This window comes from Actinophytocola sp. NPDC049390, from assembly GCF_044466355.1.
In the GTDB taxonomy this organism is placed as follows: domain Bacteria; phylum Actinomycetota; class Actinomycetes; order Mycobacteriales; family Pseudonocardiaceae; genus Actinophytocola.
Genome location: NZ_JBITMQ010000006.1, coordinates 296065 through 411407 on the forward strand (window position 1 = coordinate 296065; position 115343 = coordinate 411407).

Below are 115343 nucleotides of genomic sequence, written 5' to 3' on the forward strand. Positions count from 1 at the left end.
ATCAACCCCCCCGCGCCCCGCCCCCACACACCCCTTTTGGGGGTTTCCGCACACCCCCCCCCACAACACCCCCCCAAACTCGTTGTGCGGGGGCGCGCGACTCGCGGGGTTTTAGGCGACCAGCGCGGGTTCTGGTGTCGGGGCCGGGGTGGTCTCCGGGGCCGGGGTGCCGGACTTGCGCAGTGCGACCATGCCGACCACCGCGAAGACCACCACGACGACGCCGCCGATCGTGGCGACCGTGTGCAGGCCGCTGGTGAACGCCTCGCGGGCCGACTCGAGCAGTCCGGCGGCCGCCTGCTCGTCCATTCCGGCGGCCACGGTGGTGGCACCGGCCAGGCTCTCGCTGGCCTCGGCGGCGGCGGGCCCCGTCAGCCCGGTGGGCAGGGTCAGCTCGTCGCGGTAGACGGCGGTGCCGATGCTGCCGAACAGCGCGATACCCATCGCGATGCCGAACTCACCGGTCGTCTCCGACGTGGCCGACGCGGCCCCGGCCCGGCGGGCGGGCACCGACCCGATGACCATCTCGGTGCACAGCACGCCCTGCGGCCCCATGCCGAACGACGCGATCGACATGCCGAGCACGACCGGCAGGAGCCCGTCGACCCCGGCCTGCGTGAACAGCACGAACCCGCCCGCGGCGACGATCATCCCGAAGCCGAGCACGAACTCGGGCCGGATCCGGCGGGCCAGCCGCGGCGCGATCAGCGACCCGGCGACCACGGCCAGCGCCTGCGGCACCAGCACCACGCCCGCCTCGACCGCCGACAGCCCGGCGACGAGCTGCAGGTACTGGCTGACCAGCAGGAACACGCCACCCATGATCAGCGCACCGACGGACATGATGCTCAGGGCCGCCGTGAACTTCCGGTTGCGGAACAGGCTCAGGTCCAGCATCGGGTCGGCCAGCGTCCGCTGCCGCCGCACGAACGCGACACCGACGGCCAGACCGGCGCCCAGCACCAGCAGCGTGACCGCGGACGGCCCGTCCTTGGCGAACTCCTTCAACGCGAACACGACCGGCAGCACGGTACCGAGCGAGAGGACGACGCTGACCAGGTCCAGACGGCCGGCCTGCTCGTCGCGGTACTCCGGCAGCAGCGCGGGCGCGGTGGCGAGCAGCAGCACCATGACGGGCACGGCCAGCAGGAAGACGGCACCCCACCAGCCGACCTCCAACAGCAGACCACCGACCAGCGGGCCGATCACCATGCCGCCCATGAAGCAGCTCATCCACACCGCGATCGCCACCCCGCGCTGGCGCGCGTCGGTGAACATGTTGCTGATCAGCGCCAGGGTCGACGGCATGAGCGTCGCACCGGCGATGCCCAGCACCGCCCGCGCCGCGATCAGCATCTCCGGGCTGCTGGAGAACGCCGCGAGGATGGACGCCAGCCCGAACGCCGCGCCGCCGTACATCAGCAGCTTGCGCCGCCCGATCCGGTCACCGAGCGTGCCCATGGTGACCAGGAAGCCGGCGACCATGAACCCGTAGATGTCGATGATCCACAGCAGCTGCGTGCCGCTGGGCCGCAGGTCGGCGGCGAGGTGCGGCACGGCGAGGTGCAGCACGCTCATGTCCAGCGACAACAGCAGCGTCGGCAGCGCGAGCACCGCCAGCCCGATCCACTCCCGCCGGCCTGCCCGTGCGGTGGTCCCCGTGTCGTTCATGATCCCTGCTCCGTGTCCTTCGTGGTGGCTTCTCACCAACACGTCGGATCCGGGAACGCCGTCTCGACATCGGGCGCGGACTTTTTTTCCGCGGGTTGTGACTGGCTGCTCGGAAGGGGGATGAAGCCCAGGTCAGAGCTGGTTCAGTCGGTGCCGCGGACGATGACCGTGTCCTCGTCCTGTGGCTCGGCCACGGGCGGGCGGTCATCCGTCTGAGTGACCCGCCAGCGGACCGAGCGGCCGCCGATCGTCGTCGGTTTGCGTTGTTCGCGTTCCCATCCGATGCCGGGGCACGCGGCCCGGAACTGGTTTCTGCGCACAGTGCTCTCCTCGTCCGTGCGGTACACAACACCGAAGTTGTCCGGAGGGTAGGCAGCTTCGCACGAGATATGCCGGTGGATCGCTCGAAATTCGCTGAGTGGCCAGCTCACTCGGGTAGCGCCCGCCCTCGTGTCTCCGGACAGAACGGCACCACCAGCATGCCGACGACGTAGATGAGGCCGAGCACCGTGGCCGCCGTGCTGTAGCCGCCGAACGTCGCGATGATCGTGCCTGCCAGCAGCGGGCCGAGGAACGCGACGAAACGGGCCGCGTTGAAGACGAACGCCGCACCGGTCGCGCGGAGGTGCGTCGGGTAGAACTCCGGCAGCCAGACCGGCATCCACGTGTACTGGCCCAGCGTGAAGAACCCGTTCACCGCGCAGAGCAGCAGCACGAGCGTGAGGTCGTGCGTCCACAGGAACAGCACCGGCGTCATGACCAGCGACGCCGCGAAGTACGTGAACACCGTCCCCTTGCGGCCGAACCGGTCGGCCGCGAACCCCAGCGAGATGTACCCGGCGATGGCGCCGACGTTGTAGATCATCCCCGCGGTCGACGCGTAGCTCTCCGCCGAGTGGCCGTCCGCGGCGGCGATGGACCCCACGTACGCGGGCACCCACGTCGAGATGCCCCACCACGCCAGCGTGGTCACCGTCGACATGATCGAACCGAGGATGGTCAGCCGCCGCAGTTTCGGGTCGGCCAGGATCTGGCGCAGCGTGAACCGGGTGTACTCGCGTTCCTCGTCGGACAGCGACCCGCGTGCCTGCAGTGACGCCCGCCGGGACGCCACCTTCGTCCACTTGTCGGACTCCGGCACCCCGCGCCGCAGCCACAGCGCGAAGAACGCGGGCAGCACCCCGAGCAGGAACATGTACCGCCACGAGTCGGCGCCCAGCGGGGCGATGAAGTGCCACGCCGCCGACGCCACGAAGAACCCGAGCCCGAGCCCGCACTGCATGAGCCCGGCGGCCTTCGCCCGCGCGTGCGGCGGCCACATCTCCGCGACCAGCGACGTGCCGGTGCCCCACTCGGAACCGAGCGTGACGCCGGTCAGCAGCCGCAGCACCAGGAACGACTCCCAGTTCCACGCGAACGCGGACAACCCGGTGAAGACGGAGTACAGCGTGATCGACAGCAGCAGGACCCGGCGGCGTCCGATGTAGTCGGCCACGATGCCGCCGACGATGCCGCCGACGCCCCACCCGAGCAGCGTCATCGCGATCGTCAGTCCGATGTAGAAAGCCGGGTTGCCGCCCGGGTGCAGCTGCTTCAGCGCGACCCCGGCGGTGAGGATCAGGGCGTACGTCTCGAACCCGTCGAACAGCCAGCCCAGGTTGGCGGCGATCAGGGCACGCCACTTGGTCCGGTCCAGCGAGCGGTACCAGGGAGCGGCTTCCCGCACTTCGGTCATATGAGACGACTCCTATGTCGTGCCACGCATGCGCCGCGACACCGCGGTCTCCGCACGCGTGACGACCCAGTTCACCACGAACCCCAGTACTCCCGCGATCGTGAGCAGCCCGTACACCTGCGCGGACAGGAAGTTGGACTGCGCGGCGCCGAGCGCGGCGCCGAGCCCGTTCACCCTCGTCACGATCTCCACCAGCAGCGTGATGATCAGCGCCAGCGGCGCCGCGACCCGCACACCCAGCAGGACCGCGGGCAGCAGCGCCGGGGTGAGCACCTTCGTGACCCGGTCCCACCCGGACAGTCCCAGCGTGCGCGGCGTGTCCAGCAGCACCGGCGACAGGGACCGCCGCGCCGACCGGCACGTCAGCAGGATCGGCCATGTCGCGGGCAGCACCACGACCACCAGCTTCATCTCCGCCGTGTACCCGAGCACCAGCGCGGCCACCGGCACCAGCGACGCGGCGGGCAGCGCACGCAGGAACTCCAGGCTCGGCGACAGCGCGCGGTCGACCGGCCGCGACGCGCCGACGAGCGTGCCCACCAAGGAACCCAGCACGGTCGCGATGAACAGCCCGAGCACGAACGTGAGCGACGTGTCACCGATGGCGGGCAGCAGCTTGTCGCCGTCCACCAGCGGCGTGACGCCGTCGACCCACGTGGACGGTGGTGGGAAGTACGGCGACGCCGGGTCGCCGAGAACCTCCCAGGCAACCAGCAGCAGCACGAGCGGGATCAACCCGCGCACAGGAGTACCGCGCATCACGCCTCCCCGGCCGAGGCCAGCTGCCCGCGGAAGGCCAGCCGGGCCGCGCCCATGACGAGTCCGTTGAGGACGATCCCGGTGACGCCGATGACGAACACCGCGGCGAACATCTGGCCCGGCTGCAACGCCTGCCCCTTCGTGACCAGCAGGAACCCGAGCCCGTCCGGGTTGCCGACCATCTCGGCCACCAGCGTCAGCACCAGCGACGTCGACAGGCCCAGCCGCAGCCCGACCACGATCGGCGCGGTCGCCGCGGGCAGCCGGATCTTCCACAGCACCGCCGCACGGGACAGCTTCAGCACCCGCCCGGTCTCCACCAGCCGCGCCTCGGTGCGCATGCCGTTGACCGTGTTCAGCAGGATCGGCCACAGCGCGGCGTAGAACGCGACCATGATCTCGGTCTGCATCGAGAACCCGAACAGCAGCACCGCGACCGGCACGAACGCGACGATCGGCAGCGCGCGCAACGCCTCCAGGCTCGCCATCGAGTACGTCCACACCGGACGCACCAGCCCGAGCACCGACCCGGCCGCGACGCCGGCCAGCCCGGCGAGCGCCCACCCGGTGACCGCAGCCAGCAGCGTGTGCCCGAGCGCGGTGCCCAGTTCGCCGTTGCCGAGCAGCGCACCGAGCCCGACCGCCACATCGGACGGCGGCGGCAGGTAGCTGAACGTGAGCAGCCCGGTGCGCACGAGCAGTTCCCACAGGCCCAGCCCGAGCACGAACACCACCGCCCCGAGCAGGTTGACGCGCCTAGCCACGGGCCCGCTCACCGACCTTGTGCCCGAGCGCCGCGTACACCTCGTGCCGCAGGTCGAGGTAGTCGGCGCGTTCCTTCGTGGCGATCTGGTCGCGCGGCCGCGGCAGCGGCACGTCCAGCGACAGCCCGACGTTCGCGGGGCTGCCGCTCAGCACGACCAGCCGGTCGGACAGGTAGACGGCCTCCTCGACGTCGTGCGTGACGAACACGATCGTGGTGCCGGTCAGCTGGGCCACCTGCTGGAGCTGGTCCTGCAGCGACGCCTTGGTCATCGCGTCGAGCGCGCCGAACGGCTCGTCCATCAGCAGCACGCGTGGCCGCATGGCGAGCGCGCGGGCGATCTGCACCCGCTGCTGCATGCCCCCCGACAGCCGCCACGGGTACTCGTCGCCGCGATCGGACAGCCCGACCATCGCGAGCGCATCGTCGACGCGGGCGTTCCGTTCGGCCTTGTCGAGCTTCTCGATGCCCAGTGCCACGTTGCGGCGCACGGTCCGCCACGGCAGCAGCGAGTGCGCGTAGTCCTGGAACACGGTGACCACGCCGTCGGGCGGCCCCGCGATGTCGACGCCGTCGCAGGTGATCGACCCGCCCGTCGCGGGCTGCAGCCCGCCGAGCACGCGCAGCAGCGTGGTCTTGCCGGACCCGGACGTGCCGAGCACCGACACGAACTCGCCCTTCTCGACCCGGAAACGCACCCCCGAGAGGATGTGCACCGGCCCGTTCGCGCCGGGCAGGGTGACCGAGAGGTCGTCGCAGGAGATCATCAGGTTCCCATCAGCTCGATCGCTCGTCCGGTGTCCACAACGGACCCGTACTTCAGCTGGATGTCGAACAGGTTGGCCGCGTGCGCGAACGGTGAGCGGTCGAAGCACGCGTCCTCCGCGACCAGCACGCGGAAACCGTACGAGGCGGCGTCGACCACCGTGGCCCGCACGCAGCCGGACGTGGTGGTCCCGCACACGACCAGCGTGTCCACTCCGTGCCTGGTCAGGTACGTCAGCAGTGGTGTGCCAAAGAACGCGCTCGCCTTCGCCTTCGACAGCACGTACTCGTCGTCGCGGGGCGTCAGCTCCGGCGGGAACGGCGCCTCGTGCACACGCCGAGCCGTCGCGGGATCGCTCGACAGCTTCACCGCGCCGCCGACGAACACCGCGTCCGGTGCGGACCCGCACGTGAGCACACGCGGGACGCCCAGCTCACGTGCGTGGTCCAGCAGCTTCACGATGGCGGGCAACCGGTCCCGGCCGACCTGGCCGCAGCCGGTCGGGTAGTCGGTGGAGATGAACGACAGCGTCACGTCGATCACCAGCAGGCACACCCGCGAACCGGCCTCGACCTCGCCGCCGAAACCGCGCTCCCGCAACCGTTCCAGCTCACCGGCGGGAACGAACTCGTCCCAGACGGCCATGGTCAGCCCGCCGACGCGACGAGCTTGTCGAGGTCGACGTCACCGGTGAAGCCGTCGGCGTCCTTCATGGCCCGCAGCCACACCTCCATGTCCTGCGGCCGGATCTCGGTGGTGTAGGTCGGCAGCTTCGCGGCCTTGATCGCGGGGTCGGGCAGGCCGGTGTACTCCTTGAGCACCGTCCGTGCCTCGGCGTCGTTGTCGGTGATGAACCGCGCGGCCTCGTCCAGCGCGGCCCGGAAGTCCGCCAGCACGTCCGCGTTCTGCGCGGCGAAGTCCTGCTTCGCGATCCACAGGATGGCCGACAGCTCGGGTGCCAGCTCCAGGTACGGGTCGCCGAGGTTCACCGCGTTCGGGTCGCCGAGGATGTTGGTGGCGAACGGCATCACGGTCTCGACCGCGTCGATCCGGCCCGCCGCCAGCTGGTCGGCCTGCGCGGGCCCGTCCACCTGCACGATCTTCACGCTCGCCGGGTCGACACCCTCCTTCTTCAGCCACGCCTTGGTGGCGATGTGCGTGGTGCCGGTCTCGGTCAGCACGCCGAGCGTCTTGCCTTCCAGTTGCGTGATGTCGGTGATGCCGGAGGACTTCGACCCGATCACGAAACCGGTCGGGTTGTCCTCGACGTCGAGGGTCGCGCCGGACACCTGGGTGACCGGGATGCCCTGCTGTGCCGCGGCGATCACGGTCGTGGGCACGGACAGGGCGATGTCGAACGAGCGGCCGAGCGTGCCCGGCAGCGTGCCGATGTTCTCGACCTTCGTGTACTCCACCTTGAGGTCGTGCTTGGCGAAGATGCCCTCCGCCATGGCCACCTGCACGGGCAGCGCGGCGGCGTTGGAGTTGTGCGCGATGCGCAGCGTGCGGGGGTCGCCGTCACCGGAGTTGGCGCCGGCACCGGCACCGCAGCCGCTCGCCAGCACGAGCAGGGCCGCGACGGCGGCAAGCTTGGGGATCGTGGCCATGGGGAAGCTCCCTGGTCCTCTATGCGACACTCGTTGTCCTGTGGAGCGGATGCTAGGAGTGCGTTTCGGGTGCGTCAAGGCCCGCTTCGTCCGGCTTGACACTCTGTTACGGGAGTTCTACTGTCCCGCTGACAGGACAAACAGTCTCGTATGGCGGTCTTCATGAAACTAGAGTCCGAGTTCTCCGTGCCTGCGCATCCGTCGACGGTGTTCAAGCTCTTCTTCGATCCGGAGGTCATGCGCGGCTGCATTCCCGGCTGCGAGGAACTGGTCCGCGTCGACGACACGACCTACACGGGCCGCCTGGTCAACGAGGTCGCGCACGTGCGCTTCTCGGCGGGCTTCTCCGCGACCATCCGGTCGATCGACGAGGCGGGGGAGACCAGGACGGTCACCGCCCTGCTCAAGGGGGAGGACCGCAGACTGGGCAGCTCCATCAAGATCGACGCCACGCTCACCGTCCGGCCGAACGGTGACGAGGCGTCCGTGATCGGCTATCGGATGGACATGGCGCTGTGGGGCAAGCTCGGCCGCCTCGGCGAGCCGATCATCCGGCGCCGCAGCCGCGAGGTCGAGCTGGAGTTCGCCCGCTCCCTCGCGATCGCGTGCGGCGCCCCGGCCGAGGCGGTCCCGCAGAAGGAGAAGCCGCGCAAGAAGGTGGTCGCGCGGCCTGCCGCCGCCCAGCCGGTCACCGCCGCTCCCACCCCGGATCTCGCGATCGCGGCGACGCGGAAGCTCGCCGTGGTCGCGACCGTCGTCTCCGTCGTGGCCCTGGTGGTCGCCGTGCTGAAGCGGGGGCGGTGATGCCCCAGCTGCACCGGCCGACCTCACTCGACGAGGCCGTCGAACTGCTGTCCAGTCTGGACAACCCGATGGTCTACGGCGGTGGCACCGCCATCCAGATCCTGATCAAACAGGGCATCCTGTTCGCCGACCACTTCGTCGACCTCGCCAGCGTGCCCGGCCTGCGGGAGGTCACCGCGGACGACCGCGGGGTCACCGTCGGGCCGATGGTGTCGCTCCGCCGCATGGAGACCGCGGCCCCACCGCTCGCCGCCGACGCGTACCGGCACGTCGCGAACCCCCGCGTCCGCAACACCGCCAGCGTCGGTGGCAACCTCGCCCACGGCGACTACCGGCTCGACCCGCCGACCGCCTTGCTGGTGCTGGACGCGGTCGTCCTAGCCACGTCCGTCGACGGCACCCGCGAGATCGGAGTGCGGGAGTTCTTCACCGACTTCCAGGAGACCGCGCTCGAACCGGGCGAGATGGTCTCCGGGGTGCGGATACCGCACCAGGATCCCGGCGCGGGCCACCACTTCGAGAAGAAGTCGTCGCTCGGCGAGAACGACTGGCCCGCCGCCTCGGCCGCCGTGCTGCTCGACGACCGGACGGTCCACATCGGACTCGGCGCGGTGGCGCCGGTGCCGGTGTACGTGACCGCCGACATCGCGGGCCTCGACGACCAGGGTGCCGTGGACGCCGCCATCGCCGCCGTCGAGCCCGTGCTGGACCCGATCCCGGACGTCCGCGGCGGCGTCGAGTACAAGCGCAGGCTCGCGCGGGTGACCGTCGAGGACGCCGTCCGTCGTGCGTGGAAGGACCGCAACCATGGGTGACCAAGTCGGCCTCTCCCGGCCGCGATTCGACATGGCGGGCCGCGTGCGCGGGCTCGTCTCACACGTGAGCGACCAGCCCGTCGGCACCGGCGCGCACGTCGCGCTGCACCGCGGCACGGCCCCGCACGCGCTGATCAGCGAGGTCCACGTCGACGAGGCGCTGGCCATGCCCGGCGTGTACGCCGTGGTCACCGGCCTGGACCTGTACAAGCAGCTCGGCGACCGCATCCTCACCGGTCCCGCGTTCGCCGACCAGCCCGGTCTCGCGCACGAGAAGGTCCGGTACGTCGGAGAACCGGTCGCCGCGGTGCTCGCCGCCGACCTGAAGACCGCGCGTGCCGCCGCCGACGCCGTGTGGGTGGACTACGAGGAGCTGCCACCGGTCTACGACCTGCGTGACGCGCTCGAAGGCGACGCCTACGTGCACGACGAGCTGAAACCGTCGTCGGTGTTCGGCGACCTGCGGCACCTGCGCGGGGTGCGCGACACCAACGTGAACTACGAGTACAACCTGCGCCACGGGGACGCGGCGGCCGCCCGCGACGGCGGCGCCACCACCGTGACCGGCGAGTTCTGGGCGCCGCCGACCCACCACGTGCCGATCGAGCTGCCGTGCACGATCGCGTGGGTCGAGGCCGGGCGCCTGGAGATGGTGACCACCACCCAGACCCCGTCGTACGTGCGGCAGACCGTGTCCGACCTGCTGGACCTGCCGCTGTCGCGGGTCCGGATCACCACCAGACCGCTCGGTGGCAGCTTCGGCGCGAAGATGTACGACCGGCTCGAACCCCTGGCCGCCGCGCTCGCGTGGACCACCGGCCGCAAGGTCCGGTTGTTCGCCTCACGGGAGGAGTCTTTCCTGCTCACCACCCGCCACGGCGCGGGGGTCACGTCGAGCATGACCGCCGACGCCGACGGCAACCTGGTGAGCGCGATCGCCGACGTCCGGTACGACACCGGCGCGTACGCCGACGTGGGTCCGCGCATCACCGCCAAGTCCGGCATGGTCGCGTCCGGCCCGTACCGGATCGCGAACGCGAGCGTGCGGTCCCGCTGCGTCTACACGAACAAGCCGTCCGCCGGGCCGTTCCGAGGGTTCGGCGTGCCGCAGGTGACGTGGTCGCACGAGTCCCTGATCGACGAACTGGCCGTCCAGCTCGGCGAGGACCCGGTCGAGTTCCGCAGGCGGCACCTCCTCCGCGAGGGCGACGAGGCGCCGATGGGCACGAGGATGCACAGCGCGGACTTCGTCGGCTGCCTCGACGCGGTCGCCGACGCCATCGGCTGGGACCAGCCGATCGAGCGCGGCGAGGGGCGGATCAGGCGTGGCCGCGGGGTCGCGGTCGGCGTGAAGGCCGTCCTGACGCCGACCATCGCGAACGCCGTGCTGCAGCTGAACCAGGACGCGTCGGCGACGCTGCTGATCAGCACCGTCGACATGGGCCAGGGCAGCGACACGATCATGGCGCAGATCGCAGCGGACGTGCTCCGCATGGACTCGGCGCGGATCCACGTCGTGCGGGCCGACACCGACGCCACCCCGTACGACACGATCACCGCGGGCAGCCGGTCCACCTACCACACCGGTAACGCCGTGCGGAAGGTCGCGGAAGCCATGCGCGCCAAGCTGATCGGCCTCGCCGCACAGCACTTCGGCGCGGACGTGCTCGTGGACACTGTGACGCTCGACGCCGACGGCCTGCACCACGGCGACGCGGTCGTGTCCGTCCCGGACCTGATCCACGGCCACTTCGGCGCGCGCGGCGCGACCGTCACCGCCGAGGCCAACTACACGTCCGAATGGGTGCCCTACGACAAGGAGACCGGCCGCTCGGCGAAGGTCACCGAGCACTGGTTCGCCGGTGCCGTCGGCGTCCAGCTCACGGTCGACACCGCGACCGGCCGCGTCCACCTCGAACACCTGGCGGTGAGCGGTGACGTGGGCAAGGCGATCAACCCGAAGCTCGTCGAACAGCAGCTGTCCGGCGCGGCGATCATGGGTATCGGGCACGCGTTGTTCGACCAGCTCGTGCTCGACCAGGGCCAGCTGATCAACGGCACACTGCTCGACTACCAGCTGCCGTCGATCAAGGACCTGCCGGACAAGCTGACGCCGATCATCGTCGAGAGCCCGCACGACACCGGCCCGTTCGGCGCGAAAGGCGTGGGGGAGACCGGCATCCTGGGCGTCGCCCCCGCGATCGCCAACGCCGTCCGCGACGCGCTCGGCGTCCGCATCACCACGCTGCCGCTCACGCCGGAGTCGATCGTCGCGGCCCTGGAGGGGAAATGAAGATCACGCTGAAGGTCAACGGGGTCGAGCACCACGTCGACGTCTCCGACGACGCGTTGCTGCTCGACGTGCTGCGCGAGAAGGTCGGCACCACCAGCGTCCGCGAGGGCTGCGGTGTCGGCGCGTGCGGCGCGTGCACGGTGCTCTCAGGCGGTATGAGCGTGTCCAGCTGCCTCGCGCTCGCCGTCCGCTACGACGGCGCCGAGCTGACCACCGCCGAGGGCCTGGACGAGAACGACGACGTGGTGTCGTCCTTCGTGGACTGCGACGCCGCCCAGTGCGGCTACTGCATCCCCGGCTTCGTGCTCATGTCCCGCGAGCTGCTCGCCGAGAACCCGCGGCCCACCGAGTGCCAGATCACCGAGCACCTGGAGGGCAACATCTGCCGCTGCGGCACCTACCCGGAGATCCGCAGGGCGGTCGCGGCGGCGGCGGAACGGCGGTCGCCGCGATGAAGGCACTGCTCCTGCACTCGCTCGCGATGTCCGGCGGGCTGTGGCAGCCGCTGGTCGAGAAGCTGACCGTGCCCACGGTCGCCATGGACGCCCGCGGCCACGGCGAGTCCACCTGGGACGGTTCACCGTTCACCATCGAGGACCTGGCCGCCGACGCGGCCGCGCTGATCGAAGCACGGGCCGATTCCCCGGTCGCGGTGGCGGGCATGTCGATGGGCGGCTGCGTGGCGATCGCGTTGGCGGGCACCCGGCCGGACCTCGTGGACCGGCTCGTGCTCGCCGACACCACCGCCGACTACGGCCCGGACAAGATGACCGCGTGGGCCGACCGCGCCGACAACGCCATCCGCAAGCCACGTGACAGGCAGCTCGCGTTCCAGGTGGACCGCTGGTTCTCCCCGGCCTTCGCCGAGGAGCACCCGGCGGAGGTCAAGCGGGTCTCGGAGCTGTTCCTCGCCACCGACTCGCGTGCGCACGCGCAGGCGTGCCGCGCGCTCGGCGCGTTCGACGGCACCGCGCTGCTGCCCAGGATCACCGCGCGGACGTTGGTCGTGGTGGGAGAGCACGACTACGCGACGCCGCCCGCGATGGCCCGCGCGCTCGCCGAGGGCATCCCGGACGCGCGGCCGCACGTGTTCGAGAACGCCCGGCACTTCAGCGTGTTCGAGGCACCGGGCGGCCTGGACCTGGTCGCGGGTTTCCTGGAGGGACAGTGACGGATCTGCGGTCGTGGCTTGCGAAGGTCGAGTCGTTCGGCGAACTGCGGCACGTGCGGGGCGCGCACTGGGACACCGAACTGGGCGCCATCGCCGAGCTGAGCTACCGCACACCCGACCCGAAAGCCCTGCTGTTCGACGACATCGAGGGCTACGCGACCGGCCGGGTCCTCACCGGCAGCACCGGTTCGGCCCGCCGCCTCGGCCTCACCCTCAACCTCGGTGACGACCTCGACGACGCGGGCGTGGTGGCCGCGCTGCGGGGCAAGCCGTCGGTGTGGGCGGCGACCGCCCGCGACCACCCCACCGAGACCGTGACCCGTTCTCCGTTGCTGGACAACGTGGTCGCGGGCCGGGACGTGAACCTGCTGGACCTGCCGGTGCCGCGCTGGCACGCCGAGGACGGCGGCCGCTTCATCGGCACCGGCTGCCTGGTGGTCACCCGCGACCCGGAGACCAAGGACGTCAACGGCGGCTGCTACCGGATGGAGGTCGTCGAGGACGGCCGGTCCGCCACGATAGCCGCCGTGCCCGGCAAACACGGCGCACAGCACGTGCGACGCTGGTTCGACCGCGGCGAGAAGGCCCCGGTCGTGGTGTCGTTCGGGCACCACCCGGTGCTGCTCGTGACCGGCGGAACCGAGGTGCCGACCGGCATCTCCGAGTTGGAGTACGCGGGCGCGATCCTCGGCGAGCGGCTGCCGGTGCTGGTCGGCGAGCACACCGGGCTGCCGATCCCGGCGGGCGGCGAGGTCGCGATCGAGGGCTGGCTGTCGGAGGACCACGTGGCCGACGAGGGCCCGTTCGGCGAGTGGACGGGCTACTACTCCGGCAAGCGCCGCCCGGCGCCCGCGCTGGAGATCGCCCGCATGTACTTCCGGGACGACCCGATCCTGCTGGGCGCGCCCCCGGGGAAACCACCGCACGACTACTCGTACATGCGGACCGTGATGAAGTCCGCGATGATCGAGGACGCGCTGGTGGGCGCCGGCGTCCCCGGCATCCGGGGCGCGTGGGCGCACGAGGCCGGTGGCGGCAGGCTGTTCGTCGCGGTGTCGGTCGAGACGCGGTACGCGGGGCACTCCACCCAGGTGGGGCACCTGACGGCGCAGCTGCCCGCGGCCGCGTACATGAACCGGTTCGTCGTGGTGGTCGACGACGACATCGACGTCGCGAGCCTCGACGAGGTGGTGTGGGCGATGAGCACCAGGTGCGACCCGGTGTGCGACATCGACGTGATCGGTGGCACGTGGGGCAGCAAACTCGACCCGATGCTGGTCGAGGGCGCACCGCCGTACAACAGCAGGGCGGTGATCGACGCGACCCGCCCGTTCGAGCGGCGCGCCACGTTCCCGAAGGTGTCGACGGGGGATCCCGCGTACCTCGCGTCGGTGATGGCACAGTGGGCGGACGTACTCTCTTAGGTATTGGGGGCGAATGGTGGCTACTGACGTGCCGGCGGTCTCGTCAGCGGTCCGGATTCTCGAACGGCTGGCGGCGGAATGGCCCGCGCCCGTCGCGCCGAAGGACCTCGTCAACGAGCTGGGGCTGAACCGCAGCACCTGCTACAACATCCTGGCGACGCTGCAGCGGATGGGCTGGGTCAGCTCGACGGGTGAGCGGTCGGGCTGGACGCTGGGCCCGAAGCTGCTGACGTTGACCGGCGTGACCGACGACATGACGGCGGCCATCGCGCAACAGGAGATCGACGAGCTGGCACGGCGGCTGGGTTTCGTCGTGTTCGTGGCGGAACCCGACGGCGCCGGCGGCTACGTGGTGACCGTCAAGGCCGAACGCCACATGGGCGTCCGCGTCACGGTCGGTGTGGGGGAGGGCTTCCCGTTCTCCGCGCCCGCGATCATGCAGGCGTACCTGGCGTGGCAGCCGGCGGACAAGGTCGACGAGCTGGTGGACCGGTACGGGCTCAAGCAGTTCACCCAGCACACGGTGACGAACCGGGACGCGCTGCACCGGGTGCTGGCGGAGATCCGCGCCCGCGGGTACTCGACGAGTCTCCAGCAGTACGACATGGCACAGAGCGGTGTCGCCGCCGCGGTGTTCGACCGGCGCGGGCAGGTGTCGCGGGTGGTGTGCTCGCTGGCGTTCTTCACCGAACTGCACGCGGACAACGTGGGCCGGATCGGCGCGCTGGTGAGCGACTGCGCGGACCGGATCACGGCCCGGACCGGCGGCCGTCGCCCGTCAGCCGGGTAGCCAGGACGTTCCAGCCGTCGAGCCTCAGCCGCCGGTCGGCGGGGGCGACACCGTCCCACCGGCAGGTCAGCACGCGTGTCTCGCCGGGGAGCAGGTCGATCGCGTTGTCGTCAAGACGTGGCCAGCCCGGTGCGCCCGCCGGGCGGTCGTCGAGCAGCCGCACGAACGGAGCCACCGGACCGTCGTCGTGACGCAGGTGGACGGTCCACTCGTCGCCGTCCTCCCGCACGTCCGCGCTGACCCGCGCGGGTGGCAGCGCCGGCAGTTCGCCGAAGTCGTCGGTGCCGGTCAGCACGTACCGGCTGCCCAGGGACAGGTCCAGCAGGAACACCCGCTCCGGCGCCGGACACCGCAGTTCGCCGACCATCCGCGGGGCGCCCAGGTCCGCCGCCCAGGTCGACCGCGCCACCTCGCGGCCGTCGAGGGTCAGCACGCGGGCGGTGATCTCCTCCGCACGCGGGGAGTCCGACCACGCCCACACCGCGGCGACCAGCTCGCCCCGCACCCTCGGTGCCGGCAGCGCGGCACACACGTGCGTCGGCCGGTACGCCCGCCGCACGTAGTGGTACACCGCCTTCGGTTCGCCGAACCAGTCGACCGCCGCCGTGCACCAGCCGTTCGGGAACGACTCGTTCAGCTGCCACGGCAGCACACCGCGGCACGACGACCGCCGCAGGTTCGCCTCCACCGCGTACCGCAGCCCGTCGGCCTGGAGGAACTGGCTGGCGCGCGACAGGGTCGCCAGGTCGTCGATGCCGTCCCCGAACGCGGCACGCACGAGCGGCTCGTTGTTCCACCACCGCCCGAGGTGGTCCCACACCGGGTCGCCCCGGGTCGGCAGCGTCCGCGCGTGCGGCGGCACGACCGACTCGATCGCCCGCGTGTTGCTCATGCCCTCGACGCCGAACTCGCTCAGCAGCAGGGCGCGGCCGTCGTCGTAGTGGCGGTAGTGGTCGTCCAGGCCCTGGTGCTCCCACGGTCCGTGCACGTCGTGCTGCTCGGGTCCCACCGCGGCGAACACCGGCCCGGACGGGGACGTCGGCAGCCAGTGCCGGTCCGGGTCCAACCGCGCCACCGCCTCGTGCAACGCCGTCAGCACCGCCGACTCGGCGTCCGTCAGCGGAACCCCGTCGGCACGCTGCAACTCGTTCCCGCCGCACCACACGGCGAGGCTCGGGTGGTTCCGCCGGGCGCGGATGATCGGCGCCGCCTCGGCGGCCATCCTGGCCACGAACGCCTCGTCCGTGCTGGGCACGCTGCTCATGCCGGAGCTGGACTGCGCGAACTCCTGCCACACGAGGATCCCGAACTCGTCACACAGGTCGTAGAACGCGTCGCTCTCCAGCAACCCGCCGCCCCACACCCGCAGCACCGTCACCCCGGCGTCCCGCGCCAGGGTCAGCAGGTGCCGCAGCCGCGCCGGGTCGACCGCGCCGTAGCAGGCGTCGGCGGGCACCCAGTTCCAGCCCTTGACGACCGTCGGCGTGCCGTCCACGGTCAGCCGGTACGCGAGATCGCCCGCCTCCTCGACGAAGCGAACGTCGCGGAACCCCACCCGGAGCGTGCGTTCGTCGCTGATCTCGCCGCCGACCCGCACCACGGTGTGCAGCGTGTAGCGGTACGCGGGGCCGGAACCGTTGAGGTGCCAGCGTTTCGGCGTGGCGACCACCATGTCCGCACCGGTCGCCACGACCACCCCGTCCTGGTCGCGCAGCGTGTGGTCCACAGTGCACTCGACGGCACCGTCCACTTCGGTGCGCACGGTGACCCGTCCGCCGGGGCTGGTCCGCGCCCACACGTCGACGAGCCGCACCGGCCCCGTGACCCGCAACCGGGCGGGCGCCCACAGCCCCTGCTGCACCATCCGGGGACAGAAGTCCCAGCCGTACCCCATCCGGCTCTTGTGGACGGTCACCGTCGCCGTGTGCCCGACCTGCGGCTCGCTCACCGGCGCGGGCGCCACCACCACGCTGAGGCTGTGCTCTCCGGCGCCGAGCCGGTCGGTGATCTCGGTGACCAGCGGGACGAACATGCCCTCGTGGTCGGCCACCCGCGCGCCGTCGAGGTACACCGAGCCCGCGTGGTCGATGCCGTCGAACTCCAGGAACGCCCGCGCACCGGCCGCGAGCGCGTCCGTCCGCAACCGCGTCCGGTACACCCACGTGCGCTGCGGCACCCATTCGGACAGCAGGCTCTGCGTGCCGACGTACGGGTCCGGCACGACACCCGCGGCGACCAGGTCCGCGAGCACGCTCCCCGGCACGCGCGCCGGAACCCACTTCGACGGGTCGTCGCCACCGTCGCGCCGGTGGAGCTGCGCGCGGTGCAGCTGCCAGTCGTCGCCGAGGAAACCACGCAGCTGCCAGCCGTCCAGCGGTTCGGTCACCGGACCCAACGTCTCAGCCCCGGTTGACCGCGTCGACCAGCAGGTCACGCAGGTCGTCCTCGTCCACCGCCGGCTCCAGGTGCCCGCCGGCCGGCGCGAACACGGACGGCCGGACCAACGCCAGCGCGGCGGTGTCGTCCCACAGCCGTGTTCCCTGCCACTGCGACGGATCCGCCCGCAGAACCGCCTTCAGCAGGCCCGGCAGCCCGGCGCCGTCGAGGCGCGCGACCATGTCCGGTGTCGGCTCGTACGCCGGGGTGGCGGGCAGGTCCACGTAGACCGCCTCGCGGGGTGCGGTCCGGCAGGCCGCCAGGTCGTACTCGCAGTTGAAGTTGTCCGGGTTGTTCTCCGCGAACGACCGCCCGGACGCCAGCACCCGGGTGTGCCCGCCGAGCGCGGACGCGTACGCCGGGTAGGACGTCCACGGCCCGAGGACCAGCACGTCGACCCGCCCGCAGCCCCGCACCGCGGCCCGCACCCCGGCGGCCAGCCGGTCCGGCTCGCCGCTCGCCGGGACGGCCGCGCCGAGGAAGTTGTTCATCCGCTCGGCGGCCGCGCGCACCGGCGGCAGCCAGTCGTAGGCGGGCGGGTTCGGTGACGCCATGCCAGGCAGCACAGGCGGGCTCACCCCGCGCCCCGCCAGGAACATGGAGACGGCCGTCGCGCCGTTCGGCACCCCGGAGATGCCCTCGGTGACCACGACCGCGCGAACGTCCCGCGCGGGCGCGACCACGGCGAGCGCCCGGTAGTCGTCCACGCCGACGTCGGTGTCCACCACCAGGCAGGACTTCGGTTCGGCGGCCGGGGCGGCGACCCCGAGCCCCGCCCACACGAGTGCCAGTACCGCCGTCAACAGGAACCCTGTGCGCACCGCCGCCCCCTTGCGTCAGTCGGCCATCAGACCCACCCCACCATCCGTGCGGGTCGGTTGCAAGATCGCCTGTGCGTCCGCGCCGCCGAACCACAGCCCGATCGCGAACGCGGCGGTCGCCTCCAGCAGTGCCGCGCGCTCCGGGCCGCCGCCGTCGACCGGCGTGCACCCCAGGTCGGTGACCAGCGGGCGCACGGTCGCCACCGCGTCGGCGGGCCCGCACAGCGGCACCGCCAGGGCCCGCCCACCGAACGTCCGCGACGCCAGCCGCCACACGCTGTCGTGGCACAGGTTGAACCCCTTCACCACGGCCAGATCCGGGCGTGCCGCCACGATCCGGGCGTACGGATGACCGACGCCGAAGCCGGGCGTGACCTCGTTCGTGCAGTCGATCACGGTGACGCCCGCAGGCACGTGCGTCAGCACCTCGACCACGGCGGTCGCGGGCACCGCCAACAACACGACCGGCCCGAACCTCCCCGCCTCCGCAAGGGAAACCGGTCCGCGTCGCCCACCGGTCAGCACCTCGTGCCCCGCCGCGCGCCAGCCCGCGCCGAGCGCCGTGCCCATGTTCCCCGTGCCCAGGATCCCGATCCGCATCCGTCCTCCTTCTGTTAGGAAGGACGGTAGAAGCGCTGATGCCTACCGATCGGTGTGTGACATGGAGTTCCTGGCCGACTGCCGCGCCCGCATGGCGCTGGACCTGCTCGCCAACACGTGGCACGGGGTGGTGCTGTGGGCACTGCGGCACGGGCCGGAGCGGCCGGTGACGTTGCGGACGCGGATCGGCGGCATCAGCGACAAGGCACTTGCCGAGACACTGCGCCGCCTCGAACACCACGGCCTCGTCACACGGCGGCGGTACCGGGAGGCGCCACCTCGCGTCGAGTACGCGCTCACCCCGCTCGGCGAGTCGCTGCTCGGTCCCCTCGAAGCGCTCGGCGAGTGGGCCGACCGCCACGGCGACGCGGTGATGGCAGCGCAGGAGCGCGTGTCATGACCGTCGACTTCGGACCCACCGCCGCCGACTACGCCAGGTACCGGGCCGGGTTCCCGCCCGAGTTCCTCGCACGGCTCACCGCGCTCGGGGTCGGCCTGCGCGGCCAGCGGGTCGTCGACCTCGGCACCGGCACGGGCGTGCTCGCCCGCGAGCTGGCCGCCGCCGGGTGCGTGGTGACCGGAGTGGACGTCGCGCCGGAGCTTCTCGACCAGGCCCGCGAACAGGATGCCGAGGCGGGGGTGGACGTGACCTACCGGGTGGCACCCGCGGAGAGCACGGGCCTGCCCGCCGGGCAGTGGGACGTGGTCACGGCCGCGCACTGCTGGCACTGGTTCGACGCGCCGCACGCGGTCGCGGAGGTGCGCAGGCTGCTGGCGCCGGGCGGGAGGATCGTGCTGTGCAGCCGTGACTACCTGATCCTGCCGGGCAACGTGTGCGAGGCGAGCGAGGAGCTGATCCTGGCCCACCACCCGGGCTGGCCGATGGCGGGCAGCCCCGGCACGCACGAGGAGTGGGCGGACGACCTCACCGGCTTCACCGGCCTGGCGACGTTCACGTTCGACGTCGACGTCCCGTACACGCACGAGGCGTGGCGCGGCCGCATGCGCAGCTCGAACGGTGTGGGCGCCAGCCTCCCCGCCGACCGGGTGGCGGCGTTCGACGAGGACCTCGCACGGCTGCTGCGGGACCGGTTCCCCGAGGACCCGATGCCGGTGCCACACCGCGTGTTCGCGATGGTCGCTGTGCGTCCGTGAGGGTGACGGCGCTCGGCGTCACCGGGCGGGCAGCCGCCACAGTCGGATCGCGCCCTGCTCGTCGCCGGTGGCGAGCACGCCGTCCGGGCCGAACGCCACAGCGGAGTGGCCCCTGCTTCCCGGCGCCGAGCGGTTCGCCGGTGTCCAACTCCCACACGGTCGACACGTCGCCGTCGGTGCTGGCTGCCGGACCTCAGCGAGAAGACGTCCGCCGCCGAGGTGACCGTGCCCCCTTCCGCCTGCTCGGGCCCGACCGGCATGGCCCTTTCCGGACAGCGGCGATGAACGCGCCGTCGGACGGCGCCCTCACGCCCGGCACATGAGGCGGCCCCGATGCTGTCCGGGTGCCGAACCTCGCCCGTCACGACCTGAACCTGCTGGCCCCGCTCGCGGCGCTGCTCGACGAACGGCACGTCTCACGCGCCGCCGAGCGGGTGCACCTGACCCAGCCCGCCATGAGCCGCACGCTGAAGCGGTTGCGTGAGGTGTTCGACGACGAGCTCCTCGTCCGGACCTCGAACGGCTACCGGCTCACCCCGGCGGCGCAGCGGCTGCGGCGACGGCTGCTGCCGCTGTTGCCGGAGCTGGCCGACCTGTTCGCGGCCCAGGAGTTCGTGCCCGCCACGGCCGTCGAGCTGTTCCGGCTCAGTGGCACGGACTACGCGGTCGACACGATCGGTGTGCCGCTGTCCACCCGGCTGCGGCGCGAGTCACCGGGCTCGCGCCTGCACATGCGCAAGTGGCACGAGTCGGTCTTCGACGAGCTGGAGCGCGGGGAGCTGGACCTCGCGCTGTACGGGCACGCGCCACCCTCCGGGCTGAGCACGCAGCGGCTGTTCGAGGAACGGTTCGTGTGCGTCGTCGATCCCGGTCACCCGTCGGCCGGGCAGCCCGAGCTGGCACTCGACGACTACCTGCGCGGCACCCACGTGGTGGTCGACGTCCGCGACGGCAGGCAGGGTGTGGTGGACGCCGACCTGCGCGCCCACGACCTGACGCGCACCGCCGGGCTCATCGTCCCGCACCACCGGTCCGCGCTGCTCGCCGTGGTCGGCAGCGACCTGATCGCGACCCTCCCGCGTCGCATGCTGCGCGACGCGGACGGTGTGGCCGTGCTGGCCGCGCCCGACGTGCTCGGGACCATGACCTACTCGATGTCCTGGCATCCCGGCCTCGACGGCGATCCCGCACAGCGGTGGCTGCGCGCGCTGCTCCGCGCCGAGGTGGCACATGACGACGACGCATGATCAGCCATAGCAACGATTCATTGGCGGCACAACGGATGCGCTGGAACCGTCGTCGGTATGACTGGTTTCTCCGTTCGGCGCCTGGTGGTCGGCGCGGGCAGCGCGGCCGTCGTGCTCGGTGCCGTCATGTACACCTCGGCTCCGCCGACCGCCTCCGGATCACCCGCCGCCACCACCCGCGGGCACCACCTGACCATCGTCACCGACAACGCACCCCTTCCCGAAGCCCGGTACGCGCCCGGCTGGCGGCGACTGCCGTCGATCGCGCGCGGCCCCCGGCAGGAGCACGGCACCGCCGCGCTCGACGGCCGCGTCTACGTGGTCGGCGGCATCGTCCCGTTGCCCGACGGGCGGGTCGAGACCACCGGCCGCGTCGAGGTCTACGACCCCGCCACCCGCGACTGGACCGACGCCGCATCGCTGCCGGTGCCCATGAACCACCCCAACCTCGCGACCGTCGGCGGGCGGCTCCTCGTGCTCGGCGGGCTGTCCGGCGGCGCGTCCTGGCAGGCGATCGGCGACGCCTTCGCCTACGACCCGGCCACCGACCGGTGGACACCCCTCGCCGACGTCCCGCCCGCGGCGCGCCGCGGCAGCGCCGCGACGGGCGTGCACGGCGACACCGTGTACATGGCGGGCGGGATGCTCACCCTCACCCCGGGCCCAGGCGGGCTGCAGGACACCGTGGCCACGGTGTCGGCCTACCACGTCCCCACCGGGCGGTGGTCGACGCTGGCGTCCCTGCCGCAGGCCCGCGACCACGCGGGCGGGGCCGTGGTCGGCGGCACCTTCTACGTGCTCGGCGGACGCGACCGCGGCCAGCTCAACGTGCGGGACGAGGTGTTCGCCATGGACCTGAGGTCCGGGCGCTGGAGCGAACGTTCCGCCATGCCGACCCCGCGCGGCGGGCTGGCGACCGCGACCGTGGGCGACCGTGTCTACACCTTCAGCGGGGAGGGCAACCCGGTGCCGGGCTCGGACCACATCTTCCGCGAGACCGAGGTCTACGACGCGCGCACGGACCGGTGGAAGAAGCTGCCCCCGATGCCCCTGCCACGCCACGGCACCGCGGCGGTCGCCATCGACGGCACCATCTACATCCCCGGCGGGGGCAACCGGGCGGGCGGCGCACCGGTCGACGTGATGGACGCCTACCGGCCCCGCTGACCGGCACGCCCGCGGGCCAGGACGCGAGCTTGGCCCGCGGAGGGGCGATCACCTGGACAACGGTCACGTCGGTAGCCGGACCCGTCGGTTGCGGATCGACTCGTCGGCGTCGAGCCTGGTGAGGATCGCGGCCAGGGCGGCCCGGGTCTCCGCGATCCGCGCCGCGCCGAGTTCTTCGGCCAGAGCGTCGTCGAGTGCCGCGCGGTGCGTTCTGGCGGCCGCGACCGCGGCACGCGCCCGGTCGGTCAACTCCAGCAACGTCACCCGCGCGTCGTCGGCGGAGCGCCGCCGGGCGAGCAGTCCCCGGCGGCGCATGTCCGCGACCGTCTTGGAGGCCGCCTGCTGGCTGACCCCCATCCGCTGCGCCAACGCGGTGATCGACAACGGATCCGCGATCAGGTGCTGAATCACCACACCGTCGTTGAACCGCACCTCGGCGAACCCGTCCGCCACCATCCGCCGCCGCACGGTCTCGGTCATCGCCCATCCGGCGAACAACGCGAGCAGTGACAGCTCGAGGTCCGCCGCCGTAGGATCCACAACCATGGTTGTGGAATCTAGCAGACCGGACCCCGACGTCCTGGCCGACTTCGTCCGCATCGCACACGCCACCGTCTGGTGCTCGCTGGCCACCGTCGACCGTCGGCAGCGACCCCGTTCCCGTGTGGTGCACCCCTACTGGGAACTCACCGGTCCGCTCGGCGTCACCGGCTGGTTGTTCACCCGCCCGACCCCGCTCAAACTCGCCCACCTCGCGGCCAGGCCCCATGTGTCGTGCTCGTACTGGAGCCCCACCCAGGACACAGCGGTCGCGGAGTGCGACGCCGAGTTCGCCGACGACGAGACCACTCGCCGGAAAGTCTGGGAGATCTTCGAGGCCGCGGCACCACCACTCGGCTACGACCCCCGAATCCTGGGCGCCGCGGACCATCGCGACCCGGCCATCACCGTGCTCAGGATGACACCCTGGCGACTCGCGACACTGTCCGGCGCGTGGCGCCGCACAGTGACGCGCTGACCGGCGCCCGACTTCTGTCAGAAGCCGGGGAACACGCGACGAAGGTCGTCGAGCGTGACGTTGCCTTCGACGGTGACGCCCTCGTCGTACGGTGCCTTCAGGCGCCCGTTGACCAGCCGCACGAAGGCCTCCCGCGGTCCGTTGAACGTGGCGGACGGTGACTCGAGGTGGTCCACCACGGTGGCCTCGTCGTCGATCACCAGACCGGCGCCGGGGACGGCGACGGACACCGGGGCCGCGAGTTCGGCCGGCTTCGCGAGCCAGTTCAGCATGAAGCCCAGGGGCCCGGTCAGCAGGTCGACGAGCACGGCAGCCGAATCAGCGTCCACCCCGGCCCGCGCGTCGAAGGCCACGCGGACGTCCCACGTGTGGTTGGCCACCTCGTTGAGCCGCATGCCCAGCGCGGTGGACAGCGGGACCGGCGCGGGCAGGAAGCCGAGATCAACCGACAGCGACGAGCGCTGCTCGGGCGTGAGCGCCTCGACCACGTCGAGCCAGCGGCCGTTGCTCTCCAGGAATCCCTCGGCCTGCGCGCGCGGCTCGGACGCGTCCCAGCGGGCCCAGATCGCCTGGTTGTCCTCGGCCTCCACGGTCTGTCCGGTGGCCAGGAGGACGGGCGCACGGCCGATCTCCGCGCCGCTGCCGAGATGCGACAGGACCTGGGCGACCGTCCACTCCGCGGCACCGCCGGTGACGGCCAGCTGTTCGTCGGTGAGGGTGCGGACGAGACCGGCGATCGCGTCGTGCTCAGCGCGCAGGGCAGTGATCGTGCGATCCACGAGTTGACTCATGCCATCCCCAACCCGCGGACCCGCGCATGTGTTCCGTCGAACGCTTCAGCGGACCGGGCCCGCCGATCCCCGGTCGGACCGGGTGCGCTCCCCGGCGGGGACACACGTCTCAGGGCTGACGCGTCGACGGGGGCCCGACGGTCGCGGTCAGGCCCTCGGCGTCGTGGCCGTCCGCGATGAGGGCCTTGATCCGCGCGGCGACGTCCGGGAGACCACCGGTGCCGAGGTGCCCGCCCGACCGCAGGTCGATGAGGTGGTCGACGACCGTCAGGTGCTCGGCCAGCGTGGCCGGGCCCGCCGGGTAACTGGCCTCCCGCAGCTCCGCGACCGTGGCGGGGATCGCCGTGATCACGTGGTTGAGCTGGATGCTCGCGGTGTCGCCGAACTCCGCCATGTCGATGCCCGCCGCGCGCACGGTGTCGAGTGCCCGGAGCAGGCCGAGCTGGGCGTCGTACCACAGGCCGAACAGCGTGAGGTCCCAGATCGCGGCCGCCTCCGGGGTCTCCCCGACGAAGCGTGGTGTGCTCACCAGGTCGAACACCGCCCGGTGCTGGTCGAACGCGGACCGGGAACCGCTGTACAGGATCGTCGCGGCGTCGGTGCCGAGCGCCTCGGGGGACGCCTGGACACCCGCGTCGAGGTACCGCCCGCCCAGCTCGTCGACCTGCGCCGCGGCCTGTCGTGCGTCACCGGCGGTGCCGGTGTACATCCCGACGACCGTCTGCCCGGGCAGGTCGACCTGGCTGAGGCACTGCCGCACCGCCGCGTGGTCCGTGAGGGTCATGAGTACGAGCGGGCTGGACGACACCGCCTCCTGCACCGACCCCGCCCGTACCGCACCCTCGGCGACCAGCGCGGCCGCACGACCCGCGGTCCGGTTCCACACCGTCACGTCGTACCCGCCACCGAGCAGCAGGCGCACCACCGCGCTGCCGATGGCTCCGGTACCGACGACCGTCACCCTGGACCCTGACTTCTCGACCATGACGCGATGGTCGAACATCCACCAAGGTAGAGGTCAAGCCCCCGGGGTAGCGTGGCCGTCACGCAGCCACCCGGGGAAGGTCGACGATGCGCTCCACAGTGTTCCGCACGCCCGCCGGGGTCACGCTCGGCGTCGAGCACTTCGGCGACGCCGCGGCGCCACTCGTCCTGCTGGCGGGCGGCACGACCATGCTCTCCTGGCCCGACGCGCTCTGCGCGGCGCTCGCGCGCGGCGGCAGGCACGTCGTGCGCTACGACCTGCGCGACGCAGGCGCCTCGACGACCGTCGACCCCGACACACCCGCGTACACGCTGCGCGACCTCGCCGTAGACGCGGCCGCGCTCGCCCGCGGACTCGACGACCGGCCCGCGCACCTGGCGGGTGTCGGTGTCGGCGGGATGGTCGCCCAGGTCGCCGCGCTCGACCACCCGGACGCGTTCGCGGCGCTCACCCTCGTCGGGACGCGCCCCGTCGCGCCGGGCCCGGTCGACGACGACCTGCCCGACCACGACGGGGCGACGATGAAGCGCCGGTTCGCGCTGCCGAAGCCCGACTGGTCCGACCGCGCCTCGGTCGCGGAGTTCGCCGCCGCGGCGGCGGAGATCCTCGGTGACGACCCCGCCGCGGCGCGGGCGACCGCCGAGCGGATCTTCGACCGCACACCGGGCGCGACACCCGCTGTCCGGCGGGCGAACCACCTCGGCACGGTGTTCGCCCGGCTCGACTGCACGCCCCGCTGGCGTGAGCGTCTGCCCGGGCTCGCGGTCCCGGCACTCGTGGTGCACGGCCGTCACGACCGGTTCTTCCCGGTCGGCAACGGCGAAGCGCTCGCCCGCGAGATCCCCGGCGCGCGGCTGCTCGTGCTCGACCAGGCCGCGACCGCGATCCCCGCCGCGGCCGCCGACGAGGTCGCGGCGGCGATGCTCGTGCTGTAGTCGGTCGCGGTAGGCCATCACGAACCGCGGTCCCCGCCGCGCCGGTCGCCCGCCCCGCGCGATGGCACGCCGGATCGCGTCGGCGACGGTCGACCGGTACGCGACGCCGTCGTCAGAGCGCGACGACCGTCATCCCCGGCCCGGCAGGCGGATGGTCCATCGCGGTGAGCGCGGCCGGGGCGTCGTCGAGTCCGATCACCGTGCGTACCAGACTGCCGGGCCGCAGGGTGCCGTCGGCGACGAGCGCCAGCATGGGCGGGTAGTCGGCGGCGGCCATGCCGTGCGTGCCGTGGATCGCCAGCTCCCGTGCCACGACCACGTCCATCGGCAGCGGCGTCGGGCCGGCCAGCAGCAGTCCGGCCTGGACGTGCCTGCCGCGCCGCCGCAGGCACCGCACCGACGTGGCCGCGGTGGCGGGTGAGCCGAGCGCGTCGACCGACACGGCCGCGCCACCGTCCGTGCGGTCCCGGATGGTCGCGGCCGGGTCCGGGTCGGCCGTCGCGTCGATGACGTGTGCCGCACCGAGTTCGCTGGCCAGCGCCAGTGCGCCGGGTGCGATGTCGACGGCGATCACCGAGGCGCCCAGCGCGACCCCGATCTGCACGGCCGACAGCCCGAGCCCGCCGCAGCCGTGGACGGCGAGCCAGTCGCCCTTCGCGAGCCGGCCGTGCGCGGTGAGCGCCCGGTATGCCGTGGCGAACCGGCAGCCGAGGGACGCGGCGGTCACGAAGTCCACGGAGTCGGGCAGTGCCACCAGGTTCGTGTCGGCCGCGTGCACCACCACCCGCTCGGCGAACGAGCCGGGCCCGGTGAACCCCGGCTGTGTCTGGTGTGGACACACCTGCGCGTCGCCCGCGCGGCAGTACTCGCACACGCCGCACCCGCACACGAACGGCACCGTCACCCGGTCACCGGGCCGCCACCGGCCGACGCCCGCGCCGACCGCGGCGACCACACCGGCGAACTCGTGGCCGGGCGTGTTCGGCAACGGCACGGGATCGTGCCCGCGCCACGCGTGCCAGTCCGAACGGCACACCCCGGTCGCCCGCACCGCGACGACCACCCCGCCGTCGGGCGCGACGGGCTCGGGCACACCGGCCACGACGGGTGGTTCCCCGTAGGCGGAGTAGACGACGGCACGCACCCGCCGATCGTAATGCGGTGGCGCACGGAAGGAGACGCGCCATCAACGTGTTCGAGCTGATCGCAGGCCCGCGGACCTGCTGCTGTGCCGCGCGAGCCGACCGGCGGGCCGGTCGCCAAGCGATACACGGCCGACGAGCTCGAGCGGTAGGCCCTACCGTGGGGGCGTGCCAGAGGTGGTGGTGTTGATCGGGCTGCAGGCTTCCGGGAAGACGACGTTCTACCGGCAGCGGCTGGCAGGCACCCACGTGCACGTCAGCAAGGACGCCTTCCCCAACGCGCGCCGCCCGCAGCGCAGGCAGATGCGCATGGTCGGGGAGGCGCTGGCCGAGGGCCGGGACGTGGTGGTCGACAACACCAACCCGTCACCGGCGCAGTGGGCGCCGATCATCGCCGCCGCGCGGGACCACGGGGCGCGGGTCGTCGGGTACTGGTTCCCGCCGGACCTGGCCGCGTCCGTGGTCCGCAACGCCGCCCGCGAGGCCGGAAGTCGCGTGCCCGACGTGGGCCTGTATGCCACGATCAAGATCCTCCGGGAGCCGACGGCGGCCGACGGCTTCGACGAACTGCACACGGTCCGTTTCGACGGCACAGGGGGATTCGACGTGCGATGAAAGACCTCGAGACACGCCAGCGCGCGCGGGAGTGGTTCCACGGGATGACCGCGCTGCCCGGCGCCTGGATCGTCATCCGCGTGGACGGGCGGAGCTTCTCCCGCTTCACCGAGGAACGCTTCGACAAGCCGTTCGACGCCCGGTTCTCGGACCTCATGACCACCACCGCCGAAACGCTGCTCACCGAGTTCGACGGCCGCTACGCCTACACCGAGAGCGACGAGATCTCCGTGCTGCTCGACCCGTCGTTCGCGTTGTTCGGCCGAAGCGTGGAGAAGCTGGTGTCGCTGTCGGCCGCGGCGGCGTCGGCGGCGTTCACGCACGCGGCGGGCGAGCCCGCGCACTTCGACAGCCGTCTGTGGCTGGGCAACGACACCACCGACGTGCTCGACTACTTCACCTGGCGGCAGGCCGACGCGGCACGCTGCGCGCTCAACGGGTGGTGCTACTGGACGATGCGCGAGAACGGCAGCACCCGCGCGGAGGCGACGAAGGCGCTGGAGCGCACCACCACGTCGGCCAAGAACGAGCTGCTCCACGGTTACGGCATCAACTTCAACGACGTGCCGGTGTGGCAACGGCGCGGCGTCGGCCTCTCGTGGGAGACCTTCGAGCGGCCGGGGTTCGACCCGATCCGGAACGTCGAGGTGACGGCGACGCGGCGACGCGTGCGCGTCGACCGGGACCTGCCCATGAAGGACGCGTACCGCGACCACGTGCGGAGGATGCTGTGACCAGCCCCGAGATCACCGGCAACCCACCCGGTTCGTTCGCGTGGAGCGTGCTGCACGAGCGTCACCCCAAGCTGATCGCGCAGGTGCGGGACGGGTTGCCGTACCCGCCCGCGACCGGCCGCGCGCTCGACGAGCTGGCCGACGAGATCACCGGCGAGATCCAGCCCCACGCCGGGTGGGAGAAGTACGCGGGCCGGTCGTGGGACGACGTGCCGTTCCTGTGGGCCGAGAGTTGTTTCTACCGCAAGCTCCTCGACGCCGTCGGCTACTTCGCGCCGGGACCGTGGCAGGGCGTCGACCCGTTCGAGCCGGTGAAGTCCGCGGAGCTGCGCGGCCCCGAGCTGGCCGCCGACCTCGCCGCGTTCGCCACCCGCACCGACGACGCGGCCGTCGAATCAGCCCTGCTGACGGCGTCGCTGTGGGGCAACCGCGCGGACCTCGGGTTCCGGCTGTCGTCCGGGCAGGCCGACGGGGCCGGGGCGCTGCTGGTGGACGAGAGCCCGCTGCTGTGGTCCCTCCTCGACGGCGGCCCGGTGGTGGTCGTCGCCGACAACGCGGCCCGGGAGCTGGTGCCGGACCTGCTGCTCGCCGACCGCCTCCTCACCACGGGCCGCGCCGGGACCGTCGTGCTGCACGCCAAGCCGTACCCGTACTACGTGTCCGACGCGCTGCTGCCCGACGTGGTCGCGGCGCTGCGCAGGCTCACGGAGAGCCCGGTCGCGGACGCGGGGCACCGGCTCGCGCGCGCCATGCGGGACGGGCGGCTCGACGTGCGGGCGCACCCGTTCTCGTGCGCGCCGTGGTCCTACCACCGCATGCCCGACGACCTGGCCGCCGACTTCGCGTCGGCGACCGTCACGATCATGAAGGGCGACCTGAACTACCGGCGCCTCGTCGGCGACCGCCGCTGGCCGCCGACCACGCCGTTCGCCGAGGTCACGGCGTACTTCCCGGGCCGGGTCGCGGCGCTGCGCACCATGAAGTGCGACGTCGCGGTCGGCATCCCGGCCGACGTGGTCGACCGGCTCGACGCGTCCGGCGAGCGGTGGCGGTCGAACGGCGCGCACGCGGTGATCCACGTGCGGTGATCAGCGGCCGGGCGGCGCCTGCTTCGCCCACTCCGCCCAGTCGGCCAGTGCCTCGTACAGCCGCACGCCCGCCTCGGCGGTGACGCGCGCGGCCCGGGCCCGCGGACCGTCGTCCTGGTCCGCGGCCGCCGCGTGGCAGCGGTACCGCGCGGCGGTCTCGCGCCAGTGGGCGGCTTCGCGGTCGAGGTGGTCGGTCAGCTCCTCGGGTGAGATCGTCCAGAAGAACAGCGACCGCAGCAGGGGTTCCAGGCGGACGGAGTGGTCGACGGGCGCCTCGACGAGCCACCGGTGCAGCTCCGCCCGCCCCGTGTCGGTGATCCGGTACTCCTTGCGGCGCCGTGGCCCCTCCGCCGCCGCCGCGATGTGCCCGGCGCCCGCCAGGCGGATCAGCTCGCCGTAGATCTGCGGGTGCTTCGCCGGCCAGATCGCGCCGAGCAGGTCCTCGAAACGGCGTGCCAGGTCGTAGCCGCTCGCCGGTCCCTCGGCGAGGAGCCCGAGCAACCCGTGCCGCAACGACATGCCACCACCCCTTCTGAACAGGTCCGAAGGAGCCTACCGACGCACGCCCGCCACACGGCCGGTCGGGCGGGCGCGGTTGGCACGATCTCGTCGGGTTCGACCCTCCGCAAGCGTCTTGCATGGCGCTACTGTGATTCGTGGTGCGTCACGACGATCAGTGGAGAGACCCGTATGCGGATCACGATCCTGCTCTTCGACCGGATGGCGGCGCTGGACGCCATCGGCCCGTACGAGGTGCTGCGGTACTCGGAGAACGCCGAGGTGGTGTTCGTCGGCAAGGAGAAGGGTGAGGTGCGGGCCGGTCAGGGCACGCTGGGACTGGTCGCGGACGCGGCGCTGTCGGACGTGCGGGAGACCGATGTCGTGCTCGTGCCGGGTGGGCCGGGGCAGGTGGACCTGATGGCCGACGACGAGGTCCTGTCGTGGCTGCGGGAGATCGACAAGACCAGCACGTGGACCACGTCCGTGTGCACGGGTTCGCTCGTGCTGGCCGCCGCCGGGCTGCTGGCGGGCCGCAAGGCGACGACGCACTGGCTCGCTCAGGACCAGCTGCCCGCGTTCGGTGTGGAGGCCGTGGCCGAGCGGGTGGTGTTCGACGGCAAGTACGTGACGGCGGCCGGGGTGTCGGCCGGGATCGACATGGCCCTCACGCTGGTCGACCGGGTGGCCGGGAACGTGGCGGCGCAGGCGATCCAGCTCGGTCTGGAGTACGACCCCCGGCCGCCCTACGACGCCGGCTCACCGTCGAAGGCGCCGTCACAGATGGTCGCCTCCATGCGGGAGAACAGCCGGTTCTTCCTGCAGGAGATCTGAGGTCTTCCGTCGACCGGGGAGCGCGACGTGGGATCGCCGCCGGCAAAGGGGGTTCGCGCTACAGGCGGCGTCGTGCATGAGCGCGCCCGTCAGCCCTGCTCCTCCTCCACCTGGCGGTTCCAGTCCTTCTTGGTCTCCTGCCAGCGGTCCTCGTCGTGGCCGGTGCGCCAGTAGCCGGAGATCGACACCAGGTCGCGGGGCAGGCCGCGTTCCACCAGCAGCAGACGCCTCAGCTCCTTCACGAACGTCGCCTCCCCGTGGACGAACGCCTGCCCCGTCCCCGCCGGGAACTCGAAGCCGGTCACCGCGCGGACGAGTGCCTCGCCGACGGGCGCCGTGCCCCGGTGCAGCCAGGTCAGCTCGGTCTCCGCGGACGGCGCCAGCTTCTGCTCCTCGTCCGGCCCGGCGACCTCGATGAACGCGTACGCGCGCGCCCCGGCGGGCAGTCGCTCCAGTGACGCCGCGATGGCGGGCAGGGCGCTCTCGTCGCCCGCCAGCAGGTGCCAGTCCACGTCGGCGGACGGAACGTACCCGCCGCCCGGGCCCATGAACCGGACCTCGTCGCCCGGGGCCACGGCCGCCGCCCACGGGCCCGCGATGCCCTCGTCGCCGTGGTGGACGACGTCGATCGCCAGCTCGCGGGTGGCGGCGTCCCAGCGGCGCACGGTGTACGTCCGCATCCTCGGCCACTGGTCCCTCGGCAGCTCCTCGCGGATCCGCCGCATGTCGAACGGCTCCGGGTACGTCACGCCGGGCGGCGGGAACAGCAGCTTCACGTAGTGGTCGGTGAACTCGCCCGCGTCGAAGTCCTCGAGGTCGCCCAGCACGACCCTGGTCATGTGCGGTGTGAGCCGCTCCACACGGGACACCCGTGCGAGCTTCGGCCGGGGGGACCTGCGTTCCTGCGCCATGCCGCCGATGGTAACCGTCCGGTCGGTGGGTGCGCAGTGTCCGGTAACTCACCGGTGGAGTCCGCTCTTCCTCCGCTCTCATCGCGCTTGACCCACGCCGTCACGCGTGGACCGGGTATACCTCCCCTGCGTATGGTCCGGTCAGTTGCCCATCCGTGTGTCCATATAGGACGGTAGTGATGAAGACGCTGACCAAGCTCGGGGCTTTCGTGGTCGCCCTGATACTGGTGTTCGCGAGCGCCTACGTGGTCGGTCGCGTTGTCGGTCCGCCGCCGACCGAGGCGGCCGCCGCGCCGGCCCCCGCCGCCGCACCAGCCGAGGAGGAACACGGCCCGGGCGGGCTGATGGTCTCCGAGGAAAGCATGACGTTGAAGGTGTTCAACGAGAACTGGAAGGCAGGCGAGCAGCAGATGCTCGCGTTCCAGGTGCAGGAACGCGAAGGCACACCGCTGCTGCAGTACAAACCGCAGCACGACAAGCTGATGCACCTGATCATCGCGCGCAGCGACCTGTCGAACTTCCAGCACATCCACCCGAACCTGGGCGCCGACGGCACGTGGCGCATCCCGGTGACGTTCCCCGCCGCGGGCACCTACCGGATCTTCGCCGACTTCTTCCCCGGCTGGGGCATCCACGGCACCACGCTGGGCGCCGACGTCGAGGTGGCCGGGAACTTCACGCCGAAGCCGCTGCCCGCGCCGTCGAACTCCGCCACCGTCGACGGGTACACCGTGACGCTCAGCGGCAAGCTCGTGGCCGGTGCGGAAGCCAAGCTCACCATGCACGTCTCGAAGAACGGCAGGCCGGTCACCGACCTGGAGCCCTACCTCGCCGCGTTCGGTCACCTGGTGATGCTGCGCGACGACGACATGGCCTACATCCACGTGCACCCCGACGGCCACCCCGGCGACGGGAAGACCGCGCCGGGACCGGAGATCCAGTTCTTCGCCACGGCACCCTCGTACGGGTCGTACCGGCTCTTCCTCGACTTCCAGCACCAGGGCACGGTCCGCACCGCGGAGTTCACGGTCAACGTCGAGGGCCCCAACCCGCCGCCGCACGGCCTGACGCCCGAGGTGTTCGAGCAGGCCAAGGCCGTGAACCTGGGCGGCGGCAACAGCGCGGCGCCCGGTGGACCGAGCAGCGGCGGCACCACGGGCGGCACCACGGGAGGTGCGACGCATGGCCACGGAGGCTGAGCTGGTCATCGGTGGGATGACCTGCGCGTCGTGCGCGGCGCGCGTCGAGAACCACCTCAACGAGATCGACGGTGTGACGGCGACGGTGAACTACGCCACCGAGAAGGCGAAGGTGTCGCACTCGGTGCCGCTCGCCGACGTCGTCGCCGCCATCGAGGAGATCGGCTACACCGCGAAACCCGTGGCGCGGCCGAAGCCGGTGGCATCGGGGCAGGCCGAGTTCGTCATCGGCGGCATGACCTGCGCGTCGTGCGCGGCACGGATCGAGGAACGGCTCAACGAGATCGACGGCGTGACCGCGACGGTCAACTACGCGACCGAGAAGGCGAAGATCACGCACTCGCCGTCGGTGCGGGTCGCCGACGTGGTCGCGGTCGTCGAGGAGCTCGGCTACACCGCGACCGTGCCCGCGCCGCCGCGCCAGGTGGCCGAGGCCGCACCGGCGGTGTCCGAAGAGGACGAACAGGACGCCGCGCTGCGGGCCGCGCGCAACCGGGTGCTCATCGTCGCGGTGCTGACCGTGCCGGTCATCGCCATGTCGATGGTGCCGAGGTTCCAGTTCGAGTACTGGCAGTGGGCCTGCCTCGCGCTGTGCGGGCCGGTCGTCGTGTGGGGTGCGTTCCCGTTCCACAGGGCCGCGTTCGCGAACCTGCGCCACGGCGCGGCCACCATGGACACGCTCATCTCCGTCGGCACCCTGTCGGCGTTCGCCTGGTCGCTGTGGACGTTGTTCATCGGCGAGGCGGGCATGCCCGGGATGAAACACCCGTTCCGCATCACGATCGAGCGGACCGCGGGCGAGGCCAACATGTACCTCGAGGTGGCCGCCGGGGTGACGTTGTTCATCCTGTGTGGACGGTACTTCGAGGCACGTGCCAAGCGCCGGTCCGGCGCCGCGCTGCGTGCGCTGTTGTCCTTGGGCGCCAAGGACGTCACGGTCCTGCGCGGCGGCGTCGAGACGACCGTCCCGATCGGCGAGCTGGCCGTCGGCGACCGGTTCGTCGTGCGACCGGGTGAGAAGGTCGCGACCGACGGCGTGATCGAGGAGGGCTCCTCCGCGGTCGACGCGAGCATGCTCACCGGCGAGTCCGTGCCCGTCGAGGTCGGTGCGGGTGACGAGGTCGTCGGCGCGACGGTCAACGTCGGCGGGCGGCTCGTCGTGCGTGCCACGAAGGTCGGCGCGGACACCCAGCTCGCGCAGATGGCGCGGCTCGTGGAGGACGCCCAGACCGGCAAGGCCAAGGTCCAGCGGCTCGCCGACCAGGTGTCCGCGGTCTTCGTGCCCGGCGTCATCGGGCTCGCGCTGGCGACGCTCGGCTACTGGTTCGGCGCCGGTGAACCGGCCACGGCGGCGTTCACCGCGGCGGTCGCCGTGCTGATCATCGCATGCCCGTGCGCGCTCGGCCTCGCCACGCCGACGGCGTTGCTGGTCGGCACCGGGCGGGGCGCGCAGCTGGGCATCCTCATCAAGGGCCCCGAGGTCCTGGAGAGCACGCGCCGCGTCGACACCGTGGTGCTGGACAAGACGGGCACGGTCACCACCGGCGAGATGTCGCTCGTGGACGTCGTGCCCGCGGACGGCGTCGACGCCGACGACCTGGTGCGGCTGGCCGGCGCGCTGGAGCACGCCTCCGAGCACCCGATCGCCCGTGCCATCGCGGCGGGCGCGCGGGAGCGGGTCGGTGAGCTGCCGGCGGTCGACGGCTTCGCCAACGAGGCCGGGCTCGGCGTGCGTGGCGTGGTTGACGGACGTCAGGTTGTCGTCGGCCGGGCCGCACTGGCCGGCGACCTGCCCGCCGAACTGGTGGCGGCGCGGGACGAGGCCGCCGCCGAGGGCCGGACGTCCGTCGTCGTCGGCTGGGACGGTGTGGTGCGCGGGCTGCTCGTCGTGTCCGACACGGTCAAGCCGACCAGCGCGGCCGCCATCCGCCAGCTGCGGGCGCTCGGGCTCACCCCGGTCCTGCTCACCGGCGACAACGAGGCCGTGGCCAAGGCGGTCGCCGCCGAGGTCGGCATCACCGAGGTGATCGCCGAGGTGCTGCCGGCGGGCAAGGTCGCGGAGATCAAGCGGCTGCAGGCCGAGGGCCGGGTGGTGGCCATGGTGGGCGACGGCGTCAACGACGCGGCCGCGCTCGCACAGGCCGACCTCGGGCTCGCGATGGGCACCGGCACCGACGTCGCCATCGAGGCGGCCGACCTGACACTCGTCAGGGGCGACCTGCGGGTGGTCGCGGACGCGATCCGGTTGTCCCGCCGCACGCTCGGCACGATCAAGTCCAACCTGTTCTGGGCGTTCGCGTACAACGTCGCGGCGATCCCCCTCGCCGCCGGTGGGCTGCTCAACCCGATGCTCGCCGGGTTGATCATGGCGGGCAGCTCGGTGTTCGTGGTGTCCAACAGCCTGCGGTTGCGGACGTTCACCCCCAAGTCGGGCGCGTCGGTGCCGGAGGAACCGGTGCGGCCGTCCACTGTGGAGAAGAGGGCCATGGTCACGGCGTCCTGATCGTCAGCCCTGGGTGGGTGGTGTGGCCGCGCTCGGTCACACCACCCACGTGTGTGTTCACTTCTTTCTCAGGGGGTTTCGGTGCTGGAATCGGACGGCAACCCGACGCTGTTGCTGCTGCACGGGGCCGGGCTGGACCGGACGAGCTGGGACGACGTGATCGTCCGGATACCGGGCTTCGCGCGGACGGTCGCGATCGACCTGCCCGAGGTGGAGTACGACCGGGACGCGGTTCCGCTGCTGGCCGAACACGTCGCGGGGCGGATCACGGAGCTGGGGTTGCACCGGCCGCACGTGGTCGGGCACTCGCTGGGGGCTTCCGTGGCGCTCGAACTGGCGTGCCGGGTGCCCGTCGCCGCTGTCACGGGGTTCTGCGCGCTCGGGTTTCACGCTCGGACCGCTGCGTGCGGGATGACGCTGCGGACGTTCGTGCGGGTCGTGCGCGCCGCCGGGCCCGCGGTCCGGCGGCGGTTGGTGGGCAGCCGGGTGTTCCATCGCGCGATCATGTCCGGGTTGTCGGCCCGGCCTTCGGCCATCGAGGCCGCCGTGGTGGCTGCTGACGTGAGTTCTCTTGTGGGTAGTGATCTTGTCGCGTTGACGCGGTTCGCCTGCCGGTACTCGTTCGTGGGGGCTGAGCGGTTGGCTGCGACGCCGGTGAACCTGGTGTGGGCCGGGCAGGATCGGGTGGTGCCCGCGTGCGACGCTCGGCGGGCGGTTCGGGTGCTGCCCCATGCTCGGCACACGGCCATTGTGGACGCCGGTCACCTCGTGATGCGGGACGATCCTGATGGGACTGCCGCTGTCGTGCACGCCTGTCACTCGCAGTTGATGCGTGATCTTCAGCGTCGGACCGGGTGATCCGGGGTTTCCCTCCGTGGGGTCGCTTCGCGGGGTCGCCGCGGGCTTTCCTGGGGTTTTGCATGGGGCGGTAATTGTGCGGTAATCGGTTGGTTGTGTGGGGCTTGTTTCTTTCTTGGGTTCGCGAATTTCGCCGGATCGGGGGAACCACTCGTCTGTGCCGCGCGACTACTCACACGAGACCACTGTGAAAAATTCATGGACAGCGTTGTTCGGATCTCATGTGGTCCATGTGCAGGACGTCACCGCTCCCAATGAGATATCCCAGAGGAAACCTCATGAAAATTTCCCCACAGGTTGGCAAGAAGTTCGGCGTCGTCGTCGAGGGCTTCAACGCGGAGACGGCCTCCGACGAGGACATCGCGGAGCTGAAGAAGACCGTCTACACCAACAAGATCGCCGTCCTGAAGAACCAGGGCCTCGACCCGAAGCAGTTCCTCGCGCTGGGGCAGCGGATGGGTGAGGTCGCCGAGTACTACGAGCCCGTGTACCACCACCCGGAAGTGAAGGAGGTCTTCGTCTCCTCGAACGTGAAGGAGGAGGACGGCAGCCAGATGGGCGTGCCGAAGACCGGCAAGTTCTGGCACTCCGACTACCAGTTCATGCCGCGGCCGTTCGACCTGACGCTGATCTACCCGCAGGTCGTGCCGTCCAAGAACCGCGGCACGTTCTTCATCAACATGGCCGACGCCTACGAGAAGCTGCCCGCCGACCTGAAGGAGGCCGCCAAGGACACCACCGCCACCCACAGCGTGCTGCGGTACTTCAAGATCCGCCCGACGGACGTCTACCGGCCGATCTCGGAGATCATCGAGGAGGTCAACGGCAAGACCCCGCCGGTCACGGACGCCACCGCGATCACGCACCCGCACACGGGCGAGACCATCCTGTACATCAGCGAGGGCTTCACGCTCTCCGTGCAGGACGCCCAGGGCAACGAACGTGCGGACCTGCTGAAGGAGCTGCTCGCGCACTCCGGCCAGCTGGACCGCACCTACGAGCACGAGAACATCCACCTGCAGACCTTCGAGAAGGGCGACATGCTGGTGTGGGACAACCGCACCCTCGTTCACCGTGCGCTGCACACGGCCACCCCGGAGCCCGCCGTTTCCTACCGGGTCACTGTGTACGACAACCCCACGGCGGCATAGCACCTCCAGCGGGACACCGACGGGATTCCAGTTCACTGCCGACGGAATTCCAGTCCACTCTGGAAATCTCGGGCCAGGGAACGGTTCCGGCGGACGCGACTTCGGCCGCGTCCGCCGGACCGGGACATTTCTCGGCACGAGGGGTGATGCAGGCATGGCAGAACGGTTGACTCGCGAGGCCATTCGCGCCGACGTCGCGGCACTGCTGCACCGCGACCCGGACGAGGCGGACGACAAGGAGAACCTTTTCGAAGGCGGGCTGGACTCGATCCGCCTGCTGACACTCCTGGAACGCTGGCGCGAACACGGCGTCGTGGTCAGTTTCGTGGAACTGGCTGAGCAGCCGACATTGGAGCACTGGTTGGAACTCTTGACATCGCGGCAGCCGGCGGTCCTGGATGCCTGAGCACCGCGGTGTGCGGCGGCTCGCGCTGACCGCCGCACAGGAGGGCATCTGGACCGGACAGGAGTTCGATCCGGACAGTCCCGCGTTCAACACCGCCGAGTACGTGGAGATCCACGGACCGGTGGACACCGCCCTGTTCGAGCAGGCCGTGCGCACGGCCGTCGGCGAGACCGACGCGCTCACCGCCTGTTTCGGCACCGACCCCGACGGCCGCGCCTGGCAGGACGTCGGCGCGTGTCCCGAATGGACGATGCACGTGCTCGACGTCAGCACCGCACCCGATCCGGTCGCCGCCGCGCTGGACTGGATGCGTGCCGACCTCGCGGTACCGGTGGACCTGCGGCGCGGACCCGTGTTCGCGCAGGCCCTGTTCCGCACCGGCCCCGACGTCCACCTGTGGTACCAGCGGGTGCACCACATCGCGCTCGACGGGTACGGCCTGTCGCTCGTCGCGCGTCGCGTCGCGGAGGTCTACACCGCGCTCGTCGCGGGTGCCGAGCCGCCGGCGAAGAGCTTCGGGTCGCTCGCCGACGTGGTCGCCGAGGACCTGGACTACCTGGACTCGCCGCGGTTCGCCGCCGACCGCGACTACTGGACCGGCAAGGCCGACGGCAAACCGGCGCCCGTGGTCCTCGCGCAACGGTCCGGTCCGCTGGCGCACGGCGTGGTCCGGGAGAGCGTGGACCTCGACGGCCCGGACCTCGCCACGCTGAAGGATGTCGCAACCGGTGTCGGCGCGACCTGGAGCGAGGTGCTCACGGCCGCGTTCGCCGCCTACGTGCACCGGATGACCGGTGCCGCGGACCTCGTGTTCGCGCTGCCCGTCATGGCGCGGATCGGGTCGGTGTCGCTGCGAGTGCCGTGCATGGTGACCAACGTCGTGCCGCTGTGGCTGACCGTCGACCCCGGCCGCAGCCTCGTCGACCTCACCGGCCAGGTCACGAACGAACTGCGGGCAGGCCGCCCACATCTGCGTTACCGGTACGAACAGCTGCGTCGCGACCTCAAACTCGTCGCCAGCGAACGGAAACTGTTCGGCCCGTCGGTCAACATCATGCCGTTCGACTACGGACTGCGCTTCGCCGGGCACCGCGGCATCGTGCACAACGTCAGCGCGGGCCTCGTCGAGGACCTGGTGCTGCACGTGTACGACCGCGCTGACGGCAACGGCCTGCGGATCGTGGTCGACGCCAACCCCAACTGCTACACGCACGACGAGATCGCCACCCACCTGCGGCGCTTCCTGACCGTCGTGCGCCGCCTCCTCACCGCACCCGAGACCCCCGTCGCCGACGTCGACGTGTTGCTGCCCGGCGAACGCGACACCCTGCTGACCACCTGGAACGACACCGCGCGCGACGTGCCGCCGGTGACCGTCCCCGACCTGTTCGAGGCCCAGGTCGTCGCCACCCCGGACCGCACCGCGCTCGTCGCCGACGGCGGGGTGTTCACCTTCGCCGAGCTGAACCGGCGCGCCAACCGCCTCGCGCGGCTGCTCGTCGAGGAGGGCGCGGCACCCGAGTGCCACGTGGCGCTCCTCCTGCCACGCACGGCCGACGCGATCGTCGCGTTGTTCGCGGTCCTCAAGGCGGGCGCGGCCTACGTGCCGATCGACCCCGACCACCCCGCGCGGCGCATCGCGCTCACGATCGCCGACAGCGCACCCGTCGTCGTGGTCACCACCGAGGCGTTGCGCGAGTCGGCCGGTACCGGCGGGGTCGTCGTGCTGGACGACCCCGCCACCACGCGCCGACTCGACGGACTGTCCGATCGGGACCTGGGCGACGGCGAGCGGCGCGCGCCGTCGATCCCCGCCAACCCGGCGTGCCTCATCCACACCTCCGGCTCGACCGGGACGCCCAAGGGCGTCGTGATCGAGCACAGTGGACTGGTCAACCTGTTCCACCACCACCGCGACACGCTGATCAGGCCGGAGAGCGCGGGCCGGGTCCGCCGCGCCGCGCTGTCCGCGTCGCTGTCGTTCGACACCTCGTGGGAGGGGCTCCTGTGGCTGCTCGACGGCCACGAGCTGCACTTCGTCGGTGAGGACGTCCGCCGCGAACCCGCCGCGATGCTCGACTACGTCGACGAGTGGCGGATCGACTTCCTCGACATCACCCCGACCTACGCCGAGGAGCTCGTCGCGACCGGCCTGCTCGCCGACGACAGGCACCGGCCGGCCGTCATCGCGCTCGGCGGCGAGGCGACCGGGCCCGCGCTGTGGACGGCGTTGCGCGCGGTGCCGGACATCGCGACCTGGAACCTGTACGGCCCCACCGAGTGCACAGTGGACACGCTGCACTGCAGGCTGGCCGACAGCACGACCCCGATCGTCGGCAGGCCCATCGCCAACACCAGGGCCTACGTGCTCGACACGGCACGCGGGCTGGTGCCGCCGGGTGTCGTGGGCGAGCTGTACTTCGCGGGCGCGCCCGTCGCCCGCGGCTACCACGAACGCTCGGACCTGACGGCCGACAGGTTCGTCGACGACCCGTTCGGCGCGCCGGGGGAGCGGATGTACCGCACCGGCGACCTCGCGCGGTGGCGGCCGGACGGCACGCTCGAGTTCCTCGGCCGCGCCGACGACCAGGTGAAGGTGCGCGGCTTCCGCATCGAGCCCGGTGAGATCGAGAGCGTCCTGGCCGGGCACGAGTCGGTGGGCCAGTGCGCGGTGATCGTCCGCGACGGCAGGCTCGTGGCCTATGTCGTCCCGGGTACGGGTACGCCCGAACCGGCTGGGCTGCGGCAGTACGCGGCGCAGCGGCTGCCGGACTACATGGTGCCGCCCGCCTACGTCGTGGTGGACCGGTTGCCGCGCAACACCAACGGCAAGCTCGACCGCGCCGCGCTGCCCGCGCCCAACCCCGCCGCACTGGTCACCGGCAGACCGCCACGGGACCGGCGGGAGGCCGTGCTGTGCGGGATGTTCGCCGAGCTGCTCGGTGTCGACGGAGTCGGGATCGACGACGACTTCTTCTCCCTCGGCGGGCACTCGCTGCTCGTCGGCAGGCTCATCGGCCGCATCCGCGACCACTTCGACGTCCGCCTGGGCATCCGCGCGGTGTTCGAGGCGCCGACGGTCGCCAAGCTCGCGCCGAAGCTCGCCACGCAGACCGACGAGGGCGCCTACGACACGCTGCTTCCCCTGTCCACCAACGGAAGCGAGCCACCGCTGTTCTGCATCGCCCCCGCAACCGGGCTCGCGTGGGCCTACGCCGGGCTGCTGTCCCGGCTGCCCGACAGGCCGCTGTACGGGCTCCAGCTCGTCGGCGCCGACGAGCACGCCGACGTCGCGGAGGTCGCCCGTGACCTCGTGCGGCACATGGAGAAGGTGTGCCCGACCGGGCCGTACCACCTGCTCGGCGCGTCGTTCGGCGGGCTCGTCGCGCACGAGGTCGCGGCACAGCTGGAGGAACAGGGCCACACCGTCGCGCGGCTCGTGTTGCTCGACTCGTACCCGTTCCCGGAGTCCATGCGCGACCACGCCGCCGCGACCGAGGAGGAGTTCGCCGCGTTCGTGCCCGACGCCACGGACCTGGACGCCTTCGACCGGCTCCACCGCACCTACACGCACTGCGCCCGGATCGGTGCCGCCTGGACACCGCGCACGGTCTCGGCCGACGTGCTCCTGTTCGCGGCCACCGAGGACAAGTCGCCGGAGTGGCCAGGACCGGACAGCTGGACGTCCCATGTGGACGGACAGCTGACCGTGCACGAGGTGGCCGCCACACACCACGGCATGACCGAACCGGCAGCGCTCGGGACCGTCGGCGCCGTGCTCGCCGACGACATCGGGCTGAGGAGGGCGTCATGATCACGCGCCGGGAGTGGCTCGGGCTGTGGACCGTGCTCGCCGCCACCTTCATGACCCAGGTCGACGGGTTCATCGTCAACGTGGCCAGCCCGTCGATCCAGCACGACCTCGGTGCCGGCTTCGACCAGATCCAGTTCATCGGCGCCGCCTACGTGATCGCGTTCGGCGCGCTGCTGATCACCGGCGCCCGCCTCGGCGACCGCGTGGGGCACCGGACCGTGTTCCTCTGGGGCGTCGCCGGGTTCACCCTGACCTCGCTGCTCTGCGGACTCGCCCCGAACGCCGAACTGCTCATCGCCGCCCGCTTCCTGCAGGGAGCCACGGCGGCGTTCATGGCGCCGCAGGTCCTGTCCATCATCCGGGCGACCGTGTCGGACACCGAGCAGCGCGCCAAGGCCGTCGGCGTGTACGGCGTCGTGATCGGACTCGGCGTGATCAGCGGCATCGCGGGCGGCGGCATCCTCGTCGACCTCGACATCGCCGGGCTCGGCTGGCGTCCCGTGCTGCTCGTCAACGTGCCGATCGGCCTCGCGATCCTGACGCTCGGCAGGTTGCTCCCGCCGGGGGCCGCGAACCGCGAGAGCCGCCTCGACCTCGCAGGCGCCGCGCTCACCACGGTCGCGCTGCCCGCGCTGCTCGTGCCGTTGATCTTCGGGCCCGGCGGCGCGTGGTGGCTGTGGCTCGGGCTGCCGCTCGCCGCGGTCGTGTTCGCGGTGCTCGCCACCCAGCAGCGGACGCTGCTCGCGGCGGGCGGCGCACCGCTGTTCCCACCGAGGGTGCTGCGTGCCCGCGGCATGCGCCTGTCCCTGCTGACCGTCGCCGCGCTGTTCGCCACGAACTCCGGGCTGTTCCTGGTGTTCACCTACTACCTGCAGACCGGGCTGGGACTGACGCCGTTCGTGGCCGGGCTGATGTTCGTGCCGCTCGGCGTCGGGTTCTCCCTCGCGTCGGCCGCCAACCGGTGGCTCACCGCGCGGGTCAGCGCACCCATCCCGATCATCGGCTGCGCCACCGTCGCCGCCGTCCTGCTCGGCGGCGCCGCGATCACCCAGGCGCCGCAGGACACGCAGCCCGCGCTGCTCGCGGTGATGATCGGGCTCGCCGGGCTCGGGCAGGGCATGGTCGTCCCGCCGCTCGTCGGGGGCATCCTCAGCCGCGTCGAGCCCGCCGACGCCGGCGCCGCCTCCGGCATGGCCACCACCGTCACCCAGCTCGGCCTCGCGCTCGGCGTGGCCGTGGCGGGCGTCTGGTACGGGACGGTGCTCGGCGCCACCCCCGGCGACCCCGGCGTGCCGTTCGACGACCACGCGACGGCGTTCGCCGCCGCCGCCGCGCTGCTCGCCGTGTCGGCCACCGCCACCAGCGTCCTCAACGCCCGCCTGCACCGACTCCCTGCGACCCCGAACGAAGTCCAACCCACGGCGGCACCCGTTGTCGCTTCGACCACCCAGAGGAGCACCTGATGAAGATCAAGCCCGTGCTGGTGGCCATTGGCGCCTTGTGTCTCGCCGCCACGGCCGCGTGCGCCACGACCACCACCGCGGCGGAGCCCGCCGACAACGCCAAGTCGCCCGCGTACCCGGTCACGATCACCAACTGCGGCAAGGAGTACACCTACACCAAGGCGCCGAGCCGGGTCGTGGTCATGAACGGCGGCTCGGTCGCCGAGGTGTCCGCGCTGCTGGAACTGGGCCTGGGCGACAAGATCGTCGCCAACGCCCAGTCCTACGGCGACTCCGAGGTACCCGGCCGCGTCGAGGCCATCAAGGCGCTGCCGACCGGTGACATCGAGCTGAACGAGATGATGGACATCCCGCGCGAGGCCATGATCGGCCTGCGGCCCGACTTCGTGATCTCCACCTACGACGGCGGCTTCCGCGCCGAGGCCGGGTTCGCCACCCGCGACGACCTCGCGAAGATCGGCGCCAACACCTACGCGCCGCAGAGCGCGTGCGGTGAGGTCGGCACGGTCAGCCACAAGCCGACCATCGAGGACAGCTACACCATGCTGCGTGACCTCGGCAAGATCTTCGGCGTCTCCGACAAGGCGGAGAAGATCATCGCCGACTCGGAGGAACGCATCGCCGCGGTCGAGAAGAAGGTCGCGGACGCCGAGAAGCTGAACGCGATGCTGATCATCCCCGGCATGGCGATGGGCGACCAGTTCAGCTCCGTGGGCGACAACGGCATCTGGAACGACATCATGGCCAAGGCCGGTGTCACCAACGCGTTCGCGGGCGCGTCGGAGAACATGTTCGCCAACCCCAGCAAGGAGCAGGTCGCGAAGGCCGACATCGACGCGCTGATCGTCGTGAACTACATGTCGGCCGACCCGGACGCCGACGCGAAGAAGCTGCTGGACCAGTTCCCGCAGTGGGACGCGGCCAAGAACAACCGCTACGTCGTCCTGTCCGACTCGATCTACCTCGGCCCGAGCAACGCCATCGCCGTCGAGGAGATCGCGAAGGCGTTCCACCCGGACGCGTCCTGATGACCGCCACTCCGATCACTCGGCGCCCCGCGCCCCGGCCGCTGAACAAGGCGGCCGGGGCGCGGCCCGCGCCGCTGCACGCGGTGCCGCTGCCGGTGTCGCTGCTCGTGCTGGGTGCGCTGCTGGTCGTGGTGATCCTGGTGGCCGCCGCGGTCGGCTCGGTGACGTTCTCGCTCGGCGACAGCTGGCAGATCGTCCGTGCGCACATCTTCGGCGGCGAGGTCAACCCGGCCCACGACCAGATCATCTGGGAGTTCCGGATCCCCCGCGTGCTGCTCGCCGCCCTGGCGGGCGCCGGGCTCGCGGTGACCGGTGTGGTGCTCCAGGCACTGGTCAACAACCCGCTCGCCGACCCGTTCATCCTCGGTGTGTCGGCGGGCGGCTCGGTCGGCGCCGTGACCGTGATGGCCCTGGGCGCGGGTGCGCTCGGCGGCCTCGGCGTCTCGGGTGCGGCGTTCCTCGGTGCGATGTTCGCGGTCGGCCTGGTGTTCCTGCTCGGGCAGCAGGGCGGCAAGCTCAACCCCATCCGGCTCGTGCTCGCCGGTGTCGTGATCAGCTACGTGTTCACGTCGGTCACGAACTACCTGCAGCTGCAGACCGAGCCGAACAACATGCGGGCGATCATGTTCTGGCTGCTGGGCAGCGTGTCCGGCGCGCACTGGGACCAGCTGCAGGTCGCGGGCATCGTGGTCATCGCGTCCACGTTGCTGCTCACGCTGTACGGCCGGCAGCTCAACGCACTGGTCACCGGCGACGAGTCGGCCACCGCGCTGGGCATCGACGTCAAGCGGCTCCGGCTGATCCTGATCGTGCTGAGCTCGCTTGTCGCCGGGGTGCTGATCGCGGTGGCGGGCGGCATCGGGTTCGTCGGCCTGATGGTGCCGCACCTCGTGCGGCTCACGTTCGGCGTCGACCACCGGCGGCTGCTCCCGCTGGCGGCGCTCGTGGGCGCGATCTACCTGGTGATCGTCGACCTGCTGTCCCGCACCGTCGACCCGCCCAACGAGCTGCCGCTCAACATCCTGACCGCACTCTTCGGCGCGCCGTTCTTCATCTGGCTCATGCGCCGGGATCGGAGCCTGGCTCACTCTTGACCTCCCCTCCGACACGTTCACGTGCGGGAGGTGCCAGCCCTCGCGGGTTGGGTTTCCTGCTTCGACAGTGACCGCACCTGGATACCGAGATGTCTTACGTCACTTCCACAGGCAGACGCCGCCAGCCCGGCGGCCAGAATGTTCTTCGCCGCGTTGATGTCCCGGTCATGCCGGGCGCGGCAGGTCGAGCATGTCCAATGGCGGACACGCAGGTCGAGTTTCGGCCCCAGGTGCCCGCACGTCGAACAGGTCTTGGTGCTGGGCAGCCAGCGGTCGACCACGACAACCGCCCGGCCCCACCTACTGGCCTTGTACTCGAGGAGCTGTCGGAAGGTGCGCCATCCACAGTCCGAGATCGAGCGGGCGAGGCGCCGGTTCCGGACCATGTTCCGAACGGACAGGTCCTCGAGAACGACCAGGTCATGGCTGCGAAGCAGGTGTGTCGAGGTGCGGTGCAGGAAGTCGACCCGGGCGGCTCGCACCTTGCGGTGCGCTCGAGCAACCTTGAGGGCGGCCTTGCGCCGGTTCGCCGAGCCTGGGCGGCAACGCGCCATGCGCCGCTGATAGCGAGCGAGGTTGCGTGCCTTTCGCTCCAGATGATGGGGATTGTGGACACGCTCGCCGCCGGACGTAGTGGCGAAGACGCTGATCCCCAGGTCTACTCCGATCGCCGTCCCGGTGACGGGAAGTGGTGCGAGGTCCGCCGTCTCCACCACGAAGCTGACATACCAGCGTCCGCAAGGGTCGCGGCTGACGGTGACGGTGGTCGGGGAGATGGTGGCTGGGTCCACCGTCGGCCACGACCAGACGAACGGCAACGGCTCGTGAGTCTTGGCCAAGGTCAAGGTTCCACCGCGGTATCGGAACCCCGACCTGGTGAACTCGGCGGACTGCCTGCCGGTTCGAGACTTGAACCGCGGATGGCGAGCGCGCCTGGCGAAGAAGTTCGCGAACGCTCGCTGCTGGGTGCGCAGTACCTGTTGGAGAGGAACTGCGGAGACCTCCTTGAGGAACCTGAACTCCTCGGTTCCTTTCAATTCCGTCAAGAAGGCGTTGGCTTGGGTGAAGGTGGTGGACACGTGGTCGTCGTGCCATCGGGCTCGTCGCCACGCCAGCGTCTGGTTCCAGACCACACGAACGCAACCGAACGTGCGGCTGAGCATCGCGGACTGCTCAGGCGTGGGGTAGGCCCGGCACTTGTACGCGGTGCGCATCGCCACAACCTATCAAGTTCTGCCAGGCCTGCCGCTCGTTGCTCAGACGGCATCCGTTCAACACCGCCAAATGTGGCGGGAGATCGTCCTCGACGCCGAGCGTGTGTGAACGGCGCGCAACTGAAGGAGGGACCACGATGAAACTCAACGTGCGGCAGGTGAGCGTGAGCATCGGCGGGAAGCCGATCCTCCACGACGTGGACCTCGACGTCGCGCCCGGCGAGTTCGTCGGGCTGATCGGGCCGAACGGCAGCGGGAAGTCGACGCTGCTGCGCACGATCTACCGGTCCATGCGGCCGTCCTCGGGCATCGTCCTGCTCGGGGAGCAGGACGTGTGGGGCATGTCCGCCCGCACCGCCGCCCAGCACACCGCGGCGGTGCTCCAGAACAGCCCGACCCCGCCGGGGCTCACGGTGCGGGAGGTGGCCGAGCTGGGCCGCACCCCGCACCACGGCATGTTCGACCGCACCGGCGTGACCGACCGCGAGATCGTGGAGTTCGCGCTCGAGCGGACCGGCATGGCCGGCCACGCGGACCGGATCTACGGGTCGCTGTCGGGTGGCGAACGGCAGCGGGTGCTGCTGGCCCGCGCGCTCGCGCAGGAGCCCAAGCTCCTCGTGCTGGACGAGCCGACCAACCACCTCGACATCCGGGCCCGGTTCGAGCTGCTCGAACTGGTGCACACGGTGGGTGTCACGACGTTGGCCGTGCTCCACGACCTCGACCTGGCCGCCCGCAGCTGCGACCGGCTGGTCGTGCTGGACCGGGGCCGGGTGGTGGCGTCGGGACCGGTGCTGGACGCGCTGACACCCGAGGTGCTGTCCGCGGTGTTCGGCGTGACGGCGGCGACGGAGCGTCACGATGACGGAATTGTCCGGGTTACTTACGGTGCTCGCCCGCTCGCGAGGGCGAGCTAGTTTTGTCACATTGCCGTTAACCGGACGGAATTCTGATCATCATCCGGACGGACGTGCGGACGGGGCCCGCGCACCCGCGTGCGGGCCCCGCGGCGAATTCCGCTCACGCCGCCTTTGTGGGTTTGGTCAGTGGAATTGCCAGCCGCATGCGGTCCGCGGGGCTGTCGTCGGTGTCACGGGTTCGCGCCGCCGCACCCGTGGGCGGGACCGGCGCACGTCGTACCGGCGTCCTCCGGTCGAGCAGCACGACCAGCACGAGCCCGGCGGCGGACAGCAGGTAGGACAGGACACCGCTCGCGTGGCCGGCCAGGTGGCCCCACGACAGCACGCCGACGAACGTGGCGAGCAGTGGCACCAGACCGGCCGGTGGTGAGCGGCGCGCGGCGACCGCGCAGAACGCCACCGCCAGCCCGAGGTGCCACGCCGCGTTCTCGTACGCACCGGTGTCCGCGAACGAGAAGAGCGCCGCCGTGCCCTGCGCGGCACCGACCGCGCCGAGTGCGGCACGCAGCCGGGTGGACGTCGCCGAGCCGCCCGCGGGCACGCGCGCCAGCACGGCGTCCGTGACGTCCGGCCACGCGACCGCGGCCGTGGTCCTGGTCCGCCGGGTGATGAACGCGGCGTTGTCGTACCAGGTCGCGCAGTCGGCGCAGTGCTCGAGATGGCGGTCGGCGGGCAGTCGCGCGTCCTGCGGCCCCTCCTCGTCGTCGAGGCGGGCCGACAGCGCTTCTCGGTATTCTTCGCAGTCCACGTAGTAGTAGTCGGCGAATTCCGGTGGCGAGTTCCAGCGGGTCTTCAATTCGCGGCACGATCCTCGCTGGAGTCGTGATCGTATTCGTTCTTCGGCAGCATTCCGGCCGCTATCGTTCATTTCATGTCGGAGTTGGCGACGGATGACGGCATCACGGAATTGGCGCTCGCGGCCGGCCGTGGTGACCGGGACGCGGCAAATGCATTCATCCGGAGTACGCAGCGTGACGTCTGGCGGTTTCTGGTGTACCTGGCGGGCCCGTCGGAAGCTGAGGACCTCACTCAGGAGACGTTCGTGCGCGCGCTCGGTGCCGCGCACCGGTTCACCGCGCGCAGTCACGCGCGGACGTGGCTGCTGGCCATCGCGCGCCGTGTGGCCGCCGACCACTTCCGCGCGGCGTCCGTCCGGCCCAGGATAGCCGCCGACCAGGACTGGCAGGCCGCCGCCGAGCAGCGTGGCGCCGTCGGCCAGCACGGACTCGACGAGACGGTGTCGATCAACCTGGCGGTCCGCACCCTCCCGGACGACCGGCGCGACGCGTTCGTGCTGACGCAGGTGCTCGGCCTCGGGTACGCGGAGGCGGCGCAGGTGTGCGGCTGTCCTGTCGGGACCATCCGCTCCCGTGTCGCGCGGGCCCGCAGGGAACTGGTCGAGGCGCTGGGACTGGGTCTGCGGCAGGCGCCCGCGGCCGGTCCGTGACGCATCCGGCGTAGTGCGTTCACTCGTTTGTCACACCGGTGACAGCGCTCCCGAAGGGTACACTCCCAACGCCTTGACAAGCGTCAAAACGGTGTGGAATGGTACCGCGCAGGTATGAGGGCCTAATTTGAGTTGCTCAAATGTGGCAGCGATTCCAAGTTGAGCACGCAATCAATTAACCCAAGTGACGTGTTGTTCGTCTGTTCTCTCCAGTAGCATGTCATTTCTACGCGTTTCCGTGGCAGAGCGGTGAGGATCGGGTGTGGGCGGCATGACGATCGGGACCGATGCCGGGGCAGTCGGAGGTGCGCCGCCGGGCAGCGGCCCACGGCGCCGCCGACGACCCGGCGACGAACCCTGTCGTCGACCCGCCGGGAGCACCCTCCGGGGAGCCTCACCTGCCGTGCCCGGAGGGCACAGCGGAGATGCGTGTGTTACGGGGATTCCTTCGGGTGCAAGGAGTTAGGCTCGTGTACGAACCACGTTCGCTGCAAGGTCACCAGTTCGTCGATGAGGACATACGCGGCCTGGCCGGTCCCTCGGTCATGCCCCGATTACGCTGACGGCACCGGGGCACGCCGTGGAAACGTCCGCCGCACCCGTGACGTCGGAAGTCGACAGAACCGTCTCGTTCCCCGCGCCGCGACTCGCGGTCGGCGTGGTGACCGCGGTCTTCGTCAGTATCAGCCTCATCGGGTTCCTGCACGTGCTGTTCCTGCCGATCAGCATCGGCGAGATCGTGCTGTCGTTCGGCTGCATCGTCGCGCTGCTGGTCATGCAGTTGTTGTGGTACGGCCGTTCGACCGCGCCGGTGCGGTCGAAGATCGGCTACGGGATGCTCGCCGCGCAGGCGTGCCTGGTGTACCTGCCCATCCTGATCTTCGGTCAGGCGTGGGTCGGCATGCCGGGCTTCCTCGCGGGCAGTGTGCTGCTCGTGCTGCGCCCGATCGCGGCGTGGGCGTCGTTCTGCCTGATCGTCGCCAGCATGGGGTTCGCCCAGTTGGAGTTCACCGGTGCGCCGGTGGACATCCTGTACACGTCGATCTCCACCGTGACCACGGGATTGGTCGTCTACGGCCTGTCCAGGTTGGCGGCGTTGGTCGTCGAGGTGCAGTCGACCCGCGCCGAGATCGCGCGCATGGCCGTGCTGCGGGAAAGGCTGCGGTTCGCCAGGGACCTGCACGACCTGCTCGGGTACAGCCTTTCCGCAATTACGTTGAAAATTGAACTGACGCACCGGTTGCTGGAGAAATCGCCGCAGGAGGCGAGCGACCAGCTCCTGGAGATCCTCGAGATCTCCCGGCTGGCGCTGTCGGACGCCCGCACGGTCGCGACGGGTTACCGCGAGCTGTCGCTCGAAGACGAGTGCCGCTCGGCGGTGTCGGTGTTGCAGGCGGCCGACATCAGCGTCCGGCTCGACAGCGACCACACGGATCTCCCGGTCCGCGTCAGCACGGTCCTCGCGACGGTGTTGCGCGAAGGTGTCACAAACCTGCTGCGACACAGCAAAGCCAAGCACTGTGAGATCACGATTCGTCAGACCCAGGACCGCGCGACACTCGAAATCGTCAACGACGACGTGCAGCCGAACCCGAAGGCGCCCAGGGACCGCGGGCGCAGCGGGTTGCACAACCTGTCGGTGCGGGCCGGTGAGATCGGCGGGACGGTGACCGTCGACCACGAGCCGAACGAGTTCCGGCTCAAGGTGGACGTGCCGTTGCGGATGGAGCGGAAACGCTGACGGGTGAAGGGCCCCGCGCGAACGGGGCCCTCGCTCAACGGCACTGAAGGTCCATCGGCACGGGCGCGGGGCAGAGCGGTCCACGGCTCGACTATCCACAGGCGACGGTTATCCACAGGCGACGGTCACGCGGCCCGGAAATGTCGGTGGCGTGTGGCAGGCTGGCAACCGGGGGCCGGAGGCCGACCCCCACCGCGACCGGGCCTCAGAGCCACCCGGCCTCGCGGGCGATGCGGATGGCATCGACCCGGTTGCGGGCGGCGAGTTTGCCGATCACCGTCGTCAGGTAGTTCCGCACCGTGCCGACCGACAGGAACAACCGGGACGCGATGTCCACCGCCTGCAACCCTTCGGCGGTCAACCGCAGCACCTCGGTCTCCCGCGCCGTCAGCGGGCACTCGGCACTGTCCCACGCCGCCATCGCGAGCTGCGAGTCCACCACCCGCTGTCCCGCCGCGACACTCCTGATGGCGTCGGCCAACTGGGCCGGGGGCGCGTCCTTCAACAAGAATCCAGTCACCTTCGCGGACAACGCCCGGCGCAAGTTGCCGGGCCTGCCTAAGCCGGTCAGGATCAGGGTTCTGATCTCCGGCAGGTGTTCGTGGATCTCACCCACGGCGGTGAGACCGTCCTTGCCGGGCAGGTCGATGTCGACGACAGCCACATCGGGCTTGAACTTCTGGGCCGTGGGCAGGATGTCGGTGCCGTTGGAGACCTCCGCCACCACCTCGATGTCGGGTTCGAGGTTCAGCAGCGCGACAAGTGCCCCGCGGACCATGTGCATGTCCTCGGCCAGCATGACCTTGATCATTCGCGGATGTACCTCCGAGCTGCCCGATCCGCCCTGTGTTGTATCACGCCGTCGTACGGCTACGCAGTCATCATTATCCGGTTCGTGGCCGCCGTTCTCGGCCGTTCGGCGCAACCGGAACGGTCCGCCACTCACCGCGTTCGACCAGGTGCGTTCCGTCATCACTCTGTCCTCGGTAATCCGATCACGAACTCGCCGACGCTGACCTCGGCGGGCCAGTCGAGGCCGAACGCCGTCGTCGCGGTCTCGCTGTCGCCCGTCGCCACCGCGCACGGGGCCAGCCCCAGCATCGTGGCGACCAGGTACAGGGTCTGCTGCAGCACACCGACGTGCTTGAGCGTGGTCGCGTAGGCGATCCCGTCGTACACCCACGACAGCCGTCCCATCCTGGCCGTCATGGTGATGAGGACGGGTGGCCTGCGCCGCGCCCCCATCAACACCATGGCGCTGTCCAGCAGCTCGTCCGCGTGCGCCGTGTCCGCGTTGACGAGTGTGAGGGCGTGGCCCTCCGGGTCGTAGTGGTAGCTGCCGCGCGGCAGGCCGTCGCAGCGGTCCACGGTCAGGTACAGGTCCAGCTCGTACAGCGAACCCGCGCTCGGGTACGGGCGCGCCGACACCGGGTACCGGACCCCGCCCGCGCCGACCGCCTCGGTCTGCGAACGGACCCGCGCCGCCCGGTACAGCAGCTCGCCGAGCTGCCGTGTGGACGGGCCATCGTCGGCGAACTCGCGCACCGAGTGGCGCTGTTCGACGGCCTGCGTCAGCGTCATCTCGTCCGGCCTCGCGGCGAGGTCCGGGCGGTACAGCGGGAACCGCTGTCCCGTCGGCACCGGCCGCACCACCGGCAGCGGCGCCAGGTCGGGCACGTTGCGGAACGCGGCACCCGCCGGGTCGTCGTGCCTGCCGAGCCTGCTGCGGGAGTGGAACAGCAGGTCGTGCGGCGACCAGATGCGCAGGTCCGGATCGGTGTCCTCGGCGAACACGGCCCGCCCGCCCGCCATCTCGCCCGTCACGACCATGCCGGTGGCCACGAGGTAGCCGAGGATCTCGGCGGTCAGCGCCAGCGTCACGTTGATGGCGTGCGCGATGTCGAGTGCCGTCGTCGCCCGGCCGAGCGTGCCGACCACCCACGTCGTGAGCGGCCGGTGCAGCACGATCCGGTGGCGGGACAGCGGCGACTCGACCACCATCTCACCGGCGTCCTCCCGCACGACCGCGAACCGGGACAGCCGCACGGGGACCGTCTCGTCGATCTCCGGCAGCTCCAGCACCTCGCCCGGCGCCAGCGGCACCGCCGACAGCAGCGGTGTCGCCGTCTCCTGGAGGCCCAGCGACCGCACGACGCACCCGGGCAACCGCGTGAACACGTCGCGGAGGTCGTCGCGGTCGAGGTCGTCGACGTTCGTGAGCGCGACCGGGCCCAGCGTCATCCGGTACAGGCTGTCCACGATCGCCGGCGCTGGCGAGTCCACCCGGACGTCTCCCCAGCGGGTCAGCACGACCAGGTTGCCGCCCACGGCCGGTTCGATGACCACGTCGTCCCTGAAGGACCACAGGGGAAGGCTCACGCAGGGGGGAGCGCCGGGGTCCGATGGCACTTGTCGCTCCTCGGTGTGCGTGCACACGCCGCCCGCGTAATACATCACGTCACACGAATAGGGGGATCGGGTTCAGTTGCTCGTACGGCGTCGGGGCCGTCAGTCTCCCGAGCCGTACGGGGACGTCGAACAGCCTGCCGGGCGCGAACCGCGCCCAGAAACCACGCATGCCGGGCACGATCGCCTTCACCACGGGCAGCCCGACGTCCGGGCGGGTCTGGTCGAGGACCATGACGTCGAGTCCCAGGCCCGCCAGCCGGTCCCGCACCTCGGTGATGTCCTGGTGCAGGTCCGTCGTCGGGACGTGCCGGTAGTCGGCGGGTGTGCGTGGCCGCACCGCGGGATCCGGCCGCAGGTACGGCATGCCGTCCCAGGTGGCGGTGCGCCACCAGTGCACGGCGTCGGGGTCGGACCAGTCGTAGTCTCCTCCGTCACCGGCTGCCACGACGGCTGGCATCAACTGGTTCATTTCCGTGAGCGCCCGGATGAGTGCGACCTCCGGGTCCAGGTGCGCCCCGAACCCGAACATGACGTCCTCACGTGGCCCGTCGGTGCGACGAGACAGCGCGGCCATGGTCGGAATCCCTACGTCCGAGGACACGTCCAGCACCCAGACGTCGCGGTTCAGAGCCGCGTACACGGCACGCAGCTCGTCGATCCAGCGCACCCCGAAGCTGTCGAGGTCTACCCCAGGCGCTCGGGTCTGGTTGTACCACCACAGCGCGACCGCGTCTCGCTCGACCACCTCCAACAGCCCCTGCAGCAACGCGTCCTCGACGCTGCTGCCCGCCGCGTTGCCGTTGGAGTCGGCCGACAGCGAACCGCCGCCGCCCAGTTCGGCGGGTACGTCGAAGTACAGCATCCCGGTCGGCAGCAGGCGGTGCCGCTGCTCGGTGAGCGACCACACGGGGGTCCAGCTGGTGACCGCGTCCTCGTCGAACGGGTCGCACACGTACTGGAACGACGAGTGCGAGGCGTTCCACGCCGCGCGGTTCGCGTACTGCTGCTCGTCGAACAGCAGGCAGTCGGCCGGGTGCACGGCCTCACCGACGAGCTGCGAGTAGCTCGCGACGACACGTTCCTCGTCGCCGTGGAAGTAGCCGCTGTGCCGCTCGATCGCCTCGCACAGCGCGCTCACCTTGCCGTGCAACGGGGTGATGCCCTTGCCGCCGTTCTCCGCGCGGGCCGAGCGCATGTGCTCGAAGTGCCTGCGCACGTTCAGCGCGAGGTTCGGGCCGGCGCGGAACGAGTTGAAGAACGACGGGCCGCGCGAGTCCTTGGTGATCTCCTTGAGCACGCCGGTGACCGGGCTGATCAGGTGCTCGTAGGTGGCGAGCACCTCTTCCGGCGGCATGGCTCGGTGGCCGCCGCCACTGCGGCTGACCTTCGCCACGTGCCCGATCTCGACGGGCAGGCGGGCCTGCTCGCTCATCAGCTCCGGGTCGCCGCAGGCCGGGCACTGCGGCCGCGGACGGAGATCGTGGCGGCGGCCGTGGAGGTCGAGGCTGTCGAGCGTCCACACCGCGCGCTGGCCCTCGTTGCGCAGGCCCGCCACCCACTTGACCGCCTCCAGTGCGACCAGGTTCAGCGCGGCCGCGCCCAGCGGGGGCAGCGACACCGCGGGTGGGATGAGCGGGACGTTCCTGTCGACCAGCGCGCGCAGGTGGGTCTCGGCCTGGCGGTGGCCGCGCAGCCGGTGGGCGAGGCAGTGCCAGCACGCCTGGTCCTCCTGCCCGAAGACCGGGCCGATCCACACCTGCGTGCCGCCGGGCTTCGCGAGCAGCCAGGGACGGCCCGCCGCGCGGTGCACGGCGTCGATGCCGGGGAGCCGCGGGTCGAGGTAGTCCTCGCACAGGACGACGGACAGCGCGGCGTCCTCGGCGAGGTGGTCGGGGGTGCCGGGCACGGTGGTCAGGCCCGCCGAGCGCAGCGCGGCGGTCGCCGCGGCGCCGTCGATGCCGTCACCGGCGCCGTCGTCGGCGGGCAGGAAGATCGTCGAGACGGCGGTGCGCCGCAGGGTGTGCACGACCTCCGACGGCTCCCGCCCGGCGGCCTCCCAGTAGGCGAGGCTGGGCGGGTCCATACCGTCGACCGGTTCACGCAGCGTCACCAGCCCGGCGTCGACCAGGCGGGTGACGACCGAACCGGCCTCCGCGAGCGTGAGCCCCTCGGGGATGTCGCGGCACAGTTCGGCCAGGTCACGGGTGCCGTCGAGCAACGGGGCCAGTGCCTCGACGTGCGCGCCCGCGACGGACGTCGCGTCCCGCTCGGACAGCAGGTACACGGCTTCACCGGCCACCACGTGCGCCCGTAGGTGCCGCTTGAAGCCGATCCGTAACCCGCTCTCCTTGCTTGAGGTGGTCATCGCTCCTCCTCGCACTCGTCCTGCGCTTGAGCCCCGCTCGAACCCAAGCGTGCGTGGCGCGCGTGGTACTGGACAAGTGCGCCTCTCATGTGCTGTACCTCGGTTACTCACTGCCCATTTATGACGCCGTCACTATCGGCGAGGGGCCGTGCCGGAATACCGTGAGATGTCCTGATATCCATGTTCAACGATCGTCGCATCCTGCCGGGACTATCCCGCTGGCACACCCCGCCGGCGGCGGAAAGTGCGGTGGATCTGGCTGATTGCGAGGTCCCGAAATGGTCACCAAATTAGACGCACTGGGAACGATGACGCACGAGGAGAAACTCGCCCTCCTCGCGACCCTGTTGGAGTCGACGTCGCAGCCCGAGCCGGACGAGGACGCCGCCGCCGAGGCCTCGGCGCTCGTGCGTCCGCGCACCGAGGGCAACCCGCTCGCCGACCTGCGGTTCGAGCTGCTCGGCCCGCTGGTCATCCGGCACGGGGACCTGGACGTGGCCCCGAGCGCGCCGAAGCTGCGGCTGATCCTGTCCACGTTGCTGTTCAACGCCAACAAGCCCGTCGGCGCCTCGGTGCTGGCGCGCGAGCTGTGGAGCGACGGCGCTCCGCGCACCGCGCACTCGACGCTGCAGACGTACATGTTCAAGCTGCGCAGGCTCTTCCGCGCCGTGCTCGGCCTGTCGGTGGAGTACATCACCCGCGAGGTCCTGCAGACCTGTTCCGGTGGCTACGTGTTGCGTGTGGACCCCAGCCAGCTGGACATCACCGAGTTCGACCACCTCGTCACGGCGGGCTCGGCCGCCATGCACGCCGGTGACTACGAGAAGGCCGCGAACGACCTGCGCCGCTCGCTCGCGCTGTGGCGGGGCAACGTCGTCCACCACGGACAGTGGGGCACCCTGCTGCGCGCACAGGTCGCGCGGCTGGAGGAGCGCCGTTTCTACGCCCACACCACGAGGATCGACGCGGACCTGTGCCTCGGGCGGCACCGCGAGATGATCAGCGAGCTGGCGTCGCTGGTCGTGGAGCACCCGCTGCACGAGTCGGCGCACACGATGCTGATGATCGCGCTGTACCGGGCGGGCCGGGCGTCGGCGGCGCTGGAGGTCTACATGCGCTTCCGGCAGCGGATGCTGCACGAGCTGGGCATCGAGCCGTCGGACCGGATCCGGGCGCTGCACATGGCGCTGCTGTCGACCGACCCGCTGCTCGCGGACCGGTCGCTGACGTCGGACATGCTGCTCGACCGCCTCGTCCGCACCGGCGGCGCGCAGCCCCGTCGACGCGAGAATTCGTCCGCTGTTACCGGTGGATGACCCCGGCACATTACGGTCATAACCGAATGCGGTGGCGCGCGGAGGAGGAAATGATGACGGTATTGCCGAGCAACAATTCCGGCGAAATCAACTTCGCCAACGACCCGGAACTGCTTTCGGACGTACTACGCCCCTACGCGCGCCCGAAGACCCAGTACCTGAAGTCGGCGACGGTGACGGTGACGGGTGACCTGGCGAGGGCCGAGGGCCGGTTCTCCATCCCGTTCCCCTGCTATATCGACGACACCGGCCACCTGAACGCGGTCGAGGTCACCATCTGCTTCAACCAGCTCATGTACTACCTGATCGCCAAGTGCGTGCAGGAGCGCTCGCTGGCCGCGTTCGACGCGTGGACCATGGAGGACTACTGGGCCAAGCAGCTGCCGGACATCCTCATCGCGCGGTACGGCAGCAGCTTCAAGCGCCCGATCGACTCGGCGGACTTCTCCGGTGAGGTGTCCTTCGGCGGGTTCACCGAGACCAACCGCAGCCGGCCCGTGCTGAGGGTCGACATGCCGTACCGCTTCTGGGACGCGAACGGCGGCCACGCCGAGGGCGAGGTGGGCATGGCGCTGGTCGACCCGCCGGGCATGGCCGTGCGCGCCGCCTGACCCGACTTTCGTAACACAGGAGGACATCGTGGCACCCCAGTTGCGCACGCTCGTCGACGTGGCGCGCACCCACGCTGCCAAGCAGCCGGACGCGATCGCGATGATCTGCGAGGGCCGCCGGATCGACTACGCGACGCTGCACCGGGTGAGCAACCAGGTCGCGCACGGCCTGGCCGCGGCGGGCGTCCGCGCCGGTGACCGCGTCGCGTACCTCGGCAAGGAGTCCGAGCACTACTACGAGCTGCTGTTCGGCGCGGCGAAGTGCGGCGTGGTGCTGGTGCCGATCAACTGGCGGCTGGCCGCCGACGAGGTCGACCACATCCTGCGCGACTCCGGCACCGCGGTGCTTTTCGCGGACACGGCGGCGGAGGCGGTGGCCGACCGGCTGGCGCCGGAGCTGCCGTCGCTGACGACGGTCGTGCGGCTGGACGAGCCGGGCGCGCCCGGTGCCGGGTTCGCGGCGTGGCTGGCGGGGCAGCCGGACACGAACGTGCTCGCCCGGGTCACGCCGGACACGCCGCTGGTGCAGATGTACACGAGCGGCACGACCGGCCTGCCGAAGGGCGTCGTGCTGGGGCACCGCAGCTTCTTCGCGGTCCGCAACGCGCTCGCCGAGGCGGGGGAGACGTGGATCGACTTCCACCCGTCGGACGTGAGCCTCATCGGCATGGCCGGGTTCCACATCGGCGGTATCTGGTGGGCGAACCAGGGCTTCGCGGCCGGTGCCACCAACGTGGTGATGCGCGAGTTCACCACGGCGGGTGCCGTCGAGCTGATCAGGACACTCGGCGTGACGACGGCGTGCCTGGTGCCCGCGATGATGCGGCTCCTGCTCACCGAACCGGGCGTCACGAAGGACGACTTCACCACGCTGCGCAAGGTCATCTACGGCGGCGCGCCGATCTCGGCCGGGCTGCTCGCGCGGTGTGTCGAGGGTTTCGGCTGCGAGTTCGCGCAGATCTACGGGCTGACGGAGACCGGCAACACGGCCGTCTGCCTGCCGCCCGCCGACCACACGCCGGACAGCGGCCGCATGCAGGCCGCGGGGCGGGCGTACCCGGGCTTCGGGCTGAAGGTCGCGGACTCCGCGGGCAACCCGCTGCCGCCGGGCGAGGTCGGCGAGGTGTGGCTGAAGACCCCGGCGGCGATGCTGGAGTACTGGAACCTGCCGGAGGCGACGGCGCGCACGCTGGTCGACGGCTGGGTCGTCACCGGTGACGCGGGCGTTCTCGACGAGGACGGTTACCTGTTCATCCGCGACCGCATCAAGGACATGATCATCGTCGCGGGCGAGAACGTGTACCCGGCGGAGATCGAGAACGTCATCGGCAAGCACCCGAAGGTCGCCGAGTCCGCGGTCGTCGGCGTGCCGGACGAGCGATGGGGCGAGGTCGTGCACGCGTTCGTCGTGCCGGTGGAGGGCGAGACGCTGACGGAGCGGGAGATGGCGCTGTTCCTGAAGGGGAAGCTGGCGACGTTCAAGCAGCCGCTGAACTACGAGTTCATCGAGAAGGTGCCGCGCAACCCGAGCGGCAAGATCCTGCGGCGCGAGCTGCGGGAACGCTTCTGGGAAGGGCACGAGCGCCGGGTGAGCTGAGCGTGCTGAAGGACCCCTTTGGCACCGGGCGTGCGTGCTGAAGGGGTCCTTCAGGGCGGCGGGGCGGCCGACGCTTCAAGGGAGTGGGCCATGGGGCGGTTCTGGTCGGTGTGGTTGACCGGGTTCCTCGCCGGGCCTTCCACCGCCGCGCCGGTCGGGTTGGCGTTGCGGCTGCCTCCGTGGGCGACCGTGCTCGCCGTGTCGGCGGGGGCCTGGGCGAGCTTCGTGATCGCGCTCTTCGCGATGGAGTGGGTGCGCCGCCTGCGCAAGGTCCGCCTCCGCTACCGGCCGCGCCTGCTGCTCCGCTACAGCCTGACCGCCCGCTACCTCCGCCGTCGCCGTGAGCGCGCGGCCGATCCCGAACGGCAGGCCGCCCGGCTGGAGAAGGCGCGCCGGATGCTGACCCGCTTCGGTCCCGCCGGGTTCGGACTGGTCGGTCCCGCCCTGTTCGGGACGTGGGTGTCCGCCGTGCTGGGGGCCGCGCTGGGGCTGGCCCGTCAGCGGTTGCTGGTGTGGCTGGTGGTCGGTGCGACCACGTGGAGCGCCGTCCTGGTGCTCGCCTCGCACACCGTGCTCGGCTGGCTCTTCGCCTGAGTGGCCTGCCTCACACCATGTCAGGAATCGCGTCCCCGCGGTGTCTTGTGCTCGGACCTCGAGCGAAGGAGACACCATGGGCACCGATGTGGTCGTGATCGGCGGTGGGTACGCCGGCGTCATGGCGGCCAACCGGCTCACGCAGCGCGACGACGTCACCGTCACCGTGATCAACCCGCGTACCAGCTTCGTCCACCGGATGCGGCTGCACCAGCTGGTCGGCGGCTCCGACGACGCGCTCGTCGAGTTCGTCGACGTCGTCGCGGACGGCGTGCGGCTCGTCGTCGACACGGTGACGAGGATCGACGCGCCCACTCGCACCCTCACCCTGGCCAACGGTGATCCGGTCGGCTACGACCACCTGATCTACGCGGTCGGCAGCGGCGGCGCCACCCCGAGCGTGCCCGGTGCCGCCGAGTTCGCCTACTCGGTCACGAGCCTGGAGGAGGCGCTGCGGCTGCGGTCGGTCCTCGCGGACACACCGTCGCGGGCACCGGTCACCGTCGTCGGCGCGGGGCCGCTCGGCATCGAGGTGGCCGCCGAGTTGGCGGAAGTGGGCCGGGCCGTGTCGTTGGCCGGGCCGCTCGGGCCCTACCTGCACCCGCGCGGCAGGCGTTCGGTCGCCAAGGAGCTCGCGAAGCTCGGCGTGACCGTGCTGGACACCGCGACCGTGACCGCCGTGACCGCCGACGCCGTGCGGCTCGACGACGGCCGCGAGCTGCCGAGCGCCGTGACCATCTGGACCGCCGGTTTCCACGCGCCGGACCTGGCGCGGCGCAGTGGCCTGCGCACCGACGCCCTCGGCCGCCTGCTCACCGACGAGACCCTGACCAGCGTCGACGACGACCGCATCGTCGCGACCGGCGACGCCGCCGCGCCGTCCGGCGTGCCGTTGCGGATGAGCGCTCAGGCCGCGCTGCCGCTGGGCGCGTACGCCGCCGACACGGTGCTCACCCGGATCGCGGGCGACCGGCCGGCGGACCTCACCCTGAACATCGCCGCCATGTGCGTCAGCCTCGGGCGGCGGGCGGGCGTGTTCCAGTTCGCCCGCTTCGACGACACCGCGATCGGTCTCCACGTGGCGGGCAGGCTCGGCGCGAAGCTCAAGGAGGCGTCGTGCCAGAGCCCGATCTCGCAGTTGGCGAGGGAGGCGCGCAAACCCGGTTCGCACAGGTGGCCGGTCAAGGACGGCAAGCGGGCACGGCGCGTCGAGGCGGAGCGCGGCGCAGCCGTGGCCGTGTGAGGATCGCGGACATGGGTGATCCGGCGACCGAGGCGTTCCTCGCCCACCGCAACCTGCTGTTCGTGGTCGCCTACGAGCTGCTCGGCTCGGCGGCCGACGCGGAGGACGTCCTGCAGGAGACGTGGCTGCGGTGGGTGGCGGTCGACGTGGACGAGGTACGCGACCAGCGCGCGTACCTCGTCCGGATCACGACCCGCCAGGCGCTGAACCGGTTGCGCGCGGTGCAACGCCGCCGGGAGGCGTACGTCGGGTCGTGGCTGCCGGAACCGCTGCTCACCGCACCGGACGTCGCAGAGGACGTCGAGATGGCGGAGAGCATGTCGATGGCGCTCATGCTCGTGCTGGAGACGTTGTCGCCGACCGAACGGGCCGTGTTCGTGCTGCGCGAGGCGTTCAACGTGGGTTACGACGACATCGCCGAGGCGCTGGACAAGACGCCCGCCGCCGTGCACCAGATCGCGCACCGGGCACGCAAACACGTCGAGGCCCGGCGGCCGCGGGAGGCGGTGTCGCCGAGCCGGACGAGGGCGGCGGTGGCGGCGTTCCAGCGCGCGATCGAGACCAGGAACCTGCAGGGGCTGCTCGACGTGCTCGCTCCCGACGTGGTCGCGATCAGCGACGGCGGCGGTGTCAAGCAGGCGTGGGCGCGTCCGATGACCGGGGCCGACAAGGTCAGCCGCTTCATGCTCGGCGGCCTCGCGAGGTACGAGGTGGCGGTCACCGCGGAACCGGCGGTGGTCAACGGCAACCCGGCGCTGATGCTGCGTGTGAACGGCGAACTCGACGGTGTGCTGGCGGTGCGGGTCGCGGGGGACCGGATCACCGGGCTCTACTACGTGCGCAACCCGGCGAAGCTGCACCACGTCGAGTCGGAGACGCCGGTGACCCTTATCTGACGTGCGTGAGGAGGCTCCGCAGCGCGCCCCGGCTCACGGGCAGGACCGCGATGGGGGACTTGCTGTCGCGGAGCGCCTGAAGATCGCCCCGAACTTCCACGCAGTTGCCGTCTTCGGAGCGGGTGGACTTGTGCCAAGTCATCGGAACTCCCTCACAAGCGTTCGCAACAGCGTCGTGCTTTCCATGGTGGAAAGGGCGAGCTGGTTCAACAAGGCGAGTCTCTCGGTATAGAGCTTAGCTTGATCATCGAACAGATACACGCCTCCACCAGCGACCTCGACGTTCACCACCGGGGACGTGTTGGGGAACGTCATGTACAGCCAGCTGTGGCTAACCCCTCCGTAGGGCAGTTGCCTCGGCATGATGCGGATGCCGATACCTCGATCTCGTGCGCTGGCCAGATGGAGCAGTTGTTCGCGGTGCGCCTTGTGGCCTCCGAACGGGGTGAACAGTGCAGTCTCGTGGATGAAAGCGGTGTAGTCGATGTTGCCGAGGATCTTCTGTCGCCGTTTCCTTGCCACCCAACGGAGTTGGGCGTCTTCCTCGCTGGCGCTTCCCGACTGCCAGACTGCCATCGCGTAGGGCTCGATCTGGAGGAGGCCCGGGATCAGTGACACAGCCCAGTCGGTGAGGCTGTTCGCTTCCGCCGCATAGCTTGCCAGGACGCCCATCTCTTCCGGGACGCCGGGCAGCGGCTTGTCCCACCAGCCCGCCGAGTTGTCGGCCCTCGCGTCCCTGATGATCTCCGCGCGTTCGGGCGCGGGCAGCCGGTACGCGGTCACGATCGTCGCGACCTCCTCGCTCGTGATCTCCCGGATTCCGTTCTCCGTACGGGAGAGCGTCGACGGGGACCAGCCCAACAGCTCCGCTGCCTCTTCGAGCGAGAAATCCGTGCGCTGCCTGCGAATCGCGCGCAGGCGCGCGCCGATGCGCCGGTTTCGTGGCCTCGGTTGCCGACGGTCGCCACCCACTGTCTGTCCCCTTTCCGGTGCGGAAAGGAGTTTTCCCTTTCCAGAGGGACATTAGCGGTAGTCCTACGTGGATTCGAGGCACCGCAACAGGTTCCCCGACAACTTCACCCAGTAGGTGACGACGGGCGTCGCAGTCAGGCCACGTCGCCCAGTTCGTCGTCCAGGAGGTCGAACAGGTCGTCGGCGGTGATCTCGTCCAGGTCGTCCTTCTCCTCTTCGACGGGGGTCACCGTCTTGTCACGCCACCTGGTCAGCAGGCGTTGCAGGGACGCGGCCACGTCGGCGTCGGGGCCCAGCTCCTCCAGCGCCGACTCCAGCTTGGCGATCGTGTCGACCACCGTGCGGAGGCGCTGCCTGTCCTGACTGCCGACCAGCTCCGACAGCAGGAACGCCACCAGCGCCTTCGGGGTCGGGTAGTCGAACGTGAGCGTGGCGGGCAGGCGCAGGCCCGTCGCCGCGTTCAGGCGGTTGCGGAGCTCCACCGCGGTGAGCGAGTCGAAGCCCAGCTGCTTGAACTGCTGGTCCGCCGCGATCGTCTCCGGGGTGCCGTGTGCCAGCACCGTGGCGACGCTGGTACGCACCAGGTCCAGCAGCAGTGTGCGCTGCTCCTCCTCCGACCGGCCCGACAGCTGCTGCGCGATCGGGATGACCGCCGCCTTCTGCTGGCGGCGCTTCGGCGTGAACGACCGCAGCGGCGGCGCCACGTTCGTCGCCGTGCGCAGTGCCGCCTGGTCCAGCTTGATCGGCACCAGGTGCGGCTCACCCGCGCGGCACGCCGCGTCGAACAGTGCCAGGCCCTCCTCGACGGAGTGCGCTCGCACGCCGCCCCGGTTGATGCGGGCCAGGTCCGCGTCCGACAGGTGGCTCGTCATCGCGCTGTCCTGTGCCCACAGGCCCCACGACAGCGACACCGCGGGCAGGCCCGCCGCGTGCCGGTGCGCCGCCAGCGCGTCCAGGTAGGCGTTCGCGGCCGCGTAGTTCGCCTGGCCGGCCGTACCCAGAATGCTCGTGGCCGACGAGAACAGCACGAACAGCTCGACGTCACCCGCCAGCTCGTGCAGGTGCCAGGCCGCGTCGACCTTCGGGCGCAGCACCTTCTCGACCTGCTCGGGGGTGAGCGAGTCGAGCGTGCCGTCGTCGACCACACCCGCCGCGTGGATGACGCCCGTCAGGTTCGGGATGTCCTTCAGCAGAGCCGAGAGCGCGTCCCGGTCGGCCGCGTCGCACGCCACGATCTCCACACCCAGCTCGGCCGCCAGTTCCGCCGCGCCCGGGGCGGCCGGGCCGCGGCGGGACGTCAGCACGAGGTGCCTGGCGCCGTGTTCGTCGATCAGGTGACGGGCCAGTGCCGCGCTGAGCGCGCCGGTGCCGCCGGTGATCAGGACCGTGCCCTCCGGGTCGAACAGCCTGGTGTCCGGTGTGGACACCGTGGCCTTCGCCAGCCGCGGCACCAGCACCGCGCCGCCCCGGACCGCCACCTGCGGTTCGCCCGTCGCGAGGGCCGCGTCGACGTCGTCCACGTCGGTGTCGATCAGCGTGAACCGGTCCGGCTGCTCGGTCTGCGCCGAGCGGACCAGGCCCCACACCGCAGCACCCGCGAGGTTCTCGCCGGTCGTCGCGCCGCGGGTGACCACGGCCAGCCGGTCGTCCGCGTGCCGCAGCGCGGACAGCGTCCGCGTCACCGCCTCGCGGACGTCGTCGGTCTCGACGTGCAGCACGTCCGTGTCCGCGGCGCCGGTGCCGGGGTTCGCGGGGACCCAGTCCAGCCGGTACAGCGAGTCCGGTCCGGACCGCAGTGCGGCCGCGTCGACCGGGCGGGCGACCAGCGTGTCCACCGTCGCCACCGGGGCGCCGGTGCGGTCGGCCAGGGCCAGCGTGTACGCGTCGGCGCCGGTCTTCGCGATCCGCACCCGCAGCGTCGCCGGGGCCGGGCCGGTGATGCGCACGCCGCTCCAGCTGAACGGCAGCATCACCTGCCGCATGGGCACGAGCATCGCGTGCAGTGCCGAGTCCAGCAGCGCCGGGTGGATGCCGTACTTGTCGGCGCCCACCCCTTCCGGCAGCGTGACCTCGGCGAACAGCTCGTCCCCGCGCTGCCACACCGCCGTGAGGCCCTGGAACGCGGGCCCGTACTCGATGCCGAGGTCCGCGAACGCGTCGTAGTCCACGGTCAGCGGGGTCGCGTCGGCGGGCGGCCACGCACCGGTCCACACCTCGGGCGCCGTGTCGTCCGTCCCGAGGGTGCCGCTCGCGTTCTGCGTCCACGGTTCGTCCGCGCCCTCGTGCCGGGAGTGGATCCGGATGGTCCGTAGCCCGGTCTCGTCCGGCTCGCCGACCTCGACCTGGACCTGCACCGCGTCGCTCAGCACGAGCGGCGCGTGCAGCGTCAGCTCGTCGATCACGTCCAAGCCCGCGTGCTCCGCGGCGCGACGGGCCAGCTCGACCAGCGCGGCACCCGGGACCAGCGTGGCGCCGTGCACGACGTGGTCGGCGAGCCACGGCTGGTCGCGCGGCGACAGCCTGCCGGTGAACACGACCCGGTCGGAGTCCGCCAGCCCGAGCGCGGCGCCGAGCAGCGGGTGGTCGGTCGCGCCGAGGCCCAGCCCGGCCGCGCTGCCCGCCGACTCCCGCGTGATCAGCCAGTACCGCTGGTGCTGGAACGCGTACGTCGGCAGGTCCACCCGGCCCGCGCCCGCGAACAGGGCGGACAGGTCGACGCGCACACCGCGCGTGTGCAGCCTGCCGAGCGCCTCGACGACCGTGCGGACCTCGTCGCGGTCACGGCGCGCGGTGGGCACGAAGTCCTCGCCGCCCAGCGCGGTCAGCACCGCTTCGGGCCCGGCCTCGACGAACGTCGTGACCCCCCGCGAGGCCAGCGTCGCGACGTTCTCGGCGAACCGGACCGTGCCGCGGACGTGCCGCACCCAGTACTCGGGGTCGGTCGGGTCCGCGCCGACGATCGGGATGACCGGCTCGTGGTACGTGACGCTGGTTGCGACCGCCCGGAACTCGTCGAGCATCGGGTCCATCAACGGCGAGTGGAACGCGTGCGACACGGTGAGCCGCTTGGTCTTGCGGTCCGCGAACCGCGCGGCGATCGCGAGCGCGGCCACCTCCTCGCCGGAGATCACCACCGAGTCGGGTGCGTTGATCGCGGCGATGCCGACCTCGTCCGTGAGGTGCGGGGTGACCTCGTCCTCGGTCGCCTGGATCGCGATCATGGCACCACCGGTCGGCAACGCCTGCATCAGGCGGCCGCGTGCCTCGACGACCGTGCACGCGTCCTCCAGCGACCAGACACCCGCGACATGCGCGGCGGCCAGCTCACCGATCGAGTGCCCGCCCAGGTAGTCGGGCCGCACGCCCCACGACTCGAGCAGCCGGTACAGCGCGACCTCGAACGCGAACAGCGCGGGCTGCGTGTTGCCGGTCTCGTCGAGGCCCCTGCCGGAGATGATCACCTCGCGGACGTCGGCCTCGAAGTGCGCGCAGACCTCGTCGAACGCGTCCGCGAACACCGGGAACGCCTCGTACAGTTGCTGGCCCATGCCGATCCGCTGCGCGCCCTGACCGGTGAACAGCACCGCGAGCCTGCCGGTGCGCACCACGTCCGGGGCGATCTCGTCCAGCCCGCGCAGCAGTTCGTCGCGGTCCGTGCCGTACACGACGGCCCGGTGGTCGAACCCGACGCGGCTCTCCACCAGCGACCGGCCGACGTCGGCGATCCGCAGCGACGGCCGTGCCGCCACAAAGGACTTCAGGCGGGCGGCCTGGTCGAGCAGCGCCTGCTCGGACCGTGCCGACAGCACCCACGGCACCACCGGCGGGCCGTCCGCCGGCTCGGCGACCGGTTCCGCGGGCGCCTCCTCGATGATGACGTGCGAGTTGGTGCCGCTCACGCCGAACGACGACACCCCGGCGCGGCGCGGACGGCCGCCCCGCTCCCACGGCACCGGCTCGGTAAGCAGCTCCACCGAACCCGCCGACCAGTCGATCTTGCTGCTCGGCTCGGCGACGTGCAGCGTCCTCGGCAGCAGGCCGTTGCGCATCGCGAGGACCATCTTGATGACGCCGCCGACACCGGCCGCGGCTTGCGTGTGGCCGACGTTGGACTTCAGCGAACCGAGCCACAGCGGCCGGTCGCGGTCCTGGCCGTACGTCGCGAGCAGGGCCTGCGCCTCGATCGGGTCACCGAGAGCCGTGCCGGTCCCGTGCGCCTCCACGGCGTCCACATCGGACGGAGTGAGGCCGGAACCCGCCAGCGCGGCGCGGATGACCCGCTGCTGCGACGGCCCGTTCGGCGCGGTGAGCCCGTTGGAGGCACCGTCCTGGTTGACCGCGGAGCCGCGCAGCAGGGCCAGCACCTGGTGGCCGTTGCGGCGTGCGTCCGACAGCCGCTCGACGACCAGCACACCGACGCCCTCGGCCCACGCGGTGCCGTCGGCGGCGTCGGAGAACGCCTTGCAGCGGCCGTCCTTCGCGAGGCCGCGCTGCCGCGAGAACTCCACGTACAGGCCGGGGGTCGCCATGACGGTCACACCGCCGGCCAGTGCGAGCGTGCACTCGCCGGACCGCAGCGCCTGCGCCGCGAGGTGCAGCGCGACCAGCGACGACGAGCACGCGGTGTCGATCGTGACCGCGGGGCCCTCGAAGCCGAGCGTGTAGGCGACGCGGCCGGAGGCCACGCTGCCCGCCGTGCCCGTGCCCCAGAAGCCCTCGACGCCGTCGGGCACGGCGGCCGAGCGGGCCGCGTAGTCGTGCGTCATGAGGCCGGTGAACACGCCGGTCGACGAGCCACGCAGTGCGTTCGGGTCCAGCCCCGCGCTTTCCAGTGCCTCCCAGGAGGTCTCCAGGAACACGCGCTGCTGCGGGTCCATCGCGAGGGCCTCGCGCGGGCTGATGCCGAAGAACTCGGCGTCGAACTCGGCGGCGTCGAGCAGGAACCCGCCCTGGCTGACGTAGCTCGTGCCGGGGGTGTCGGGGTCCGGGTCGAACAGGTTCGCGAGGTCCCAGCCGCGGTCGGCCGGGAACCCGGTCACGCCGTCCGCGCCCGCGGTGAGCATCGCCCACAGCTCGTCCGGAGTGGACACACCACCCGGGTAGCGGCAGGCCATGCCGACGATGGCGATCGGCTCGTCGCTCGCCCGCACCGGGGCCGTCGTGACCGCCTGCTGCTCCTGGCCGTCACCCAGCTCGGCGAGCAGGAAGTCGACGAGCGCGTCCGGCGTGGGGTAGTCGAACGTGAGCGTCGCGGGCAGTCGCAGCCCGGTGACCGTGTTGAGCCGGTTGCGCAGCTCGACCGCGGTGAGCGAGTCGAAACCCAGCTGCTTGAACGCGTTCGTGGCGCCCACGGCGTCCGGGTCCGGCAGCGCCAGCACCGACGACACCTGCGTGCGCACGACGTCCAGCAGGAACACCCTGCGGTCCTCGTCGCTGCGCCCGGACAGCTGCTGTGCCAGCGCGGCCTGACCCGTGCTCTTGCGCTTGCGCGGGATCTTCACCATGCCGTGCAGCGGCGGCGGCGCGGACGTGGCGGTACGCAGTGCCGCGTGGTCCAGCGTGACCGGCACCAGGTGCGGGTGTCCGGACCGGCAGGCCACGTCGAACAGGGCGAGGCCGTCCTCGACGGAGTGCGGGAGCACCCCGCCGCGGTTGAGCCGGGCGCGGTCGGCCTCGGTCAGGTTCGCGGTCATCGCGCTGTCCTGCGCCCACAGGCCCCACGACAGCGCGGTCGCGGGCTTGCCCTGTGCGTGCCGGAGCGCGGCGAGCCCGTCCAGGAACGCGTTGGCGGCGGCGTAGTTCGCCTGGCCCGCGGTGCCGAGAACACTCGCCACCGACGAGAACAGCACGAACAGTTCGACGTCGCCTGCCAGCTCGTGCAGGTTGAGCGCGGCGTCGACCTTCGGCCGCAGCACCGCGTCTACCCGCTCGGGGGTGAGTGCCTCCAGGATGCCGTCGTCGAGGACACCGGCGGCGTGGATGACACCCGTCAGGTCCGGGATCTTCGACAGCAGCGCGGCGAGCGCGTCGCGGTCGGCCGCGTCGCAGGCGGCGATCTCCACGCGGGCACCCAGCGCGGTCAGCTCGTCCCGCAGCTCGGCCGCGCCGGGGGCGTCGGTGCCGCGGCGGGACGTGAGGACCAGGTGCTGCGCGCCATGGGTGGTGATCAGGTGCTTCGCCAGCGCGCCACCGAGCGCGCCGGTGCCGCCGGTGAAGAGGACCGTGCCCGCCGGGTCGAACAGCGGCGTGTCCGAGGGGGACGTCTCCGCCTTGGTGAGCCTCGGGACGGTCAGGTTGCCGTCGCGGACCGCGACCTGCGCCTCACCGGCCGCGATGGCCGCGTCGACCAGGTCGCCGTCCGACTCGACCAGCACGAACCTGTCCGGGTGCTCGGTCTGCGCGGACCGCACCAGGCCCCACACCGCCGAGCCCGCGAGGTCGCCCGGCCGCGTGACCACGGCCAGCCGTCCCGTGCTCTCCAGTGATTCCCGCAGTGCGGTGAGCGTGTCGAGCACGGCCTCCCGCACCGGGGCGCCCGCCTCGACCACGTGGACCGGCACGTCGTCGCGGTCCACGGGGGTGGGCACGGCGACCCAGTCGGTCGTGTACAGCGCGGCCACCGGGGTCGCGGCGCCGCCGATCTGGTCGGTCGACACCGGCCGCAGCGCCACCGACTCCGCGTCCAGCACCGGGTTGCCCTCGGCGTCGGTCGCACGCACGCGGACCGCGCTGGTGCCCGCCGGGGTCAGGTGCACCCGAAGCACGGTCGAGCCCGACCGGTGCAGCCGCACACCCCGCCAGGCGAACGGCAGCCACGCCTGCGCGTTCCGCTCACCCGTGTCCAGGTGCAGCACCACGGGGTGCAGTGCCGCGTCGAGCAGTGCCGGGTGCACACCGAACCGGGCGGCGCCGGACTGCTCCTCCTCGCGCAACGTCACCTGCGCGTACAGCTCGTCACCGACACGCCACACGTCCTGCACGCCCTGGAACGCCGGGCCGTACGTGAAGCCGCGGGACAGCAGCCAGTCGTAGAAGTCGCCCACCGCGGCCGGTTCCGCGCCGGCGGGCGGCCACTCGGTGTCCACAGTGGCCGGTGCGGACGGCTGCTCGTCGGTGAGGACACCGGCGGCGTGCAGGGTCCACTCACCATCAGCGTCGACCTGGCGGGAGTACACCTCCACCGTGCGGCGGCCGTGCTCGTCCGGCCGCCCGGTCCACACCTGCAGGTCGACCGGCTTCTCGTGGGTGAGGACGAGCGGCGCCCGCAGCGTCAGCTCCTCGATCGTGGCGTGGCCGGTGGCCTCCGCGGCCCGGCCCACCAGCTCGACGAACGCGGTGCCGGGCAACAGGATCGTGTCGAGCACGGCGTGGTCGGCGAGCCACGGCTGCGCCTGCAGCGACAGCCGCCACGTCAGCACGAGCCGGTCCGAGTCCGCGACACCCATCATCGCGCCGAGCAGCGGGTGCCCGGTCGCGGTGAGACCCGCGGCGCCGAGGTCGCCGATATCGGCGGGCCGCAGCCAGTACGAGCGGCGCTGGAACGCGTACGTCGGCAGTTCGACCACGCGCGTGCCGGGGAAGAACGCCTGGCTGTCCACAGTGGTCGCGCTGGCGAGGCGGCCGAACGCGTCGGCGACGGTCCGCAGCTCGTCGCGGCCCGCGCGCAGCACCGGGATTGTGGTCGCGTCGTCGACCATCGCGGACAGCACCGCGTCCGGCCCGGCCTCCACGAACGTGCGCACACCCGACGCCGTCAGCGCGGCGACGTTGTCGGCGAACCGGACCGTGCCGCGGACGTGGTTCACCCAGTACTCGGGGTTGGTCGGGTCCGCGCCGACGATCGGGATGACCGGCTCGCGGTACGTCACGCTCTCCACGACCGCCCGGAACTCGCCCAGCATGGGGTCCATCAGCGGCGAGTGGAACGCGTGCGACACCGTGAGCTGCTTGGTCTTGCGGCCCTGCGCGGTGAACGCGGCGGCGATCGCCTGCGCGGCCGCCTCGTCACCGGAGATCACGACCGAGTCGGCCCGGTTGATCGCCGCGATCCCGACCGTGTCGGTCAGGTGCGGCAGGACCTCCGCCTCGGTGGCCTGGATGGCGATCATCGCGCCACCGGTCGGCAGCGCCTGCATCAACCGGCCGCGCGCGGCGACGACCCTGCAGGCGTCGGCCAGCGACCAGACGCCGGCGACGTGCGCGGCCGCCAGTTCGCCGATGGAGTGCCCGACGAGGTAGTCGGGGCGCACGCCCCACGACTCCAGCAGCCGGTACAGCGCGACCTCGATCGCGAACAGCGCTGGCTGCGTGTTGCCCGTGTGGTCGAGCCCGTCGCCGGAGGTGATCACCTCGCGCAGCGACGGCTCGACTGTGTTTGATGTTCGTTCCGCAAGCTCCACGAAGTGCGCCATCACCTCGTCGAACGCGGTCGCGAACTCTCCGAACGCCTGGTAGAGCTGCTGTCCCATGCCGGCGCGCTGCGCGCCCTGGCCGGTGAACAGCACCGCCAGCTTGCCAGCCTGGCCCGTGAACGGCACCCCGGCGGTCAGGCCCACCAACAGCTCGTCGCGGTCCGCGCCGGTCACCACCATGCGGTGGTCGAACCGGGCACGGGAGTCGAGCAGCGACCGGCCGACCTCCGCAGCGGTCAGCGCGGGCCGTGCCTCCACGAAGGTCTTCAGCCGCAGCGCCTGGTCCCGCAGTGCCTGCTCGGTCCGCGCCGACAGCACCCACGGCACCACGGCCGGGCCCATGGCCAGTTCCGGCTCCGGCGCGGGCGGCGCCTCCTCGATGATCACGTGCGCGTTGGTGCCGCTCATGCCGAACGACGACACACCGGCCCTGCGCACCCCGTTCCCCGTGCGCCACGACGCGGGCTCGGTCAGCAGCGTCATCGCGCCCGCCGACCAGTTGACCTTCGTCGTCGGCTCGCCCACGTGCAGCGTTCTCGGCAGCAGCTCGTTGCGCAGCGCCATCACCATCTTGATGACACCGCCGACACCGGCCGCCGCCTGCGCGTGCCCGATGTTCGACTTCAGCGAACCCAGCCACAGCGGCCGGTCGCGGTCCTGGCCGTACGTCGCGAGCAGCGCCTGCGCCTCGATCGGGTCACCGAGCATCGTGCCGGTGCCGTGCGCCTCCACCGCGTCCACATCGGACGGAGCGAGGCCCGCGTTGGCGAGTGCCTGCCGGATCACGCGCTGCTGCGACGGGCCGTTCGGCGCGGTCAGGCCGTTCGACGCGCCGTCCTGGTTGATCGCGGTACCACGCAGCACGGCGACCACCGGGTGCCCGTTGCGTCGCGCGTCGGACAGCCGCTCCACGACCAGCATGCCCGCGCCCTCGGACCAGCCGGTGCCGTCGGCGTCGTCGGAGAACGCCTTGCACCGGCCGTCCGGCGACAGGCCGTTCTGGCGGGAGAACTCGGTGAAGGTCTCCGGCCCGGACATGACCGTGACACCGCCCGCGATGGCGAGCGAGCACTCGCCCGACCGCAGCGCCTGCACGGCCAGGTGCAGCGCGACCAGCGACGACGAGCACGCCGTGTCGACCGTCATCGCCGGGCCTTCGAGCCCGAGCACGTAGGCGATGCGGCCGGACGCGACGCTGCTCGCGATGCCGGTGATGAGGAAGCCCTCGACACCGTCCTCCTCGGTGTGCCCGCCGCGGCCGTAGTGCTGCACGGGGACACCCGCGAACACGCCGGTATCGGAGCCGCGCAACGCGGTCGGGTCGATCCCCGCCCGCTCCAGCGCCTCCCACGAGGTCTCCAGGAGCAGCCGCTGCTGCGGGTCCATGGCGAGCGCCTCGCGTGGGCTGATGCCGAAGAACTCGGCGTCGAAGTCGCCCGCGTCGTGCAGGAAACCACCGGCCTGCGCGCTGATCGTGCCGGGGCCGTCGCCGTCGAACAACGCGGCCAGGTCCCAGCCGCGGTTCGTCGGGAACGGCGACACCGCGTCGACCCCGTCGACCACGAGCTGCCACAGCTCGTCGGGGGACGTGACACCGCCCGGGAAGCGGCAGCCCATGCCGACGATCGCGATCGGCTCGTCGTAGCGGGCGGTGACGGCGGTCGCGGCGGCCTTCTCCGCCACGGCGCCGACACCCAGCTCGGTCAGCAGGTGCTCGACCAGCGTGTCCGGCGTCGGGTAGTCGAAGATCAGGGTGGCGGGCAGGTCGAGACCGGTGGCCGCGCACAGCCTGCCGCGCAGCTGCACGGCGGCCAGCGAGTCGAAACCGAGCTGCCGGAACGGGGTCTCGGCGTCCAGGCTGGCCGGTGCCTGGCTGTCGAGGACCGCGATCGTCTCGGTGTGCACGAGGTCCAGCACGGCCTGGCCGCGGTCCGCGGTGGACAGTGCCCGCAGGCGTTCCGTCAGCGCGGCCAGGGTGGCCTCGGCACCGGGCGCGTTCAGCATGGCGGTCGAGCCGGTGGCCAGCTCGTTGCGGCGCGCGGCGACCACGGTCGGTGCGCCGGCCGCGAGCGCCAGGTCGAACATGGCGGTGCGGCGCTCGTCGGGCAGCGTGAGGAACCCGCTGGGCGACCACGTGATGGACACCGCGGGCAGGCCCAGCACCGCGCGGTGGCGGGCCAGGGCGTCGGCGAACGCGGTCGCCGGGGTGTCGTAGCCGGTCGTGACCAGCACGAACGCGGCCAGCTCGCGGGCGAGGGTCTGCTCGTGCGCCGACTGCGCCGTCGCGTCCCGCGGGTCGACGCACACGACGGCCGTGACGTCCTCGCGGTCGGCCAGGACCGCGGCCAGCTCGGCGGCGTCCTCCGCGGTGACCACGGTCGTGCCGTGTGCCTCGGTGAGGTGGCGCGTCAGGGTCTCGTCGGGCTTGCCGACCAGCACCGCGGTGCCACCGAGCGCGGGGCCCGCCGCGGTCGCGGCGACGGGCACGAAACGGGGCCGCAGCAGGGTTTCCGACCGGATCGCCACCTCGTCGTGGCCGGACGCGACGGCGGCGCGCAACGCGGACGGGGTGCCCGCGTCGGCGTCGGCGAGCGCGATGCGGCACGGGTAGCGCTTCTGGATCTCCCGTGTGTGCGCCCACGCGGCCGCCAGGTTCGGCTCGGGGGAGTAGCCACCCGCGTGCACCGCGCCCCTGGTCAGCAGGACGAGCCGGGTCACCGCGACCCGCTCGTCGGCGAGGAACGCACGCGGCTCGCCGGGCGGCATGCCGTCGGCGTCCAGTTCGACGCACGCGACGTCCGGGGCGGCGCGCCCGGCGGCGACGGCTTCGACCAGCGCGGTCAGGTCCGGGTAGGTGTCGGCGAACGGCTCGGTGCCGGTGGCGAGGTCGCCAGCACCGACCAGCACCCAGTCACCGGGCTCGGTGGCGACCGCGCCGGTGACCGGCTCCCAGTCCAATGTGAACAGCTCGTCGGCGATGGTGGTCGCGAGCAGCCGGGCCGGGGTGGCGAGCAGCCGGTGCCGCACGATCGAACCGGTGGCCGTGCGCGGGATCTCCGGCACCGCGAACACCTCGACCGGCACCGCGGCGAGCGGCAGCCGGTCACGGCAGGCGGCCAGCAGCACCGCCGCGTCGGCGTCCCCGACCACGTAGGCGACCGCGACCTTGCCCACCTCGTCGTCCGGCCGTCCTGCGACGGCCGCGTCGGTCACGCCGTCGACGTCCCGCAGCACGGCCTCGACGCGTTCCGGGCGGATGCGCTCGTCGCCGGTCACGATGACGTCGGCGAGCCTGCCGGTGACCGTGAGGTAGCCGGACTCGTCGCGGCGGGCCAGGTCACCGGTGCGGTACCAGCCGGTGCGCAGCACGGACGCGGTCGCGTCGGGCAGGTTGTGGTAGCCACCGGCCATCACGTTCGGGCCGCTGACCCACAGCTCGCCCTCCTGCCCGGTGCCCACGTCGGTGCCGGTCAGCGGGTCGACGATGCGCACGCTCAGGCCGGGCACCGGCAGGCAGCGCGCTTCGCCGCCCGTGGCGCCGCGCGGCCAGCTCAGCGCGACCGGCCCGCAGGTCTCGGTGGTGGCGTAGACGTCCAGCAGCGGCGCGTCGAACGCGGCCGCGAACGCTTCGCGCAGCCCGGTGTCGCTCGCCGCGCCCACGGCGAGCCCGGCACGCAGGTGCTGCACGTCGGCGTCGAGGAGCGCACGCAGCACGGCGGGGGTGCCCGCGACCAGCGTGCTGTCCGCGAGCGCGGCGCGGTCCGTGACGTCCGCGAACCGCGCCGAGGCGCCGACCGCGATCGTGGCCAGCACGGCGAGGTGGTGCGCGAGGCCGTCGTGCACCGGCAGCGGCCACAGCAACCGGTCCTCTTCGGACAGGCCAAGGACCGGTGCGTACGCGGCGGCGGCCGACCACAACGCGTTGCGCTGCGTGGACAGCACACCCTTGCGCGGCCCGGTCGTGCCGGCCGTGTAGACCAGGAACGCGAGGTCGTCGAGCGCGAGGTCGTCACGCGGGGGCTCGTCGGCGTCGGTGGTCGCGAGCGCCTCGAACTCGTCACCGTCGACGATCACGTTGAGCGGCGCGGGGTCCAGCGCGCGCACGCGCGCGACGCGGTCCGCGTCGGTGATCACCGTCTCGGCGCCGCTGTCGGCGATCAGCCGCGCCAGCTCGGCGTCGTCCAGGGCCGGGTCGAGGGGCACCGCGATCGCGCCCGCCCTGCTGATCGCCACGATGCTCTCGACCGCGGTGACCCCGTCGGTGAACACGGCGACCCGGTCCGACGGCCACACCCCGAGGTCCGCCAGATGACCGGCGACGCGGGCGGTGCGTACCGCCAGTTCGGCGTGCGTGACCGCGCGCCGGGAGTCGGCGAACGCGACCCGTTCGCCGTACCGGCTCGCGTTCTCGCTGAGCAACTCGGGCAACGGCCGGAGCAGTTCGGTACGCGGCATGTCGTAAGCCTCGCTAGAAGTCGTTGGTACCAGCGTTCATGCTGTCCCCGCGCGCTCACTGCCCGGTAACCGCCAGCTGGATCGCCGAGTCGTGTTCGAGGATCCGCCGCTGCAGCTCCTGCAGCTCACGTCCCGGTTCGAGGCCGACGCTGTCGATGAGCGCCTCCCGGGTGCGCCGGTAGATCCGCAGCGCGTCCGCCTGCCTGCCCGACCGGTAGAGCGCCAGCATGAACTGCTGGCACAGCCGTTCCCGCAGCGGTTCGGTCGCGGTCAGCACCTCGAGCTCCGGCGTGATCTCCCGGTGGCGCCCGCACACCAGCTCGGCGTCCAGCCGGTCCTCCAGAGTGGACAGGCGCTCGTCCTCGACCGCCGCCACCTCCGACCACCGGTAGCCGGCCTCGACCAGGTCGGCGAGCGCGGGACCGCGCCACAGCGCCAGCCCGGCCCGCAGCAACTCGGCGCCGTGCTCTGGTTCGCCGTCCGCGATCGCCCGCCTGCCGTCGTGGGCGAGCGCGCGGAAGCGGTACAGGTCGACGTCGGAGGTGTCGACGGACAGCTGGTAGCCCGGCGGGTGCGTGCGCAGGTCGCCCGGCCGCCCGGCGAGGACGCGCCGGAGCCCGGAGACCGCGTTCTGGATCATCTTGCGCGCGGTCGGTGGCGGGGTGCGGTCCCACATCGCCCCCAGCAGCCCGCTGGTCGGCACGACCTTGTTCGCGTGCAGCAGGAGGTAGCCGAGAATCGCGCGTTGTTTGACCCCGCCGAGTTCGAGCGGCTCGGTGTCGCCGGTGACTTCGATACTTCCGAGAACAGAAAACCTCATGGGTTTCACTCCGAGTCTGGAAATGCCCCAGTCACCACGGAATGGTTACATCCGAGTGAGCGCCGGGGAACATTCCCATGTCACGCGTCCGGATGTGAACAAGCGAAACCGGCACGGTGATCGCCTCACGGGTGCCCGCGCCGGCCGCAAGGGTAGACCTCCAGCCTAGCCGAGCAGGCGCGGCCAGTCGATATGAGCGATTCACGGCTTGGCCGGGTGAGAAACCATGGGCCAACGATGAGCATGGAACTTGCCCACGACCACCCTGATGGCGCAGATTTGAGACCAGCGGTTGCTCCCCACTATCGCAAAACGAACCCCAAGGAGACTCCAATGTCCACCACCACGAGCGAGCTTCTCCGTTCCTTCTTCTTCAACGGCGGCGAGGCCCCGGCCGGCGGCACCATCACCATCGACGTCCTGGACAGCATGACCAACGTCGGTCTCGCCGCGGTCGCACCGACCACGATCAGCTGGTCGGACGGCCGCGCCACGGGCGACAACGCGGTCGCGTCCTGAGTGCACAGTGGCGGGCTCATCACCGGATCGGGGCTGGTGATGAGCCCGTCGTCATGTTCGTGAACAGCGACAACGAGCTCCCGAGGTGAGCGAGATGACCGACACCGACCTGTGGGTCCGGCGGTTCCACCCGGCGGACGACGCCGCGACGCGGTTGCTCTGCCTGTCACACGCGGGCGGCTCCGCGAGCTACTTCTTCGGGGTGTCCAGGGCACTCGCGCCTGAGATCGACGTGCTGGCCGTGCAGTACCCCGGCCGCCAGGACCGGCTGCGGGAGCCGTGCCTGCGCTCGATCCACGACCTCGCCGACGGCCTCCTGCCCGCCGTCCTCCCACTCGCCGACCGACCGCTGACGATCTTCGGTCACAGTCTCGGTGCGACACTCGGCTACGAGCTGGCACGCCGTTTGGAGCAGTCGGGTGTCATACCGACCGCCCTGTTCGCGTCCGGCCGTCCGGCCCCACATCGCACCCGCCTGGAACGCACCCACCTGCGCGACGACGCGGGCCTGCTGGCGGCCATGAAGGCCCTCGGCGGCACCGAGGCGGCCCTGCTCGACGACGAGGACGTCCGTGCCATGGTCATGCCCGCCATTCGCGGCGACTACGTGGCCGCGGAAACGTACACGCATCGTCCCGGCCCGAAACTGAGCTGTCCGCTCTACGCGCTCACCGGAGACAATGATCCGAAAGTGACGGTCGCGGAAGCGGACGCGTGGCGCGAACACACCTCCGCGGAATTCGAGCTGACGGTGTTTCCCGGTGGTCATTTCTATCTGAACGACGTCGTGCCGGACATTCTCGGCAAGCTCCGCACCCACGCCCGGTCAGTGTCGGCCGAAGCGGCGAGCTGACCGCGCCACGTGGCCGAGTCAGGGCAGTTGTGCGACCGACTGGCTTTGGTGAGCGAGCCTGCGCAGCGCGGTGACGAGGGCGTCACCGAGTACGGTGCCGACCACCGCGCCCTCCAGCATGGCGTCGACGTCCGCGATGCCGCCGACGTACTCGAGGTCGGCGGCGGCGATCCGCTCGCACGCCTCGGCGTACACGTCCAGCTTGTGGGTCCACACGCCGTGTTCGAGTTGCCGCGCGCTGACCAGCACCGCGACCACCGTCTGCCACGCGCGGCTGTCGGGCCGTGCCTGCCAGCCGCGCCGCTCGACCATCTCCGCCACGTTACGGTCGGCCTCCGCCCACGCGTCGTCGTGCGGCAGGTCCGGCTGTCCGCTGATGCTCTCCTGCGCGGTGTAGAGCATCCGGCGGACCGTCTCGTCGGGGGCGTCGGCCGCCGCCAGCACGTCACGGACCGCGGCGATCGTGAGGCCGCCGATGTCGATCAGCGCGCGGATGAGGCGCAGCCTGCGCAGGTGCGCGTCGCCGTAGTTGGCCTGGTTCTTGCTGACCAGCTCACCCGGCGGTAGCAGCCCTTCGCGCAGGTAGTACTTGATCGTCGGCACGGACACGCCGCTGCGGCTGCTCAACTCCTTCACGCGCATGGCTGTCCTTCCCTTGACCTACGGCACCGAGCCTATCACCATGGATAGCAGATAGTGTCGCTATCCGCGCGGCTGGAGGAACCTGATGCGTGGCGTTACCGGGCTGGTCCGGGATGTGTACGGCTGGCACAGACCGTTGATGGTGTTCGCGGCCTTCGCCGCGGTCGTGACGGTGGTCGCCGCGGTCGGGCTCGCGGTCGACGACCGTGTGCTGGTCGGCGCACCCATCTGGGCGAAGCCGTGCAAGTTCGCCTTCTCGTTCGGGCTCTACGCGGCCATGTGGGCGTGGATGCACGCGATGCAGAAGCGGTACCGGCGGTTGGGCTGGCACCTCGGCACGATCGCCGCCGTCGTGTGCGCGCTCGAGGTGGGGGTTGTCCTCCTGCAGACCATCCGCGGCCACCGCAGCCACTTCAACGTCTCCACCCCGTTCGACACCGCCATGTGGACGATCATGGGGACGAGCATCGTGGTGCTCTGGGTGGTGAACCTGGCCGGCACGGGGCTGCTGATGCTCGAACGGCACGTCGACCGGCCCGCGATGCTGGCGCTGCGGCTCGGTTCGGTGATCACGATCGCGGGCATGACCATCGCGTTCCTGATGACGTGGGGCACCGACGAGCAGCGGGCCAACCCGCCCATGGAGATCATCGGCGCGCACAGCGTCGGCGTGCCGGACGGTGGGCCCGGCATGGCGGTCACCGGCTGGAGCACCACGGGCGGTGACCTGCGGGTGCCGCACTTCGTCGGCATCCACGGACTGCAGCTGGTGCCGCTGTTCGCCGTCGTGCTCGGGCTGCTGGTGACGACGTTGCCCCGGCTGCGCGACGAGCTGGTCCGCATCCGTCTCGTGTGGACGTTCGCGGGGGCCTACACCGGCGTGTTCGCCATCACCGCGTGGCAGGCGCTGCGGGAACAGCCGTTCACGAGCCCGGACTTACTGACCGTTGGTGCGGCCGGTGTACTGGTGGCCGGGACCATGGTCGCAGCGGCGTGGGCCCTGCGCGCACGGAAGGCGACGCCCGCGCAAGCTCCCGTCCCCGAGGAGGCACTGGTCTGATGTCGACAGCCTTTACCCTGGTTTTCGTTGCCGCGGCGCCGTTCTGGTTGCTGATGATCTTCGCGCCCACGTGGGAGTGGACCAGGCGGATCGTGTCCTCGCCGTGGTCCGCGACACCGCCCCTGGTGTTCTGGTTCGTCTTCGCGATCCCGATGTTCGGCGAGCTGCTGCCCGCGGTCGCCAAGCCGACGCTCGCCGGGTGGCAGGACCTGCTGGCCGAGCCCGCGGCACTGACGTTCGCGTGGGCGCAGATCATCGCGTGGGACCTGTTCGTCGGGCGCTGGATGTACCTGGACAGCCGGGAACGCGGCATCCACCCGCTGGTGATGGGCCCGCTGCTCGTGGTGGCGATCATGCTGTCGCCGATCGCCGTCCCGGCCTACCTGATCCTGCGCAACGTCCTGGGCAGGAAGCCGGAGAACACCCCCACCCAACCAGACCGCACCGCCATCCCCGTCTGACAAACCCCGCGAGTCGCGCTCTCGCGCATACCGAGTTGTACGTTTCGTGCACCCACGCTCTGCACGAAACGTACAACTCGTTGTGTCTGAGCGCGCGACTCGCGGGGTTCCTTTGTGGAGGTTCCTCCGGCGTTACCGGGCGAGTACCCGAAAACGGACATGATTCTCCTGACCGCGGTTCCGTTGTTACCCGAGGAGAAACCGATGTCCGGGAAATGCCCGCTGCACGGTCACGAGCAGCCGTTGGACGACGCGTACTTCGCGAACCCCTACGCCACGTACGCGCGGCTCAACGAAGCCGGTCCCGTGCACCGGTTCTGCCTGCCGGACGGCATACCGGTCTGGGCCGTCACCTCCTACGACGAGGTGCGCGAGTGGCTGCGGGACCAACGGCTCGCCCGGCACCGCGACTTCGCGAACGAGGACTACACCAACGACGTGCCACCCGAGGGGGTGCCGGTCGCGCCCCTGGTGATGGAGGACCCGCCGGAGCACGGCCACACCAGAAGACTGGTCAACTACGCGTTCATGCCCAAGCGGGTCGCGCAGCTGCGGGAGAAGATCGACGGACTGGTGGCCGACCTGCTCGACGACATGGCCGAGGCAGGCGCGGACGGCCAGGTCGTCGACCTGGCCGGGATGTTCTGCGCACCGCTGCCGATCGTCATGGTCAGTGAGATGCTCGGGGTGCCGAAGGAGTCCTGGGACGACGTGCGGCGCTGGACCGACGACATCTTCGGCCGTGTCGACGAGGTCAACTACGAGGCCAAGGTCGGGTTCGCGAACCTGTTGCGCGGTCTCATCGCCGAGCGCACCGAGGAACCCCGCGACGACCTGATCTCGGTCTGGGCACAGGCCACCGACATGAACGGCGAGGTCATCCCGGCCGAGATGGTGATGCTGCTGATCCTCAGCATCTACACCGGCGGGTTCGACAGCACGCTGGGCGCGCTCGCCGCCTGCGCCGTCGACCTGATGAACCACCCCGAGCACACCGCCGAGTTCGTGGCCAAGCCGGGGCTGGTGCCCGCGGCGGTCGAGGAGCTGTTGCGGCGCAACGGGTCCGTGCACCGCGGCTTCCGCCGGTTCGCCAGGGAAGAGGTCGAGATCGCCGGGCAGAAGATCGGTCTCGGCGACACCGTCATGCTCTACGTCGCCGCGGCGGACCGGGACCCCAAGCACTTCCCCGACCCCGACGTCATGGACTTCACCCGGCCGCCCCACCAGCACATCGCGTTCGGCCGAGGGCCGCACGTGTGCCCCGGCGCCGAACTCGCCCGGCTGGAGATCCGGATCGGGCTGCACGCGCTGTTCTCGCGGTTCCCGAACATCCGGCTCGCCGTGCCGGAGGAGGAGCTGGAGTGGCGCACGTCGACGTTCATCCGGGTGCCGAAGGCCCTGCCCGTGATCCTGTCCTGACCGTCTCCACCGGACGATTACCTGGCGGTGGTCGTGGGGTGTGCGTGAGGCGACTGACCGCATACCCCTGCTCGGCATACTGGCCCCACGACCTCGCCAGACGGGTGGGAAACCATGTCCACAGAACGTGTTCTGCCCTCCTACTGGGCAGTGGTGCTGACCGCGTCCGGCGCGAACTTCCTCGCGATGCTGGACTCCACGGTCACCATGCTCGCCATGCCCGCGCTCGCACGCGAGTTCCCGACCGCGTCGCTGCCGGACCTCTCGTGGGTCATGAGCGCCTACGCGGTGATCTTCGCGGCGCTGCTGGCGCCGAGCGGTCGCATCGCGGACACCCTGGGGCGCAAGCGGATCTTCGCCGGCGGGATCGTGCTGTTCACACTCGCCTCGCTGCTGTGCGCCTTCGCGCCGTCGCTGCCGCTGCTGGTCGCGGCGAGAGCCCTGCAGGGTGCGGGCGCCGCGGTGATGGTTCCCGCGTCGTTGTCCGTGCTGCTGAGAGACACCACCCCCGAACGCAAGGTCATGTCGATCTCCTTGCTGAGCGCCGCCGGTGGTGTCGCCGCCGCCGTCGGGCCCGGGCTCGGCGGGCTGCTCGTCGAGGCCTTCAGCTGGCACGCCGTGTTCCTGATCAACGTCCCCGTCGGCATCGCGCTGGTCGTCGCCGCGCTCCGGGTGCTGCGGCCCGCACCGGCCACCGGCGGGCTGCCCGATCTGGTCGGCACCGTGCTGCTCGCGGCCGGCGTCGGCGGGCTCACCCTCGGCGTCACCAACGGCACCACCTGGGAGTGGACGTCGGCGCGCACGCTCGCCTGCCTCGTCGGCGGCGTGCTGTGCCTGGTGCTCGCGATGGTGCGGTCGGTGCGGCACTCCTCGCCCGCGTTCGAGTTCTCCCTGTTCCGCGGCAACCGGTCGTTCACCGCCGCCAACGTGGTCGCCCTGCTGTACGGCACGGTGATGTACGCGTGGCTGCTCGGCGCCGTGCTGTTCCTCACCGACATCTGGCGCTACAGCGAGTTGGAGGCCGGGCTCGCGCAGACCGTCGGCGCGGTGGTCGCCGCCATCGGCGCGGTCGTGATGGGCAAGGTCATGGGCCGGTACGGCGGACCGCGGTTCGCGGCCGTGCTCGGCATGGCCGCGCACGCCGTCGTGCCCGCCCTCCTGCTGTTCTTCCTCTCCGAGCAGAGCGCGTTCCTGACCATCTGGTTGCCTGCCAGCGTGTTCGTCGGCTTCGGCATCGGCGCCACGATGATGTCCACGATGTCCGCCGCGGCCGAGTCCGCGCCCGCCACCAAGTTCGCGAGCGTCAGCGCGCTCAACAACACCGCGCGGCAGATCGGCGGTGCGCTGGGTGCCGCCGCCGTCGCCACCATCCTGCAGTCCGGCACGGACGCCCATGGGGCCCGGACCGTGTCGTCCTACCTGAACGTGTTCACGTTCTGCCTGGTCCTGACAGTGATCGCCATCGTCGTCGCCGTCATCGGACTGAACCAAACCGGAGGGAAGAGAAATGGCGGACAAGTGCCCCATGCACGGCCACGACATGCCGTTCGATGAGGAGTACTGGCACGCGCCGTTCGACAAGTACGCGCGGTTCCACGAGCAGGGGCCCGTGCACCGGGTCTGCACGCCGGACGGCATCCCCGTGTGGCTGGTCACCGGCTACACCGAGGTCTACGACGCGCTGCGCGACCAGCGCCTCGCCCGGCACCGCAGGTACGCGAGCGACGACTACACCAACAACCTCCCGCCGGAGGGACTGCCCGAGTCGCGCCTCGTCATGGAGGACCCGCCGGAGCACACGAAGTCCCGCCGCCTGGTGAACTTCGGCTTCGTGCCGCGCCGGATGCGGCTGCTGAAGCCGAAGATCCACGAGCTGGTGGCCGGGCTGCTCGACGACATCGAGGCCAAGGGTTCCGGCGGCGGCGTCGTCGATCTGATGGACACCTTCTGCGCACCGCTGCCCATCACCGTGATCTGCGACCTCGTCGGCATGCCCGAGGAGGAGCGGGTGCACGTCCGCGAATGGGGCGAGCTGGTGTTCTCCGGCAAGCTCGTCAACCCGCAGGGCATCGGCGCCGCGATGGCACGCGCGCTGGTCGAGCGGCGCACGAACCCGAAGGACGACCTGCTGACCACGTGGGCGCAGGTCACCGACGACGACGGCGACCTGCTGCCGCCCGAGGACCTGTCGCACATGGCGCTGATCATGTTCGCGGCAGGCTACGACAGCACGATGGGCATGCTGTCCTGCAGCACGCTCGCGCTGATGGAGCGCCCGGACTACGCCGACCGCCTCGCGAACGCCGACGAGGACGAGCTGCACAAGCTCATGGAAGAGATGTTCCGGATGTACAGCCCGACGCAGCGCGGGTTCCGGCGCTTCGCGCGCGAGGACCTGGAGATCGCCGGGGTCAAGATCGCCGCGGGCGACACGGTGTACCTCTCGATCGGTGCCGCCGACCGCGACCCCGGGAAGTTCCCCAACGCCAACGAGCTCGACTTCGACCGGACCGAGAACAAACACCTCGTGTTCGGCCGCGGCCCGCACGCCTGCCCGGGCGCCGAGCTGGCCCGCATCGAGAACGGGATCGCGTTGCAGGAGCTGTTCAAGCGGTTCCCCGACATGAAGCTCGCCGTGCCGGTGGACGACATCAAGTGGCGCGAGTCGACGCTCATCCGGCTGCCGCTGACGCTGCCGGTCACCATCTCGTAGGGGAGTGCCATGTTGAGAACCGATCTGATCCGTCCGCTGACCGAGCTGCTGCGCGAACACGCCGCCGCGACCCCGGACAAGGTGGCGTTCGCCGACCCGTGGCGCAGCGTGACGTGGGCGGAGCTGGAGCTGCGGTCCGCGCGGGTGGCCGGCCACCTGGCCGACATGGGCCTGCAGGCGGCCGACCGCGTGCTGCTGTACCTGGACAACATGGTCGAGGCGGTGGAGAGCCACCTCGCGGTGCTGCGGGCGGGCGCGATCAGCGCGCCGATCCACATCGGACTGGAGGACGCCGAGCTGGCGGCGCTGCTGGCCGACAGCCGCGCGACCACGGTCTTCACCGACACCGCACGCGCACACCAGGTGAACCGGGTCCGCCGCGAGTTCCCGAACCTGACGGTCGTGCTGGTCGACCACGAGGGCGAGGAGCTGGACGACGAACTGCCGTTGTTCCCGCTGTTCTCCGAGCTGGCCGAGATCCAGCCGGGGGCCGAGCCCGAGGGCGACCTCGGTCTGGACGACCTGTCCTTCCTGACCTACACCGCCGGTGTCACCGGCGCCCCGCGTGCCGTGCTGTTCAGCCAGCGCAACGTGATGTGGGCGATCGCCGCCTGTTACGCGCCGATCCTGGGGATGGGCCCCGAGGACCGGGTGGCCTGCCCGCTGCCGCTGGCGCACGGCATCACCCAGCAGGTCGCCGTGATCGGTGTGCTCGCGACCGGCGCGTCGGGCTGGCTGACGCCGACCGCGGCCGAGGACGTGGCCGACCTGATGGCCAACCGGACCTCGTTCCTCACGGACCTGGCCCGGCGGCGGATCACGTTCCTCGCGGGCATCCCCAGCACGTACCTGGACCTGCTGTGGGCGGGCAGCTACCTCGACGTCGACCTGCCGGACGTGCGCGTCGCCCTGGTCGCGGGCGCGTCGTCGGTGACCACGCTGCGGGAGCGGTTCGAGGAGCGGTTCGGCGTGCGGCTGCTCGACAGCTACATGACCACCGAGACCACCGGTCCGGTCGCGGTGAGCTGGCCCGACGGTGGCCGGGTGGACGCCGCGTGCGGCATGCCGATCCCCGGTGTCAGCGTGCGGATCATCGACCCGCGCACCGGCAAGGACGCCGGTGTCGGGCAGGAGGGCGAGCTGTGGGTCAGCGGCCCGAACGTGACCGCGGGCGGCTACCACAACCAGGCCGCCGCGATCAGCGACGGCTGGTTCCACACCGGTGACCTCGCCACCCGCGACGCGCACGGGTACCTGACGATCACCGGCCGCATGGCAGAGCTGATCACCCGTGGGTCCACCGCGATCAACCCGCGCGAGATCGAGCACGTGCTGCTCGGTGTCGACGGCGTCACCGCGGCGGTGGTCGTCGGCGAGCTGGACGAGGCGCTGGGCGAGGTGCCGGTCGCGTACCTGCAGACCGGCGCCATGGGCGTCGACCCGGCCGCCGTGTTCGCGGCCTGCCGTGCGCTGGCGCCCGCGAAGGTGCCGGTGAAGCTGTACCGGGTGGCGGAGCTGCCCCGCGTGCGGGCGGGCAAGCCGGCCCGGCTCGCGCTGCGGGACGTCGCCGCCGAGCTGCTTGCCGTGCAGCCCGTCGAGACCGGCACCCGGCCGCAACCCCGCCCCGAAACCCGCTGACCCCCCGCTCGACCGACCCGCTGACTGACCCGCTTGACCCCGGCTGATCTCCGGCTGAGCACCCCCGATCGAGGAGACCGCAGTGGCGGACGAAGAGAAGTACCTGGCCTACCTCAAAAGGGCGACGGCCGAGCTGCGCGAGGCCCGCCGCCGCCTGACCGAGTTCGAGGACAAGGCCCGCGAGCCGATCGCGATCGTCGGCATGGGCTGCCGGTTCCCCGGCGGAGTGTCCACTCCGGACGAGCTGTGGGAGCTGGTCGCGAACGGCCGGTCGGGGATCACGGAGTTCCCGGCCGACCGCGGCTGGGACGTCGACGGGTTGTACGACCCCGACCCGGACGTGTCGGGCAAGACCTACACCCGCCACGGCGGCTTCCTGCACGACGCGGGGAAGTTCGACGCGGAGTTCTTCGGGATCAGCCCACGCGAGGCGGCGACCATGGACCCGCAGCAGCGGCTGCTGCTGGAGACGTCCTGGGAGGCGCTCGAACGGGGTGGGATCGACCCGGTTGCCTTGCAGGGCAGCAAGACCGGTGTGTTCGTGGGCGTGATGTGCCACGACTACATCCCGTCGCTGGCCGAGCTGCCCGACGGTGCGGAGGGCTTCTGGGGCACGGGCACGGCGGCGAGCGTCGCGTCGGGACGGATCGCCTACCTGCTCGGCCTCGAAGGGCCCGCGGTCACGCTGGACACGGCGTGCTCGTCGTCGCTCGTGGCGCTGCACCTCGCGGTGCAGGCGCTGCGGGCCGGCGAGTGCGACCTGGCGCTCGCCGGTGGCGCGACCGTGATGGCCAAGCCGGACACGTTCGTCGAGTTCTCCCGGCAGGGTGGGCTGTCCGCGGACGGCACCTGCAAGTCGTTCGCGGAGGCGGCGGACGGCACCGGCTGGGGCGAGGGCGCCGCGGTGCTCGCGGTGGAGCGGCTGTCGGACGCGGTCCGGCTCGGGCACCCGGTGCTGGCCGTGGTGCGCGGGTCGGCGGTGAACCAGGACGGCGCGTCGAACGGGCTGACCGCGCCGAACGGGCCGTCGCAGCGCCGGGTGATCACGCAGGCGCTGGCGTCGGCCGGGCTCACCACGTCCGACGTGGACGCGGTCGAGGCGCACGGCACGGGCACCCGGCTCGGTGACCCGATCGAGGCGCAGGCCCTGCTGGCGACGTACGGGCAGAGCCGCCCGTCGGACCGTCCACTGTGGCTCGGGTCGGTCAAGTCGAACCTGGGGCACACGCAGGCCGCGGCCGGTGTGGCCGGGGTGATGAAGCTCGTGCTCGCGTTGCGGCACGGTGAGCTGCCACCGACGTTGAACGTGGACGCGCCCAGCTCGCGCGTCGACTGGGACTCCGGTGCGGTCCGGTTGCTGACGCAGGCGCAGCCGTGGCCCGCCGGTGAGGCACCGCGCCGGGCCGGGGTGTCGTCGTTCGGGATCAGCGGCACGAACGCGCACGTGGTCATCGAGGAGGCGCCCGCCGCTCCCGAGGTGGAACCCGTCGCGGCGCCGCCGGTCGTGCCGTGGGTGCTGTCGGCGAAGACCGAGAGCGCGGTGCGGGACCAGGTCGCGCGGCTGTCCACGATGGACGCTTCGCCGGTGGACGTCGGGTTCTCGCTGGCGACCACGCGGGCGCGGTTCGACCACCGGGCCGTGCTGGTCGACGGCGAGGAGGTCGCGTCCGGGTCGGTGGAGCCGGGGCGGCTGGCGTTCGTGTTCACCGGTCAGGGTGCGCAGCGGGCGGGGATGGGGCAGCGGCTGTACGAGGCGTTCCCGGTGTTCGCGGCCGCGTTCGACGAGGTGCTGGCGCACTTCGAGCCCGGGCTGCGGGACGTGATCGTCTCCGGCGACGGCCTGGACGACACGGGGAACACGCAGCCCGCGTTGTTCGCGTTCGAGGTCGCGTTGTTCCGGCTCCTCGAATCGTGGGGCATTCGTCCCGACTTCCTTGCCGGGCACTCCATCGGTGAGCTGGCGGCCGCGCATGTCGCGGGTGTGTGGTCGCTGGCGGACGCGTGCAAGGTCGTCGCTGCGCGTGGGGGGTTGATGCAGGCGTTGCCGACCGGTGGCGCGATGATCGCGATCCAGGCGACGGAAGACGAGGTCACCCCGCACCTCACCGATCGGGTCGGGATCGCGGCGATCAACGGGCCGCGGTCGGTCGTGATCTCCGGTGACGAGACGGCCGCGCTCGCGGTCGCCGCCGAGTTCGCGGACCGGAAGACGAAGCGGCTGACGGTGTCGCACGCGTTCCACTCGCCGTTGATGGACCCGATGCTGGACGAGTTCCGGGCGGTCGCGCAGAGCGTCACGTACCACGAGCCGACGATCCCGATCGTGGGCGCGGACCCGACCAGCCCGGACTACTGGGTCGACCACGTGCGGGGCACGGTCCGGTTCGCCGAGAACGTCGCGACGCTGACCGAGCGGGGCGTGAGCACGTTCGTCGAGGTCGGGCCGGACGGTGTGCTCTCCGCGATGGGGCTGGACGGCACGTTCATCCCCGCGCTGCGCAAGGACCGCGACGAGGCCCGGACCGTCGTCGGAGCGGCCGGGGCCGCGTGGGTGCGGGGCGTCGACGTCGACTGGACCGCGCTCCTGCCCGGTGGCCGCCAGGTCGAGCTGCCCACCTACGCCTTCCAGCACAAGAACTACTGGCTCATCCCCGCCAGCGCGAGCGACGTCAGCGCCGCCGGGCTCAACCCGGCCCGGCACCCGCTGCTCGGCGCCGTGCTCACGCTCGCCAACGGCGACGGGATCGCGCTCACCGGCCGTGTCTCGCGGCACTCGCACCCCTGGCTCGCCGACCACGCCGTCCGCGGCACCGTGCTGCTGCCCGGGACCGCGTTCGTCGAGCTGGCGCTGCGGGCCGGGCTCGAGGCGGGCTGCGAGCACCTCGACGACCTGACCACCGAAAGCCCGCTGGTGCTGCCCGAACAGGGCGCGGTGCGGCTGCACGTGATCGTGTCACCCGCCGACGACTCCGGCCGCCGGTCCGTCACGATCCACTCGCAGCCCGATGACGAGGACGGCGAGTGGACCCGGCACGCCACCGGCACGCTGTCGGCCACCCCGGTCGCGGTCGCCCAGCCGGACGCGGTGTGGCCGCCCGCCGGCGCGGAACCCGTGGAGCTGGACGGCTTCTACGACACCCTGGCCGAGTCCGGCTACCACTACGGGCCGACCTTCCAGGGGCTGCGGGCCGCGTGGCGGTCCGGTGACCAGGTCTACGCCGAGGTCGAGCTGCCCGAGCAGGCCCGGGGCGACGCCGACCGGTTCGGCGTGCACCCGGCCCTGCTCGACGCCGCACTGCACGCGATCGCGTTGGGCGGCTTCGTCGAGGGTGCGGGTGCGCTGCCGTTCAGCTGGTCGGACGTGTCACTGACCGCCACCGGCGCCACCACGATCCGGGTCCACATCGGACCCGCCGGGCAGGACACGGTCTCGCTCACCGTCCTCGACGGGACCGGGGCGCCGGTCGCGTCCGTAGGGTCGCTCCTGCTGCGCCCGGTGTCCGCCGAACAGCTCGCGGGCACCACGAACTCGCTGTACGGGCTCGACTGGGTCCGGGTCGCGGGTGTGCGGCCCGCCGAGGACCCGCCCGCTGTCGCGGTCGCCCCGGCCGGGGTCACCCCGCTGGCGGCCGCGACCTGGGCGCTCACCACGGTCCAGGCCGCCGACGACCGGTTGGTGCTGGTCACACGCGGTGCGGTCGACCCGGACGGGAACGTCACCGATGTGGCCGCCGCGGCGGTGTGGGGGCTCGTGCGTGCCGCGCAGATCGAGTACCCGGACCGCTTCGTCCTGGTCGACACCGACGACGAGGCCTCGGTCGCGCTCGCGGTGGGCGCGGGGGAGCCGCAGGCGGTCGTCCGCGACGGCGAGGTCTACGTGCCGCGACTGGCGCGGGTCGCGAGCCAATCCGGCACGGTCGACGGCACCGTCCTGATCACCGGCGGCACCGGCGGGCTCGGCAGCCTGCTGGCCCGTCACCTCGTGACCGCGCACGGCGTCCGGCACCTCGTGCTGGCCAGCCGCCGCGGCTCCGCCCCCGAACTGGCCGCCGAACTCACCGAGCTGGGCGCGACGGTCACGGTCGCCGCGTGCGACGTCGCCGACCGCGAAGCCCTACAGGCGTTGCTCGACGGCCTCGACCACCCGCTGACCGGTGTGGTGCACGCGGCCGGTGTCCTCGACGACGGCGTGCTCGACACGCTCACCCCCGAACGGCTCGCCACCGTCCTGCGCGCCAAGGTCGACGCCGCCGTCAACCTGCACGAACTCGCGGGCGACGTCGCCCTGTTCGCGCTGTTCTCGTCCGCTGCGGGAGTGTTCGGCAGCGCGGGCCAGGCCAACTACGCCGCCGCCAACGCCGTCCTCGACGCGCTCGCCCAGCAGCGCCGCGCCGCCGGGCTGCCCGCCGTGTCGATGGCGTGGGGCCTGTGGGACAGCGGCATGCGCGAGCAGCTCGACGCCACCGACCTCGCCCGCATGGCCCGCTCCGGCTTCGCCGCCCTGTCCACTGAGGACGGTCTGGCGCTGTTCGACGCCGCCATCGCCGCCGACCGTGCGCTGACCGTGCCGGTCAGGCTGGACCTGGCCGGGCTGCGCAAGTCCGGTGCCGAGATCCCGCCGCTGCTGCGCGGCCTCGTGCGCGCGCCCGCGCGGCGCGCCGCCGCGGCCGGTGGTGGCGACGGTCTCGCCCAGCGCCTCGCGCGGCTGGGGGAGCCCGAGCAGCGGGCGCTGCTGCTGAACGTCGTGCGTGAGCACGTGGCCGCGGTGCTCGGCCACAGCTCGTCCGACGCGATCACCGGCGCGCAGGCGTTCAAGGAACTCGGTTTCGACTCGCTCACCGCCGTCGAGCTGCGCAACCGCCTCAACACCGCCACCGGGCTGCGGCTGCCCGCCACGCTCGTGTTCGACTACCCGAGCCCGCTCGCGGTCGTCGACCACCTGCGTGCCGAGCTGGCCCCCTCCGGTGACCGGATCGTCCAGGCCACCGCGGCCGTCGCCGTCGTGACCGACGAGCCGATCGCCATCGTCGGCATGGGCTGCCGCTTCCCCGGCAGAGTGTCCACACCGGACGAACTGTGGGACCTGGTCGCGGGCGGCCGGTCCGGCGTGTCGGAGTTCCCGTCCGACCGCGGCTGGGACCTCGCGAACCTGTTCGACCCCGACCCGGACGCGCTGGGCAAGTCCTACGCCCGGCACGGCGGGTTCGTCGAGCACCCCGATCTCTTCGACGCGGAGTTCTTCGGCATCAGCCGCCGCGAGGCGCTGGCCATGGACCCGCAGCAGCGGCTGTTGCTGGAAACCACGTGGGAGGCGCTGGAGCGTGCCGGGATCGACCCGCACACGTTGCGGGGCAGCCGGACCGGCGTGTTCACCGGCCTCATGTACCGGGACTACGCGCCGAGCCTGACCGGGCTGCCGGACGGCGTGGAAGGCTTCTGGGGCACCGGGATCGCCGCCAGTGTCGCGTCGGGACGGATCTCGTACACGCTCGGCCTGGAAGGGCCCGCGGTCACGCTCGACACCGCGTGCTCGTCGTCGCTCGTCGCGATGCACCTGGCCGCGCAGGCACTGCGGGCGGGGGAGTGCGGGCTCGCGCTCGCCGGTGGCGTGACGGTCATGGCGAGCCCCGACACGTTCGTCGAGTTCTCCCGCCAGCGCGGCCTCGCCGCCGACGGGCGCTGCAAGGCGTTCGGCGCGGGTGCCGACGGCACGGTCTGGGGCGAGGGCGCGGGCATCCTCGTGCTGGAACGCCTCTCCGACGCGCGCCGCAACGGCCACCCCGTGCTCGCGATCGTGCGCGGGTCGGCCGTGAACCAGGACGGCGCGTCGAACGGGCTGACCGCGCCGAACGGGCCGTCGCAGCAGCGAGTCATCACGCAAGCGCTTGCGCAGGCCGGGCTCGGCACGTCCGATGTGGACGTCGTGGAGGCGCACGGCACGGGCACCGCGCTGGGTGACCCGATCGAGGCGCAGGCGCTGATCGCCACCTACGGCCGGGACCGCGACCGTCCGCTGTGGCTGGGTTCGGTCAAGTCGAACATCGGGCACACGCAGGCCGCCGCCGGTGCCGCCAGCGTGATCAAGATGGTCATGGCGCTGCGGCACGGTGAGCTGCCGCGCACCCTGCACGTGGACGAGCCGACCCACCAGGTCGACTGGGCCGAGGGCGCGGTAGAGCTGCTGGCCGAGCCGGTGCCGTGGGAGGCCAACGGGCGGCCGCGCCGCGCGGGCGTCTCGTCGTTCGGCATCAGCGGCACCAACGCGCACGTGGTCATCGAGGAGCCACCGGCCGAGGAGCCCGTGACGCGGGCCGATGTGCCCGCGGTGCCGTGGGTGCTGTCCGCTCGTTCCGAGGCCGCGCTGCGGGACCAGATCGCCCGGTTGTCGCGAGTGGACGCGGACCCGGTCGACGTCGGCTACTCGCTCGCCACGACGCGGGCGCGGTTCGACCACCGGGCCGTCCTGGTCGACGGCGAGGAGGTCGCCACCGGCACGGCTGGTGGGCGGCTGGCGTTCGTGTTCACCGGTCAGGGTGCGCAGCGGGCGGGGATGGGGCAGCGGCTGTACGAGGCGTTCCCGGTGTTCGCGGCCGCGTTCGACGAGGTGCTGGCACATCTCGACCCGGACCTGTGCGAGGTCATCACGTCCGGCGACGGCCTGGACGACACGGGGAACACGCAGCCCGCGTTGTTCGCGTTCGAGGTCGCCCTGTTCCGGTTGCTGGAGTCGTGGGGTGTTCACCCCGACTTTCTTGCCGGGCATTCGATCGGTGAGCTGGCGGCCGCGCACGTGGCCGGTGTCTGGTCGCTGGCGGACGCGTGCAAAATCGTGTCGGCGCGTGGGCGGTTGATGCAGGCGCTGCCGACCGGTGGCGCGATGATCGCGATCCAGGCGACGGAAGACGAGGTCATCCCGCATCTCACTGAGACCGTGGGCATCGCCGCGATCAACGGGCCGCGGTCGGTCGTGATCTCCGGTGACGCCGACGCCGCCGAGGCCATCGCCGTGCGGTTCGCGGACCGCAAGACCAAGCGGCTCACCGTGTCGCACGCGTTCCACTCGCCGTTGATGGACCCGATGCTCGACGAGTTCCGGGCGGTCGCGTCGAGTGTCACGTACCACGAGCCGGTCATCCCGATCGTCGGTGCGGACCCGACCGATCCCGAGTACTGGGTGCGGCACGTCCGCGGCACGGTCCGGTTCGCCGAGAACGTGGCGACGCTGACCGAGCGCGGAGTGAGCACGTTCGTCGAGGTCGGGCCGGACGGTGTGCTCTCCGCCATGGGGCTGGACGGCACGTTCATCCCCGCGCTGCGCAAGGACCGTGACGAGGCGCGGACCGTGGTCGCCGCCCTCGGCACCGCCTGGGTCAACGGCGCCGACGTCGACTGGACCGCGTTCTTCGGCGCCGGTCGGCTTGTCGACCTGCCGACCTACCCGTTCCAGCGCGACTCGTACTGGCTGCGGCCCACCGCGGGCAACGTGCAGGCCGCGGGGATCGACGCGGCCGGGCACCCGCTGCTCGGCGCCGCCGTGCCGCTCGCCGACGGCGACGGGCTCGTCCTCACCGGCAGGCTCTCCACCCAGACCCACCCGTGGCTCGCCGACCACGCCGTCTTGGGCACCGTCCTCGTCCCCGGCACCGCGCTCGTCGAACTCGCCTTGCAGGCCGCGGAGCGGGTCGGCTGTGACGTCGTCGAGGAACTGACCCTGCAGGCGCCGCTCGTCCTGCCCGAGGGCGCGGCCGTCGTCACCCAGGTGACCGTCGACGCCGACCGGAACGTCGCCATCCACTCCCGCCCGGACGGCGGCGAATGGACCCAGCACGCCACCGGCACCCTCGGCACCGGCACACCGTCCACAACGGACCTGACCGCGTGGCCGCCTGCCGGGGCCAACCCCGTGTCCGTCGCCGACGTGTACGACAGGGCCACCGAACTGGGCCTCGAGTACGGACCGGTGTTCCAGGGCCTCCAGTCGGTGTGGCGGCGCGGCGACGAGGTGTTCGCCGAGGTCGCGCTCGCCGACGAACAGCACGCCGACGCCGCCAAGTTCGGCGTGCACCCGGCGCTGCTCGACGCCGTGCTGCACGCGTTGTTCGCGGGCAGCACCGAGACACAGGCGCGCCTCCCCTTCGGCTGGCACACCGTCGCCCTGCACGCACGCGGCGCCACCCAGCTCCGGGTCCGCATCAGGTCCGTGGGCGGCGACGCGATCAGCATCGACGCCGCCGACCAGAGCGGCACCCCCGTCGCGTCGGTCGGCAGGCTGTCGCTGCTCCCGGTCACCCCGGACCAGATCAGGGTGAACCGGCCGATGTTCGGCGTCGACTGGACCCCCGTGACACTGTCCGCGGTGGACGACGTGACCGTCACGACGCGGCCCGTCGCCACCGCCCACGAGGCGCTCGCCGCCGTCCAGTCGTGGCTCGCCGACGAGCACCCCGAGAACGCGCGGCTCGTGCTCGCCACCACCGGCGCGGTCGGCGTCACCGACGACGAGCGCATCGGCGATCTCGACGCGGCCGCCGTCTGGGGCCTCGTCCGGTCCGCGCAGTCCGAGCACCCGGACCGGTTCGTGCTGCTCGACGGCGACCACAGCGTCGCCGAGTCCGTCGCCGCGTCCGGCGAGACACAGGTCGCCGTCCGCGACGGACAGACCTACGCCCCACGACTCGTCCGCGTGCAGGACACCCCGGCCCCGCTCACGCTCGACGGCACCGTCCTGATCACCGGCGGCACCGGCGGCCTGGGCGCGGTGCTGGCCCGCCACCTCGTCACCCACCGCGGCGTCCGGCGTCTCGTGCTGGTCAGCCGCCGCGGCACGAAGGCCAGTGGGGCGAAGGAACTGGCCGCCGAGCTGACCGAGCTGGGCGCCGAGGTCCGTGTCGCCGCGTGCGACGTGACCAGGCGGGCGTCGGTCGCCAAGCTGGTGAAGTCCATCCCGGACCTCGTCGGCGTCGTGCACGCGGCCGGTGTCCTCGACGACGGCATCGTCACCACGCTCACCCCCGAGCGGCTCGACACGGTGCTGGCGCCCAAGGTCGACGCGGCCCGCCACCTGCACGAGCTGACGTCCGACCTGGCGCTGTTCGCGCTGTTCTCCTCGGCCGCGGGTGTGCTCGGCACGCCCGGCCAGGCCAACTACGCGGCCGCCAACGCCGCACTCGACGCGCTGGCACACGACCGGCGCGCCGCTGGACTGCCCGCCGTCTCGATGGCCTGGGGTCTGTGGGACTCGGCCAGCGACATGACCGGCGAGCTGAGTGACACCGACCGCGCGCGGCTGTCCCGCGACGGCTTCGGCGCACTGTCCACCGCGGACGGTCTCGCCCTGTTCGACGCGGCCACCACCGGTCGCGCGCTGTCGGTGCTCATCGAACTGGACCCGGCCGCGGTCGCCAAGGCCACCGGCACGGTGCCGCCGATCCTGCGTGCGCTGGTCCGCACCCCGGCCCGCCGGGCGGGCGGACCCACCGGCGAACTGGTCCGGCGCCTCACCGGGCTCGCGGAGGCCGAGCAGCGCACGATCCTGCTCGACGCCGTCCGCGGGCACGTCGCCGCGGTGCTCGCGCACGGCTCACCCGAGTCGATCGCGCCGGAGCAGGCGTTCAAGGAGCTGGGTTTCGACTCGCTCACCTCCGTCGAACTCCGCAACCGGCTCAACTCGGCGACCGGCCTGCGGCTGCCCGCGACACTCGTGTTCGACTACCCGAACCCGGACAAGCTGGTCGACCACCTGCTGGCCGAACTGGGTGGCGCACGCGCCACCGCGACCGTGGTCGCCGCGCCGACCGCCGTCTCCGACGAACCCATCGCGATCGTCGGCATGGGCTGCCGCCTACCCGGCGGCATCACCTCGCCCGACGAACTGTGGGACCTCGTCGTCGGCGGCCGGTCCGGCATCTCCGACTTCCCGGCCGACCGGGGCTGGGACCTCGCGAAGCTGTACGACCCGGACCCCGAGACCCCGGGCACCTCGTACGTGCGGCGTGGCGGGTTCCTCCACGACGCGGGCGAGTTCGACGCCGAGTTCTTCGGCATCAGCCCACGCGAGGCGCTCGCCATGGACCCCCAGCAGCGGCTGTTGCTGGAAACCGCGTGGGAGGCGCTCGAACGCGCCGGGATCGACCCGCTGTCGTTGCGCGGCAGCCGGACCGGTGTGTTCGCGGGCATGATGGCCCAGGACTACGGCCGTGGCGTCAACGCCAACGAGGCCGGGGTCGAAGGCTTCCTCGTCACCGGCATCGCCGGTAGCGTCCTGTGTGGACGGCTGTCGTACGTGCTGGGGCTGGAGGGCCCGTCCGTCACCATCGACACCGCGTGCTCGTCGTCGCTGGTCGCGCTGCACATGGCCGTGCAGGCGCTGCGTGGCGGCGAGTGCGACCTGGCGCTCGCCGGTGGTGTCACCGTGATGACCGGGCCGGAGACGTTCGTCGAGTTCTCCCGCCAGCGCGGCCTCGCGGTCGACGGCGAGATCAAGGCGTTCGCCGCCGGTGCCGACGGCACCGCGTGGGGTGAGGGCGCCGGTGTGCTCGCCGTCGAGCGGCTCTCCGACGCGCAGCGCAACGGGCACCGGGTGCTCGCCGTGATCCGCGGCTCCGCGGTCAACCAGGACGGCGCGTCCAACGGGCTGACCGCGCCGAACGGCCCGTCACAGCAACGGGTCATCGCCGCCGCGCTGGCCGCGGGCGGGCTCACCACGGCCGACGTGGACGCGGTCGAGGCGCACGGCACCGGCACCCCGCTCGGCGACCCGATCGAGGCGCAGGCGCTCATCGCCACCTACGGCCGCGACCGTGACCGGCCGCTGTGGCTCGGGTCGGTCAAGTCGAACCTGGGGCACACGCAGGCGGCCGCCGGCGCGGCCGGGGTGATCAAGATGGTGCTGGCGCTCCAGCACGGCGAGCTGCCGCCGACCGCGAACGTGGACGAGCCGACCACCGAGGTCGACTGGGCGGCGGGCAACGTGCGGCTGCTGACCGAGCCGGTGCCGTGGCAGGCCAACGGGCACCCGCGTCGTGCGGGCATCTCGTCGTTCGGCATCGGCGGCACCAACTCGCACGTCGTCATCGAGGAGGCGCCCGCGGCGGCCGAGCAGCCGAAGGCCGAGCCGCCGGTCGTGCCGTGGCTGGTGTCGGCGAAGACCGAGGACGCGCTGCGCGACCAGGTCGCCGCGCTGTCCGAGGTGGACGGCGACCCGCTCGACGTCGGCTACACGCTCGCGACGACGCGGGCCAGGTTCACCCACCGCGCGGTGCTGATCGACGGTGAGGAGGTCGCCACCGGGACGGCCGGCGGGCGGCTGGCGTTCCTGTTCACGGGTCAGGGCGCGCAGCGGATCGCGATGGGACAGCGCCTGTACGAGGCGTACCCCGTGTTCGCGGCGGCGTTCGACGAGGTCTGCGCGCACTTCGACCCTGTACTCAGAGAGGTGATCACGTCCGGTGATGGGCTGGATGAGACTGGGCACACGCAACCGGCGCTCTTCGCGGTCGAGGTGGCACTGGCTCGGCTACTGGCGTCGTGGGGCGTTGCACCGGATGTGGTCGCCGGGCACTCGATCGGCGAGCTGGCCGCCGCGCACGTCGCGGGTGTCTGGTCGCTGGCGGACGCGGCTGCCGTCGTATCGGCACGAGGACGACTGATGCAGGCCCTCCCGGCCGGTGGCGCGATGATCGCGTTGCGGGCGCGGGAGGAGGAGGTCCTGCCGCTGCTCACCGACGGGGTGGGGATCGCGGCGATCAACGGGCCGGAGTCGATCGTGATCTCCGGTGAGGTGGACGCCGTCGAGGCGATCGCGGCCCGGTTCGCCGACCGCAAGACCAAGCGGCTGACGGTGTCGCACGCGTTCCACTCGCCGTTGATGGACCCGATGCTGGACGAGTTCCGCGCGGTCGCGCAGAGCGTTACCTACCACGAGCCGTCCATCCCGATCGTCGGCGCCGACCCGACCAACCCCGAGTACTGGGTCGAGCACGTGCGTGGCACGGTCCGGTTCACCGACCGGCTGACCGCGCTCGAGGAACAGGGCGTGCGGACGTTCGTCGAACTGGGCCCCGACGGCGTGCTCACGGCCATGGGCCAGAACGCGTTGCCGGACGGCGTGTTCGTGCCGACGCTGCGCAAGGACCGCGACGAGGTCCGGACGCTCGGCACCGCACTGGCCGTGCTCGCCGTGCACACGGACGCGATCGACTGGGCCGCGTTCTACGAGGGCACCGGCGCGGCGCGGGTGCCGCTGCCGACGTACGCCTTCCAGCGCCGCAACTACTGGCTGATGCCGGGCACCGGTGCCGGTGACGTGTCCGCCGCCGGGCTCGGGGCCGCGGAGCACCCGCTGCTCGGCGCGGTCGTGGACGTCGCGAGTGAGCCGGGTCTGCTGCTGACCGGCAGGCTGTCCACGCGGACCCACCCGTGGCTCGCCGACCACGCCGTGCTCGGCACCGTGATCGTGCCCGGCGCCGCGCTGGTCGAGATGGCGTTGCACGCGGCTCGCCGCGCGGACCGCGACGGCATCGAGGAGCTGACCCTGCAGGCGCCGCTGGTGCTGCCGGAGGACGACGCGGTGGTGGTCCAGGTGTCCGTGGGCGCCGAGACCGACACCGGGCAACGTCCGCTGACCGTCCACTCGCGACCCGCGCGGGGCGGTTCGTGGACGTTGCACGCGACCGGCACGCTCGGCGAGGGCACGGCGCCGGGTGCGCTCACCGAGTGGCCTCCCGCCGGTGCCGCCGAGGTGTCGCTCGGCACCGTCTACGAGGAGCTGGCCGACCTCGGGCTGGAGTACGGGCCCGCGTTCCAGGGACTGCAGAAGGTGTGGCGGCGGGGCACCGAGGTGTTCGCCGAGGTGGCGCTGGACGAGGCGCAGGCCGAGCGGTCGGCGCGGTTCGGGGTGCACCCGGCGTTGCTGGACTCCGCGCTGCACGCGCTCCTGGCCGCGGCGACGGGTGAGCGGGCGCTGGCGCTGCCGTTCTCGTGGCACGACGTCACGGTCGTCGCGGGTGGTGCGGCCACGCTGCGGGTCCGGATTCGCGAGACCGGTGAGGACGCGTACGCCATCGACCTCGCCGACCAGGCCGGTGCGCCGGTGGCTTCTGTCGGTGCGTTGTCGGTCCGGCCGGTCACACCGGAGCAGCTCGCCGCGGCGACACCGTCGACCGCTGGTCAGCATCTGTTCACCGTGGACTGGGTGCCGGTCGACGTACCCGCCGACGAGACGGAGTCGCGTCGGCGGCGTCGTGCCGAGCGCCGCGACCGTCGCGATCGGCGGGACCGCTCCGAACGGCGTGCCGCCAGGGCCGCGCGCCGTGCCGAGCGCCGGGAGACCGTGCGGCTGCCGTCCAACGTGGTGGAGGTCGAGACCCGTCTTGGTCCGGTCGCCGACAGCACCCGGGATGCCGCGCACCGGGCGTTGGCGCTGGTGCAGGAGTGGTTGTCCGGTGGTCAGTCAGTGCCGCTCGTGCTGGTGACCAGCGGTGCGGTCGCGGTCGGGCCGGAGGACGCGGACCCGGCGGGTGCCGCGGTGTGGGGCCTGGTGCGCACGGCGCAGTCGGAGCACCCGGACCGGTTCGTGCTGGTGGACGTCGACGACAGCGACGCGTCGCAGGAGGTGCTGGCGGCCGCGGTCGCCACTGGGGAGGCGCAGCTCGCGATCCGCGACGGGGAGGTGTTCGTGCCCCGGCTGGCGCGGGCCACGCCGGCCGCGTCGCCCGCTTCGGTCGACGGGACGGTGTTGATCACGGGCGGTACCAGCGGATTGGGTGCGCTGGTCGCTCGGCACCTGGTGACCGAACGTGGTGTGCGGAGCCTGCTGTTGGTGAGCAGGCGGGGTCCGGACGCGGCCGGGGTGCCCGCTTTGACGGCGGAGCTGACGGCGCTCGGTGCGTCGGTGACGGTGGCGGCGTGCGACGTGAGCGACGGGGCCGCGCTGGCTCGGTTGCTGGCCGCGCATCCGGTGCGCGGTGTCGTGCACTCGGCGGGTGTGCTGGACGACGGCACGGTGGACGCGCTGACGCCGGAGCGGATCGACAGGGTGCTGCGGCCGAAGGTTGACGCGGCGTGGAACCTGCACGAGCTGGTCGGGGACGTGCCGATGTTCGTGCTGTTCTCGTCGGTGGCCGGGGTGCTCGGCGGGCCGGGACAGGCGAACTACGCGGCGGCGAACGCGGCGTTGGACGCGTTGGCCGCGCATCGGCGGGCGTGCGGGCTCGCGGCTCAGTCGTTGGCGTGGGGTTTGTGGGCTCAGGCCAGCGACATGACCGGGGAGCTGTCGGAGACGGATCTGGCTCGGCTCAACCGTGGTGGGTTCGGTGCGTTGTCCACTTCGGAGGGTCTTGCGTTGTTCGACGCGGCGGCCGGTGTGGACCTGGCGGTGCCGGTCAAGCTGGATCTCTCCGCGTTGCGTCGGGCTGGGACGGATCTGCCGTTGTTGCGGGGGCTGGTGCGGGTGCCTGCTCGGCGGGCAGGGAAGGCGGATGTCGCGGCGTTGGTGAACCGGCTCGGTGGGTTGCCGGCCGCGGAGCGGTTGGGCGCTGTGCTGGAGCTGGTGCGTGCGCAGGTGGCCACTGTGCTGGCGCATGGCTCTGCGTCGGCCGTCGCGCCGGGGCAGGCGTTCAAGGAGATGGGGTTCGACTCGCTCACCGCGGTTGAGTTGCGGAACCGGATCAATGCGGTGACCGGGCTGTCGTTGTCGGCGACGTTGGTGTTCGACTATCCGAATCCTGAGGCGTTGGCTGGGTATGTGCTGTCCTCGTTGCTGCCTGATCCTGCCGCTGCCGCGGCTCCGGTGGATGAGGATGCGTTGCGGCGGACGTTGGCTTCCGTGCCGGTGGAGCGGTTCCGGGAGGTTGGGATTCTTGACGCGTTGCTGAGTTTGGTGGCTACGGAGGAGCCTGCGCGCCAGGCTGAGCCTGCTGAGGATTTGGACAGTCTGGACGTGGACGATCTGGTGAAGCGGGCTCTGGCTGGGCGTTCTACTCAGCGGAAGGCTTCGTAGGCGGGGGGTTGGTGTCCTCGCCGGACGGGCAAGTCTCGGGGAGGGGGCCTTCCGAGTTGGTCTCGGGGTGTTTTGGCATGGATGGGGGCCTGCCCTCCCGTCGACCTCCCTCCGGGCTATCACACCGCGTCAAGGGGGCCATCGCCTTGGCATGAGGGCTGGTTCGGGCTGGCCCCCTTGACCCGGCGTGATCGGGCTTCGCCAGGTCGACGGGAGGGCAGGCAGGCCGTCTTTGTGGGCTGGCGCCCGGCTTGTGCACGGGGCTGGGGCCCGCTTCGCGGGTCTGATCGCCGAAAAGGGAGATCCTTGCTCATGTCCGGGCGGGACGTTCCCAATGTGACGATCATGGTCCCGGCCATCTTTGTCGGTGGCGCTGCTGGTGGGGGCGCTGGATGCGGAAAGGCCGGCAGTCGCTGACGCGACTGCCGGCCTGTGGGGCGTGTGGGGGGTTAGCCAGCGGTTACCTGTGCGTGTTCCTTCTCCGCGTGGGCCTTCAGGTTCAGCAGCTGCCTGCGCATCATGATCATGTCGATCAGGCCCAGGGGCCTGCCGATGATGTTCGGGCCGTTGAACACCGCGCGTGCGACCAGGCGGGTTCCGGTGCCCTCCGGGCGCACGGCGTACGTCGTCGCTACGCGGCCGCTGCGGATCGTCACGTGGACGTCGCGTTCGAAGGAGGCCAGGGTGAACAGGCGCATGAAGCGCTGGCCCTCCTCGAGGTCCGTCAGCTCCGGCGTGCGGACCGGTGGGCTCTTCTTGCCGAAGTTGTCTAGGTAGTCGTAGCTGTACGGGGCAAGGCGGATCTGGCACAGCCAGGCCCACACCAACGACGGCGGTGCGTCGACGGACACGGCGCGGTCGGCTGCCAGTCCGTCCGGAAAAATCTCGTCACAGGGCAGCTTCGCGGCACGTTCGTCAGCCGTGGCGCCCCACACCTCTCCCGGAAACATGAAGTGATTGTGCCATTCTTCCCATAATTCGACTCCGTGGTTGCGCGATGCTCCAGTGGGGGTCTACCCGATGGTGGAACAAAAATGCGACACTGCACGTGTCGACGATGAGGAGGTGCCGTCATGACGGGCACGAAAAGCTGGTGGCACAGCCCGGCCCGCCATTTCATCCAGCACCTGCTGGAGATGACCGCGGCCATGTTCATCGGCATGGGGGTGCTCGCCATGCCCGCGCGGATGCTGTGGGAGGCCCTCGGCTGGGACTTCATGATCGAGAACCTTGTGGCGCGCACCCTCGTGATGGCGACGAACATGACCATCGGCATGGCGGCGTGGATGCTCTTCCGCGGGCACCGCTGGCGGCCCATCCTCGAGATGAGCCTGGCCATGTACCTGCCGTTCGTCGTCATGTACCCGTTCTACTTCGGCGGGCTCGCCGGCACGACCGGCGTCATGGTCGTCGGGCACGTGCTGATGGTGCCCGCCATGGCCGTGGTGATGCTGTTCCGGCTCGACGAGTACACCGTCGACCACAGCAGGCACCGGCGTCCGGCGGCCGAGCCTGCGGAGCTGGCCACCCAACCCGAGGGCTGAAATCCCGCGAACGACCGTGCCCGGCATTCACCGAATGCCGGGCACTGGTCGTGTTCGGGAATTCCACACAAACCCGATCATGAATTCTCCACAGGTCATATGTGAGGAATTCATGTTCTTGCCGCGAACTGGTTCACGAAAGAGTGAGCGGGCGTTGACTGTACGACAAGACGGCTGGGAGCGTGGGACGTGAACCGACCACGTCTGTCAGGGGCACCGCTGTCATGTTCACTGCCATAGGACGCTTCGCCGCCACCCGCGCGCGCTGGATCCTCGTCGTTGCCCTGCTGGCGCTGATAGCCGCGGGCGCGGTGGGGTTCACCGTCTTCACCAAGCTCAAGCCGGAAGGGTTCTCTGACCCCGCCGCCGAGTCCTCCCAGGTTCAGAACGTCATCGACGACGAGTTCGGCGGGCAGGTCGACGTCGTGGCGATGGTCTCGGTCAAGGACGGCTCCGTCGACGACGACGCCGTGCGGGCCGACGCCACCGACCTCGCCGAGCGGATCGGCGACGACCCCGCCGTCACGGAGGCCATCTCCTACTGGGGGACGGGCGCGCCGAGCCTGCGCTCGGACGACGGCCGGCACGGCATGATCGCGATCAAGCTGGAGCAGGACGACATCACGGCCACCGAGGAGTTCGCGGAGCGGTTCGCCGACGCCTCCACCGCGGAGTACGACGTGTACTTCGGCGGGCCCAAGATGATGTCGGTCGACAGCCGCACCCAGGTCGGCAAGGACCTGGCGCTGGCGGAGGCCATCGCGGTGCCGATCATCCTGGTGTTGCTAGTGTTCGCGTTCGGCAGCCTCGTCGCCGCCAGCCTGCCGTTGCTCATCGGCGCCGCCACCGTCTTCGGGACGTTCGCCGCGCTGTCCGGGATCGCGTCCGCCACCGACGTCTCCATCTACTCGATCAACCTGACCACGGCGCTGAGCCTCGGCCTCGCCGTGGACTACGCGTTGCTGATGGTCAGCAGGTTCCGGGAGGAACTGTCGTCCGGGCGGTCCATTGAGGACGCCGTCGTGCGCACCGTGCAGACCGCGGGCCGGACCATCGTGTTCAGCGCGTTGACGGTCGCGGTCGCCCTGGCCGTGCTGATGATCTTCCCCCTGTTCTTCCTGCGCTCGTTCGCGTACTCCGGCATCGGGGTCGTGCTCATCGCGATGCTGACGTCGGTCGTGGTGCTGCCCGCGCTGCTGAAGGTGCTCGGGTACCGGGTCAACGCGGGCAAGCTGCCGTGGTTCAAGAAGACGCCGAGCGCGGTGTCGCCGTTCTGGCGCCGGGTCGCGTCCGCGGTGACCAAGCGGCCGATCCTGTGCTCGCTGCCCGTGATCGCGGTGCTGGTGCTCGGCGCGCTCCCGGTGCTCAAGGCCGAGTTCGGCACGCCGGACGACCGGGTGCTGCCGGAGTCGACGCAGACCAGGACCGTCGGCGACACGATCCGCACGCAGTTCCCCGACGACAACAGCCGCGCCATCCAGGTCGTCGTCACCGGGTTGCTGCCCCCGGCGGACGTCGCCGACTACGCGGGCCGGCTGTCGACGCTGCCGGACGTGTCGCGGGTCGAGTCCAGCTCGGGCGTCTTCGTCGACGGCGCGAGCCGGGGTGTGCCGCCGACGTCGGCGGCCATGGGCAAGCCCGAGGTGCAGCGGTTCGCGGTGATCACCGAGGACGACGCGCGGTCGGCGAACGCGCAGGAGCTCGTGCACACCATCCGGGACACACCCGGGCCGGTCGGCACCGATCCGCAGGTCGGCGGTTCGGCCGCCACCCTGGTCGACAGCAAGGAGGCCATCGGCAGCAGGCTCCCGCTCGCCGGCGGGTTGATCGCGCTGTCCACGTTCATCCTGCTGTTCCTGTTCACCGGCAGCGTGCTGCAGCCGATCCGGGCGCTGGTGTTCAACGTGCTCGGGTTGTCGGCGACCATCGGTGTCCTGGTGATGATCTTCCAGGAGGGCTGGCTGGCCGACTTCCTCGGGTTCACACCGATGCCGCTCGACACCAGCATGCTGATGCTGTTCTTCTGCATCGCGTTCGGACTGTCGATGGACTACGAGGTGTTCGTGCTCAGCCGCATCAAGGAGGGGCACGACTTCGGGCTCGACCGGCGGGCCGCGGTGGTCGACGGGCTGTCGCACACCGGCCGGATCGTGTCGACGGCCGCCGTGCTGATCGCGGTGAACTTCTTCGCCTTCGGCACCGGTGGCGTGAGCTTCCTGCAGATGTTCGGGATCGGGGCGGGCCTCGCCATCATGGTCGACGCCACACTGATCCGCGGTGTGCTCGTGCCCGCGGGCATGCGCCTGCTCGGGCGCGCCGCCTGGTGGTCGCCGAAACCGCTGCGAGTACTGCACGACAAGGTCGGCCTGTCGGAGTCGGCTCCGCCCGAGCCGCCCGCGCCGCGTGCGGAAAGTCCAGTGCGGCGCGAGAAGGAACCCGCTCTCGACTGAACCACCGAGTTACCGGGAACTGGCTGCCCGCATACCCCGCGTCCGTACGCTCGACGCGAGAGGTATGCGGGCAGTCACACATTCAAGGGCTTGGGGACGGTATGGCCACGTCTGACGAATTGGTTGAGGCGCTGCGGTCCTCGCTGAAGGAGAACGAGAACCTCCGGCGGGAGAACGAGGAACTCACCGCCGGCGCGCGGGAACCGATCGCGATCGTCGGTATGGCGTGCCGGTACCCGGGCGGCATCACGGACGCGGACTCCCTGTGGGCGGCCGTCGTCGAGGGCCGCGACGGCATCGCACCACTGCCCGCCGACCGTGGCTGGGACACCTTCGCGAGGGCGTTCGGGATGACGTCCGTCCTTTCCGGATCCGGCGGTTTCCTCGACCACGCCACGGAGTTCGACGCCGGGTTCTTCGGCATCAGTCCACGTGAGGCCACCGCGATGAGCCCGCAGCAGCGGGTGCTGCTCGAAACGTCGTGGGCCGCGCTGGAACACGCCCGCATCGACGCCGACACCGCCCGCCGCGCCACCACCGGTGTGTTCGCGGGGCTCATGGGTGAGGACTACGGCATCCCGGTCCTGATGTCCGGCGAGGACCTCGGCGGCTACATCAGCACCGGCACCACGCCGGCCGTCGCGTCGGGACGGGTGTCCTACGCGCTCGGGCTGACCGGGCCGTCGCTGACCGTCGACACCGCGTGTTCGTCGTCGCTCGTCGCGGTGCACCTGGCGGCGCAGGCGTTGCGGCGCGGTGACTGCACACTCGCGCTCGCGGGCGGGGTCAGCGTGATGTCGACGCCCAGCTCCTTCAACGAGTTCTCACGCCAGGGCGGGCTCGCCGAGGGTGGGCGCTGCCGGTCCTTCGCCGCGGGAGCCGACGGCACCGCGTGGGCGGAAGGTGTCGGGGTGCTCGTGCTGGAGCGGTTGTCCGACGCGGAACGCAACGGGCACCGCGTACTCGCCGTGGTCCGCGGGTCGGCGGTGAACCAGGACGGCGCGTCCAACGGGCTGACCGCGCCGAACGGGCCGTCCCAGGAGCGGGTCATCCGCGCCGCGCTCGCCGACGCCGGACTGTCCCCTTCGGACATCGACGCTGTCGAGGCACACGGCACCGGCACCCGGCTCGGCGACCCGATCGAGGCGCAGGCGTTGCTGTCGACGTACGGCCGCGACCGTGAGACGCCGCTGTGGCTGGGGTCCGTCAAGTCGAACTTCGGGCACGCCCAGGCCGCCGCCGGTGCGGCCGGGATCATCAAGGTCGTGCAGGCGCTCCGGCACGGGGTCCTGCCGCGCACACTGCACGTGGACGAGCCGACGCCGCAGGTCGACTGGTCGGCCGGAACGGTCCGGCTGCTCACCGAGGAGCAGCCGTGGCCGGAGGCCGGGCGACCGCGTCGTGCGGCCGTGTCGTCGTTCGGGCTGTCCGGCACCAACAGCCACGTGATCATCGAGGCGGTGCCGCAGGCGGTGCCCGCCCCCGCGAAGGACGCGCCCGCGATGCCGTTGGTGCTGTCCGCCAAGACCCCCGCCGCGCTGCGGGCGCAGGCCGACGCGGTGCGCGACCACCTGACCGCCCACCCTGAGCTGTCCGTAGCGGACGTCGCGTTCTCGCTCGCCACCACCCGCACGCACTTCGAGCACCGCGGGCATCTCGCGGGCACCGACCTCGTGCCCGTCGCGCGCACGGACGGCAAGCTCGCGTTCCTGTTCTCCGGGCAGGGCGCGCAGAAGCTCGGCATGGGGCGGGACCTCGCGCAGGCGTTCCCCGTGTTCGCCGAGGCGTTCGACGAGGTGCTCGCCGCGCTCGACCCGCACCTGGACCGGCCGCTGCGCGAGGTCCTCTGGGGCGGGGACGAGGAGCTGCTGAACCAGACCACCTACACCCAGCCCGGTCTGTTCGCGGTCGAGGTCGCGCTGTTCCGGCTGTTCCGGTCGTGGGGGATCCGGCCCGACTTCCTCGCCGGGCACTCGATCGGTGAGCTGGCCGCCGCGCACGTCGCCGGGGTCCTGTCGCTCGCCGACGCGGCGCTGCTCGTCACCACGCGGGCGCGGCTGATGCAGGCGCTGCCCGCCGGTGGCGCGATGGTCGCCGTCCAGGCGAGCGAGGACGAGGTCACGGTCACCGGTGACGTCGGGATCGCGGCCGTCAACGGACCGACCTCCGTGGTGCTGTCCGGGCCCGAAGCGGACGTGCTCGCCATCGCGGCGACGTTCGAGGGCCGCAAGACCAGCAGGCTCGCCGTCAGTCACGCGTTCCACTCGCCGTTGATGACGCCGATGCTCGCCGACTTCGCCCGTGTCGCCGCGGGGCTGTCCTACGCGGAACCGAGCATCCCGGTCGTGTCCACGGTGACCGGCGACGTGGCCGACATGGCCACGCCCGAGTACTGGATCCGCAACGTCGCGCAGACCGTCCGGTTCGCCGACGCGATCGCGACGCTCGCGGACGAGGGTGTCACCACGTTCGTCGAGCTCGGCCCGGACGCCGTGCTGTCCGCGATGGCGGCAGAGAGCGCCTCCGGCAGATTCATCCCCGCTCAGCGGCGCAAGCAGCCCGGTGACCGGGTGGCCGTCGAGGCGCTCGCCGCCCTGCACTGCGAGGGCCGCACAGTCGACTGGCGGGCGTTCTTCGCGCCCTTCACCCCGTCCGCGGTCGACCTGCCCACCTACGCGTTCGACCGGCAGCGCTACTGGGTCGACGTCAGCGACTGGCGCGTGACCGACGAGTCCGTCGTGGACTCCTGGCGGTACCGCGTCGACTGGGCGCCGGTCGACACGCGGGCGTCGCTCGACGGCCGCTGGCTGGTCGTCGGCGCGAACGACGCGGTCGCCGACGCGGTCGCCGACGCGCTCGCCAAGCACGTCGAGATCGTGCGCGCCGAAGTCGGTTCGCTGCCCGCCGGGGACTTCACCGGTGTCGTCTCCACGCTCCCGCTGGCCGACACGATCAGGCTCGTCCAGGAGGTCGAGGCACCGCTGTGGTGCGTGACCACCGGCGCCACCACCGAGTCGCCGGATCCCGACCAGGCTGCCATCTGGGGCCTGGGCACGGTGCTCGCGCTCGACCTGCCCGAGCGGTGGGGCGGTCTCGTCGACCTGCCCTCCGCCGATGCCACGGACCTGCTCGCCGCCGCGCTGTCCACACCGGACGAGGACCAGCTCGCGATCCGTGGCGACGGGGTGTACGCGCGCCGGATGGTCCCCGCCCCCGCCGGCGACACCACACCGTGGCAGCCGCGCGGGACCGTCCTCGTCACCGGTGGCACCGGCGGCATCGGTGCCCACCTGGCCCGCTGGCTCGCCGAGAACGGGGCCGACCACGTCGTGCTCACCAGCCGCCGCGGCGCGGACGCCCCCGGCGCGGGCGAACTGGCCGACGAGCTGACCGCGCTCGGCGCGAAGGTCACGATCGCCGCCTGCGACGTCGCCGACCGCGACGCCCTGGCCGCACTGCTTGCCGAACACCCCGTGAACGCCGTGTTCCACGCCGCCAGCGCGCTGCCCGTGCCGGTGGCGATCGGTGACACGACCGTCGAGGAGTTCACCGCCACCGGCCGCGCCAAGGTCGACGGCGCCCGCAACCTCGACGAACTCACCGGTGACCTGGACGCGTTCGTCCTGTTCTCCTCGGGCGCGGCGATCTGGGGGAGCGGGCACCAGGCGGCGTACGGCGCCGCGAACGCCTACGTCGACGCGCTCGCCCAGCGCCGCGCGGCACAGGGCAAGCCCGCCACGTCCGTCGCCTGGGGTGCGTGGGCCGGGGAGACGATGGCCGCCGAGGGCGACCTGTCCCGCTACGGCCTCGACGCCATGGAGCCGCGGCTCGCGCTGTCGGCGCTCGCGCAGGCGATCGCGGAGGGGCGCCCGAACCTGGTCGTCGCCGCCATCGACTGGCAGCGGTTCGTGCCGACCTACACGCTCGCCCGGCCGCGTCCGCTGCTGCGCGGTGTGCCCGCGGCGATGACCGTGCTGGCCGCTGAGAACGACGTGGTACCGGACGCCGGTGCCGCGGAACTGGTGGCACGGCTGGAGAAGCTGTCCGCCGCCGACCAGGAGCAGGAGCTGGTCGAGCTGGTGCGGGCACGGGCCGCGGCCGTGCTGCGGCACGACTCCGTCGACGCGGTGGCGCCGCACGCGGCGTTCCGCGAGCTGGGTTTCGACTCGCTCGCCGCGGTCGAGCTGCGCAACCAGCTCGGCGCCGCGACCGGGCTCACGCTGCCCGCGACCATGGTGTTCGACCACCCGAACCCGGCCGACCTCGCCGCGTTCCTGCGCGAGTTGCTCGGCCTCGGCGAGGCGGGCGGCGACTCCGTGCTGTCCACTGTGGACGCACTGGAGCGGGCGGTGGCCGGGCTGGAAGCGCACGACATCGAACGCACCCGGATCGTGGCGCGGCTGCAAGCCGTCGTGGGTGCCCTGAACGACAGGACCAGCGGGGGCACCGTCACCTCGGTCGAGGACAAGCTCAAGGCCGCCTCCGCCGACGACGTGTTCGCCCTGATCGACGACCTCGGCGTGGCGTGAGCGAGCTTGCGGAGCGAACCATTGGGACGGAATAGAGGAATCGGATGACCGACGACAAGCTCCTCGAGTACCTCAAGAAGGTCACCGCGGAACTGGCGCGGACCAAGGAACAGCTGCGTGACCTGCAGGCCAGGCAGCCGGAGCCGATCGCCATCGTCGGCATGGGCTGCCGGTACCCGAACGCGCACGGTCCCGACGAGCTGTGGCGGCTGGTCGCCGACGGCACCGACGCCACCGGCCCGTACCCGGCCGACCGCGGCTGGAACGCGCTCGCCGAGAAGTTCGGGCTCGACTCGACCGGCTCCGGCCGCGGCGGTTTCCTCGACGACGTCGCCGGTTTCGACGCCGCGTTCTTCGGCGTGAGCCCGCGTGAGGCGCTGGCCATGAGCCCGCAGCAGCGGCTGCTGCTCGAAACCGCGTGGGAGGCGCTCGAGCACGCGGGCATCGACCCGCTCGCGCTGCGGGGTAGCCAGACGGGCGTCTTCGCCGGCATCAACGGCGACGACTACGGCACGCTGATGATGTCCTCCGACGAGGACCTCGGCGGCTACTACAACACCGGCGCCGCGCCCGCCGCCGGGTCCGGCCGCATCTCCTACGTGCTCGGGCTCGTCGGGCCCACGGTCACCGTCGACACCGCCTGCTCCTCCTCACTGGTCGCGCTGCACCAGGCCGCGCACGCGCTGCGCAACGGCGAGTGTTCGCTCGCCCTGGCCGGTGGCGTGACCGTCATGTCGACGCCGTCGGCGTTCTTCGACTTCGGCCGTCAGGGCGGGCTGTCCTCCGACGGGCGCTGCAAGTCGTTCTCCTCCGACGCCGACGGCACCGGGTGGTGTGAGGGCGTCGGCATCCTCGTCGTCGAGAAGCTCTCCGACGCCATCCGCAACGGGCACACCGTGTACGCGGTCGTGCGCGGCACCGCCGTGAACTCCGACGGCGCGTCGAACGGGCTGTCCGCGCCGAACGGGCCGTCACAGGAGCGGGTGATCCGTGCCGCGCTGGCCGACGCGCGACTGTCCACCCGGGACGTGGACGCGGTCGAGGCGCACGGCACCGGCACCACGCTCGGCGACCCGATCGAGGCGCAGGCGCTGCTCGCCACGTACGGGCAGGACCGCGAGCGGCCGCTGTGGCTCGGGTCGATCAAGTCGAACATGGGGCACGCGATCGCGGCGGCCGGTGTCGGCGGCGTGATCAAGATGGTGCAGGCCATGCGGCACGGCACGCTCCCGCGGACACTGCATGTCGACGAGCCGACACCCGAGGTGGACTGGGCCTCGGGTGCGGTGCGGCTGCTCACCGAGGCACGGGACTGGCCGGAGACCGGGGCGCCGCGCCGGGCCGGGGTGTCGTCGTTCGGCGTCACCGGTACCAACGTGCACGTGATCCTGGAGCAGGCGCCCGAGCAGGAGGTCACGTCGACCGAGTCGACGCTGCCGGTCGTGCCCTGGGTGCTGTCGGCCCGGTCCGCCGAAGGGGTGCGGGACCAGGTCGACCGGCTGACGTCCTTCGCGGCGGCCAACCCCGGGCTGTCGGCCGCCGACATCGGCTTCTCCCTCGCCACCACCCGCGCCGCGCTCGAACACCGGGCCGCGTTGGTGGACGGGCAACTCGTCACCGGGTCCACCCGCCAGGGCGGCAAGACCGCGTGGCTGTTCACCGGTCAGGGTGCGCAGCGTGCGGGGATGGGGCAGCGGCTCCACGCGGCGTTCCCCGCGTTCGCCGCGGCGTTCGACGAGGTGCTGGCCCACTTCGAACCCGGGCTGCGGGACGTGATCGCGTCCGGGGAGGGTCTCGACGACACGGGCAACACGCAGCCCGCGCTGTTCGCGTTCGAGGTCGCGCTGTACCGGCTGTTCGAGTCGTGGGGTGTTCGCCCGGACTTGCTTGCCGGGCACTCCATTGGTGAGCTGGCGGCCGCGCATGTCGCGGGTGTCTGGTCGCTGGCGGACGCGTGCACGATCGTGTCGGCGCGTGGCCGGTTGATGCAGGCGCTTCCGCACGGCGGTGCCATGATCGCGATCCAGGCGACCGAGGACGAGGTCATCCCGCATCTCATTGAGACCGTGGGCATCGCCGCGATCAACGGGCCGCGGTCGGTCGTGATCTCCGGTGACGCCGATACTGCTGAGGCGATCGCCGCGCAGTTCGCGGACCGCAAGACCAAGCGGCTCACCGTGTCGCACGCGTTCCACTCGCCGCTGATGGACCCGATGCTCGACGAGTTCCGGGCGGTCGCGTCGAGTGTCACGTACCACGAGCCGACCATCCCCATCGTCGGTGCGGAACCGACCAATCCCGAGTACTGGGTGCGGCACGTCCGCGGCACCGTCCGGTTCGCTGACGCGGTCCGCGCGCTCGCCGACCTCGGCGTGACCCGCTACCTGGAGATCGGCCCCGACGCCGTGCTCACCGGCATGGCCGGCCAGACCGTCGACGGCACCCTCGTGCCCGCGCTGCGCGGCGGCCGCGACGAGGTCACCACCGTCGTCGAGGCGGTCGCCACGTTGCACGTCCACGGCGTCAGCCCGGACTGGACCGCGGTGTTCGGCGGCGGGAAGCGGGTCGACCTGCCCACGTACGCGTTCAACCACCAGAAGTTCTGGCTGAAGCCCGGCACCAGCGGCGACCCGGCCGGGATCGGCCTGATCCCGGTCAAGCACAACATGCTCAGCGCCGTCGTGACGCTGCCCGAGTCCGAGGACGTCGTGCTCACCGGCAGGCTGTCGCTGCGCACCCACCCGTGGCTCATCGGGCACACGCTGCTCGGCCGCGTGATCGTGCCCGGCACCGGCTACGTCGAGATGGCCATCGAGGCGGGCAACCACGTCGGCTGCGACTTCCTCGAGGAGATGGTTCTCGAAACCCCGCTCGTGGTCCCGGACGACGGCGGCTGCGCCGTCCGGTTCGTCGTCGGCCGACCCGACCAGCACGGCAACCGGCGCTTCACCGTCTACTCGCGCTTCGACGACGCGCCCGCCGAATGGGGCTGGACCCGCAACGCCAGCGGCGTGCTCGCCACCACCCTGAGCATGACCAAGCCGACCGTGCCGCCGGAGCACGCGGAGATGGCCGAGTGGCCGCCGCCCGGCGCCCGCGAGATCGAGCTGGGTGACCTCTACGACCGGTTCCTCAAGGAGGGCTACACCTTCGGCCCGCACTTCCGCGGCCTCAAGCACTCCTGGACGATCGGTGAGGAGCTGTACTCCGAGGTTTGGCTGCCCGAGCAGTACGCGGAGGAGACCAGGGAGTTCAACCTCCACCCGGCCCTGCTCGACTCGGCCATGCACGTGCTGATCCTCGGCGCGTCCGAGTACCTCAACGACAGCGTCGCCGTCGGCTTCGCGTGGTCCGGGGTGCACCTGTACGCGACCGGCGCGACCGCGCTGCGCGTGCGGATGCTGCCCACCGACGAGTCGGCGGTGGAGATCCTGCTCGCCGACCAGCACGGCAGGCCGGTCGCGCACGTGCGTGCCATGGCGGGCCGCGCGATGACCCACGAGCAGGCCGACGCCGCCTACCACCGCGGCGTCGACGCGCTGCTCGGCGTGAACTGGACCCCGCTGCCCGCCACCCCGGCACCGGATCTGTCGATCGTGGCGGCCGACCTGGGCACGCTGTCCGATGTGGACGCCGCCGACGTCGTCGTGTTGAACGTGCGCGGGGACTCCGGACTCGACGTCGCCGACGCGACCAGGGCGGCGACCCACGCCGCGCTGGCGGACCTGCAGACGTGGTCGAGCAGCGAGCGCTTCGCTGCGTCCCGGCTGGTCGTCGTGACCGACGGCGCGCAGGGGCTCACCGGCGAGGCCGTCACCGACCTGCCCGCCGCGGCCGTGGTCGGCATGGTCCGCTCCGCCCAGTCGGAGAACCCGGGCCGCATCACGCTGGTCGACATCGCCGACGCCGACCGGCACCTGCTGCCGAACTTCCTCGCGAGCCAGGAACAGCAGATCGTCGTGCGCGACGGCACCGGCCACCTGGGACGGATGGCGCGGCTGCGGCCCGGTGAGAAGGCGGCCGCGTTCGCGGCGGACGGGACCGTCCTGATCACCGGCGGCACCGGCGCGCTCGGCGCGCTGACCGCCCGGCACCTCGTCACCGAACACGACGTGCGGCGCCTGCTGCTCACCAGCCGCCGCGGCGCGGACGCCCCCGGCGCCGAGGAACTGCGGGCGGAGCTGACGGGGCTGGGCGCTCAGGTCACCATCGTCGCCTGTGACGCCGCCGACCGCGACGCGCTCGCCGCGGTGCTCGCGGACATCCCCGCCGAGCACCCGCTCACCGCGGTGTTCCACACCGCCGGTGTCACCGACGACGGCGTGCTCGCCTCCCTCACCCCGGACCGGGTGGACGCCGTGCTGCGCCCCAAGGTCGACGCGGTGTGGAACCTGCACGACCTGACAAAGGACATGGACCTGTCCGCGTTCGTGCTGTTCTCCTCGCTCGCCGGTGTGCTCGGCAACCCCGGGCAGGCGAACTACGCGGCCGCCAACGCGTTCCTCGACGCGCTGGCCGCGTACCGCCACGCCGCCGGGCTGCCCGCGGTGTCCCTCGCGTGGGGTCCGTGGGCGCTGACCGCGGGCATGGCAGGGAAGCTCGGGGACGTGGAGCGGTCCAGGATGGCCCGCGCCGGGTTCCTCACGCTGTCCGCCCAGGAGGGCATGGCACGCCTCGACGCGGCACTGCTGTCCGACCGGGACAGCGTGGTGCCGCTGAAGCTCGACACGTCGGCGCTGGCCGCGCTCGGCGGATCGTGCCCGCCGCTGTTCCGCGGCATGGTGCGCACCACCCGCCGCAACGCCGCCGACCGGGTCGTGTCGGACAAGTCGTGGGCCGAGACGCTCGACGGGCTCGAGGGCGACGCCCGCGTGGCGGCGCTCACGGAGCTGGTGAAGGCGGAGGTCGCGGCGTCGCTCGGGCACAGCACGGTCGACGACGTGGACGCCGAGCGCCGCTTCGACGAGATGGGCTTCGACTCGCTCGCGTCGGTCGAGCTGCGCAACCGGCTGTCGACGGCGACCGAGATCTCGCTGCCGCCGACCCTGGTGTTCGACCACCCGAACCTGACCTCGATGGTGGCCTACCTGGCCACGAGAACAACCGCGAAACCGGAGTCCCTCGCAGGTTGAGAAAATTCATCAAGTGCTTCTCCGGAATAGCATTGGCGGACAATTACCGGGGGGTTTCTCGGAAATGGACAAGTGGCCGCCGAGTCGCTTAATCGTATGTCCGATTTTCGATAGCATTGACGCGATCCGCCGGTTCTACTGGAGATGAACATGACTACTTCCTCGGAACAACTCGTCGAGGCTTTGCGTGAGTCGCTCAGGGAGAACGACCGTCTCCGGAAGGAGAACCAGCGGCTTGTCAGCGACGCGCGGGAGCCGATCGCCATCATCGGCATGGCCTGCCGGTTGCCGGGTGGTGTGACGTCTCCGGCGGACCTGTGGGACCTGTTGTCGGAAAAACGGACCGGCGTCAGCGAGTTCCCCACCGACCGCGGCTGGGACATCGAGCGCGTGTACGACCCCACGCCCGGTCAGAAGGGCAAGACCTACGTCAACCGGGGCGGTTTCCTGCAGGGCGCGGGCAACTTCGACCCCGAATTCTTCGGCATCAGCCCACGTGAGGCGCTCGCCATGGACCCGCAGCAGCGGCTGCTGCTGGAGACGTCGTGGGAGGCCATCGAGAACGCGCGGATCGACCCCGGCGCGCTGCGTGGTTCGAAGACCTCGGTGTACGCGGGCTGCATGTACCACGACTACATCGGCGACTACTTCGACATGCCCGAGCACCTGTCCGGCTTCCTCGTCACCGGCACCACGGGCAGCATCCTGTCCGGCCGCGTGTCCTACACGCTGGGCCTTGAGGGTTCGTCGATCGTGCTCGACTCCGCGTGCTCGTCGTCGCTGTCCGCGGTCCACCTCGCGACCCAGGCCCTGCGCGACCGCGAGTGCTCGCTCGCGCTCGCCGGCGGCGTCACCGTGCTGGGCCAGCCGTACAGCTTCGTCGAGTTCTCGCAGCAGGGCGGCCTGTCCCCGGACGGTGTCTGCCGCTCGTTCGCCAAGGGCGCCGAGGGCACCGGCTGGGGCGAGGGCGTCGGCGTGGTCCTGCTGGAGCGGCTGTCCGACGCGCAGCGCAACGGCCGCCGCATCCTGGCCGTCATCCGCGGGTCCGCGGTCAACCAGGACGGCGCCTCCAACGGCCTCACCGCGCCGAACGGCCCCGCGCAGCAGCGGGTCATCGCCGACGCGCTCGCCGACGCCGACCTGCGGCCCGGCGACATCGACGCCGTCGAGGCGCACGGCACCGCGACGTCGATCGGCGACCCGATCGAGGCGCAGGCCATGATGGCGAGCTACGGCTCGTCGCACTCGCCCGACCGGCCCCTGTGGCTCGGTTCGGTCAAGTC

General features: G+C 71.6%; 75 protein-coding genes and 2 pseudogenes (1 of these 77 running past the window's edge). 49 read left to right on the forward strand and 28 right to left on the reverse strand.

Annotation, left to right across the window (positions count from 1 at the left end; translation table 11 throughout):
• Window positions 1–111: 111 nt before the first annotated feature.
• The 8 genes from ACIBVP_RS19905 to ACIBVP_RS19940 form a co-directional block, all read right to left on the reverse strand.
• Window positions 112–1671, reverse strand: a complete 1560-nt coding sequence (locus ACIBVP_RS19905) for an MFS transporter (RefSeq protein WP_396107638.1) — start codon at window positions 1669–1671, stop codon at window positions 112–114.
• A gap of 143 nt (window positions 1672–1814) precedes the next feature.
• Window positions 1815–1991, reverse strand: a complete 177-nt coding sequence (locus tag ACIBVP_RS19910) for a hypothetical protein (RefSeq protein WP_396107639.1) — start codon at window positions 1989–1991, stop codon at window positions 1815–1817.
• 107 nt (window positions 1992–2098) lie between these two features.
• Entirely contained in the window at window positions 2099–3406 is a 1308-nt protein-coding gene (locus ACIBVP_RS19915) for an MFS transporter (RefSeq protein WP_396107640.1), read from the reverse strand.
• A 12-nt stretch (window positions 3407–3418) separates the two neighbouring features.
• Window positions 3419–4165 carry an ABC transporter permease gene (locus ACIBVP_RS19920; protein WP_396107641.1) on the reverse strand — a complete coding sequence of 249 codons (747 nt, stop codon included), beginning with the start codon at window positions 4163–4165 and terminating at the stop codon, window positions 3419–3421.
• Complete coding sequence (locus tag ACIBVP_RS19925) at window positions 4165–4929, reverse strand: ABC transporter permease (protein WP_396107642.1); 765 nt, start codon at window positions 4927–4929, stop codon at window positions 4165–4167. Before ACIBVP_RS19925 ends, ACIBVP_RS19920 begins: the two co-directional genes overlap by 1 nt.
• On the reverse strand, window positions 4922–5695 hold the full coding sequence (locus ACIBVP_RS19930) for an ABC transporter ATP-binding protein (protein WP_396107643.1): 774 nt from the start codon (window positions 5693–5695) through the stop codon (window positions 4922–4924). The genes ACIBVP_RS19925 and ACIBVP_RS19930 overlap by 8 nt, the downstream gene beginning before the upstream one ends.
• Window positions 5695–6339 (reverse strand): isochorismatase family protein, encoded by a 645-nt coding sequence (locus tag ACIBVP_RS19935; RefSeq protein ID WP_396107644.1) that lies wholly within the window; start codon window positions 6337–6339, stop codon window positions 5695–5697. The genes ACIBVP_RS19930 and ACIBVP_RS19935 overlap by 1 nt, the downstream gene beginning before the upstream one ends.
• A 2-nt stretch (window positions 6340–6341) precedes the next feature.
• Window positions 6342–7301, reverse strand: a complete 960-nt coding sequence (locus ACIBVP_RS19940; RefSeq protein WP_396107645.1) for an ABC transporter substrate-binding protein — start codon at window positions 7299–7301, stop codon at window positions 6342–6344.
• A 162-nt stretch (window positions 7302–7463) separates the two neighbouring features.
• Between ACIBVP_RS19940 and ACIBVP_RS19945 the strand changes: the two genes are divergently transcribed.
• From ACIBVP_RS19945 to ACIBVP_RS19975, 7 genes are read left to right on the forward strand one after another with little or no spacing between them, the layout of a single operon-like run.
• The gene (locus tag ACIBVP_RS19945; RefSeq protein ID WP_396107646.1) at window positions 7464–8105 is read left to right on the forward strand and encodes a CoxG family protein; all 642 of its coding nucleotides are present in this window, start codon (window positions 7464–7466) and stop codon (window positions 8103–8105) included.
• Window positions 8105–8920 carry an FAD binding domain-containing protein gene (locus tag ACIBVP_RS19950; protein WP_396107647.1) on the forward strand — a complete coding sequence of 272 codons (816 nt, stop codon included), beginning with the start codon at window positions 8105–8107 and terminating at the stop codon, window positions 8918–8920. Before ACIBVP_RS19945 ends, ACIBVP_RS19950 begins: the two co-directional genes overlap by 1 nt.
• Window positions 8913–11213 carry a xanthine dehydrogenase family protein molybdopterin-binding subunit gene (locus tag ACIBVP_RS19955; protein ID WP_396107648.1) on the forward strand — a complete coding sequence of 767 codons (2301 nt, stop codon included), beginning with the start codon at window positions 8913–8915 and terminating at the stop codon, window positions 11211–11213. The genes ACIBVP_RS19950 and ACIBVP_RS19955 overlap by 8 nt, the downstream gene beginning before the upstream one ends.
• Complete coding sequence (locus ACIBVP_RS19960; RefSeq protein WP_396107649.1) at window positions 11210–11668, forward strand: (2Fe-2S)-binding protein; 459 nt, start codon at window positions 11210–11212, stop codon at window positions 11666–11668. The genes ACIBVP_RS19955 and ACIBVP_RS19960 overlap by 4 nt, the downstream gene beginning before the upstream one ends.
• Window positions 11665–12384, forward strand: a complete 720-nt coding sequence (locus ACIBVP_RS19965; protein WP_396107650.1) for an alpha/beta fold hydrolase — start codon at window positions 11665–11667, stop codon at window positions 12382–12384. The genes ACIBVP_RS19960 and ACIBVP_RS19965 overlap by 4 nt, the downstream gene beginning before the upstream one ends.
• Entirely contained in the window at window positions 12381–13808 is a 1428-nt protein-coding gene (locus ACIBVP_RS19970; RefSeq protein ID WP_396107651.1) for a UbiD family decarboxylase, read from the forward strand. Before ACIBVP_RS19965 ends, ACIBVP_RS19970 begins: the two co-directional genes overlap by 4 nt.
• 28 nt (window positions 13809–13836) lie before the next feature.
• The gene (locus ACIBVP_RS19975) at window positions 13837–14598 is read left to right on the forward strand and encodes an IclR family transcriptional regulator (RefSeq protein WP_396107652.1); all 762 of its coding nucleotides are present in this window, start codon (window positions 13837–13839) and stop codon (window positions 14596–14598) included.
• Here the strand turns inward: ACIBVP_RS19975 and ACIBVP_RS19980 are convergent.
• Genes ACIBVP_RS19980 through ACIBVP_RS19990 form a run of 3 tightly spaced genes read right to left on the reverse strand, consistent with a single transcriptional unit; the run spans window position 14558 to window position 18455 of the window.
• Window positions 14558–16984, reverse strand: coding sequence for a glycosyl hydrolase 2 galactose-binding domain-containing protein (locus ACIBVP_RS19980; protein WP_396107653.1), 2427 nt, complete (start codon window positions 16982–16984; stop codon window positions 14558–14560). The genes ACIBVP_RS19975 and ACIBVP_RS19980 overlap by 41 nt on opposite strands.
• Window positions 16985–16997: 13 nt before the next feature.
• Window positions 16998–17855, reverse strand: coding sequence for a hypothetical protein (locus ACIBVP_RS19985; RefSeq protein WP_396107654.1), 858 nt, complete (start codon window positions 17853–17855; stop codon window positions 16998–17000).
• 15 nt (window positions 17856–17870) lie between these two features.
• On the reverse strand, window positions 17871–18455 hold the full coding sequence (locus ACIBVP_RS19990) for an NADPH-dependent F420 reductase (RefSeq protein WP_396107655.1): 585 nt from the start codon (window positions 18453–18455) through the stop codon (window positions 17871–17873).
• Window positions 18456–18516: 61 nt separating this feature from the next.
• On the opposite strand from ACIBVP_RS19990, the gene ACIBVP_RS19995 reads away from it, so the two are divergent.
• The 4 genes from ACIBVP_RS19995 (at window position 18517) to ACIBVP_RS20010 (ending at window position 22024) form a co-directional block, all read left to right on the forward strand.
• Window positions 18517–18855, forward strand: a complete 339-nt coding sequence (locus ACIBVP_RS19995; RefSeq protein WP_396107656.1) for a winged helix-turn-helix transcriptional regulator — start codon at window positions 18517–18519, stop codon at window positions 18853–18855.
• Complete coding sequence (locus tag ACIBVP_RS20000; protein ID WP_396107657.1) at window positions 18852–19610, forward strand: class I SAM-dependent methyltransferase; 759 nt, start codon at window positions 18852–18854, stop codon at window positions 19608–19610. Before ACIBVP_RS19995 ends, ACIBVP_RS20000 begins: the two co-directional genes overlap by 4 nt.
• Window positions 19611–19954: 344 nt before the next feature.
• On the forward strand, window positions 19955–20857 hold the full coding sequence (locus ACIBVP_RS20005) for a LysR family transcriptional regulator (protein WP_396107658.1): 903 nt from the start codon (window positions 19955–19957) through the stop codon (window positions 20855–20857).
• 57 nt (window positions 20858–20914) lie between these two features.
• Window positions 20915–22024 (forward strand): Kelch repeat-containing protein, encoded by a 1110-nt coding sequence (locus tag ACIBVP_RS20010; protein WP_396107659.1) that lies wholly within the window; start codon window positions 20915–20917, stop codon window positions 22022–22024.
• Between the two features lie 63 nt (window positions 22025–22087).
• On the opposite strand, the gene ACIBVP_RS20015 is transcribed toward ACIBVP_RS20010, so the two are convergent.
• Window positions 22088–22570: a MarR family transcriptional regulator gene (locus ACIBVP_RS20015; RefSeq protein WP_396107660.1), complete on the reverse strand. Its 483-nt coding sequence runs from the start codon at window positions 22568–22570 to the stop codon at window positions 22088–22090.
• Between ACIBVP_RS20015 and ACIBVP_RS20020 the strand changes: the two genes are divergently transcribed.
• Complete coding sequence (locus ACIBVP_RS20020; protein ID WP_396107661.1) at window positions 22569–23042, forward strand: pyridoxamine 5'-phosphate oxidase family protein; 474 nt, start codon at window positions 22569–22571, stop codon at window positions 23040–23042. The two genes, ACIBVP_RS20015 and ACIBVP_RS20020, sit on opposite strands and share 2 nt — an antisense overlap.
• 17 nt (window positions 23043–23059) lie before the next feature.
• On the opposite strand, the gene ACIBVP_RS20025 is transcribed toward ACIBVP_RS20020, so the two are convergent.
• Together ACIBVP_RS20025 and ACIBVP_RS20030 are read right to left on the reverse strand one after the other, a co-directional pair.
• Complete coding sequence (locus tag ACIBVP_RS20025; RefSeq protein WP_396107662.1) at window positions 23060–23833, reverse strand: maleylpyruvate isomerase family mycothiol-dependent enzyme; 774 nt, start codon at window positions 23831–23833, stop codon at window positions 23060–23062.
• A gap of 109 nt (window positions 23834–23942) precedes the next feature.
• A complete protein-coding gene (locus tag ACIBVP_RS20030; protein WP_396107663.1) occupies window positions 23943–24836 on the reverse strand; it encodes an NAD(P)-dependent oxidoreductase in 894 nt (297 codons plus the stop codon).
• A gap of 68 nt (window positions 24837–24904) precedes the next feature.
• On the opposite strand from ACIBVP_RS20030, the gene ACIBVP_RS20035 reads away from it, so the two are divergent.
• The gene (locus tag ACIBVP_RS20035; RefSeq protein WP_396107664.1) at window positions 24905–25753 is read left to right on the forward strand and encodes an alpha/beta fold hydrolase; all 849 of its coding nucleotides are present in this window, start codon (window positions 24905–24907) and stop codon (window positions 25751–25753) included.
• Window positions 25754–25865: 112 nt separating this feature from the next.
• Here ACIBVP_RS20035 and ACIBVP_RS20040 read toward each other — a convergent pair whose 3' ends face one another.
• Complete coding sequence (locus ACIBVP_RS20040) at window positions 25866–26897, reverse strand: zinc-dependent alcohol dehydrogenase family protein (protein WP_396107666.1); 1032 nt, start codon at window positions 26895–26897, stop codon at window positions 25866–25868.
• A gap of 166 nt (window positions 26898–27063) precedes the next feature.
• Between ACIBVP_RS20040 and ACIBVP_RS20045 the strand changes: the two genes are divergently transcribed.
• Genes ACIBVP_RS20045 through ACIBVP_RS20055 form a run of 3 tightly spaced genes read left to right on the forward strand, consistent with a single transcriptional unit; the run spans window position 27064 to window position 29332 of the window.
• Window positions 27064–27510, forward strand: a complete 447-nt coding sequence (locus ACIBVP_RS20045) for an AAA family ATPase (protein WP_396107667.1) — start codon at window positions 27064–27066, stop codon at window positions 27508–27510.
• A complete protein-coding gene (locus ACIBVP_RS20050; RefSeq protein ID WP_396107668.1) occupies window positions 27507–28244 on the forward strand; it encodes a tRNA(His) guanylyltransferase Thg1 family protein in 738 nt (245 codons plus the stop codon). The genes ACIBVP_RS20045 and ACIBVP_RS20050 overlap by 4 nt, the downstream gene beginning before the upstream one ends.
• Window positions 28241–29332, forward strand: a complete 1092-nt coding sequence (locus tag ACIBVP_RS20055) for a damage-control phosphatase ARMT1 family protein (protein WP_396107669.1) — start codon at window positions 28241–28243, stop codon at window positions 29330–29332. The genes ACIBVP_RS20050 and ACIBVP_RS20055 overlap by 4 nt, the downstream gene beginning before the upstream one ends.
• Here ACIBVP_RS20055 and ACIBVP_RS20060 read toward each other — a convergent pair whose 3' ends face one another.
• The gene (locus ACIBVP_RS20060) at window positions 29333–29851 is read right to left on the reverse strand and encodes a PadR family transcriptional regulator (protein ID WP_396107670.1); all 519 of its coding nucleotides are present in this window, start codon (window positions 29849–29851) and stop codon (window positions 29333–29335) included.
• Between the two features lie 171 nt (window positions 29852–30022).
• Between ACIBVP_RS20060 and ACIBVP_RS20065 the strand changes: the two genes are divergently transcribed.
• Window positions 30023–30664: a DJ-1/PfpI family protein gene (locus ACIBVP_RS20065; RefSeq protein WP_396107671.1), complete on the forward strand. Its 642-nt coding sequence runs from the start codon at window positions 30023–30025 to the stop codon at window positions 30662–30664.
• 89 nt (window positions 30665–30753) lie between these two features.
• On the opposite strand, the gene ACIBVP_RS20070 is transcribed toward ACIBVP_RS20065, so the two are convergent.
• Window positions 30754–31575, reverse strand: coding sequence for a siderophore-interacting protein (locus tag ACIBVP_RS20070; RefSeq protein ID WP_396107672.1), 822 nt, complete (start codon window positions 31573–31575; stop codon window positions 30754–30756).
• Window positions 31576–31754: 179 nt separating this feature from the next.
• Between ACIBVP_RS20070 and ACIBVP_RS20075 the strand changes: the two genes are divergently transcribed.
• From ACIBVP_RS20075 to ACIBVP_RS20115, 9 genes are all read left to right on the forward strand, one after another.
• The gene (locus ACIBVP_RS20075; protein ID WP_396107673.1) at window positions 31755–32774 is read left to right on the forward strand and encodes a hypothetical protein; all 1020 of its coding nucleotides are present in this window, start codon (window positions 31755–31757) and stop codon (window positions 32772–32774) included.
• Window positions 32758–35277, forward strand: a complete 2520-nt coding sequence (locus ACIBVP_RS20080) for a heavy metal translocating P-type ATPase (RefSeq protein ID WP_396107674.1) — start codon at window positions 32758–32760, stop codon at window positions 35275–35277. Before ACIBVP_RS20075 ends, ACIBVP_RS20080 begins: the two co-directional genes overlap by 17 nt.
• An 81-nt stretch (window positions 35278–35358) precedes the next feature.
• Complete coding sequence (locus ACIBVP_RS20085; protein ID WP_396107675.1) at window positions 35359–36135, forward strand: alpha/beta fold hydrolase; 777 nt, start codon at window positions 35359–35361, stop codon at window positions 36133–36135.
• A 278-nt stretch (window positions 36136–36413) separates the two neighbouring features.
• Complete coding sequence (locus tag ACIBVP_RS20090; protein WP_396107676.1) at window positions 36414–37286, forward strand: TauD/TfdA dioxygenase family protein; 873 nt, start codon at window positions 36414–36416, stop codon at window positions 37284–37286.
• Between the two features lie 154 nt (window positions 37287–37440).
• Window positions 37441–37692: a phosphopantetheine-binding protein gene (locus tag ACIBVP_RS20095; protein WP_396107677.1), complete on the forward strand. Its 252-nt coding sequence runs from the start codon at window positions 37441–37443 to the stop codon at window positions 37690–37692.
• The gene (locus ACIBVP_RS20100) at window positions 37685–41506 is read left to right on the forward strand and encodes an amino acid adenylation domain-containing protein (protein ID WP_396107678.1); all 3822 of its coding nucleotides are present in this window, start codon (window positions 37685–37687) and stop codon (window positions 41504–41506) included. The genes ACIBVP_RS20095 and ACIBVP_RS20100 overlap by 8 nt, the downstream gene beginning before the upstream one ends.
• On the forward strand, window positions 41503–42969 hold the full coding sequence (locus ACIBVP_RS20105; RefSeq protein WP_396107679.1) for an MFS transporter: 1467 nt from the start codon (window positions 41503–41505) through the stop codon (window positions 42967–42969). Before ACIBVP_RS20100 ends, ACIBVP_RS20105 begins: the two co-directional genes overlap by 4 nt.
• Window positions 42969–43997, forward strand: coding sequence for an ABC transporter substrate-binding protein (locus ACIBVP_RS20110; RefSeq protein WP_396107680.1), 1029 nt, complete (start codon window positions 42969–42971; stop codon window positions 43995–43997). The genes ACIBVP_RS20105 and ACIBVP_RS20110 overlap by 1 nt, the downstream gene beginning before the upstream one ends.
• Window positions 43997–45091 (forward strand): FecCD family ABC transporter permease, encoded by a 1095-nt coding sequence (locus tag ACIBVP_RS20115; RefSeq protein WP_396107681.1) that lies wholly within the window; start codon window positions 43997–43999, stop codon window positions 45089–45091. The genes ACIBVP_RS20110 and ACIBVP_RS20115 overlap by 1 nt, the downstream gene beginning before the upstream one ends.
• A 17-nt stretch (window positions 45092–45108) precedes the next feature.
• On the opposite strand, the gene ACIBVP_RS20120 is transcribed toward ACIBVP_RS20115, so the two are convergent.
• Window positions 45109–46305, reverse strand: coding sequence for an RNA-guided endonuclease InsQ/TnpB family protein (locus ACIBVP_RS20120; protein WP_396107682.1), 1197 nt, complete (start codon window positions 46303–46305; stop codon window positions 45109–45111).
• 137 nt (window positions 46306–46442) lie between these two features.
• Between ACIBVP_RS20120 and ACIBVP_RS20125 the strand changes: the two genes are divergently transcribed.
• Window positions 46443–47222 carry an ABC transporter ATP-binding protein gene (locus ACIBVP_RS20125; RefSeq protein ID WP_396107683.1) on the forward strand — a complete coding sequence of 260 codons (780 nt, stop codon included), beginning with the start codon at window positions 46443–46445 and terminating at the stop codon, window positions 47220–47222.
• Between the two features lie 103 nt (window positions 47223–47325).
• Here the strand turns inward: ACIBVP_RS20125 and ACIBVP_RS20130 are convergent, their stop codons facing one another.
• Window positions 47326–48021: a hypothetical protein gene (locus ACIBVP_RS20130; RefSeq protein ID WP_396107684.1), complete on the reverse strand. Its 696-nt coding sequence runs from the start codon at window positions 48019–48021 to the stop codon at window positions 47326–47328.
• Window positions 48022–48096: 75 nt separating this feature from the next.
• Here ACIBVP_RS20130 and ACIBVP_RS20135 point away from each other — a divergent pair, with 75 nt between their 5' ends.
• Entirely contained in the window at window positions 48097–48672 is a 576-nt protein-coding gene (locus tag ACIBVP_RS20135) for a sigma-70 family RNA polymerase sigma factor (protein WP_396107685.1), read from the forward strand.
• A gap of 601 nt (window positions 48673–49273) precedes the next feature.
• Window positions 49274–50413, forward strand: coding sequence for a sensor histidine kinase (locus ACIBVP_RS20140; protein ID WP_396107686.1), 1140 nt, complete (start codon window positions 49274–49276; stop codon window positions 50411–50413).
• A 205-nt stretch (window positions 50414–50618) separates the two neighbouring features.
• On the opposite strand, the gene ACIBVP_RS20145 is transcribed toward ACIBVP_RS20140, so the two are convergent.
• The 3 genes from ACIBVP_RS20145 to ACIBVP_RS20155 form a co-directional block, all read right to left on the reverse strand.
• Complete coding sequence (locus ACIBVP_RS20145) at window positions 50619–51224, reverse strand: DNA-binding response regulator (RefSeq protein WP_396107740.1); 606 nt, start codon at window positions 51222–51224, stop codon at window positions 50619–50621.
• Between the two features lie 161 nt (window positions 51225–51385).
• Entirely contained in the window at window positions 51386–52759 is a 1374-nt protein-coding gene (locus tag ACIBVP_RS20150; protein ID WP_396107687.1) for a SagB family peptide dehydrogenase, read from the reverse strand.
• 112 nt (window positions 52760–52871) lie between these two features.
• Complete coding sequence (locus ACIBVP_RS20155; protein WP_396107688.1) at window positions 52872–55187, reverse strand: TOMM precursor leader peptide-binding protein; 2316 nt, start codon at window positions 55185–55187, stop codon at window positions 52872–52874.
• Window positions 55188–55495: 308 nt separating this feature from the next.
• On the opposite strand from ACIBVP_RS20155, the gene ACIBVP_RS20160 reads away from it, so the two are divergent.
• The 6 genes from ACIBVP_RS20160 to ACIBVP_RS20185 all read left to right on the forward strand — a co-directional run bounded on the left by ACIBVP_RS20160 (window position 55496) and on the right by ACIBVP_RS20185 (window position 61444).
• Window positions 55496–56503, forward strand: coding sequence for a BTAD domain-containing putative transcriptional regulator (locus ACIBVP_RS20160; RefSeq protein WP_396107689.1), 1008 nt, complete (start codon window positions 55496–55498; stop codon window positions 56501–56503).
• A 50-nt stretch (window positions 56504–56553) separates the two neighbouring features.
• On the forward strand, window positions 56554–57114 hold the full coding sequence (locus ACIBVP_RS20165; protein WP_396107690.1) for an FcoT family thioesterase: 561 nt from the start codon (window positions 56554–56556) through the stop codon (window positions 57112–57114).
• A gap of 28 nt (window positions 57115–57142) precedes the next feature.
• Window positions 57143–58711 (forward strand): fatty acid--CoA ligase, encoded by a 1569-nt coding sequence (locus tag ACIBVP_RS20170; protein ID WP_396107691.1) that lies wholly within the window; start codon window positions 57143–57145, stop codon window positions 58709–58711.
• A gap of 90 nt (window positions 58712–58801) precedes the next feature.
• Window positions 58802–59305, forward strand: coding sequence for a hypothetical protein (locus ACIBVP_RS20175; protein WP_396107693.1), 504 nt, complete (start codon window positions 58802–58804; stop codon window positions 59303–59305).
• Between the two features lie 76 nt (window positions 59306–59381).
• Complete coding sequence (locus ACIBVP_RS20180; protein WP_396107694.1) at window positions 59382–60548, forward strand: NAD(P)/FAD-dependent oxidoreductase; 1167 nt, start codon at window positions 59382–59384, stop codon at window positions 60546–60548.
• An 11-nt stretch (window positions 60549–60559) separates the two neighbouring features.
• Window positions 60560–61444: an RNA polymerase sigma-70 factor gene (locus ACIBVP_RS20185; protein WP_396107695.1), complete on the forward strand. Its 885-nt coding sequence runs from the start codon at window positions 60560–60562 to the stop codon at window positions 61442–61444.
• Here ACIBVP_RS20185 and ACIBVP_RS20190 read toward each other — a convergent pair.
• The 4 genes from ACIBVP_RS20190 to ACIBVP_RS20205 form a co-directional block, all read right to left on the reverse strand.
• Window positions 61437–61586 carry a DUF397 domain-containing protein gene (locus ACIBVP_RS20190; protein WP_396107696.1) on the reverse strand — a complete coding sequence of 50 codons (150 nt, stop codon included), beginning with the start codon at window positions 61584–61586 and terminating at the stop codon, window positions 61437–61439. The genes ACIBVP_RS20185 and ACIBVP_RS20190 overlap by 8 nt on opposite strands.
• The gene (locus tag ACIBVP_RS20195; RefSeq protein WP_396107697.1) at window positions 61583–62416 is read right to left on the reverse strand and encodes a helix-turn-helix domain-containing protein; all 834 of its coding nucleotides are present in this window, start codon (window positions 62414–62416) and stop codon (window positions 61583–61585) included. Before ACIBVP_RS20195 ends, ACIBVP_RS20190 begins: the two co-directional genes overlap by 4 nt.
• 134 nt (window positions 62417–62550) lie before the next feature.
• On the reverse strand, window positions 62551–75282 hold the full coding sequence (locus tag ACIBVP_RS20200) for an SDR family NAD(P)-dependent oxidoreductase (protein WP_396107698.1): 12732 nt from the start codon (window positions 75280–75282) through the stop codon (window positions 62551–62553).
• Between the two features lie 55 nt (window positions 75283–75337).
• Window positions 75338–76102, reverse strand: coding sequence for a BTAD domain-containing putative transcriptional regulator (locus ACIBVP_RS20205; RefSeq protein WP_396107699.1), 765 nt, complete (start codon window positions 76100–76102; stop codon window positions 75338–75340).
• Window positions 76103–76435: 333 nt separating this feature from the next.
• Between ACIBVP_RS20205 and ACIBVP_RS20210 the strand changes: the two genes are divergently transcribed.
• Both ACIBVP_RS20210 and ACIBVP_RS20215 read left to right on the forward strand, forming a co-directional pair.
• On the forward strand, window positions 76436–76621 hold the full coding sequence (locus ACIBVP_RS20210; protein WP_396107700.1) for a hypothetical protein: 186 nt from the start codon (window positions 76436–76438) through the stop codon (window positions 76619–76621).
• Between the two features lie 94 nt (window positions 76622–76715).
• A complete protein-coding gene (locus ACIBVP_RS20215; protein ID WP_396107701.1) occupies window positions 76716–77474 on the forward strand; it encodes a thioesterase II family protein in 759 nt (252 codons plus the stop codon).
• An 18-nt stretch (window positions 77475–77492) separates the two neighbouring features.
• Here ACIBVP_RS20215 and ACIBVP_RS20220 read toward each other — a convergent pair whose 3' ends face one another.
• Entirely contained in the window at window positions 77493–78116 is a 624-nt protein-coding gene (locus ACIBVP_RS20220) for a MerR family transcriptional regulator (protein ID WP_396107702.1), read from the reverse strand.
• 85 nt (window positions 78117–78201) lie between these two features.
• Here ACIBVP_RS20220 and ACIBVP_RS20225 point away from each other — a divergent pair, with 85 nt between their 5' ends.
• The 7 genes and pseudogenes from ACIBVP_RS20225 to ACIBVP_RS20255 form a co-directional block, all read left to right on the forward strand.
• Window positions 78202–79176 (forward strand): hypothetical protein, encoded by a 975-nt coding sequence (locus ACIBVP_RS20225; protein WP_396107703.1) that lies wholly within the window; start codon window positions 78202–78204, stop codon window positions 79174–79176.
• Window positions 79176–79637 (forward strand): ABA4-like family protein, encoded by a 462-nt coding sequence (locus ACIBVP_RS20230; protein WP_396107705.1) that lies wholly within the window; start codon window positions 79176–79178, stop codon window positions 79635–79637. The genes ACIBVP_RS20225 and ACIBVP_RS20230 overlap by 1 nt, the downstream gene beginning before the upstream one ends.
• Window positions 79638–79841: 204 nt before the next feature.
• On the forward strand, window positions 79842–81056 hold the full coding sequence (locus ACIBVP_RS20235; RefSeq protein ID WP_396107706.1) for a cytochrome P450: 1215 nt from the start codon (window positions 79842–79844) through the stop codon (window positions 81054–81056).
• A gap of 114 nt (window positions 81057–81170) precedes the next feature.
• On the forward strand, window positions 81171–82610 hold the full coding sequence (locus tag ACIBVP_RS20240) for a DHA2 family efflux MFS transporter permease subunit (protein ID WP_396107707.1): 1440 nt from the start codon (window positions 81171–81173) through the stop codon (window positions 82608–82610).
• Window positions 82564–83769, forward strand: coding sequence for a cytochrome P450 (locus tag ACIBVP_RS20245; RefSeq protein WP_396107708.1), 1206 nt, complete (start codon window positions 82564–82566; stop codon window positions 83767–83769). Before ACIBVP_RS20240 ends, ACIBVP_RS20245 begins: the two co-directional genes overlap by 47 nt.
• 9 nt (window positions 83770–83778) lie before the next feature.
• Window positions 83779–85407, forward strand: a complete 1629-nt coding sequence (locus tag ACIBVP_RS20250) for a class I adenylate-forming enzyme family protein (protein WP_396107709.1) — start codon at window positions 83779–83781, stop codon at window positions 85405–85407.
• 115 nt (window positions 85408–85522) lie between these two features.
• A pseudogene (locus tag ACIBVP_RS20255) lies at window positions 85523–100405 on the forward strand (SDR family NAD(P)-dependent oxidoreductase); the annotation flags it as partial.
• 449 nt (window positions 100406–100854) lie between these two features.
• On the opposite strand, the gene ACIBVP_RS20260 reads toward ACIBVP_RS20255, so the two are convergent.
• Window positions 100855–101355, reverse strand: a complete 501-nt coding sequence (locus ACIBVP_RS20260; protein WP_396107710.1) for a polyketide cyclase — start codon at window positions 101353–101355, stop codon at window positions 100855–100857.
• Between the two features lie 123 nt (window positions 101356–101478).
• Between ACIBVP_RS20260 and ACIBVP_RS20265 the strand changes: the two genes are divergently transcribed.
• The 5 genes and pseudogenes from ACIBVP_RS20265 to ACIBVP_RS20285 all read left to right on the forward strand — a co-directional run.
• A complete protein-coding gene (locus ACIBVP_RS20265; RefSeq protein WP_396107711.1) occupies window positions 101479–101949 on the forward strand; it encodes a hypothetical protein in 471 nt (156 codons plus the stop codon).
• 224 nt (window positions 101950–102173) lie between these two features.
• Entirely contained in the window at window positions 102174–104399 is a 2226-nt protein-coding gene (locus tag ACIBVP_RS20270) for an MMPL family transporter (RefSeq protein WP_396107712.1), read from the forward strand.
• Between the two features lie 80 nt (window positions 104400–104479).
• Window positions 104480–108928: an SDR family NAD(P)-dependent oxidoreductase gene (locus tag ACIBVP_RS20275; protein ID WP_396107741.1), complete on the forward strand. Its 4449-nt coding sequence runs from the start codon at window positions 104480–104482 to the stop codon at window positions 108926–108928.
• A gap of 77 nt (window positions 108929–109005) precedes the next feature.
• A pseudogene (locus ACIBVP_RS20280) lies at window positions 109006–114060 on the forward strand (type I polyketide synthase); the annotation flags it as partial.
• A gap of 150 nt (window positions 114061–114210) precedes the next feature.
• Window positions 114211–115343: the beginning of an SDR family NAD(P)-dependent oxidoreductase gene (locus ACIBVP_RS20285; protein WP_396107713.1), read on the forward strand. It continues 5287 nt past the right edge of the window; the window shows 1133 of its 6420 coding nt (coding positions 1–1133); the start codon lies at window positions 114211–114213; its stop codon lies off the right edge, out of view.

What these genes read in the sequence shown, in the direction of transcription:
- ACIBVP_RS19945 (WP_396107646.1), top strand. Translation starts at nt 7,464, where the DNA reads ATGAAACTAGAGTCCGAGTTCTCCGTGCCTGCGCATCCGTCGACGGTG.
- ACIBVP_RS20190 (WP_396107696.1), bottom strand. Translation starts at nt 61,586, where the DNA reads ATGACTTGGCACAAGTCCACCCGCTCCGAAGACGGCAACTGCGTGGAA.
- ACIBVP_RS20125 (WP_396107683.1), top strand. Translation starts at nt 46,443, where the DNA reads ATGAAACTCAACGTGCGGCAGGTGAGCGTGAGCATCGGCGGGAAGCCG.
- ACIBVP_RS20265 (WP_396107711.1), top strand. Translation starts at nt 101,479, where the DNA reads ATGACGGGCACGAAAAGCTGGTGGCACAGCCCGGCCCGCCATTTCATC.
- ACIBVP_RS20070 (WP_396107672.1), bottom strand. Translation starts at nt 31,575, where the DNA reads ATGGCGCAGGAACGCAGGTCCCCCCGGCCGAAGCTCGCACGGGTGTCC.
- ACIBVP_RS19940 (WP_396107645.1), bottom strand. Translation starts at nt 7,301, where the DNA reads ATGGCCACGATCCCCAAGCTTGCCGCCGTCGCGGCCCTGCTCGTGCTG.
- ACIBVP_RS20050 (WP_396107668.1), top strand. Translation starts at nt 27,507, where the DNA reads ATGAAAGACCTCGAGACACGCCAGCGCGCGCGGGAGTGGTTCCACGGG.
- ACIBVP_RS20220 (WP_396107702.1), bottom strand. Translation starts at nt 78,116, where the DNA reads ATGCGCGTGAAGGAGTTGAGCAGCCGCAGCGGCGTGTCCGTGCCGACG.
- ACIBVP_RS20120 (WP_396107682.1), bottom strand. Translation starts at nt 46,305, where the DNA reads ATGCGCACCGCGTACAAGTGCCGGGCCTACCCCACGCCTGAGCAGTCC.
- ACIBVP_RS20105 (WP_396107679.1), top strand. Translation starts at nt 41,503, where the DNA reads ATGATCACGCGCCGGGAGTGGCTCGGGCTGTGGACCGTGCTCGCCGCC.
- ACIBVP_RS20180 (WP_396107694.1), top strand. Translation starts at nt 59,382, where the DNA reads ATGGGCACCGATGTGGTCGTGATCGGCGGTGGGTACGCCGGCGTCATG.
- ACIBVP_RS20270 (WP_396107712.1), top strand. Translation starts at nt 102,174, where the DNA reads ATGTTCACTGCCATAGGACGCTTCGCCGCCACCCGCGCGCGCTGGATC.
- ACIBVP_RS20235 (WP_396107706.1), top strand. Translation starts at nt 79,842, where the DNA reads ATGTCCGGGAAATGCCCGCTGCACGGTCACGAGCAGCCGTTGGACGAC.
- ACIBVP_RS20090 (WP_396107676.1), top strand. Translation starts at nt 36,414, where the DNA reads ATGAAAATTTCCCCACAGGTTGGCAAGAAGTTCGGCGTCGTCGTCGAG.
- ACIBVP_RS20160 (WP_396107689.1), top strand. Translation starts at nt 55,496, where the DNA reads ATGACGCACGAGGAGAAACTCGCCCTCCTCGCGACCCTGTTGGAGTCG.
- ACIBVP_RS20020 (WP_396107661.1), top strand. Translation starts at nt 22,569, where the DNA reads ATGGTTGTGGAATCTAGCAGACCGGACCCCGACGTCCTGGCCGACTTC.
- ACIBVP_RS20165 (WP_396107690.1), top strand. Translation starts at nt 56,554, where the DNA reads ATGATGACGGTATTGCCGAGCAACAATTCCGGCGAAATCAACTTCGCC.
- ACIBVP_RS19920 (WP_396107641.1), bottom strand. Translation starts at nt 4,165, where the DNA reads ATGCGCGGTACTCCTGTGCGCGGGTTGATCCCGCTCGTGCTGCTGCTG.
- ACIBVP_RS20060 (WP_396107670.1), bottom strand. Translation starts at nt 29,851, where the DNA reads ATGTCGTTGCGGCACGGGTTGCTCGGGCTCCTCGCCGAGGGACCGGCG.
- ACIBVP_RS19915 (WP_396107640.1), bottom strand. Translation starts at nt 3,406, where the DNA reads ATGACCGAAGTGCGGGAAGCCGCTCCCTGGTACCGCTCGCTGGACCGG.
- ACIBVP_RS20075 (WP_396107673.1), top strand. Translation starts at nt 31,755, where the DNA reads ATGAAGACGCTGACCAAGCTCGGGGCTTTCGTGGTCGCCCTGATACTG.
- ACIBVP_RS20240 (WP_396107707.1), top strand. Translation starts at nt 81,171, where the DNA reads ATGTCCACAGAACGTGTTCTGCCCTCCTACTGGGCAGTGGTGCTGACC.
- ACIBVP_RS20030 (WP_396107663.1), bottom strand. Translation starts at nt 24,836, where the DNA reads ATGTTCGACCATCGCGTCATGGTCGAGAAGTCAGGGTCCAGGGTGACG.
- ACIBVP_RS20100 (WP_396107678.1), top strand. Translation starts at nt 37,685, where the DNA reads ATGCCTGAGCACCGCGGTGTGCGGCGGCTCGCGCTGACCGCCGCACAG.
- ACIBVP_RS20110 (WP_396107680.1), top strand. Translation starts at nt 42,969, where the DNA reads ATGAAGATCAAGCCCGTGCTGGTGGCCATTGGCGCCTTGTGTCTCGCC.
- ACIBVP_RS19905 (WP_396107638.1), bottom strand. Translation starts at nt 1,671, where the DNA reads ATGAACGACACGGGGACCACCGCACGGGCAGGCCGGCGGGAGTGGATC.
- ACIBVP_RS20215 (WP_396107701.1), top strand. Translation starts at nt 76,716, where the DNA reads ATGACCGACACCGACCTGTGGGTCCGGCGGTTCCACCCGGCGGACGAC.
- ACIBVP_RS20025 (WP_396107662.1), bottom strand. Translation starts at nt 23,833, where the DNA reads ATGAGTCAACTCGTGGATCGCACGATCACTGCCCTGCGCGCTGAGCAC.
- ACIBVP_RS20035 (WP_396107664.1), top strand. Translation starts at nt 24,905, where the DNA reads ATGCGCTCCACAGTGTTCCGCACGCCCGCCGGGGTCACGCTCGGCGTC.
- ACIBVP_RS19990 (WP_396107655.1), bottom strand. Translation starts at nt 18,455, where the DNA reads ATGCGGATCGGGATCCTGGGCACGGGGAACATGGGCACGGCGCTCGGC.
- ACIBVP_RS20000 (WP_396107657.1), top strand. Translation starts at nt 18,852, where the DNA reads ATGACCGTCGACTTCGGACCCACCGCCGCCGACTACGCCAGGTACCGG.
- ACIBVP_RS20135 (WP_396107685.1), top strand. Translation starts at nt 48,097, where the DNA reads ATGTCGGAGTTGGCGACGGATGACGGCATCACGGAATTGGCGCTCGCG.
- ACIBVP_RS20155 (WP_396107688.1), bottom strand. Translation starts at nt 55,187, where the DNA reads ATGACCACCTCAAGCAAGGAGAGCGGGTTACGGATCGGCTTCAAGCGG.
- ACIBVP_RS20015 (WP_396107660.1), bottom strand. Translation starts at nt 22,570, where the DNA reads ATGGTTGTGGATCCTACGGCGGCGGACCTCGAGCTGTCACTGCTCGCG.
- ACIBVP_RS20065 (WP_396107671.1), top strand. Translation starts at nt 30,023, where the DNA reads ATGCGGATCACGATCCTGCTCTTCGACCGGATGGCGGCGCTGGACGCC.
- ACIBVP_RS20145 (WP_396107740.1), bottom strand. Translation starts at nt 51,224, where the DNA reads ATGATCAAGGTCATGCTGGCCGAGGACATGCACATGGTCCGCGGGGCA.
- ACIBVP_RS20260 (WP_396107710.1), bottom strand. Translation starts at nt 101,355, where the DNA reads ATGTTTCCGGGAGAGGTGTGGGGCGCCACGGCTGACGAACGTGCCGCG.
- ACIBVP_RS20210 (WP_396107700.1), top strand. Translation starts at nt 76,436, where the DNA reads ATGTCCACCACCACGAGCGAGCTTCTCCGTTCCTTCTTCTTCAACGGC.
- ACIBVP_RS19965 (WP_396107650.1), top strand. Translation starts at nt 11,665, where the DNA reads ATGAAGGCACTGCTCCTGCACTCGCTCGCGATGTCCGGCGGGCTGTGG.
- ACIBVP_RS20205 (WP_396107699.1), bottom strand. Translation starts at nt 76,102, where the DNA reads ATGAGGTTTTCTGTTCTCGGAAGTATCGAAGTCACCGGCGACACCGAG.
- ACIBVP_RS20115 (WP_396107681.1), top strand. Translation starts at nt 43,997, where the DNA reads ATGACCGCCACTCCGATCACTCGGCGCCCCGCGCCCCGGCCGCTGAAC.
- ACIBVP_RS20095 (WP_396107677.1), top strand. Translation starts at nt 37,441, where the DNA reads ATGGCAGAACGGTTGACTCGCGAGGCCATTCGCGCCGACGTCGCGGCA.
- ACIBVP_RS20175 (WP_396107693.1), top strand. Translation starts at nt 58,802, where the DNA reads ATGGGGCGGTTCTGGTCGGTGTGGTTGACCGGGTTCCTCGCCGGGCCT.
- ACIBVP_RS20185 (WP_396107695.1), top strand. Translation starts at nt 60,560, where the DNA reads ATGGGTGATCCGGCGACCGAGGCGTTCCTCGCCCACCGCAACCTGCTG.
- ACIBVP_RS20250 (WP_396107709.1), top strand. Translation starts at nt 83,779, where the DNA reads ATGTTGAGAACCGATCTGATCCGTCCGCTGACCGAGCTGCTGCGCGAA.
- ACIBVP_RS19995 (WP_396107656.1), top strand. Translation starts at nt 18,517, where the DNA reads ATGGAGTTCCTGGCCGACTGCCGCGCCCGCATGGCGCTGGACCTGCTC.
- ACIBVP_RS19950 (WP_396107647.1), top strand. Translation starts at nt 8,105, where the DNA reads ATGCCCCAGCTGCACCGGCCGACCTCACTCGACGAGGCCGTCGAACTG.
- ACIBVP_RS20245 (WP_396107708.1), top strand. Translation starts at nt 82,564, where the DNA reads ATGGCGGACAAGTGCCCCATGCACGGCCACGACATGCCGTTCGATGAG.
- ACIBVP_RS19960 (WP_396107649.1), top strand. Translation starts at nt 11,210, where the DNA reads ATGAAGATCACGCTGAAGGTCAACGGGGTCGAGCACCACGTCGACGTC.
- ACIBVP_RS20225 (WP_396107703.1), top strand. Translation starts at nt 78,202, where the DNA reads ATGCGTGGCGTTACCGGGCTGGTCCGGGATGTGTACGGCTGGCACAGA.
- ACIBVP_RS19935 (WP_396107644.1), bottom strand. Translation starts at nt 6,339, where the DNA reads ATGGCCGTCTGGGACGAGTTCGTTCCCGCCGGTGAGCTGGAACGGTTG.
- ACIBVP_RS19930 (WP_396107643.1), bottom strand. Translation starts at nt 5,695, where the DNA reads ATGATCTCCTGCGACGACCTCTCGGTCACCCTGCCCGGCGCGAACGGG.
- ACIBVP_RS20200 (WP_396107698.1), bottom strand. Translation starts at nt 75,282, where the DNA reads ATGCCGCGTACCGAACTGCTCCGGCCGTTGCCCGAGTTGCTCAGCGAG.
- ACIBVP_RS19955 (WP_396107648.1), top strand. Translation starts at nt 8,913, where the DNA reads ATGGGTGACCAAGTCGGCCTCTCCCGGCCGCGATTCGACATGGCGGGC.
- ACIBVP_RS20080 (WP_396107674.1), top strand. Translation starts at nt 32,758, where the DNA reads ATGGCCACGGAGGCTGAGCTGGTCATCGGTGGGATGACCTGCGCGTCG.
- ACIBVP_RS20010 (WP_396107659.1), top strand. Translation starts at nt 20,915, where the DNA reads ATGACTGGTTTCTCCGTTCGGCGCCTGGTGGTCGGCGCGGGCAGCGCG.
- ACIBVP_RS20230 (WP_396107705.1), top strand. Translation starts at nt 79,176, where the DNA reads ATGTCGACAGCCTTTACCCTGGTTTTCGTTGCCGCGGCGCCGTTCTGG.